The 115307-nt window shown below is 46.7% G+C and carries 83 protein-coding genes, 1 rRNA gene, 1 pseudogene and 1 riboswitch (1 of these 86 running past the window's edge); of the genes and pseudogenes, 60 read left to right on the top strand and 25 right to left on the bottom strand.

Annotation, left to right across the window (positions count from 1 at the left end):
- Positions 1–54: 54 nt before the first annotated feature.
- From rrf to PAHA3_RS25970, 4 genes are all read left to right on the top strand, one after another.
- A 5S ribosomal RNA gene (rrf, locus tag PAHA3_RS25985) occupies positions 55–171 on the top strand.
- A 184-nt stretch (positions 172–355) separates the two neighbouring features.
- Entirely contained in the window at positions 356–979 is a 624-nt protein-coding gene (locus PAHA3_RS25980; RefSeq protein WP_062837552.1) for a deoxynucleoside kinase, read from the top strand.
- Positions 976–1632 carry a deoxynucleoside kinase gene (locus PAHA3_RS25975; RefSeq protein ID WP_062837551.1) on the top strand — a complete coding sequence of 219 codons (657 nt, stop codon included), beginning with the start codon at positions 976–978 and terminating at the stop codon, positions 1630–1632. The genes PAHA3_RS25980 and PAHA3_RS25975 overlap by 4 nt, the downstream gene beginning before the upstream one ends.
- A gap of 280 nt (positions 1633–1912) precedes the next feature.
- On the top strand, positions 1913–2395 hold the full coding sequence (locus PAHA3_RS25970; protein ID WP_062837550.1) for a hypothetical protein: 483 nt from the start codon (positions 1913–1915) through the stop codon (positions 2393–2395).
- A gap of 563 nt (positions 2396–2958) precedes the next feature.
- Here PAHA3_RS25970 and PAHA3_RS25965 read toward each other — a convergent pair.
- From PAHA3_RS25965 to PAHA3_RS25935, 7 genes are all read right to left on the bottom strand, one after another.
- A complete protein-coding gene (locus PAHA3_RS25965) occupies positions 2959–3702 on the bottom strand; it encodes a MerR family transcriptional regulator (protein ID WP_062837549.1) in 744 nt (247 codons plus the stop codon).
- Between the two features lie 310 nt (positions 3703–4012).
- Positions 4013–4678: a thiamine phosphate synthase gene (gene thiE, locus PAHA3_RS25960; RefSeq protein WP_062837548.1), complete on the bottom strand. Its 666-nt coding sequence runs from the start codon at positions 4676–4678 to the stop codon at positions 4013–4015.
- On the bottom strand, positions 4678–5490 hold the full coding sequence (gene thiD, locus PAHA3_RS25955; protein ID WP_062837547.1) for a bifunctional hydroxymethylpyrimidine kinase/phosphomethylpyrimidine kinase: 813 nt from the start codon (positions 5488–5490) through the stop codon (positions 4678–4680). Before thiD ends, thiE begins: the two co-directional genes overlap by 1 nt.
- Positions 5487–6299 (bottom strand): hydroxyethylthiazole kinase, encoded by an 813-nt coding sequence (thiM, locus tag PAHA3_RS25950; protein WP_062837546.1) that lies wholly within the window; start codon positions 6297–6299, stop codon positions 5487–5489. Before thiM ends, thiD begins: the two co-directional genes overlap by 4 nt.
- A 534-nt stretch (positions 6300–6833) precedes the next feature.
- Positions 6834–7907 carry an ABC transporter substrate-binding protein gene (locus PAHA3_RS25945; protein WP_062837545.1) on the bottom strand — a complete coding sequence of 358 codons (1074 nt, stop codon included), beginning with the start codon at positions 7905–7907 and terminating at the stop codon, positions 6834–6836.
- Between the two features lie 168 nt (positions 7908–8075).
- Positions 8076–8906 carry an ABC transporter permease gene (locus PAHA3_RS25940; RefSeq protein WP_062837544.1) on the bottom strand — a complete coding sequence of 277 codons (831 nt, stop codon included), beginning with the start codon at positions 8904–8906 and terminating at the stop codon, positions 8076–8078.
- Entirely contained in the window at positions 8893–9660 is a 768-nt protein-coding gene (locus tag PAHA3_RS25935; RefSeq protein WP_062837543.1) for an ABC transporter ATP-binding protein, read from the bottom strand. Before PAHA3_RS25935 ends, PAHA3_RS25940 begins: the two co-directional genes overlap by 14 nt.
- 157 nt (positions 9661–9817) lie before the next feature.
- Positions 9818–9920: riboswitch (TPP riboswitch) on the bottom strand.
- 353 nt (positions 9921–10273) lie between these two features.
- On the opposite strand from PAHA3_RS25935, the gene PAHA3_RS25930 reads away from it, so the two are divergent.
- A complete protein-coding gene (locus tag PAHA3_RS25930; RefSeq protein WP_371327965.1) occupies positions 10274–10489 on the top strand; it encodes a hypothetical protein in 216 nt (71 codons plus the stop codon).
- Positions 10490–10576: 87 nt separating this feature from the next.
- Positions 10577–14548: a DUF5695 domain-containing protein gene (locus PAHA3_RS25925; RefSeq protein WP_082763008.1), complete on the top strand. Its 3972-nt coding sequence runs from the start codon at positions 10577–10579 to the stop codon at positions 14546–14548.
- Between the two features lie 184 nt (positions 14549–14732).
- Here PAHA3_RS25925 and PAHA3_RS25920 read toward each other — a convergent pair whose 3' ends face one another.
- Positions 14733–15680 (bottom strand): AraC family transcriptional regulator, encoded by a 948-nt coding sequence (locus tag PAHA3_RS25920; protein WP_235599568.1) that lies wholly within the window; start codon positions 15678–15680, stop codon positions 14733–14735.
- A gap of 118 nt (positions 15681–15798) precedes the next feature.
- On the opposite strand from PAHA3_RS25920, the gene PAHA3_RS25915 reads away from it, so the two are divergent.
- The 16 genes from PAHA3_RS25915 (at position 15799) to PAHA3_RS25840 (ending at position 38680) form a co-directional block, all read left to right on the top strand.
- Positions 15799–17118, top strand: coding sequence for an ABC transporter substrate-binding protein (locus PAHA3_RS25915; protein ID WP_062837541.1), 1320 nt, complete (start codon positions 15799–15801; stop codon positions 17116–17118).
- 139 nt (positions 17119–17257) lie between these two features.
- The gene (locus PAHA3_RS25910; protein WP_235599567.1) at positions 17258–18130 is read left to right on the top strand and encodes a carbohydrate ABC transporter permease; all 873 of its coding nucleotides are present in this window, start codon (positions 17258–17260) and stop codon (positions 18128–18130) included.
- Between the two features lie 6 nt (positions 18131–18136).
- Positions 18137–18991: a carbohydrate ABC transporter permease gene (locus PAHA3_RS25905; protein ID WP_062837540.1), complete on the top strand. Its 855-nt coding sequence runs from the start codon at positions 18137–18139 to the stop codon at positions 18989–18991.
- 140 nt (positions 18992–19131) lie between these two features.
- Positions 19132–20007, top strand: a complete 876-nt coding sequence (locus PAHA3_RS25900; RefSeq protein WP_062837539.1) for a radical SAM/SPASM domain-containing protein — start codon at positions 19132–19134, stop codon at positions 20005–20007.
- Positions 20008–20272: 265 nt separating this feature from the next.
- Entirely contained in the window at positions 20273–23107 is a 2835-nt protein-coding gene (locus PAHA3_RS25895) for an S-layer homology domain-containing protein (protein WP_062837538.1), read from the top strand.
- A gap of 343 nt (positions 23108–23450) precedes the next feature.
- Complete coding sequence (locus PAHA3_RS25890) at positions 23451–24119, top strand: pectate lyase (protein ID WP_062837537.1); 669 nt, start codon at positions 23451–23453, stop codon at positions 24117–24119.
- Positions 24120–24687: 568 nt separating this feature from the next.
- Positions 24688–25281, top strand: coding sequence for an ECF transporter S component (locus PAHA3_RS25885; protein ID WP_062837536.1), 594 nt, complete (start codon positions 24688–24690; stop codon positions 25279–25281).
- Positions 25282–26853, top strand: a complete 1572-nt coding sequence (locus tag PAHA3_RS25880; RefSeq protein WP_062837535.1) for an ABC transporter ATP-binding protein — start codon at positions 25282–25284, stop codon at positions 26851–26853.
- Complete coding sequence (locus PAHA3_RS25875) at positions 26828–27622, top strand: energy-coupling factor transporter transmembrane component T family protein (protein WP_062837534.1); 795 nt, start codon at positions 26828–26830, stop codon at positions 27620–27622. Before PAHA3_RS25880 ends, PAHA3_RS25875 begins: the two co-directional genes overlap by 26 nt.
- 95 nt (positions 27623–27717) lie before the next feature.
- Positions 27718–30027, top strand: coding sequence for an outer membrane protein assembly factor BamB family protein (locus tag PAHA3_RS25870; RefSeq protein WP_062837533.1), 2310 nt, complete (start codon positions 27718–27720; stop codon positions 30025–30027).
- Positions 30028–30157: 130 nt separating this feature from the next.
- On the top strand, positions 30158–30967 hold the full coding sequence (locus PAHA3_RS25865) for a methionine ABC transporter ATP-binding protein (RefSeq protein ID WP_062837532.1): 810 nt from the start codon (positions 30158–30160) through the stop codon (positions 30965–30967).
- Positions 30964–31635, top strand: coding sequence for a methionine ABC transporter permease (locus PAHA3_RS25860; RefSeq protein WP_062837531.1), 672 nt, complete (start codon positions 30964–30966; stop codon positions 31633–31635). The genes PAHA3_RS25865 and PAHA3_RS25860 overlap by 4 nt, the downstream gene beginning before the upstream one ends.
- Positions 31636–31681: 46 nt before the next feature.
- Positions 31682–32539, top strand: coding sequence for a MetQ/NlpA family ABC transporter substrate-binding protein (locus tag PAHA3_RS25855; RefSeq protein ID WP_082763012.1), 858 nt, complete (start codon positions 31682–31684; stop codon positions 32537–32539).
- Positions 32540–32918: 379 nt separating this feature from the next.
- Positions 32919–34877: a methyl-accepting chemotaxis protein gene (locus PAHA3_RS25850; protein ID WP_062837573.1), complete on the top strand. Its 1959-nt coding sequence runs from the start codon at positions 32919–32921 to the stop codon at positions 34875–34877.
- 80 nt (positions 34878–34957) lie between these two features.
- Complete coding sequence (locus PAHA3_RS25845; RefSeq protein WP_062837529.1) at positions 34958–35263, top strand: PAS domain-containing protein; 306 nt, start codon at positions 34958–34960, stop codon at positions 35261–35263.
- Positions 35264–35440: 177 nt separating this feature from the next.
- Entirely contained in the window at positions 35441–38680 is a 3240-nt protein-coding gene (locus PAHA3_RS25840) for a hybrid sensor histidine kinase/response regulator (RefSeq protein WP_153028310.1), read from the top strand.
- A 26-nt stretch (positions 38681–38706) separates the two neighbouring features.
- Here the strand turns inward: PAHA3_RS25840 and PAHA3_RS25835 are convergent, their stop codons facing one another.
- Both PAHA3_RS25835 and PAHA3_RS25830 read right to left on the bottom strand, forming a co-directional pair.
- Entirely contained in the window at positions 38707–39381 is a 675-nt protein-coding gene (locus PAHA3_RS25835) for a response regulator transcription factor (RefSeq protein ID WP_062837527.1), read from the bottom strand.
- A 169-nt stretch (positions 39382–39550) separates the two neighbouring features.
- The gene (locus PAHA3_RS25830; RefSeq protein ID WP_062837526.1) at positions 39551–40396 is read right to left on the bottom strand and encodes a helix-turn-helix transcriptional regulator; all 846 of its coding nucleotides are present in this window, start codon (positions 40394–40396) and stop codon (positions 39551–39553) included.
- Between the two features lie 138 nt (positions 40397–40534).
- Between PAHA3_RS25830 and fabF the strand changes: the two genes are divergently transcribed.
- Entirely contained in the window at positions 40535–41773 is a 1239-nt protein-coding gene (gene fabF / locus PAHA3_RS25825) for a beta-ketoacyl-ACP synthase II (protein ID WP_062837525.1), read from the top strand.
- 122 nt (positions 41774–41895) lie between these two features.
- On the opposite strand, the gene PAHA3_RS25820 is transcribed toward fabF, so the two are convergent.
- A complete protein-coding gene (locus PAHA3_RS25820) occupies positions 41896–43125 on the bottom strand; it encodes a nitrate/nitrite transporter (RefSeq protein WP_062837572.1) in 1230 nt (409 codons plus the stop codon).
- A 427-nt stretch (positions 43126–43552) separates the two neighbouring features.
- Between PAHA3_RS25820 and nirB the strand changes: the two genes are divergently transcribed.
- The 7 genes from nirB (at position 43553) to PAHA3_RS25785 (ending at position 59835) form a co-directional block, all read left to right on the top strand.
- Positions 43553–45658, top strand: coding sequence for a nitrite reductase large subunit NirB (gene nirB / locus PAHA3_RS25815; protein ID WP_062837524.1), 2106 nt, complete (start codon positions 43553–43555; stop codon positions 45656–45658).
- 20 nt (positions 45659–45678) lie between these two features.
- On the top strand, positions 45679–47811 hold the full coding sequence (gene nasC / locus PAHA3_RS25810; RefSeq protein WP_062837523.1) for an assimilatory nitrate reductase catalytic subunit NasC: 2133 nt from the start codon (positions 45679–45681) through the stop codon (positions 47809–47811).
- A gap of 334 nt (positions 47812–48145) precedes the next feature.
- Positions 48146–48565 carry a hypothetical protein gene (locus PAHA3_RS25805; protein ID WP_062837522.1) on the top strand — a complete coding sequence of 140 codons (420 nt, stop codon included), beginning with the start codon at positions 48146–48148 and terminating at the stop codon, positions 48563–48565.
- Positions 48566–48589: 24 nt separating this feature from the next.
- The gene (locus PAHA3_RS25800) at positions 48590–53560 is read left to right on the top strand and encodes a DUF4132 domain-containing protein (RefSeq protein ID WP_062837521.1); all 4971 of its coding nucleotides are present in this window, start codon (positions 48590–48592) and stop codon (positions 53558–53560) included.
- A gap of 589 nt (positions 53561–54149) precedes the next feature.
- A complete protein-coding gene (locus tag PAHA3_RS25795; protein ID WP_062837520.1) occupies positions 54150–56861 on the top strand; it encodes a beta-glucosidase in 2712 nt (903 codons plus the stop codon).
- Between the two features lie 145 nt (positions 56862–57006).
- Positions 57007–58569 (top strand): glycoside hydrolase family 30 protein, encoded by a 1563-nt coding sequence (locus tag PAHA3_RS25790; RefSeq protein WP_062837519.1) that lies wholly within the window; start codon positions 57007–57009, stop codon positions 58567–58569.
- Between the two features lie 279 nt (positions 58570–58848).
- Entirely contained in the window at positions 58849–59835 is a 987-nt protein-coding gene (locus PAHA3_RS25785; RefSeq protein ID WP_062837518.1) for a WXG100 family type VII secretion target, read from the top strand.
- A 264-nt stretch (positions 59836–60099) separates the two neighbouring features.
- Here PAHA3_RS25785 and PAHA3_RS31015 read toward each other — a convergent pair.
- Positions 60100–60258: pseudogene (locus PAHA3_RS31015) on the bottom strand (formate/nitrite transporter family protein); the annotation flags it as partial.
- On the opposite strand from PAHA3_RS31015, the gene PAHA3_RS31265 reads away from it, so the two are divergent.
- The 6 genes from PAHA3_RS31265 to PAHA3_RS25760 all read left to right on the top strand — a co-directional run bounded on the left by PAHA3_RS31265 (position 60227) and on the right by PAHA3_RS25760 (position 68739).
- Positions 60227–60364, top strand: coding sequence for a hypothetical protein (locus PAHA3_RS31265; protein WP_201028115.1), 138 nt, complete (start codon positions 60227–60229; stop codon positions 60362–60364). The pseudogene PAHA3_RS31015 and the gene PAHA3_RS31265 overlap by 32 nt on opposite strands.
- 351 nt (positions 60365–60715) lie before the next feature.
- Entirely contained in the window at positions 60716–61270 is a 555-nt protein-coding gene (locus tag PAHA3_RS25780; protein ID WP_062837517.1) for a hypothetical protein, read from the top strand.
- A gap of 30 nt (positions 61271–61300) precedes the next feature.
- Positions 61301–61909, top strand: a complete 609-nt coding sequence (locus tag PAHA3_RS25775) for a hypothetical protein (RefSeq protein ID WP_062837516.1) — start codon at positions 61301–61303, stop codon at positions 61907–61909.
- Between the two features lie 111 nt (positions 61910–62020).
- A complete protein-coding gene (locus tag PAHA3_RS25770) occupies positions 62021–64300 on the top strand; it encodes a discoidin domain-containing protein (RefSeq protein ID WP_167350952.1) in 2280 nt (759 codons plus the stop codon).
- A 17-nt stretch (positions 64301–64317) separates the two neighbouring features.
- Positions 64318–66714, top strand: a complete 2397-nt coding sequence (locus tag PAHA3_RS25765) for a golvesin C-terminal-like domain-containing protein (protein WP_062837514.1) — start codon at positions 64318–64320, stop codon at positions 66712–66714.
- 54 nt (positions 66715–66768) lie between these two features.
- Positions 66769–68739, top strand: a complete 1971-nt coding sequence (locus PAHA3_RS25760; protein WP_167350951.1) for a DNRLRE domain-containing protein — start codon at positions 66769–66771, stop codon at positions 68737–68739.
- A gap of 122 nt (positions 68740–68861) precedes the next feature.
- Here PAHA3_RS25760 and PAHA3_RS25755 read toward each other — a convergent pair whose 3' ends face one another.
- A complete protein-coding gene (locus PAHA3_RS25755; protein WP_062837512.1) occupies positions 68862–69650 on the bottom strand; it encodes a formate/nitrite transporter family protein in 789 nt (262 codons plus the stop codon).
- Between the two features lie 384 nt (positions 69651–70034).
- On the opposite strand from PAHA3_RS25755, the gene PAHA3_RS25750 reads away from it, so the two are divergent.
- On the top strand, positions 70035–72431 hold the full coding sequence (locus PAHA3_RS25750) for an S-layer homology domain-containing protein (RefSeq protein ID WP_062837511.1): 2397 nt from the start codon (positions 70035–70037) through the stop codon (positions 72429–72431).
- A gap of 36 nt (positions 72432–72467) precedes the next feature.
- Positions 72468–76811, top strand: a complete 4344-nt coding sequence (locus tag PAHA3_RS25745; protein WP_062837510.1) for an Ig-like domain-containing protein — start codon at positions 72468–72470, stop codon at positions 76809–76811.
- A gap of 101 nt (positions 76812–76912) precedes the next feature.
- On the opposite strand, the gene PAHA3_RS25740 is transcribed toward PAHA3_RS25745, so the two are convergent.
- The 3 genes from PAHA3_RS25740 to PAHA3_RS25730 form a co-directional block, all read right to left on the bottom strand.
- Positions 76913–77299 (bottom strand): hypothetical protein, encoded by a 387-nt coding sequence (locus tag PAHA3_RS25740; RefSeq protein WP_062837509.1) that lies wholly within the window; start codon positions 77297–77299, stop codon positions 76913–76915.
- A gap of 25 nt (positions 77300–77324) precedes the next feature.
- A complete protein-coding gene (locus tag PAHA3_RS25735) occupies positions 77325–77543 on the bottom strand; it encodes a bacteriocin immunity protein (protein WP_062837508.1) in 219 nt (72 codons plus the stop codon).
- A gap of 424 nt (positions 77544–77967) precedes the next feature.
- Positions 77968–78957 carry a quinone oxidoreductase family protein gene (locus PAHA3_RS25730; RefSeq protein ID WP_062837507.1) on the bottom strand — a complete coding sequence of 330 codons (990 nt, stop codon included), beginning with the start codon at positions 78955–78957 and terminating at the stop codon, positions 77968–77970.
- A 181-nt stretch (positions 78958–79138) separates the two neighbouring features.
- Between PAHA3_RS25730 and PAHA3_RS25725 the strand changes: the two genes are divergently transcribed.
- From PAHA3_RS25725 to PAHA3_RS25705, 5 genes are all read left to right on the top strand, one after another.
- Positions 79139–79999 (top strand): LysR family transcriptional regulator, encoded by an 861-nt coding sequence (locus PAHA3_RS25725; RefSeq protein WP_062837506.1) that lies wholly within the window; start codon positions 79139–79141, stop codon positions 79997–79999.
- Between the two features lie 14 nt (positions 80000–80013).
- Positions 80014–81114, top strand: a complete 1101-nt coding sequence (locus PAHA3_RS25720) for a threonine aldolase family protein (RefSeq protein WP_062837505.1) — start codon at positions 80014–80016, stop codon at positions 81112–81114.
- 327 nt (positions 81115–81441) lie between these two features.
- Positions 81442–82821, top strand: a complete 1380-nt coding sequence (locus PAHA3_RS25715; RefSeq protein ID WP_062837571.1) for a discoidin domain-containing protein — start codon at positions 81442–81444, stop codon at positions 82819–82821.
- A gap of 152 nt (positions 82822–82973) precedes the next feature.
- Positions 82974–83444: an SMI1/KNR4 family protein gene (locus PAHA3_RS25710; protein WP_062837504.1), complete on the top strand. Its 471-nt coding sequence runs from the start codon at positions 82974–82976 to the stop codon at positions 83442–83444.
- A gap of 31 nt (positions 83445–83475) precedes the next feature.
- A complete protein-coding gene (locus PAHA3_RS25705; RefSeq protein WP_062837503.1) occupies positions 83476–84354 on the top strand; it encodes a LysR family transcriptional regulator in 879 nt (292 codons plus the stop codon).
- On the opposite strand, the gene PAHA3_RS25700 is transcribed toward PAHA3_RS25705, so the two are convergent.
- On the bottom strand, positions 84351–85340 hold the full coding sequence (locus PAHA3_RS25700; protein ID WP_062837502.1) for an aldo/keto reductase family protein: 990 nt from the start codon (positions 85338–85340) through the stop codon (positions 84351–84353). The two genes, PAHA3_RS25705 and PAHA3_RS25700, sit on opposite strands and share 4 nt — an antisense overlap.
- 105 nt (positions 85341–85445) lie before the next feature.
- Positions 85446–86480: a PocR ligand-binding domain-containing protein gene (locus PAHA3_RS25695; RefSeq protein ID WP_062837501.1), complete on the bottom strand. Its 1035-nt coding sequence runs from the start codon at positions 86478–86480 to the stop codon at positions 85446–85448.
- Positions 86481–86785: 305 nt separating this feature from the next.
- Here PAHA3_RS25695 and PAHA3_RS25685 point away from each other — a divergent pair, with 305 nt between their 5' ends.
- Both PAHA3_RS25685 and dhaK read left to right on the top strand, forming a co-directional pair.
- Entirely contained in the window at positions 86786–87928 is a 1143-nt protein-coding gene (locus PAHA3_RS25685; RefSeq protein WP_062837499.1) for a glycerol dehydrogenase, read from the top strand.
- Entirely contained in the window at positions 87928–89697 is a 1770-nt protein-coding gene (gene dhaK / locus PAHA3_RS30055) for a dihydroxyacetone kinase subunit DhaK (protein WP_082763005.1), read from the top strand. Before PAHA3_RS25685 ends, dhaK begins: the two co-directional genes overlap by 1 nt.
- 307 nt (positions 89698–90004) lie before the next feature.
- Here the strand turns inward: dhaK and PAHA3_RS30280 are convergent, their stop codons facing one another.
- Entirely contained in the window at positions 90005–90127 is a 123-nt protein-coding gene (locus PAHA3_RS30280) for a hypothetical protein (RefSeq protein WP_235599572.1), read from the bottom strand.
- Positions 90128–90182: 55 nt separating this feature from the next.
- The gene (locus PAHA3_RS25675; protein WP_062837498.1) at positions 90183–90815 is read right to left on the bottom strand and encodes a LysE family transporter; all 633 of its coding nucleotides are present in this window, start codon (positions 90813–90815) and stop codon (positions 90183–90185) included.
- Positions 90816–91255: 440 nt separating this feature from the next.
- On the opposite strand from PAHA3_RS25675, the gene PAHA3_RS25670 reads away from it, so the two are divergent.
- From PAHA3_RS25670 to PAHA3_RS25645, 6 genes are all read left to right on the top strand, one after another.
- Positions 91256–92293 carry a siderophore ABC transporter substrate-binding protein gene (locus tag PAHA3_RS25670; protein WP_062837497.1) on the top strand — a complete coding sequence of 346 codons (1038 nt, stop codon included), beginning with the start codon at positions 91256–91258 and terminating at the stop codon, positions 92291–92293.
- Between the two features lie 31 nt (positions 92294–92324).
- Positions 92325–93335 carry an ABC transporter permease gene (locus PAHA3_RS25665; RefSeq protein ID WP_371327964.1) on the top strand — a complete coding sequence of 337 codons (1011 nt, stop codon included), beginning with the start codon at positions 92325–92327 and terminating at the stop codon, positions 93333–93335.
- Positions 93332–94396 (top strand): iron chelate uptake ABC transporter family permease subunit, encoded by a 1065-nt coding sequence (locus tag PAHA3_RS25660; RefSeq protein WP_062837495.1) that lies wholly within the window; start codon positions 93332–93334, stop codon positions 94394–94396. Before PAHA3_RS25665 ends, PAHA3_RS25660 begins: the two co-directional genes overlap by 4 nt.
- A complete protein-coding gene (locus tag PAHA3_RS25655) occupies positions 94393–95145 on the top strand; it encodes an iron ABC transporter ATP-binding protein (protein WP_062837494.1) in 753 nt (250 codons plus the stop codon). Before PAHA3_RS25660 ends, PAHA3_RS25655 begins: the two co-directional genes overlap by 4 nt.
- 259 nt (positions 95146–95404) lie before the next feature.
- Positions 95405–96583 carry an alanyl-tRNA editing protein gene (locus tag PAHA3_RS25650; protein WP_062837493.1) on the top strand — a complete coding sequence of 393 codons (1179 nt, stop codon included), beginning with the start codon at positions 95405–95407 and terminating at the stop codon, positions 96581–96583.
- Between the two features lie 105 nt (positions 96584–96688).
- Positions 96689–97993 (top strand): hypothetical protein, encoded by a 1305-nt coding sequence (locus PAHA3_RS25645; RefSeq protein ID WP_062837492.1) that lies wholly within the window; start codon positions 96689–96691, stop codon positions 97991–97993.
- A gap of 574 nt (positions 97994–98567) precedes the next feature.
- On the opposite strand, the gene PAHA3_RS25640 is transcribed toward PAHA3_RS25645, so the two are convergent.
- Positions 98568–98915, bottom strand: a complete 348-nt coding sequence (locus PAHA3_RS25640; RefSeq protein ID WP_062837491.1) for a DUF1801 domain-containing protein — start codon at positions 98913–98915, stop codon at positions 98568–98570.
- On the bottom strand, positions 98912–99487 hold the full coding sequence (locus PAHA3_RS25635) for a GNAT family N-acetyltransferase (protein WP_201028114.1): 576 nt from the start codon (positions 99485–99487) through the stop codon (positions 98912–98914). Before PAHA3_RS25635 ends, PAHA3_RS25640 begins: the two co-directional genes overlap by 4 nt.
- Positions 99488–99742: 255 nt before the next feature.
- Here PAHA3_RS25635 and PAHA3_RS25630 point away from each other — a divergent pair, with 255 nt between their 5' ends.
- From PAHA3_RS25630 to PAHA3_RS25615, 4 genes are all read left to right on the top strand, one after another.
- Positions 99743–100198, top strand: coding sequence for a GNAT family N-acetyltransferase (locus PAHA3_RS25630; RefSeq protein ID WP_062837490.1), 456 nt, complete (start codon positions 99743–99745; stop codon positions 100196–100198).
- A gap of 156 nt (positions 100199–100354) precedes the next feature.
- A complete protein-coding gene (locus PAHA3_RS25625; RefSeq protein ID WP_062837489.1) occupies positions 100355–100636 on the top strand; it encodes a hypothetical protein in 282 nt (93 codons plus the stop codon).
- Positions 100637–100773: 137 nt separating this feature from the next.
- Positions 100774–102126, top strand: a complete 1353-nt coding sequence (locus tag PAHA3_RS25620) for an amino acid permease (protein WP_153028307.1) — start codon at positions 100774–100776, stop codon at positions 102124–102126.
- 297 nt (positions 102127–102423) lie between these two features.
- A complete protein-coding gene (locus PAHA3_RS25615; RefSeq protein ID WP_062837488.1) occupies positions 102424–104178 on the top strand; it encodes a methyl-accepting chemotaxis protein in 1755 nt (584 codons plus the stop codon).
- Positions 104179–104410: 232 nt separating this feature from the next.
- On the opposite strand, the gene PAHA3_RS25610 is transcribed toward PAHA3_RS25615, so the two are convergent.
- Positions 104411–105322, bottom strand: a complete 912-nt coding sequence (locus PAHA3_RS25610) for a LysR family transcriptional regulator (protein ID WP_062837487.1) — start codon at positions 105320–105322, stop codon at positions 104411–104413.
- A gap of 333 nt (positions 105323–105655) precedes the next feature.
- Between PAHA3_RS25610 and PAHA3_RS25605 the strand changes: the two genes are divergently transcribed.
- Positions 105656–106699, top strand: a complete 1044-nt coding sequence (locus PAHA3_RS25605) for a 2,3-butanediol dehydrogenase (protein ID WP_062837486.1) — start codon at positions 105656–105658, stop codon at positions 106697–106699.
- Positions 106700–107021: 322 nt separating this feature from the next.
- Here PAHA3_RS25605 and PAHA3_RS25600 read toward each other — a convergent pair whose 3' ends face one another.
- Both PAHA3_RS25600 and PAHA3_RS25595 read right to left on the bottom strand, forming a co-directional pair.
- A complete protein-coding gene (locus tag PAHA3_RS25600; protein WP_062837485.1) occupies positions 107022–107534 on the bottom strand; it encodes a GNAT family N-acetyltransferase in 513 nt (170 codons plus the stop codon).
- A gap of 129 nt (positions 107535–107663) precedes the next feature.
- Complete coding sequence (locus PAHA3_RS25595) at positions 107664–108428, bottom strand: helix-turn-helix transcriptional regulator (protein WP_153028306.1); 765 nt, start codon at positions 108426–108428, stop codon at positions 107664–107666.
- A 371-nt stretch (positions 108429–108799) separates the two neighbouring features.
- Between PAHA3_RS25595 and PAHA3_RS25590 the strand changes: the two genes are divergently transcribed.
- The 4 genes from PAHA3_RS25590 to PAHA3_RS25575 form a co-directional block, all read left to right on the top strand.
- A complete protein-coding gene (locus PAHA3_RS25590; RefSeq protein ID WP_062837484.1) occupies positions 108800–111121 on the top strand; it encodes a beta-L-arabinofuranosidase domain-containing protein in 2322 nt (773 codons plus the stop codon).
- Between the two features lie 696 nt (positions 111122–111817).
- On the top strand, positions 111818–112549 hold the full coding sequence (locus PAHA3_RS25585) for a hypothetical protein (protein ID WP_371327962.1): 732 nt from the start codon (positions 111818–111820) through the stop codon (positions 112547–112549).
- A gap of 12 nt (positions 112550–112561) precedes the next feature.
- Positions 112562–114250 (top strand): vWA domain-containing protein, encoded by a 1689-nt coding sequence (locus tag PAHA3_RS25580; protein ID WP_062837482.1) that lies wholly within the window; start codon positions 112562–112564, stop codon positions 114248–114250.
- 19 nt (positions 114251–114269) lie between these two features.
- Positions 114270–115307: the 5' portion of a toxic anion resistance protein gene (locus PAHA3_RS25575; protein WP_062837481.1), read on the top strand. The gene runs 102 nt beyond the window's last position; the window shows 1038 of its 1140 coding nt (coding positions 1–1038); the start codon lies at positions 114270–114272; its stop codon lies off the right edge, out of view.

Below are 115307 nucleotides of genomic sequence, written 5' to 3'. Positions count from 1 at the left end.
GTTTCGTTTCGAATCTAGTTTTCAGAGAACGATCTCTGAAATGTAAGCACCGCGTTTGGTGGCGATGGCGGAGGGGTTCCACACGTACCCATCCCGAACACGACCGTTAAGCCCTCTAGCGCCGATGGTACTTGGACCGCAGGGTCCTGGGAGAGTAGGACGCCGCCAAGCAATATAAAGGCACACTTGATGATATCGAGTGTGTCTTTTTTATTTTATATATGTCATTCGTTCTGATTTGACTTGTTTTATACATAAAATACTGGCGTTCCCATCCTTGAAGCTGTGATACAATAGGTGAGGTCTATATAGAAAACGGAAACACGCATAAGTACGAGGAGGAACAGTGAACACGATGAAATCAGCCCCGTTTATTGCCGTGGAAGGTCCGATCGGAGCGGGGAAAACAACGTTAGCAACGATGCTTTCCCATGAATTGAACCTTCCGTTGGTTAAAGAAATCGTAGAAGAGAACCCATTTCTGGCTTCCTTTTATCAGGATATCGACGAGTGGAGTTTCCAATTGGAAATGTTTTTTCTGTGTAATCGGTTTAAACAACTGGAAGACACGGGCGCACATTATGTGGAGCAGAATACCCCAGTCATTTCAGACTATCATATCTATAAAAATATGATTTTTGCCGATCGTACCTTAAAGGGAACGAAGCGGGACAAATATCGTCAAATCTATCATCTGTTAACAGATGATCTGCCGAAACCCAATCTGGTGCTCTATATTGAAGCTGAACTCGATACGTTGATGTACCGCATTAATAAGCGAGGGCGCTCATTTGAGCAGGACATGGACCCGGCATATATGGAACAACTAATCGTTGATTACAAAACAGGCATGGACTATCTGGCGAATAGCTCGAATCCACCAGTAATCATTAAGGTCAATGCGGAGCAACTCGATTTTGTAGAACATCCTGAGCACTTCAGGCAGATTGTTAATCAGGTAAAGGAGTATATCATATGAATAACTATGGCATTCCAGCGAATGCATTAATTACGGTAGCAGGTACGGTTGGGGTAGGCAAATCCACGTTAACGGCTGCACTTGCGCAGCGTTTGAATTTCAAGACCTCTCTGGAGCAAGTGGATCACAATCCTTATTTGGAGAAGTTCTATCATGATTTCGAGCGTTGGAGCTTCCATCTGCAGATTTATTTCCTGGCAGAGCGCTTCAAGGAACAAAAGAAGATTTTTGAACTGGGTGGCGGATTCGTACAAGATCGTTCCATCTATGAAGATACGGGCATTTTTGCACAGATGCATGCGGATCAAGGAACCATGTCTGCTACAGATTTCGAGACATACAGTAGTTTGTTTGAAGCAATGGTGATGACACCGTATTTCCCACATCCGGATGTACTGATCTATCTGGAAGGCAGTCTGCCGTCGATTTTGAGCCGCATTACGGAACGCGGACGCGAGATGGAAATTCAAACGGATCGTTCGTACTGGGAGCACATGCACGAGCGCTATTCGGTATGGATTGATCAGTTTACGGCCTGCCCAGTGTTGCGTCTGAACATTGATGAGTATGATGTGCATGATCCGGCATCGGTGGATGCTATTTTGGCACAGATTGCAGCTGTTATTCAGCCTTCCAAAGAAGCTCAAATATAAATAAAAGATGCAAGCAACGGCAAACATCCCTTTCACGGCTATTAGGCTGCTGGAAGGGATGTTTTTTTATGTACCAAGATGAGTAAGAGATGCTTATGGACAAATGTATAATCGTTTATCTGAGCGAATATGGGATAGGTACCTAATATATCTATTCTATCATAATGAATACTCATCACGAAAAGTAGAAAATTGTTGAATATTAGGTCTTTTTGTGGTTTCATAGGAAAGGTGAATTCTGGAAAAGAAGCATATGCATGACTCAGGAGGGAAAGACAACGTGGAAGAGAAACAAGGAATTAAAATCGGTATGCCGATCATTGGTGGCTTAATTGCAGCCATTCTGGGAGGCATCGTATGGGCAGCTATTGCTGCAATGACCGAGTATGAGGTAGGATTAATTGCAATTTTGATTGGAGCACTCACAGGCTACGCTGTTGTGTTGTTCTCGAACAAACGAATTGCGACGGTACATAAAGTCATTGCCGTACTGTTTGCGCTCGTCGGCATTTTGCTGGGGAAATATCTGACGGTGGTATACTTTACTTCCGAACTGTTTGGTGATGTAAGCGTGATGGAACTTGTGTTTGATAGCGAGATGATCAGTGCTTTTGTGGAAACCTTCCAGGACTATTTCAGTCAACCGATTGATTTGTTATTCATCGTGCTTGCGATTGTGTCTGCATGGCAGATTCCAGGCCGGATGGCAAGAACCAGTCTAGCTACAGATGCATCTTCATCGGATCACGCACCAAGAGCTTAATCGGATAGACGGTGGACGCTTGGCAGCAAAATGAAGAACGTTTGATAGAAGAAACTTAATGCTCATCATCCTAAGCACTTGTGAAAAGGTTATATCGAAGGACTGGTAGCAGAAGAAAAACGTAGTAAAGAGCATCTACTTTAAAAGATATTTATAAAGTACTCAGAGTGAGCAGCAGTTAGGCTTGTTCACATTGCGGCTGAGTTACTTCCATACACAAAAGGGACGTGACGCCTGAGAGGGCGGACGTCCTTTTTGTGTGTATACTGGGCAGTAGGCGGGATATCCGCTTATAATGGCGTAGTGACTCGGATCGATCCAATTTATTTACAATGTAACCCTAGTATATATTCAGCATCTTCATAAGGTTAATTACAAGAAGGACGGTCACCACAGGAGTATGGTTTAAATGTCCTGATGTCATTTACAGCGAATAAAGCTGATAACGAGAGATTACTTTTACCACTACGGACAGAGGTCTAAGTTCAGACTATTCTTTACGGTGCTCATCTGACGGCAATGAGCGTTGAATAATACGGTATGTGGTTGAAGACGGGGCTATATTATTTGTTTTGATCAGCAAATACAGCCATAGCATCTCTCATAAATACTGCCAAACCATAACCAAACTGATCAATATTGCGTGTGAATCGTTCATCGTCCACGTACATCTGACCGAGTCCTCTGAAGGCCTCAGGAGAATAGTTCCCCATCCGGTTCAGCAAGGTGTACCATTCTTGAATACCGGCCTGTGCCTCGGCAGATGCTGGCTCTGTGTGACGAAGTGCGGCCAGACGCTTGTAAATTTCGTTCATTTGATCGGATAGAGCCTTTTGTTCCATGGTTGATTTACTGTGCAGCTTCTGATTTGCCTGATCCACGGCTTGGTCTCCCCAGCGCTCTCGTGCTTCCTGTTCATATGGATTCTGGCTAAAATCAAATCCTTCGAATTGTTCTTTGGCTGTCATTTTAATTTCTCCTCTCACGTGTAAAACCGTTCTATCGATGGTCGCAATCATTTGGTCCAAGCGTTGTCGCTTCTCCAATAGAATAAGTCGATGCATGTTTAGCGCTTCTTCTGGATTGAAGGAGGGGTTGGTTATAATGTTTTTGATCTCCTTCAGAGAGAAGTCGAGTTCCTTGAAAAATAATATCTGCTGCAACCGTTCCAGGTTGGCATCTGAATATAATCGATACCCGGCTGAAGTCACTTCGTCCGGGGTTAATAGCCCGATCTCATCATAGTGATGCAGTGTGCGCACACTGATCGAGGCGAGTTCAGCAACTTCTTTTACCTTCATGGCCATGTGAGAAACCTCCTTACAACATCGATTGTACAGTGTCACGTTACGTGAGAGTCAACAGTTGAAAATGAAAAACAAGATGCGAGCATGTAAGCTGCATCTTGATTATAGATTGGTGAGAGATGTGACTGGATCATTATGATATACAGTCACTGCAGGGGAGCGGCTGTGCTTCTATGTCGAAGACATAGGGCTGCTACCGCGCCGCGGGGGTGTTGTGAGGCTCCTCTGTTATGGAGAGGAGCGCTAGCTGTGGTGAGCTGCACCATGTATACGGTGCAGCCCACGAAGCTGGCAGTGCAGGGAAGCATGGCTACGCCTGCATCCCGCGCACTGCCGCAGCGAACTGCGCAGCCGCTGCGCGCACATCGGCCGCGCCCGCGATGGCGGAGATGACGGCTACGCCGTCGGCTCCAGCCGCCATCACGGCGGCCGTGGTATCGGGCGTAATGCCGCCGATACCCACAACCGGAACTGCGATGCCTGCGGCGCGCAGTTCCGCCACCCCTGCGGGGCCCAGCACAGCGTGGGCATCCGCTTTGGAGCGCGTCGGGTACATGGGCCCGACGCCAAGATAGTCGGCGCCCGCCTGCACGGCACGGCGCGCCTCATCCACAGAGTGGGCGGATACGCCAAGCATCCGCCCATCTCCAATGCGGGCGCGTACAAGCGCCGCGTCCGCATCTTCCTGGCCGACATGCATGCCGTCGGCCTCCACCGCTACAGCCAGCTCTACATCATCGTTCACGATGAACGGGACCCCGTGCTGGCTGCACACCTCGCGAAGCCGCATCGCAAGCGTGATGCGAGCTTCGTGAGCCAGGGCACCAGTTCCCTTTTCACGGAACTGGAACAGCGTGATGCCACCAGCAATGGCCTGGCGCAGCACTTCCACAGGGTCCTGCGCCGTATTGACGCTGCCCATCACCAAATACACCTGCATCGCGCGTCGTACCGCTTCTGTATCCCAAGGGCGCATCACTGCTCACCCCGCTGTCTGCGCTGATACGCAAAATGATTCGTTGGCCCATGTCCGGCCCCAATCCCCAGCTCATCTTCGATGGCTGCCTGAATGAATGCTCGCGCGGTCGTAACGGCAGCCAGAACAGGTGAACCTTTGGCTAACTCTGCGGTGATCGCAGCAGAGTATGTGCATCCTGTTCCGTGCGTATGACGTGTTACTACACGAACATTCTCCAGATAATGAAAAGACTGCCCATCGTAGAGCACATCCACGATCATGCCACTTCCTTCATCATGACCACCTTTGACCAAAGCATACGTCGAGCCCATCTGTACAATCCGTCTTGCGGCTTCTTCTCGCTGACTCAGATTCGTAATGGCCATCCCGGTAAGCAGTTCCGCTTCAGGAATATTAGGTGTTGTGATCAGGGCATGGGGCAACAGCTCCGTAACCAGCGCCTGTACCGCTTCATGCTGGAGCAGGGGGGCGCCGCCTTTGGCGACCATCACGGGGTCGATGACCAGATTAGACCAACGATATTGTTGCCATTTCTCAGCAACTAGCCTAATAATCTCGGCACTATATAACATGCCGGTCTTCGTTGCGGTTGGTTGAAAGTCCTCCCCGGTCGAGTCCAATTGCTGGGCAATGCCATCGTAAGGGATGGGAAAAACGCCCTGCACACCTGTTGTATTTTGGGCAGCAATAGCGGTGATAACGGTCATGCCGTATACACCAAGCTCTTGGAATGTTTTCAGATCGGCCTGAATTCCTGCGCCGCCCCCGTTATCGGAGCCTGCAATGGTTAGCGCTTGAGCAATGCTCATACTGCACCTCCACGGATCTGACGGATCTGTGCGTGCTCCGCCAAGAGGTCGGGTGTCACTTGTGTTAGTTGATTCAACAACTCAATCTGGAAGCTACCCGGTCCCTGATGAGCCGTTCGCTCTGCCGCCAGTTCAGCTGCTACACCATAAAACGCGAGCGCTTCAACAACACTGCCTAGAAGATCGGCTTCTGATTCCGCTATGGCTGTAAAAGCGCCAATCACCGAACTGAGCAGACAACCTGCACCCGTGACCTGAGTGAGTAGGGTATGTCCATTACTTGTGAGGAATGTGGATTGTCCATCAGTAATGATATCTTCTTTTCCGGTAATGACCACGACACAGCCAAGTTGTTGTGCTGCCCGCTCAGCAATTCCAATCCGGTCACCTTCACCTGATCCTGCGTCTACACCTTTGATACTCCAGCTCTCACCGATGACATTGGCGACTTCCGCCACATTGCCGCGCAGCACCGTGAGGCGAAGCTCACGAACGAGCATCTGCACGGTTTCCGTGCGATAGGTGGTTGCCCCTGCGCCGACGGGATCAAGCACCACAGGTACATGATGTGTATTAGCCGATTGACCTGCTAGACGAATCGCCTGAACGACTTTGTCATCGAGTGTACCAATGTTGAGTACCACAGCTCCTGACATCTTGGCGACATCAGCGACCTCTTCATGAGCATAGGCCATAAAAGGGGACGCACCTAGTGCAAGCAGGCCATTGGCTGTGAAGGGAGCCACGACAAGGTTGGTGATGTTGTGTACCAGCGGATTTTGCGTACGAACACGTTCCAAATAAGACATATAATTTCCTCCTTGTTTTGAAGTAACCCATCGGCGGAAGGCCGATATCTGGAGTCACTCAGCAGAATAATAGGATATGAGTCTCCTTGTTGAGTAGGGGCGCAGAGTCTAATGTCAGGTCCTCCTTTTGAAATGTAAGGAACATCAGACACGTTATTCTCAGAATCTCCTGACCAAAACGCTGCAAACAGCTATTTATTCTGATACAACATGTTTCAGGTTCTTTAGATTTCTGCAACCGCTCCAAATCCCTGAATAGGACGCCTCAGATTCGTTAGCGGTCGTAGATGCTCTGTTTCGATCAAGTTAAGGAGCGTTTCAGCTCCCAGTAGGCTTGAAGATAAGCGCTAATGTACATTACCAAATACATATCAACAAGCCATCCAAACGCATATCAATCTTCCCAAATGCACATCAAGCCACTTAGGATTGTTATAAATTCTGATCCTCCTATGCTTGCTTCAGGCTAATCCCATTTCTTTCAATCTGTTTGTGTTCAGTCACTTTTCCTTTATTCAAGTTGATCTCCTTTACTTACTCTCCTTGCAGATTAATAAAAGCATCCTCGGCTTTCACCGATGCAGGAATCAATTCAGTTGCTACGAGCCATGCACGTACATTCTCCCACGACGCCATTTCCTGCCGACCAAACGGTTGACCTTCTTCATTCATGAGTGGCAGTAGCATCGCCAGGCTTTTGGTTTCGATCTCCGGGTCAAGCGGAGACGTTTCATTCTCATGAGCGAGCAGAATATTCAAGGCTTCTTCTGAATGCTCCGTTACATATTTCTGTCCTTCCTGGATCGCTTTGACGAAACGGGTAAGCTGATCTTTTTTTGCTTCAATGCCAGCTTCACTTGCGGTCAGGACCAATTCATAATAATCGGGCACACCATAATCAACGGGGTTAATTGATTTCATGGCATGTCCTTCTTTCTCCAAAATCAATTGTTCATGGTTAATAAAACCACCCATAATCGCATCCGCTTGTCCGGAAGCCAGCGAAGGAATCAGATCGAACCCAACGTCGACCAGATTTACGTTGTCGGGATTGCCGCCATTATTGCTGATCATCGTGCGTACCATCGCCTCATACAGCGGAATCGAAGAATAACCGACAGTTGTTCCTTCAAGATCTTTGGGTGAATTTACGTTGCCATTCGCTTCGGTCAACAGATGCACTAGAGGGTGGCGAACAACAGCAGCAATGGAACGTACAGGAATGTTCTCACCACGAGCGAGCAAAATTTGGGGCTGGTAGCTTAGAGCCAGATCAATTTTGCCGGCAGCAACAAGTTTGAGTGAATCATTGGTATCCGCAGGCATCTGAATTTCGACATCCAGACCTTGGTCTGCAAAGTATCCTTTTTCCTGAGCAACATAGATGAAGGAGTGTACTGCATTCGGGTACCAGTCGAGCATGATAGACAGTTTATCTTTGGCGTCTGATGCTGGTTCGGTTGCAGACTTGTCAGATTGTTGTTCGTTGGTTGCAGAATCTGTTGTTGGCGTATTTTGGCTAGTATTCGTGGTGCTGCATCCGCTAACGATCAGGAAAAGGCTAATGAGCATGATGGGAAGCAGGGAGTAGATACCTTTGTTATTCATAAATGAAGGTCCTCATTTCATCGATTGGTTTTGTAAAAATGAACAGCAGCATGTTAACGGACAATGTGACAATGTACTGATTGAAGTTTGCTGCTGAAATGGTGCATAAGGTATGTTTTGTTTTGAAGATCGTAACTCCTGTATTTACATCTAATTTCTGTCTAAGTATTATCCAACTTTTCTTTTGTCCCCATGACCATGACGCAGTATGCTAAACCGTTTCTCCAGCCAGGCAATCAGTACAAACAAAACGATTCCCAGCAGGGATAACAGTACAATAGCGGCAAACATCGCATCCGTGTTCATGTTGCTGGACATGCGGCGGCTGAAGTATCCGAGCCCTTTGCTGCCACCAAGCCATTCGCCGATCGTTGCACCAACCACGCAGTACACCACAGACATCTTTAGCCCGGAGAAAAAAGAAGGAAGTGCCAGTGGAACCTGGAGTTTGCGAAAAATATCCCACTTGCTGGCGCCCATGGTGAGTAGCAGTTCACGCTGCTCCGGATCGCCTTGGCGGAGTCCGTCGTAGGTACTGACCACAATGGGGAAGAACGCGATCAGGAACACCACGGCGACTTTGCTCCACAGGGTATAACCAAACCACAGGATAAATACCGGGGACAGAGCAATCAGCGGGATCGTCTGACTGATCACAATGAAGGGATACAAGGCCTTTTCAATCGATCGGTTCATATGCATGCCTGTCGCTAGCATAATACCGGTCATTATGGACAAGCCAAAACCAACAAGAACCTCCATAAAGGTAGCAGGCAGATGTATGGTCAGCAGCAGACGACGATGCTCAATTAGTGAGCTTACGATGGCCGTTGGTGCAGGAATGATGAAGGAGGGCACCCATCCCATACGCACAATTAATTCCCAGATCGCCAGTAAAGAGAGCATGAGCAGAATAAACAAACCATATTGGGAAAACCACTTCGACATCCACTTCGAGCACCACGTCCGGACACTAACCTTACCTCTATCGTTTTGCATGCAATTGTTCCTCCAGTTGTCGTCTCATCTGCACAAGAGCCGGTTCGTAGATCATGTCCGAATACCTTGGGCGTGGCAAAGGAACCATCGTTTCCCTCAACTGCTGACCTTGCCCCTCTGGAGTTAATAGAATGATACGATCACTTAACAGCAGGGCTTCTTCAATGTCATGTGTAATGAACAGCACGGTTTGTCCAAAGTCCTCCCACAGCTCCAACAACCAGCGATGCATTTCTCGTTTGGTTAAAGCGTCGAGTGCACCGAAGGGTTCATCCAGCAACATGAGCTGCCCGCCTGTAAGCAAGGTACGCAGCAGTGCCACCCGCTGCCGCATGCCGCCGGATAACTCATCCGGATAGGCCTGCTCATAACCGGACAAGCCGAACTTTGCCAATCCTGCGATGATATCGGCTCGTAGTTTGTCCTTGTCCTGACGGCCTGGTGCAAGCTCGGCAGGCAGCATGCAGTTCTCCATGACGGTACGCCAGGATAACAGCAGATCTTTCTGCGGCATATAGGCGACTCGTCCGAGCCGTTGTCCTTGCGGTACATCAGCAATATCGATGGTGCCGACGGTTGGCTCATACAAGCCTGCGAGCAGCTTGAAGAGTGTGCTTTTACCTGATCCGCTGGAGCCGATGAGCGAGACAAATTCTCCTTGTTGAACCTGAAGCGACACATTGGCGAGCACGGGGGAATCCTTTTTTTCGGGAAAAGCGAAGCTAACGTTCTTAATGGTTACATGGTTGGTCATCTGATTCTCACCCCCTTGATGCCAGACTGCTGCAATAACAACGGCATGCTGTACTCTGCAAAAGAAACAAAAAAGACCCACCCATTTCCGGAGAAATGAGTGGGTCTATAAGTTGAATCCGCAATTTATCTTCACATACATGAAAAATTCCGCTTACTAAAAGGCCGCTCCACTTCCCTCCGCTGGTATGATCCAGATCAGGTTCAAAGGGTCCGAATAGTTCTATTCGTCTCAGCCGCAGGGCTCCCCTAGTGCAAAAGTTCAAGATATGCAGTTGTGTGTTCAGCATATATCACTTGAACATGAACTGTAAAGAGGCAGCATGATGGATTTATTGAGATGAGTGTGGAGTCACATCCTGGGAGTGAGGTTGTAATCATACAAATTTCAGTTGGAAATGATGATTTCATCGACCTGTAATGATTTGTAAAATGAGGATGTTGAATAGAACAAGGAGAGGTTCCAATGAGAAATAAAATAATGGGAGGCGCTGAATGATCGCATCGAGGGGGCTGAACCCAGCCGGGCCATCCGTAATTTTCGCATTGCTGCGGGTCAAGAAGAGGGAGAGCACTATGGCATGGTATTTCAGGACAGTGATGTAGCCAAGTGGATCGAAGCAGCGTCATACCTGCTTGGACATGATCACATCAGAGATACGTTTGGTAAAGTTGCCATTCAGCGCGGACCTTTCATGTATTGCCTTGAAGAAACGGATAACGGTGCAGGATTATATCGTATTCAGTTACCCGCATTAGCGGATTTTGAGGTGAACAGTGGTGGGGGAGGGACAGCAACAAGATGGAGAGGAGGTGATTCGCGCGGCTGAAGTTAAAAGGGCAAAATGAAGAACGGCTATAAGTCGTGTAACAGCCTATTAACGTTAACGATGAGTCCATATGAGGAGGCCAAGTTCATGAGGTTTAAAATGATGTTGACCGCAGTGTTATCCCTGGCGGCTGCGCTTGTATTTGCTACGGATCAAACGTATGCCCACGAGTTGTCCACTGACAAGCTCATTCTCCAGACGGGAAGTCATGGTGAAATCTCTTCCATTAAGATCAAGGGCGATGCTTTTCCGACGGAATACGTTATGAATGCAACCGTTGCACCAGAACAAAATACAGCAGACCACCAGTGGCTTGGTGAACTGATGTTCACGTATCGATTGAATGGTGGGGCGTGGACCAAAGCCTGGACCAATCTGTCGGCAGATGGTCGGACGATCACGAACTCCGGTAATCAGGTGACGGTGACGTATGCCAATGCATCGAATGCCCAGGGGATTCGCAATTTCAAAGTGATCGAGACCTATACCACCCAGACGGATGGATCCATTCTGTGGAAGATTGAAGTGCAGAATACGAGCGGCCAGAAGCTGGAGATTGGTGATTTCGGTCTGCCCTTGCCATTCAATGAACAGTGGACCTACGGCGATGCAATCTATGAGACACGGGTTGTTACGCACTCGTTTGTTGGTAATAACAGCTCCTATATTACGGCCAGCCGTCCAAGCGGCATTGGTTCTTATCTGATGCTGATTCCGGATGCAACGACGGGGGCAGGATTCGAGTACCAGGATCGGTGGCGTAATGAGGAACATCCGGGTAGCAAGTGGGCCTGGAATCCGGCAAATGAAGGCAAATGGATTGAAGGGCTGAACGTCTTCTATATTCATTCCAACGTGATCAAATCCACCAACCGGGGATATCTGCCAAATACGAGCCTGGTTCTGGAAGCAGGCCAGTCGAAGACGTACGGATTCAAGTTCCTGGCTGTTGCGGACGAACATGCAGCGAAGAATACACTTTATAACGCGGGACTTATTGATGTCACCGTAGTTCCAGGCATGATCGTGCCGACCAACCAGAAAGCAAAGGTGGATCTGCGTACGTCCAAGACCATTACCAAAGTGCAATATGCCAATGGGACGGTTGTACCGTTAAAGGAAAGCAAGCCTGGCGATCATAAAATCTATGAATTGCAGTTCAGCCAGCTGGGACCCAATAACGTGACTGTGGAATATGATGGTGGCAAAAAAACGGTACTGCAATTCTACGCCATTGATCCCGTCGACAAAGCGTTGCAGGATCATTCGACCTTTATGGTGGATAAAACCCAGTGGAACCTGCCGGGAGATATCCGGGACAAAGTGTTTGATGACTGGATGATGAATACCAAGTCCAAGCGCAATGTGTTCAACGGCTACTGGGGTTGGGGAGATGACTGGGGACTGACGCATGGACAGTTTTTGGCAGAAAAGAATACGCTAACACCCGTTGCCCGGGAAATTCGGGCCGTGGATGATTATCTGGAAACAGCGATCTGGACCAATCTGATGAATGGACATCATGAAGATTATCTGATTCACGATTTTCTGATGCCCGAGCCGAATACAACACCTACCTACCGTGGATATGCTTATCCACATGTGTATAACACATACTTCAGCATGTATAAAATTGCGGATTTATACCCTGACCTTGTTACTTACAAGCATGACAAGGAAACTTATCTGCTGCGCGCTTATAACATTTTCAAAGCCCTCTACGAAGGGCCTGTCGCCTACAACTGGAACACCGGGCTGATGGGAGAATTGACGACTCCGGATATCATTCAGGCTTTGAAAAAAGAAGGATATGACACGGAGGCCAACGAAATTATCACGAAAATGAGAACGAAATACGGGAATTTCAAGAATACGACGTATCCTTATGGTTCGGAGTATAGCTATGACAACACAGGAGAAGAAGCCGTATACACGCTGGCGAAGCTGCATTCGGATCAAGTAACAGAGCAGAGTAGAGCATTGGAGATTATGGGCAAAATCAACCTCAAAACTCGTGCTTCCCGCGGACACATGCCGGTGTGGTATTACTACACGGACCCGGTGACGATTACCGGGGAGAATTGGTTTAATTTCCAGTACACAACCTCACTGGCCGGATACGCCATGGATGACTGGATTCGGTTCCATGAAGGCACCAAACGGGAAGAACAACAGCGCTTGTCCTATGCCGCGAAGATTGCTAATGTAGGGGCCATTAACTCGGGACAGATTAGTGCTGACCCAGACAATTTTGGTGCAGCTTCCTGGACGTATCAGGCCGAGAAAGGTAACTATGGTACGAATGGAACTGGCGGTGGAGCCAATGTACCGTTATTGAATGGCTGGCGCGGGATGACAGGTGAAGCAGACCTGGGCCTGTTCGGTGCATTGCAGACATTGAGTGCAGATATTGCAGTGGACCCGATCTTTGGACTGACAGGGTACGGTGCAGATGTCACACCGACGAATGGAGAATATAACATTACGCCACTGGATGGATTGTTCAAGCGACTTAATCTGATTACTGAAAAGCTGTACATTGAACTGAACAAAGACCAGTATACTGGGGCCAAACTGGCTGTAGCGAAGGATTATGTCTGGCTGGATATGAAGAATCTGACACCAGGCCAGCCACACCAGACATCCATTACGTTCCAGGGTCTGAAAACAGGCACATATCTGATCAAGGTGGACGGTCAGGTGAAAGGCAAATTCAATGCCTATCAACCGGTGAACACGTTGAAGGTAGATGCAGGTACAGCAGCGTCTTACAGCGTGGAGCTTACGCCTACGACGCCGGATGCCAACGCGGCTCCAACGGTTGATGCAGGAACGGATTCTTCCATCACGTTGCCTGACAAGATCCGTCTTCAGGGGACGGTTACTGATGATGGACTTCCGAGTGGTCAGTTAACGTTGGCATGGAGTTTGGTGAATGGACCGGCAGGAGCACAGGTCTCTTTTGCATCGCCAAATTCAGCGTATACGCAGGCAACGGTTTCGGCTGCTGGTGTGTATACATTCCGTTTAACGGCTAATGATTCGATATTATCGGCAAATGACACCGTGCAAGTGACCGTGAATGCCGCACCGCCACTTCCAGAGAAGATGGCACAGTACAATTTTGATGAGAACACAGGCACGGCTGCTGCGGATTCTTCGGGTAGTGGCAACCATGCGACTGCCAAAGGTACAACTTCCTGGGTAACAGGCAAAAAGAACCGGGCAATTAGTCTATCCGGTACGGATGGTTATGTGCAATTGCCTGAGGGCATTGTCAGCAGGGCGGATTCTATTACGATCGCAACCTGGGTGAAGGCGAATGCTCTCAGTGATTTTACCCGCATTTTCGATTTTGGTTCAGGGACGGGAACCTATGTGTTCCTGACACCGAAGGTGGGGAGTAATATGAGATTTGCCATCACCACTGGAGGTAATGCCGCAGGCCAGGAGCAAACGATTAATGTGCCCGGTCTCCCAGTGGGCGTGTGGAAACATGTGACCGTTACACTGACAGGCAACACGGGAATCATCTACGTGGATGGTGTAGAAGTCGGGCGGAATAATAATATGACGTTGAAACCGTCCAGTCTGGGTCAGACCAAGAATAACTATATTGGCAAATCACAATACCCTGATCCGTATTTTAACGGACTCATCGATGACTTCCGCATCTATAGCCGTGCGCTGAGTGCAGCTGAAGTGGCAACCCTTGCATCTAGCACTTCGCTGGCCTTAAATGGGGAGAATGAAGCTGTTATCCTGCCGGATCTGAGTGAAGAGAACACACCTCAGCTGGGCGTTAGTGAAGTGGAAAGTGTGGATGTGACGGCTGTGGTGGCTGAAATACCAACGTTACCTGCCGTTGTAACTGTGACGTACAGCGATGGTACAACAAATGACGTTGCAGTGGTCTGGAATGAGATAACGGCTGAGCAAGTAGCAGCGGTGGGCACGTTCATGGTTGAAGGAGCCGTGGAGGGTACGGAACTGAAGGCGCAAGCGAACGTGACGATCATTGCTGCAACGAGAGAGGAGCCAGTGGAGGGTGGAATTTAGATGGATGTAGCCGTTAACCGTAACGTAACAGGTACTAGGTAGCATCCCATATTCAACATCTGATAATATCATGCATTATTGCGGATTACACATGAAGAAGCGTCCGGTTTGTCCGAAGATATGCGTTGCAGAGCAACGTAGTCTCGACCTACCGGGCGCTTTTTGCTATACAATTTGGACAGGCTTATAGCGACTTGGGTTTGTATTCGGTACCGGTAAATTTGTTACGGAAGTTGGAGGGTGAGATGCCTTCTTTTTTGGAGAAGCAGGAAGAAAAATAGGATACATGATTGAAGCCGATCTCCTCTGCAATGCGAGCGACGGACCAGGCGGTTTGCAGCAGCAGCTTTTTGGCCTGTTCTAGTCTGTAGTGTAGCAGATACTCCATCGGTGTCATGCCGTAGACCTTCAACATACTTCGGGCCAGATAGTTTGGGTGATAGTTCAGTTCCTTTTGCAGCAAAGGATTGGAGATCGGAAGTGAGTAGTTATGGCGGATATATAATTCAATCTTCTCAGCGATGCGAATGGCCGCTACATCGGACAGGGAGGATAGTCCACGATCCAGATGCTGCATGAAATGCTGAAAGCTCGCCTGTCGTTTCCAGTTTCGCATGGATTGTGGCTCCTGATCAAGCTGTGAAAAGTGTTCCAGCATCTCCATTTCCTTGGATGAAATTCGCATATGTTTCGGAATGAAGATGGAGCATACATCGCAGTGATTCAGATATGCGCTTTTCTTGTGTGTTTCAATGAGCTGGGCCTGATTCGCCAGACACTCATCCATATCGGAGGATTCTTTCCAGCTACCATAGGTTTGAAAATGAATCCAGAGCAGTTCTGTCTCCGTTTCACATGCAGCACTGCCGTAATGGTGGCCATCCGGCATCAGAATCAAGGCGTCTCCTTCCTGAAGTCGCCATTCCGTTCCATTCTCGTTGACGGCTAGAGCACCACGGGTAACGACAATGAGATCAAATACACCGATGTCACTGCGGCTGATATGATATTCACCAGCTTCGTAATACGCACGTCCACAATCGATAAAATAGGGAATGGGCGGGGTGATGAAGTGAAGTATGGGTGAGTCCAATCCGGCACCTCCGAACAGGTTGGAATATTTAAAATTCATGTTGGCATCGAGCATTTATTTTTCATGATACAGCAAGTAACATAGAAAATAAAGCGCTTACGAAATTGGTTTTATCTTTCATTCGATTCATATCACAACCTTGGGAAGGGGATTTTACATGAAGAAAATGCTGGTTTGGTTAGGGGTATGTATTCTTGCGGTGATGACGGTCTTGAGTGGATGCAGTACGACAAAGGAAGCATCCAACGGGTCATCTGGAGGAAACGGAGGAACCGTACAAGGGGGAGCCACCAAACTCATTTTCTGGACTTTTGTAGATGCGCATCAGAAGTTCTATGAGAGTATGGCAGAGCAGTGGAATCAGGAGCATCCAGATCAACAGATTGAATTGGAAGCGACCACGATTCCATACGACGATATGCATACCAAGCTGCTGCTTGCATTACAGTCGGGTGTAGGTGCACCGGATCTAGTAGATATCGAGCAGAGCAAATTCCCCAACTTCATGAAAGGCGTTCCGCAACTGGTGGATCTGACAGACATGATCAAGCCAGAGCTGAATAACATTGTACAATCCCGTGTTGAGATCTACAGCAAGGAAGGCAAGTATTACGGTATTGATTATCATGTTGGTGCAACTGTCATGTATTACAACCAGGAGATTTTGGATCAGGCCGGTGTGAATGCGGATGACATCAAGACCTGGAGTGATTTTGAGCAGGCAGGGAAGCAGGTGCTAGCGAAGACAGGCAAACCGATGATTACATTTGAAGGTAACGGCAACTGGTCCTGGTGGCCAGCCATCAGTCAACAGAAATCGGATCAGGTGGATGCAGACGGTAATGTGACGGTGAACGCGCCTGTGAATGTGCAGACGATGAAATTTTTCCAGCAGATGGTCAAGGAAGGGGTAGCAGCTGTCGCTCCTGGGGCGGGTCATGATACGGAAGAATACTTCGGTTATATGGACCAAGGCAGTTCGGCGGCGGTATTTATGCCATTCTGGTTCATGAATCGGTTCACGGACCATATTCCGGATCTGAAAGGGAAAATGATCATTCGTCCAATGCCGGCATGGGAAGAGGGCGGCAACCGTTCAGCAGGTATGGGTGGAACGGCAACGTCCATTACGAATCAGTCCGGTGCTGTGGAACTTGCCGAGCAGTTCCTTGCTTATGCGAAACTGTCCAAGGAAGGTAATCTTCAGATCTGGAAACAGCTTGGTTTTGACCCGATTCGTACCGACGTATGGACCGATTCAGCGATGAAGGAATCGAACAAATACACGGATTATTTCGGGGACGATATCTTCGATACACTGCTGAGTGTGAAAGACGAGATTGCTCCGGTAAACATTCGGGAGAAGTCACCTGAAGTGTTCGATGCGGTCCGTAACAAAGCCATGCCAGATATCTTCATTAATCTGAAAGATCCTGAACAGGTATTAAATGATTTGCAGGCTGAATTAACCCGTTGAGATAGGAAAGGCTTAAACATCAATTATCTTTCTTTCATACAGATTATACGGTTCATTCCAGGTTGGAGGTTGATCCAAAGTGCAGCTGCAAAAGGAAACAATGGTTTCTGTACGCGCCACCAGACGGCGGAGAGTACGGATGAGTGCCAGAACATGGGCACCGTATTGGTTTGTATTACCGTTCATTTTGTCTTTTCTCATCTTCTTTGCCTACCCGTTATTTCGAGCCGGGGTTATGAGTTTCCAGCAGGTGCTCCCCGGAGACGTACAGTTTGTGGGGCTTGAGCATTACGGCAAGCTGTGGAATGCCGATTTTCGGGCAGCACTGTGGAATAGCACACGTTACACGTTCTGGACGCTGCTCTTGCTGGTTCCTATCCCACTCGTGCTTGCTGTATTGCTCAATTCAAGTCGCATGATGGCTCGTAATGTGTTCCGCTCTGCTTTGTTTATTCCGGCACTAACCTCCGTTGTTGTAGCGGGGTTTGTGTTCCGGCTTATCTTCGGCGAGTTGGATGGTGCGTTGATGAATTCCATCCTGAACCTGCTGGGTATTCCGAGTCAGCAATGGTTGTATAGTTCGTCCCTTGCGATGGTCGCACTGGTTGTCCTGGCAGGTTGGCGCTGGATCGGGATTAACATGCTGTATTTTCTATCGGCATTGCAGAGCATCCCCAAGGATCTGTATGAAGCGGCAGATATGGATGGAGCGGGTGTGCTGAACAAATTCACCAAGATTACCGTGCCGATGCTCAAACCGATCACGATCTATGTGGTGACGATTACTTTGTATGGCGGATATGCCATGTTCACGGAGAGTTATATGCTCTGGGCAGGCAAACCGTCTCCACAAAATATCGGGTTAACGATGGTGGGGTACATCTACCAACAAGGTTTCCAGTATTTCAATCTGGGATTCGGTGCAGCAATTGGCATTACGCTGTTGGTGATTACACTCGTGATCAGCATGCTTCAGCTGACCGTACTCGGCATGTTCAGGAAGGAGGATTAGGACTTGATGCACAGATGGGGAGTCAAACTGAATGTGCCTTCACTGCTGTTACTGGTGTTGTTCGTGATCTTGGGTATCTTGATGTTATTTCCATTATATGCGCTAATCCTCGCTTCGCTGAAACCGGCAACGGAACTGTTTCGATATGGACTCAATGTTAGATGGGATTGGGCGTTAATGAGCTTCGAGAATTACAAATCGATCTTCAACGGAACGGGAGCAGCAGGGAACTATTTTATATGGTACAAAAACAGTCTTGTCATCACGGCATTATTCACGGTATTAAGTCTGCTGTTCTCCTCCATGGTCGGATATGGGCTGGGGGTCTATCGGTTCAGGGGTCAGAATCTGATCTTCACCCTGGTGCTGGTTGTCATGATGATTCCGATGGAAATTATCCTTCTTCCCTTATACGAACTGACGATTAAGCTGAAGCTAATCAATACGGTGTGGGGCGTTATTCTGCCTTTTATCGTGGCACCTTTGCCCATCTTCTTCTTTAGGCAGTTTGCCCAAGGTTTGCCGAAGGACTTTATGGATGCAGGACGGATTGATGGTTGTAAGGAGTTTGGCATCTTCTTCCGCATTATGGTGCCCTTGATGGCTCCGGCATTTGGGGCGATAGCCATTCTGCAGGCCATGAACAGTTGGAATAACTTTCTCTGGCCACTCGTGGTGCTTCGGACAACCGAACAATTCACTTTGCCGATCGGACTCGCTTCTTTCGTATCGCCACTGGGCAATCATTACGAAGAACTAATCGCTGGAGCCGTGCTTGCCATTGTGCCGATTCTGATTCTGTTCCTGTTCTTCCAGCGCTTTTTTATCTCAGGACTCACGGTTGGCGGGGTCAAAGGATAATGGCATAAATCTTTAAACCCGTAAACAGTTCAACAATTTACCTGAGCTCCCTAACCCGATATAATAGTGGTGGCGCATATTGGCCGGATCACAAATGCAGGTGGGATTGTTCTCCCTCCGAAGCAGAATGGGGACCCGAGTTGAAAACGTTCAAAAAAGTATATATTGAGATCACGAGTATCTGCAATTTGGCGTGCAGCTTCTGCCCGCAGACACAGCGTGCCAAAGGATTCATCGACCCTGAAGTCTTCAACAATATACTGGATCAAGTTAAACCACATACCAACCATATTTATCTACATGTCAAAGGTGAACCCTTGTTGCATCCCAAAATAGATCTGCTGCTCGATTCCGCACATGCGAAGGGACTCAAGGTGAACATTACCACGAATGGTACACTGCTGCCCAAGACTCAGCACAAATTGCTCGGCAAACCGGCGCTGCGCCAGATGAACTTCTCTCTGCACAGCTTCGATGGGCATGAGGGTTCAACCGACCGTGACGGGTACCTGAGCAATATTCTGTCTTTTGTACATGAGGCTATTAAGCACAATGTCATCATTTCATTCCGGCTGTGGAATCTGACGCAGGATAACTTCACGAATGCTCAGATGAACCGAAATCGGGAGACCCTTGAAGTACTGGAACGTGAGTTCAATCTGGACTTCCGCATTGAGGAAAAAGTAGTTCCGGGCAGCGGGGTCAAAATTGCCCCGAATGTATACCTGAATCAGGACCATGAGTTCCAGTGGCCAAGTCTGGATGCACCTGAAGATGATGGCAAAGGCTTTTGCCATGCGCTTCGCGGTCAGGCAGCTGTACTTGTTGATGGAACGGTGGTTCCATGCTGTCTCGATGGCGAGGGTGTCATTAACCTTGGTAACGTACACGAGAAGTCATTCTCGGAGATTATTGAGGGTGAGAGAGCGAACAATCTGGTGTATGGTTTTTCCAAGCGGGAAGCTGTGGAAGAGTTGTGCAGGAAATGCGGGTATCGTCAGCGATTCGGAGCATAGAATATATAAATTTAGTTAAAAACGAACCTACCGAAAATATTTGTTTCGGTAGGTTCGTTTTGTTTTTATTGCGAAATTATTTAGATAATAAGATTTGAAATCAATTTAGGATAACAACTTTTTTGTAAAATCATAGTCTATTAATCTTGTTTTTATGAATTAGCATGGTATTATTATCCTATTGATTAGGAGGTGTATTAGTTCTAAAGATTCATATATTAGTGGATTTACCTACCAGAAGCCTACTGAGGAGTGTGTTTTAGTTTTGAATTCAAAATGGAAAAAGTTTAATCACAAACTATCGTTAATGCTTTCTACGTCGCTGATTGTGTCTATGTTATCTATCAATTTATCTGTATCGGCAGAAGTGGCTACATCTAAAACTTCTTTTACTGATATTGATAATTCGTATGCCAAAACGGAAATAACCAAATTAGTAGAACAAGGAATACTCACGGGATTTACTGATGGGACATTTAAACCTTCCGATTCGGTAACACGGGCTCAATTAGCAAAAATTATGGTCGGTGCGCTTAATTTAAAGCCTGATCATGTCGAAGCAAGTCAATTCAGAGATGTAAAGGAAGATCAATGGTATGCCGGATATGTAGGTGCACTTGTCAAATCTGGAATTGCTCAAGGTACCTCTAAAGATAGCTTCTCACCTAATAAAAATGTGACAAGAGAAGAGTTGGCTGTATTTTTTGTTAGAGCCTTTGGTTGGGAGCATCAAAATGTAACGAGTCAAACATCCAAGCCTCAACTCTCAGATTTAGGTCAAGTATCTAACTGGGCGAAAGATTCTGTGTCACTTGCCTATCAATCTGGTTTTATTAAAGGTTTAGTTCAAAAAGATGGAACAGTCAAATTTAATCCATCAGGCATAGCAGATCGACAGGCGCTAGCGAGACTTGCATATGAATTTGTGATAAATAAGTCTACATATGATAGTTACATGGTTCCTACCAAGACAGAGATTGATACTGAAGATTCTAATGAAGTAACGCCTGAAACAACAAAACCTTCTGAAGGTAACAGTAAGGGAAATAGCGGTAGCAGCTCCGGAGATAAAGGGAACGGAAGTAACAATGGTGGAAATAGTGGAGGCGGGGAACAAGCCCCTAGTAATAATCTCTCTGCTCCAGGTACATATACTCTTGGTAATGTAACTGGAAATGTAACGATTAGTTCTCAAGGTGTCGTTCTAAAAAACACCAAAGTAAATGGTAAGCTGAAGATACTTGAGTCCGTAGGAAACGGTGACGTGACTCTTGATAATGTTAGTGTCACGGGAACTACTGAGATTCAAGGCGGAGGACCAAATAGTATTCATGCAGTGGACTCGGTTTTTGCAACAGTGATTGTTGATAAAGCGGATGGCAGTATTCGTTTGGTCCTTGAAGGTGGAAGTGATGTTCAGCAGATTGAGATTAGATCTGGTGCAATCGTACAGAATGTCTCCACGGGTGATGTCGGACCGATTGAGATAGCAGAGTCGATTCCCCATAATTCTTCGGTAGTGCTCAGTGGAAGCTTCGACTCTGTAATGGTTCATGCAGAGCAAGTTTCAGTGGAGTTCGGAGATAATTCCACCATTGGAAATCTCGAAGTGTTCCAAGAAGCATTGAACACAGTGTTTAAAATTAACCATGGTGCTGTAGTGAACCGGGCTATATTAAATGCAATCGTACAATTTTCTGGAACGGGAACATTATCTTCAGCACTGGTCAATGTAGAAGGTATTGATTTTAGTCAACTTAATCAACCACCAGCTATTGAGGTAGACCCTACAGTGACTAGTATAGTTTATTCACCTCAAGAAACAGAGTTTTCAGCAATTGATTCGACCCGTCAGATCGTATTCACGGGTATGACTACCTCAGCGATCAAAGATATCACTTCCATTGCAGAATGGAATGTCGAGGATAGCACTATTGCCATTGTTGACTCAGGCAAGATTCAAGCTAAAGGCAACGGTACGACAGTGGTAAAAGCCAAATATGGAAATTTCGAAATCAATGTTCCAGTAACCGTTACAGTCTATAACGAAGGAACAGTCTATCCGACACTCCAAGGGATTCAAGTTACAAATGGAAGCGTAAAGTTGAATTTTTCTGAGGGTTTGGAAGCTTCTGAACTGACTGCAAATGATTTCGTAGTTCGTGCCTATTTTGATGGGGCGGAACAACAATTGAATAACTTGCAGTACGGCAATGGCGAATTTACTTTTGATGCTATTGATAGCTATGGAGCCACATTGTACATCACTGTGGAGTCAGATGTTAATAAAACACATTTTGCAGGAAGCCAAAGTGGTGCAATCAAACTTACTGGATTCGGTGGTCACATCAAGGATGTAGCTGGAGCACCGGTTGCCAATTTAAGTATTTCTTTTAGAAGAGGCCTGGACAACAAAACAGGTGAAATTGTTGGTACTGTCAAAACGAATACTCAAGGAAACTACTATATCAATCTTCCCCCAGGAATCTACACAGGTGAACTTGGAGGTGGAGATACAAAATATATTACAACTTATCTCATTGGTGTCTCGGCAGTGAATGTGGAGAATAAACGTGAGAATCAAACTGCTATAGAAATACCTACACAAGATGAAACCCGCTTCGTGTTAACTTGGGGTAAAGATCCAGTGGATCTGGATTCACACCTCGTAGGTCCTGCAGGTGATGAGAAAATGTTCCATACGTTCTACTCTGATAAACAATATTATAATAATGGCGAACTTATGGTTGATTTGGATTTGGATGATGTAACTTCATACGGACCTGAAACGACAACCATTCGTCACTTACTTCCTGGAACGTATACATTCTATGTTCATCATTTCTCTGGATCAAGCACAATCAAGAAATCTGGTGCCAAAATTGACGTGTTCCATGGTGCTGTAGCCACTCCAAGTGCAACGTATACTGTAGCAGATGCCAGTGGTAATGAAAGATACTGGGTCGTTCTTAGAATGATCGTTTCTGAAGAAGGTGTGGTTACTTATGAAGCAGTAAATGAATTTACCAATGTTGACCCACTCACTTCACTTCAACCATCGGATGAAATTAACGAAAATGAATTGGAAACTCTAGAATAAATAGAGTATTTAGATTAGTTTTAAATGTATCACGAAGAAACCCTGTCTTTAAAAAAGACTAAGGGTTTCTTTTTTTACGTGTCTAAATCTTTTGGTGGCTGTAAATAGAGCATATCCGAAGTTGATATCGGTACATAACAAGTAGACATGATACCCCAAAGTATACTGAAACATCATGTCCTATGCTGGAAAATGATTACGTGACCTAATGATTATTCTCGTAACATTCCTTTATTTGATAGGATCAGGGTAGGTTCCGAAGACAGAGATTTTTCTCTTAGTTTATAGGAAGACAAGTCTCTGCTTGAACCCATTCAATCCAAATAAGGGAGGATGTTTATTTATGAAAAAGATGTTGACGGTATTGTTGTCGGTTGGTCTGCTTGCTTCTGCATTTGGTGCAATTCCGGTGTCGGCAGCTCCCGAGATTGTAAAGACAACGATTATTGTTCCAAAAGGAACGACGTATGATGGTAAAGGCAAAAGTGTTGCCGCAGATCCCAAAACATTAGGAGATGGCAGCCAGGCCGAGAACCAGAAGCCTATTTTCCGATTAGAAGCAGGAGCTACGTTAAAAAATGTTGTGATTGAAGCACCGGCAGCCGATGGCGTGCACTGTTATGGCAATTGTAATATTGAGAATGTAACCTGGAAGGATGTCGGTGAGGATGCGCTCACGCTGAAATCCGCAGGCACTGTAAATATCACGGGTGGTGCGGCGTACAAGGCCTATGACAAAGTGTTCCAGATGAATGCGTCCGGTACGATCAATATTAAAAATTTCAAAGCGAATGATATTGGCAAGCTGGTGCGTCAAAATGGCGGAACATCCTATGCGGTCACAATGAATGTGTCCAACTCTGACATTTCCAATGTAAAGGATTCCATCCTGCGGACAGATAGCAGCTCTACTGTAGGTAAAATCACAAATACACGTTATTCCAAAGTGCCAACGCTGTTCAAAGGCTTTGCTTCAGGAAAAACGAGCCAGTCTGGAAACACGCAATATTAAAGGATTGCCACAATTACCCATCTGATGTACATTAGAAGCAATGAAATAAGTGAACCGGGAGCTCAATGAAGTTGGGCTGAGAGAGTGGCCTTGTGCCGCTGACCGTACATCTGATCTGGGTAATGCCAGCGTAGAGAACATGGATTTACAATGTGTAAGGGTGAAATGTGCAAATTAATGGGGAAAACAACATGACTTCTTTTAGCTGCGGTGGTTGGTCTGCTGCAACGGAGAGGGAGTGATTGATATTCCGTCTTTTCGACATCCATCCCATACATCGTTGTGAGGATTGTATTCTGTGCGTAAGGCCTGCCCGGAACCGGGGAGGCTTTTTTTGTTTATTTTTAGAGGTTGTTCAAAAAGTCTGCTTTTGATTACGAAGGATGCCTGACGGCATCATCAGCATCGAATATGGAATTCAGCCGAAATGTCCGTTGCTCACGTAGTTTTCCCTACGCTCCGCTACTCCATTTCTAGCTTCATCCCATCTTCTTGGTACTGAAAACCAGTCTTTTTGAACACACACTTTTATAACCCCCACAGGGAGCAGAGGAAGGAAGTAGAGAACATGGCAGCAACAGCAGGCAACAAACGATTGAAACTAACGGATATTCTGGTAACCATCGTGATCGCAGTGGTATTCGGAGTGATTTACAAGATATGGGGACCTACGTATGACCTGATGAAACCATTCGGCGTTCATGCGGAGCAGATGATCTACGGCATGTGGTTTATGGCAGGCACGTTTGCTTTTGTCATCATTCGTAAACCAGGTGTGGCGATTCTTGCTGAGGTAGCGGCTTCAACGGTGAGTGCTTTTCTAGGCAGTGAATGGGGCATGTCCACACTGGTGTATGGTCTCTTGCAAGGCCTGGGAGCCGAAATATTCTTCGCCGCATTTCTGTATCGAAAAACCAATCTGTTTGTCACTTGTCTTGCAGCCATAGGTGCAGCGGCGGCTTCGCTCTTGCTGGATTACCAGTACGGGTATATTGATTCACTCTCGGCGTGGAACTATACGTTATTTATCGGGTTCCGCTTCATTGGAAGTATTCTGATTGCCGGAGTGTTCGCTTATTATCTCGCCAAAGCATTGGAACTGACAGGTGTAACGCGTTCGCTCAGACCGGTATCCAAACAAGATTATGAGGCTCTGGATTAGATGAACGGGGAAGGGAATTCGCAAGCGGTAAGTGTGACGAATCTAAGATGCAAGTTCCCGGGAGAGAAGGCCTTGGTATTTCAAGGCTTGTCTCTCTCTGTGCGTCAAGGGGAGAAAGTGTTGTTGCTTGGACCTAGCGGCTCCGGGAAATCGACGTTATTGCAAATATTGAGCGGTCTGATACCACGTTCGGTTGAGATCCCGATGAAATGTGATGATATCCAGATTCCGACGAAGGCGGGAGTGGTCTTTCAAGAACCGGATACCCAGTTCTGTATGTCCTATACGGATGAGGAGATCGCATTTGTGCTGGAAAATCGAAATATTCCGCGTGAAGAGATGGCGGGTCTGATTGAATATTATCTGGATCAGGTGGGGTTATCCTTTGAACAAAATCGGACATTAATCCAATCGATGTCTCAGGGGATGAAGCAGCGTCTTGCGATCTCTTCGATGCTTGCCATGGACCCGGAGGTGTTGTTTCTGGATGAACCCACTGCACTGCTGGATGATGAGGGGACTTCCCAGGTGTGGGATACCGTCAAACGGATCGCCAGTGACAAGACGTTAATTATCGTTGAACATAAAATCAATGAGATTGTCGATATGGTCGACCGCATCGTTGTGTTATCACCTGAAGGAAAGATCGTGGCAGATGGGCCAGCACAGCAGGTATTCACGCATGAACGTGACAAGCTAAAGACTTATGGAATCTGGTATCCGGGCGTGTGGGAGGAGCGAGAGCAAGCAACCAAGGAAGAACAGGAAAGTATCTCTGGAGAGCTGCAAATGTGTGTGGATCAGGGCTTTCCGAGCTTGGAAGCACAGCAATCGTCTGGTTTATCCAAAACAATAGGGACATTCCCCGTATCTCACGTATCATCTTTATCGCCTGTAGCGTCCCTCTATCAGCCTGCACTGGATTTACAGCAGTTTACCGGATGGCGTGGGAAAACATCCTCCATTCAGGTGGAACAGGTCAAGGTATGGCATGGAGACTGGATCGGTGTTGTGGGAGCCAATGGTGCAGGCAAGAGTTCATTGTTATTATCCCTGATGAATATTTTGAAGACGACAGGTCACTATGAGGTGGATGGTCATCCCTCTGGTAAAACGGAGCAACTCGCAGATCGAATTGCGTTTGTATTTCAGAATCCGGAATTTCAATTTGTGACCAACACCGTCGCGGAAGAAGTGGAATTCTCCTTGCTTGGGGGCACGCTTACTACGAAAGAAAGACATGACAGGACTGAGCATATGCTGAAGCAATTTGGGCTAATCGATCTGTCCGAGCGTCATCCTTACCAATTATCGATGGGGCAGAAACGACGCTTGAGTGTTGCCTCCGCACTGGTGAGAGAGCAGCGTATTTTGCTGTTGGATGAACCTACATTTGGACAGGATGCCCGTAATACGTTCGCCATGTTGGCACAACTGGAGCAATTGCGGCGTGAAGGAACAGCCATCGTTATGGTTACCCATGACCGTGAGATTGTAAAAAGATATTGCACCCGAATCTGGACGGTGGATGACGGGAGGTTATCTGATGCAACTGTCGTTTCCTCACCGTGAAACCTGGCTTCATGCCGTCAATCCCGGCTTGAAGATGATTATTCTGACATTGATGTTTGTCTTCGTTATCCTTATTCACAATCTGAATGTAATGGCCAACGTCGCGGTAGCTATGATGCTGTTACTGTGCTGGACAGGCCACCCGTGGTACAGATTGATGCTGTACGCATCACCATTCATTCTGGTATTTATCTCTACGTCTACAGGTATGATGATGTTTGGTAAGGGCGAGACCACGTGGTATAAGTGGGGACTGATTCATATTACAGAAGAGAGCTTCTATCGCGGACTACATTTGGGATTTCGCTCGCTGAGCATGGCAGCGGCGGGCTTGCTGTTCGGACTGACAACGAAGCCAGTAAGACTGTTTTATTCCCTGATGCAGCAGTGGAAGCTTCCCGCCAAATATGCCTATAGCTTTCTGGCGGCGATGCGCATGATCCCGATTTTGCTGGATGAATTCCAGACGCTCCGTTACGCGATTCGCATTCGTGGAACAAGGCAACGCGGCTCTCGCTGGAACGTGTATGGTACGCTGAAGCGTTACGCTATTCCGCTGCTGGCACAGAGCATTCGCCGTGCACAGCGAATGGCCGTAGCGATGGAAGCGAAGGGATTCACGGATGGGGCCAGCCGGACGTATTACATTCAGATTGGCTATTCGCGAGCTGATCTGTGGTTTGTATTTTATTATATGCTCACCTTAACCGCTGCTTATTACATGGGGGTCACTTTTCCTTATCATGCTACGATGGTGGATGTAAGGTAATAAGGGAAGATGAAGAAAAATATATTAAGGTAAACGGTAACTATTTCCTGATCACAGGCGTCTATATGGAAAAAACTTCTAATGGATGGGGATGAATGAGAGTGAAGACGGGGCCTGACTGGCAGAGAACAGGGTACAAATGGATTACCATGACTGGATTATCTGCTGTGCTGTTGACGGGATGGATGCTCCTGGATTTCAAAATGGTCGTGCTTGGAGGACAAGCTTCGGCTACAACGCCACAAGCCTTGGGGGCAAGTCCCCAAGCCTCATCAACACAGTTGGTCTACAAACAAGGTGAACCTGTTACGCTCATGACCGACATCCCTCTGTTCAAAAACAGGAGGGAAGGCAGTGTGGCTGCTGACCAGATGGGGATTGAATACTATACGACGAAAAGTGAAAAGTATACCCTGGCATCGGTTCGTGGTGAGTGGATACAGGTCAAGTCATCCGAGCAAGGAGACTTTTGGCTGCCAAGTTGGTATGCGCTGAAAGGGAGCAGAAGCATGACGAAAACGGCTCCCCAAAGCTTCACGCTTCAATCGGGCAGTAAGCTGTATTTGGCCCCGGGTAGTGCTTCAACCTGGTCTTTTGAGAAAAGGCTAACAGATAAAGCTGTTATTGTTGCCGCGTGGGATGGCTGGTATGGCGTCTCCATTGCCCCTCGAATCTGGAATAAGGAATCGTCCACTTATCGCCCTGTACTGCTCTGGATCAAGGAAAAGGATATAGATCAACGAATGAATGTGGCTGATGGCTGGTTCAATCAGGAGGCATCGCTGGAGACTTCGGTTATACGCCATCTGACAGATATTAAGCTGAACAAGGCAACTACCTCCAAACAAGTGGCTGAGTGGTTAGGCGAGCCGGATTGGAAAGAGAGTTCAAGCAATCTAAATTACACGGGTTATTCAATGAGTATTGGGCAGACCTGGAGATATGAGCGGGAAGATGGGCAATATCTGGTCACATTTAACAAGAATGGCAAGGTGGTCAGGACACGCTGGAACCTACCACAGGATAATCGAAATGCTGTTGTTTCCGATTGGAACATCAGTCGGGCGGATGAATATGGGTTCACAACAAAAATCTATGGCACAACACTGCCGACGACAATCCCCTGGAAACCGCTTTGGACGAACCAGGGGGATATTAACTACACTTTTTTACAAGCAGCCACGGATGACGTGCTCCTGATGAAAGGGGATGACGGTGGATTTAGCGGGGATTACTACGAAGGCTCCATATATGCTCTTGACCGACATTCGGGCCAGAAATTATGGAGGATTAATGGGGGTTTTGGAAGATTGCAGGCAGAGTTGGAGACAGGACGCCAATACGTTACAATCTACAGCGATTATGACCCTGACAAGAAAAAATACGTGGAGCGTATCCGTCATCTGAACTTGAAGAACGGAAAGGTCACATGGACGTACACTCCTAAGCAAAATTTCAGTCTGAATGGCATTACTGCGGCAAAAAACGTCGTGGTTGTGAATAGTCCGATAAATGAAGGCTCAAGCAATAGCAGGTTGACGGTTCTGGACAGTGCGAACGGAAAAACATTGTGGACGCGCAAACTGACTACAGGTTATGAACTATTGAACAAGAGTGCAGATGACCCTTATGTGTTGTACTGGGAAAAGAATAAACTGGTTGCAGCCGATCCGCAATCGGGCCGAACCGTATGGAGCTTGAAGGCCAAACGATCCACCATAGAACAACTTGGGAATGATCCATATTTTGATGGGATCGAACGTATGAATCCCTTTGCAACCACGAATGCCGAAAGATGGATATCGCTGGATAATCAATGGCTACTGCTTGATCTGAACACGGGCAAGAAACTTGCAAAATTTCTTGCTCGGGCAGGACAGCGATTTGAGGTGCTGAATGATGGCATGCTGTTGATCCGGGAGAACAAAAACGGCGATCATTACGGAAAATATGAAGATTTTACAACCACCCTGTACGATGCCAAGACAGGCAAAGCACGCTGGACGCTCAAGGGCAAGGTTGAACGTGGCCTGGTGGAAGAGGATCAGTTGTATGTGATTAAGAACGGCTATCCAGCGGCTTTGGATTATAAAACGGGGGAGACGCGTTGGAGTGCCAAAGATTCGATTGCAACGCTAAGGTATCCAACGAATCAGGGAAGTTATCTGATCATTGATGATCAGTTGCTGTTGCCCATGGACGAGAATTTGCTCGTATTGAACAAAAGGAATGGAGCATTGCTAGGTCGTGTACATGACGTTGTGATGGGAAGCCCGGAGCACCGGGACCGGGATGCGAAGAATGGAACGATTAACCGAATTGGAAATGAAGTATATGTGGGTTCGTCCAACGGACGTTTTCGTGTATATGAAGCCAGCCGCCTTCAGGAGGCAATCTCACCTTAAAAGCTTGTCTCGTAAGGGATGTTGATTTATTATAAATGAACAGGCTTGCTCGCGCTCCGGTTATCGGCTGTGCGGGCTTTCTTCATGTGTTCTTAAGAACCATGCATGATCATTCACGGGAGGACTCTCCATGATCTCATTATATGGTGTAAGCAAACGTTATAACGAGCGCGGTTCCCGTGCAGATCAGGGATTCGAAGCATTAAGCTCGGTGTCCCTCGAAGTGGGACAAGGAGAAATACATGGCATTATCGGATCGAGTGGAGCAGGCAAATCCACACTTCTACGGATGCTCAACGGATTGGAAAAGCCGGATGATGGTGAGGTTGTTGTGAATGGGCAGAACCTGACTCAGATGAATGAACAGAGTCTGCGTCAGGCACGAAGATCCATTGGCATGATCTTTCAACACTTCAATCTTGTCAGTAACCGAACGGTGAGTGGCAATGTCTGCATGCCATTGGAGCTTGCGGGTATATCTCGTACGCAGAGAGTTGAACGTGGACTTGAGGTACTGCGGTTTGTTGGACTGGAAGACAAGGCAGATCAATATCCTGCTCAGCTTAGCGGAGGACAGAAGCAACGTGTGGCGATTGCACGAGCACTTGCCAGTCGTCCGGATGTGCTGCTCTGTGACGAACCGACCTCTTCGCTTGATCCACAGACTACGAACGGTATCCTGGATGTGCTACGTCATATCAATGAAACACTGGGCGTGACCATTGTCGTAGTGACGCATGAGATGGAAGTGGCTCGTAGACTATGTCACAGGATATCGGTCATGAAGGATGGGCGACTCGTTCGAACGTTGTCTAAAGCGGAAGTGAGCAGTATCCCTGCTCCACAGCCTGATCTGCTGACCTCCTTGCTTTCGGGTGACGAATACGGGATGACAGGTTCGTCTCTGTTCCGTCAGACAGAACAGGAGGACAAGTCATGACGTTACCTGAATCTGTGCTCAAGTATCAGCATGAGATATGGCAGGCGATCGGAGAGACTTTTGTCATGGTGGGTATCTCCATTGCGGCAGCTGTTCTGATTGGGTTACCTCTGGGTACACTCCTGTACTTATTCCGGAAAGGACAGCGATATCAGAATCAAACGTTATCCTTCGTACTCGGCAGTGTCGTCAACATCATTCGTTCGTTTCCGTTCTTACTGCTGGTTGTATTCATGATTCCATTCACACGGATCGTCGTGGGAACGTCCATCGGTACACTGGCGGCAACCGTGCCACTCTCGGTCATTGCGATTGCCCTTTACGCGAGACTGGTGGAACAGGCGTTGCTCGATGTACCGCGGGGAGTGGTTGAAGCTGCTGCTTCCATGGGGGCATCGACGATGCAGCTGGTGGTGAAATTCCTTTACGTGGAGGCACGATCTGGCCTTGTACTGGGAATCACAACAGCTACGATTAGCTTCATCTCCTACTCAACGGTGATGGGCATTGTAGGAGGTGGCGGGGTTGGCGATTTTGCTATTCGCTACGGTTATCAGCGCTTCGAAACGGAGATTATGGTATTTACGATCATCATTATGATTATCCTGGTACAGATGATCCAATTCACAGGTAGCAGACTGTCCCACTGGCTGGATCGCAGATCCTGAACGGTTGGACCGTGCATTTTCACGAATAACCAATACAGATTATACGATGAGGGGTAGACACGAAATGAAAGCAAAAATGATGCTTATGTTGCTCGCAGTGATGCTGGTTGTAGCTGCTTGCGGACAAAAAGAAGAAACACCTGCGGCAGAAGGAACAAATGAAGATACTCAGGCAGCACAAGAAGTTACGCTGAAAGTAGCCACGTTGATTCCACCGATGACAGATGTACTGGATATTGTAAAACCGTTATTGAAGGAAGATGGCGTCAACTTGGAAGTTGTCGTGCTGTCCGATAACGTTCAGCCGAATACGGCACTTGCGAACAAGGAAGTGGATGCAAACTTCTTCCAGCATGTACCTTACATGACCCAATATAACGAAGCGAACAATGCCAATCTGGTGGCAGTACAACCTATCTATAACGCAATCTATGGAGGTTACTCCAAAAAGTATAAATCCATTGAGGAATTACCAGAAGGTGCAACGATCGCGATTGCAAACGATCCGTCCAACATTGGTCGCTCTCTTGTAATGCTGGAGCAAAACGGACTGATTAAGCTGAAAGAGGGCGTAGGTTTTAACGCCACGCAGGCAGACATCACCGAGAATACGAAGAAATTCAAGTTCGAGGAAGTGGACTTGTTGATGCTGGCTCGTATGATGGATGATGCTGATCTGGTAGCCATGACTCCGGCATATGCCAGCCCGCTCGGTCTCACACCGAAAAAGGATGCACTGTTAACCGAGAAGGATGATTCCCACTTTGCTATCACTATGGTTGCTCGTGAGGATAACAAAGACTCCGAAGCCATTCAGAAGCTGGCTAAGCGCATGGCAGGTCCAGAGGTCAAAGCCTTCTTCGAAGAGAAGTATGCAGATATCGCTATCCCGGCATTTGAATAGAGAATATGTAGCTTAATGTGAATAGCCTTTAAGATCTGAGCGATAACGCTTGGATCTTTTTTTTTATGGAATCTGTTAGGCTATTAACAAGTGTTTAGAAACTTAACAATTTGGTCATACCGCTGGCTTACTTTATTTAATAGTTTTTTCGTATAATTTGTTTGAAAGTAGTTCTTTAGGATTATAAATTAAGAGATTTAAGTAATTTATTTGGTGCGAAAAATGTCTTTTGCGAGAGGTAGGACCTAGTTTTAATATCTTGAGTAATGTTAGTTGGTCTTCACTCTATGAGAGCTAGATCAAGCAGAACTAAAAATTAATCTGGAAGAGGTAGAGAAATTTGTCCCGAAAAAATAGCAAATCGACCTGGTTCAACAAGATGCATAAGAACTTTAAAACGAAGCTGGTAGTGTCCTTTATTGCTTTTTTAGCCATTCCTTCGTTAAGTATTGGCGTTTTATCGTATAGCAGTGCGAAAGATGAAGTAGAGAAACAAATCCTACATAGTGCGATGGAAAACGTGAACCTTGCCAGTGCGACCATTGATTTGTCGATCAATGCCAAGCGCAATCACATTGAATACTATGCGAGTACACTTGCAGAGGAATTGCGTCAAGAAGATGCTGAGGTTCAGGTCGTGAATGAATTGAAGGGGTACGCTGCGCAGAACACCGATATCATCACCATAGGTGTGGGAACGGAAGAGGGTGTGTATCTGATGTCCTCCGATGCGGAGATGCCCCAAGATTACGATCCGCGAGTAAGACCGTGGTATACGGAAGCGATGGGAAGTCCGGAACAGGTGATTGTTACAGATCCTTATATTTCTGCCGAGACGAATGAGATCACCATCACGATTGCCAAGGCACTGAATGATCAATCGGGCGTGGTCCAACTGGATCTCGATCTGTCCAATATCAGTACCTTGGTGAGCGGCATTAAAGTAGGAGAACAGGGTTATCTAATTCTGCTGGATGCCAGCGAAAAGTATATCTATCATCCGACGGTACAACCCGGTACAGATGCAACAGAAGATTTTTGGACACAGGTGTATACGAATGAATCTGGAAATTTCAACTATACCTTTGATCAGGCTGATAAAGTCATGTATTATGCTACGAATGCATCCACGGGATGGAAGGTCGCTGGCACCATGTTCTCTTCTGAAGTTGAGGATGCGGCTGCGCCTATCCTGAATCGAATGATCATCGTCATTGTGTCTTGCCTCGTCGTGGGTATTTTGATTATCTGGCTGGTGATGCGATCTATCATTAAACCGATCCGTCAGTTAAAGGACCAGGCGATTCAGGTGAGCGAAGGGGATCTAACCCAAACGATTACTTCCACAAGCCATGATGAAATTGGTGAACTGAGTGATGCGTTTGGCAAAATGCAGCATAATCTGCGTGTGTTGATACAGAATGTGGAGAACAGCGCCAGTCAGGTGGTCATCTCATCGGATGAAATGACTCAGAGTGCGGAATCAACCAGTGCAGCCAGTGAACAGGTAGCGCGAGCCATTCAGGAAATTGCGAGTGGTGCGGAGAAGCAGACCCAAGGTATTGACCTTAACCATCAGGCCATGAATGAAATTACGATCGGAATTACACGAATTGCCGAACGTTCCATACAAGTTGCTGATTTGGCGAAACATACAACCGTACAAGCGGAAGAAGGCGGCAACACCGTCAAGCAGACGGTGGGTCAGATGCACTCGATTCAAGAAACGGTAGCACAGACGAATCAGATCATTCAGGCTTTATATGAACGATCACACCAAATTTCAGCGATCACGGAGTTAATCGGAAGTATAGCCAAACAGACCAACCTGCTCGCGCTGAATGCCTCCATCGAAGCTGCTCGTGCAGGTACGCATGGGAATGGATTCGCTGTTGTGGCAGCAGAGGTCCGGAACCTAGCAGAGCAATCTGGGCAGTCCGTCAATGAAATTACCGTGCTGACTACGGCAGTACAGGAAGACATGGCCGCTTCCGTTCGCATGATGGAGAAAGTGACCACAGAGGTTGGAGAGGGCATGGAAATCTCTACAGAGGCGATTCGGAAGTTTGAACGCATTCTGGATAGTATGCGGGAAACGACACCTCAGATTGAAGAGATTGCAGCTACTTCTCAAGAGATCACAGCAGGGGTTCAGGAAGTATCAGCTGTGTCCAATGAGTTGGCAGGCATTGCTTCAGGCAACGCCGAGGCATCCGAAGAAGTGGCTGCTTCCTCAGAGGAGCAACTGGCAGCAATGGAGCAGATTTCTGCCTCGGCTCGGGGCCTTTCTTCCATGGCTGAAGAGCTGCAACGCCTCATTAGACAATTTAAATATTAAACGGGCATGTAGCAGCAGTATCAGAGAGTATCACACAGGGATGGCATCACATCATGTTTCATCAGAGGGAGTGGATAACCATGCAACTAGAACTCAGAGCCTTCTTACTGCTAACGGATGCGGTTATGATTACAGATGAGGATGGTGTGATCCTTGATGTGAATTCCGTCTATGTCACCAAAACGGGGTTCTCACGGGAACATACGGTAGGTCAGCCTGCTCGATTGTTAATGGATACCCACTGGAGAGGCAACCAGACCTGGTCTGGCGTAGCTAAACTGATGAAGGCTAATCAGGAAGTGTGGGATGCCCAAGTCACGATTACATCGGTACATTTGGATGATTCTCTCTTTTATATCAGCATATTTAATGATGAAATTTCCTAAAAAAAATTGTTGTTTTGCGATAAGTGTATGTTAGCTGAAAGGGTCTGTTATTTTCAAAAAAAGGTCAATATCGTCAATTGAATAAGGGAGCCTGGCATACTATGATCTGTATACTGGGGAACTGCGACCGTGAATCTGGCAACATTCATTGAATGCAAGAATTCCTGAATTCGTATTGTGGACGGTGACCATTTGCTACGCGATCTTGTATTAAATTTCACGCTGATTTTGATCTTTGTTTTCCTGATTCATCACTATCTGAACCAAACAAATGCAACGCGCACATCTTCCATTACGACTCGAATGATTATTGGCATTGCACTGAGCATGTTGGGCACAGCGTTATATTATTTCTCCATTGTACTAAGTGATGGTACCATGTTGAATTTCCGGGCCAGTGTGTATCTGCTCGCCGCTTATTTTGGTGGAAGTGCCTCCGCATTCATTACTTTTGCATTCATGTGGATTTTTCGAATTAATATGGGGCGTAATCCCTTGTTGGAGAACTGGCAGTATGCGTTGTTAGAGTTGTTCTTTGTTATAGCCATATGCCTGATCTTCAAGTACGTCAGGGGATTTATGCAGAAGTGGTTGTTCGGATCGTTACTGCTGATTACTGTGTATGAGTTGATTGTACTAAAGACATATTCTCCTTCTCTACTAGTGATGGGGAAGATTCTCCTTTTTCAATGTATCTGCTTTTTGGCGATTGTACTATTCCTGTATTATCTGAACCAAAATCATCGATATAGGCGATTGGTCATTCAAAGGGATCGGGAAATGCTGGAGATGCTTCGTATGCAGCCCGGGTTTACGTTTAAAATCCATAAACAGAACGGAAAATTCGAATATCTTCTGCTTGAAGGAGAGATGCTCTCCCAGTTGGGCTTGGATATGAGCAGTCTGAAGCATGATTACAAGTTGGGCACCCTGAACATTTTACCTAAAGAGAAGGTTGAGTTTCTACGAAAGCAGTTTAACCGGGCGTGGAATGGTGAATCTTTTTTTTACGAGATTGAGCATGAAGGGTATTATTCTCTGGTGAAAATTCGCCCGCTGCGTGAAGATGGTGTGGTGAAGTATGTGGTGGGGTATGGACTCGACATTACGGAACACAGGGCAGTTAAACGTAGAATTCAAGAAAGTGAAGAACGATATCGAACACTTGAGCAAGTGTCGGCAGACTGGTTTGTCGGTTTGGATAGCAATAGATGCATTGTCTCGGTTAATCAGAAATTTCTGGATGTTCTCGGTCTCGACAGGCAGCAAGTGATTGGACGTCAGCTTGAAGAAATGTTGTTCATTGAGCAGTGGGAGCACTGGTTGTTGATTTTCCAAAAAGCCTTACACCACAATATAGTCCAGGAGACGGAATTGAGTTTGATTATTGGAGAAGGTCATGAGCAGCATGTGCGGATTCACCTATACCCGGATAAAGCGCTTAACTCAAGTGAGAAAATTAAGGCGGTTATTCATGATATTTCGGAACAGTATAAACGTGTTAAGGCCGACAAAGCGAATCAGGCGAAAAGTGAGTTTCTTGCCTTCATGAGTCACGAGATTCGTACCCCACTGAGCGGTATTATCAGCTTTTCGTTGTTGCTTCAACGGACAGATCTATCCCCACAGCAATTGGATTATTTGAGTAAAATCAACGCGTCCTCCCAAACCCTGCTTACCCTCGTGAATGATATTCTTGATTTTTCAAAAATTGAGGCAGGCAAGCTGACTTTGGAGAAGGTTTCTTTTTCACCAGAGGATGTATTCAAGCGTGTGGCAGATCAGATCGGTGTGGCCATCGGGCACAAAGACATCGAAGTGATCTTTACGACCGATTCCGATCTGCCGTTAACGGTGATTGGTGATCCGTTCCGACTTGAACAGGTGTTATTGAATCTGCTGAGTAATGCGATTAAATTCACGGAGCATGGATATGTCACATTGCGGGCAGAGGTGCTTTCATTGGAAGCGGAGCAAGTTCAGGTCCGTTTTGAGGTAGAGGATACGGGGATTGGAATCTCACCTGAACAACTGGAACGACTTTTTGTCCCGTTTACTCAAGCGGAACCTTCGACGTATCGAACATATGGTGGTTCTGGACTTGGGCTGGTGATCTGTTATCTTCTGGTGACCTCCTTGGGAGGAAACTTGCGTGTGGATAGTGTGCCGGGAGAGTACAGTCTGTTTTCATTCGATTTGATATTTGAACTTGCAGATACGGAAGAAGAGAGTTCATTTCTGCAAACATTCCCTTTGCTATATTGTGTGAATGATGTGGTTATCATTGAAGAGGATGAACGGATGGGCGAAAGTCTGAAGCAGATGCTCTACTCATTCGGGATGAAGCCAACGTTGTATCCTTCCTTGAACCATATGATGGAGAGCGATTGGTGTGTACCTTATGCAGATGGGGCAAGTTCCCTGTTAATAATGATGGATATGGATGCAAAGGACACCGTTAACGGGTCGTCATGGGACAATTTCATGAAGCGATTGAATCGAACCCAATTTCAAATGGTGGGTTATACCCATGCTTTTAGTGAAAATGCCCTATGGAGTGAGGAGAGATCCTTCCGCCCGGATATCATGATGATCAAACCGATTACACGTCTGGGGTTGTTCGAAGTTTTACTTGCACTTCAAGGTGAAGGGCCACTGGAGAACCATCGGAGGGTAGAAGGCGATGAACCCTATTTGCTTAAATCCAAAGGCCACATTCTGATCGCTGAGGACCAAGAAATCAATCAACTGGTTATTCGAGCGATGCTGGAACATATGGGATTCGAGGTGACGCTGGCAGACAGTGGCACAGAGGTTTTGAAGAAATTGGGTGAACAAACATGGGAATTGATTCTAATGGATATGTACATGCCCGAAATGAATGGAATTGATGCAACGCGACACATTCGCAAGATGAGGCAATATGATCGTACGCCCATTATCGCGCTAACTGCGAATAGTCTGCAAATAGATCATGAGACTTGCTTTGAGGTTGGTATGAATGCCATCCTGACCAAACCGATTCATGAACAACAGATGACAGATACATTAGAAACATGGATTGATGTGAAAGGCATGCGAGAGATCAGCGGAATTGATGCAGATAAGGCGATTAGGCAGATGGACGGCAAGCCGCATATTCTGCAATATGCGCTCACGAAATTCAGAATGGAGTATGGCTCGTTTCAGAAAAAACTGACGATTAAGCTTCAGCAGCAGCAGATTGCTGCTGTGATCCGCAGCGTTCATTCACTCCGAGGCGTAGCTGCCAATCTGCATGCAGTGGACCTGTTACGTCCGGTTCTTCAACTGGAATCGCTCTTGTCCCGTCCGTTATTCGAAGAAGAGGAACTGAATTCGATATTGGAGAAGGTGCAACAGGAGATTGATAGAATTACCGAGTCTCTGCCATGGTAACCGAGCTGAATGAAGCTGTGTTGTTTCTAAGGTGTGAACTTATATCCGACCCCCCAGATGGTTTGAATATATTGGGGGTTTTTCGGGTTGTCCTCAATTTTTTTGCGAAGCTTGGTAATGTGCACATCTATGGTGCGATCATTAATATAGGCATCAATACCACGAATAGCTTCAATCAGGGCATACCGACTGTAGACCTTGCCGGGATTGAGGACAAATAGCTTCATGATTTCAAATTCGGAAAACGTCATTTCCACTCGCTGGTTATTCAACAGTACGGTTCTGCGGGCCAGGTCGAGAGATATTCCGCTTTCCTGTTCAGTGACAACAGAGTTGTTCAATATGGAGTAGCGACGTAATACAGCCTCAATACGAGCCTTCAGTTCCTGCATGCTGAAAGGTTTGCATACATAGTCATCAGCCCCGTCTGTTAATGATCGAATCCGCTCCGCAACCTCGGTTAACGAAGAGATGACGATGATGGGGATTGCCGTATGTTGGCGCATAAGAGAGCAAGGATTTTTATCTCCCGAATCAGGGAGCATCAAGTCAAGAAGCAGGATATCAGGCCGCGCTTGAAGCTGTAGAAGACCATCTCTTGCGTTATCGACACGGATAACATCATACCCTTCACCTTGCAAATACAGGGATAACGTATCACCTAACATGTTGTCGTCCTCTATGATAAGCACTTTGGTCATGATATTCCTTTCTGAATCCACTTCGTGTAGAAGAACTAAGATCCATGGGTTAGCTTAATATACCTGATAATGTATACCCTGATAATTAAATCACGCAACAGGGGGAGGTCAAGATTCCAACATGACTCGCCAAGAAGGGAGAGACTCCGATTCTATACTTGCCAAGATATCAGTTAGCTTCACGCTCAATCAGGCGCATCAGTTTGCGCTCGGTAGCGGTCTCTGGTGCCGGCGTGTATACACTGCATCGCAGATCGGAGCTGCCTTGAACCTGCAACGAGGTCAGATCAAACAACATTTTGCCTGCTTTGGAATGTCTGAACTCGATTAATACATCCGGGGCACTGCTGACACTGCTCTGTTTCCAGAGGGTATGAAAATCGGGATGTCTGTTCATCATGTCATCCAGAAATAAATTATACCATTCATCATCGACATACTGACCATAATAAGCACGAAAAATCGCCAGAAATCCGCTAACAAAATCCTCCCAGTTCACCGCGAGCCTGCGAAACTCCTTTCGATCAAATAACAGACTGATCATATTCCGCTGTTCGAGGGGAATCTGTTCAAAATCCATAAAAACATGCCGGGCTGCATCATTCCAGCCGACAATGTAACAGCGTCTATCCGAGATCACGGTAGGGCAGTGGTGAAGTTCTTGCAAGATTTTCTGCAGGGAAGGGTGCAGTTGAACAGGTTCTTCTTCCAGCGTGGGTAGCTCCGAGTGATGTTCCATCGCGAGCGAAAACAGATATTTTCGTTCATCTGCAGTAAGCTTTAGTGCTGAAGCAATGTTATCCAACACGGAATGGGATACCTGAATATCCCGACCTTGCTCCAGCCAGGTATACCACGTTGTACTTACGCCTGCCAGTTGGGAGACTTCTTCTCTCCTCAGCCCAGGCGTTCTGCGCCGACTTCCAGTAGGTAAACCAACCGATTCGGGTGAAATTTTGGAACGCTGTGTTTTCAGAAAAGTGGACAGGGCCTGTAGCCTGACATCGTAGTTCAATCCATCACCTTCGATCCTCATTATCATGGTAGTCATTATACTATTATAATTGACAACTTGTAATAGGATATTCAAAAGTGCACTATTAGTGGCAGAGCATAAGAATAAGGTAGATAACAGCGCTGAAGGAGGATGGATATGGAACGAGTCGTGATTACAGGAATGGGAGTCATCTCTCCTTTGGGAAATGATGTAGATACATTCTGGAATGGATTAATTGAGGGCAGATCAGGGATATCGCCCATAGAGCATTTTGATACAGCTTCGTACAAAACCAGAATCGCTGGAGTGGTCCGTGATTTTGATGGTGAAGAGCGATTTGGACGCAAGGAAGCAAGGCGCATGGACCGATTCGTTCAATTCGCTGTTGCTGCTGCGGGTCAGGCTGTATCGCAATCTGGTCTCGTGATGGATGAACTGGACCGTGAACGGGTAGGTGTATATATTGGTTCAGGCATAGGTGGCATCCAGACATTAATGGAACAAGGCAAGGTTCTGTCAGATCGGGGACCTGCGCGGGTTAGCCCAACACTGGTACCGATGATGATATCCAATATGGCTGCGGCTATGGTCAGTATGAGGTTTGGTTGCTGGGGGCCGACATTGTCGCCAGTAACGGCTTGTTCCATTGGCAATACAGCCATTGGAGAGGCTTTCCGGTTAATTCGTCATGGCGGAGCCGATGTTATTATTGCTGGTGGAACAGAAGCGGCTGTAACCGAAGTGTCCCTGGCAAGCTTCGGTAATGCGACAGCGTTGTCTACACGAAATGAAGCGTTCCAAGCGGCCAGCCGTCCATTTGATGCGGGCAGAGACGGTTTTGTCATGGCGGAGGGCGCTGGAATTCTGGTCGTGGAATCACTGTCTCATGCTCTGGCAAGAGGTGCGAATATTCTTGCCGAAGTGATTGGATATGGTGCCAGTTCAGATGCGTATCATATGGTAGCTACCCATCCGGAAGGGCGGGGTGCATATCTGGCGATGAAAGCATCACTGAAAGAGGCTCAGATTGGACCTGAAGACATTGATGTGATTAACGCTCATGCTACCAGTACGGAGGCGGGTGATCTGTCCGAGACGAGAGCCATTAAACAGCTTTTCGGAACAGCCGCCTATGACATTCCGGTTACGGCAAATAAATCGATGACGGGACATATGCTTGGTGCAGCAGGTGGTGCAGAGGCGATCTCACTTATTCAAAGTTTGCGGCATGGCATCATTCCTCCAACTATCAATCAAGAGCAGAGAGATCCCGAATGTGATCTGGATTATGTACCGAACGAGGCAAGAAAAGCAGAGTTGCGGATTGGGATGTCTAATTCCTTTGGTTTTGGCGGTCATAATGCCGTTATTGTTCTTCAAAAATATTCATCTTAAGCAAAAAAGCAACCTTAAACAGAAAGAACAGCGTAGCCCCATCGGGCTGCGCTGTTCTTGGGTTAATCCAGGATCATCCACATACACCGTACCATTGGTTAACGGCCGAGTGGTTGTACGCCTCAGGACGAGAGGGATGTCGATTCAGCCATGCCTTTGTTGCTTCGGCTCAGCCAGCTTACACGCCAGCGGGATTGCATGAAGAGAACAAGGATTAGGGAAGCTGCTGCAATCAGGCTAAGAATGACAAAGCCTGGTGTATAGGATTGATAACTGCTATACAGTTGACCGAGAATCAGCGGCAATGCATATCCGCCCAATCCGCCAGCGGCACCTACAATACCTGTCATTAGACCAATCTCGTTACCGAAGCGTTGGGGAACCAGTTGGAACACGGAGCCATTTCCTGCTCCCAGACACATCATGCCGAGGAACAACATGACTACTACAACAGGAAGTGGTGGCATGAAGGATACACCGATCAACATGATACAAGCTCCTGTGTACAGGAAAGTTAGCATGCGGGTTCCGCCAATTTTGTCCGCCAAGTACCCCCCAACAGGCCGGAAGAAACTGCCTGCGATCACACAGAAGGTGGTAATGTCTGCGGCACGAACAGGAGAGAGTCCGTATTGGGTGTTGAAGAAGATGGTGAGATAGTTACATAATCCAACGAAACCGCCAAAGGTTACACAATAGAAGGCACAGAATACCCAGGCATCTTTTTGTTTAAGCAGACTTCCGTATTGAGACAATTTCTTGGGTTCAGGCCGGTTAGGGCTATTTTTGGCAAAGATAGAAAAGAGAATAAATACGACAGCGATCGGTATAATAGCAAGTCCGAACACAACTTCCCAGCTGCCAAAATGCGTAGCCAAGCGATTGGCAAACAACGTCGCAAGTACGGTTCCGCTGTTACCCGCCCCGGCAATACCCATGGCCAGACCCTGATGCTCTTTGCCATACCATTGGCCTGCTAGAGGTAGCGCAGCAGCAAAGGAGGCGCCTGCGACACCGAGCAAGAGTGCCACCACGTACAGTTGGCTTAAAGAGTCGACCCATAGCCAGCCGAGTAACAAAGGAACTAAGGTAACGAGCATCCCAATCTGTGCGGTCAGTTTCGGACCAATATAATCAGACATGAAGCCAAGCACAAGGCGCAGGATGGAGCCGCCGAGAATAGGCAATGCGACCAGATTGGCCTTTTCCAGCGGAGTCATCGGATAATCCAATGCAATAACAACTGCGAGTGGACCAAGCATCCCCCATATCATAAAACTGATGTCAAAATACATAAACGCCCCGAAGAGGGTGGGCTTATGCCCGCTTTTCCAAAAACTTTTGCTCTCCATCATCCAACATCGCTCCTCATCCAATTGAGATCTTCGTGATTTGTCTATGTGCTTGTTGAGGCAGAAAAAGGCCGCAATTCGTCCAGATAAGAACGATTTGCGGCCCCGTTGCCGACAGGCGGTACACGTCATTGTGTTCCCGCATCTGAGTTGATCACAGCACTGTGATTTTGATTCAAATTATAATCAAGAGAAAATAGAGATGTCAACAAAAATTACACGCAATTTTAAATATTTCATTTTTAAATCGTATTTCACATTTATGATGTTAATTTAGTTGACATATGATTGAGATTCCCTTAATCTGAATCTAATATGAATCCACACAATGGCGTGTGGATTCCGGAGGCAACGGTGCCCTTTTCCGAATCATGGAGAAGGGATTTTTCTGTTTATTTTCAGGTGAGAGAGAGATAGGGGGCAGCCCATGAGCAGAAGCAAACTGGTGATTATCGGGAATGGCATGGCTGGAGTGAAGTGTGTTGAAGAGATTATTGCACTGGCGCCTGATACGTATGAGATTGTAATTTACGGCAATGAACCCCGCCCCAACTACAATCGGATCATGTTATCGAAGGTATTGCAGGGTGAGCATTCGTTACAGGATATCATTATCAATGATTGGACCTGGTATGCCGAGCATCATATTCGGTTATGCACAGGTGAAACGGTACACCGAATTGATACCCGCGGAAAATATATAGAGACTGCATCCGGCATAAAGGAAACGTATGATGTCCTGATTCTGGCAACAGGGTCTTCACCGTTTATCCCACCTATTCCTGGAATGGATAAAGAGCGGGTCATGTCCTTCCGGACCATTGATGATTGTACGCGTATGTCTGACTATTCCAAAGTATATCGAAAGGCTGCAGTCATTGGTGGTGGATTGCTTGGACTGGAGGCTGCACGCGGGTTGCTGCATCTGGGGATGGAAGCCGTGGTGGTCCATAACGCACCTTACATTATGAATCGACAGCTCGATCAGAAGGCCGCCGTGATGCTCCAGGAGGAGCTTGAAGACCAGGGCATGTCCTTTCTTTTGGCCAAAAATACGCAGAAAATTACCGGACGATCGCAGGCCCAGGGGCTGCTGTTCACAGATGGTTCCAAGCTTGAAGCTCAGGTTGTCATTGTCGCGGTAGGGATTCGGCCAAATGTGGATCTGGCCAGACGAAGCGGAATCGCAACCAATCGGGCAATCATGGTAGATGACTATATGCGCACCAGTGTACCGGATATATACGCAGTTGGGGAATGTGCCGAACATCGGGGAATCAGTTATGGTCTGGTGGCTCCCTTGTATGAGCAGGGGAAGGTACTCGCACGTACGCTCTGTGGACAGGAAACGCCTGAATACAAAGGATCTATTCCTTACTCACAGCTGAAGGTATCAGGGGTTGATGTTTTCTCGGCGGGCGATATCAGTGGGGAAGGCATGCAGACCGCAATTCAACATCTGGATGGTATTCGAGGCACGTACAAAAAGGTGCTGATGCAGGCTGGCAAAGTGCGTGGAGCCATTTTATTTGGAGATACAGCCGAAGGGACGGCATTGCTTGGACTGGTGCAACGAGGTGCGGATGTGGTGGAATTGGCTCCGCGTGAAGGGGCCCCGGACCCGGCTGAGATGGCTGCTGCGGCATTACCGGCTCAGGAGACCGTATGTGCCTGCAATAATGTGACCAAGGCTGCGATAATGAAGGCCATTCAGGAACAGGGCCTGGAAACGGCAGATCAGGTGAAGGAGCAGACCAAGGCGTCAGGTTCATGCGGTGGCTGTCGCCCGATGGTGGCTGCTCTGTTGAAACATACGCATAACCTGAAAAATAACGGGGGTACTGGAGCAGTAGCCACATTGGATAAACCTGCTCCAATGCCTGTATGCAGTTGTACGGAGCTTGGGCATGCAGAACTGAAGGAAATGCTGGCTGACATCGTTGTTCCGGCGACAGACCTACCTTTGATCTTGCAGAAGCTGGGTTGGGGTTCGGAGCTTGGCTGCGCGGTATGTCGTCCAGTGATTCACTATTACTTACAGGTGTCCACTCGAACGATACATGATCAAGAAATCGAGAGTATCCAAGAGATTCAGGTGCGCTGGGATGATCAGATCCCGTTGTCTTCCTATGCGAGGGATGCGGGTGGCTTGGCAGCACAGCTTCGTATGAGTTGGATTGGTGCAGCGATGCCGTCGCCCGTGAATATAGGCGTCGCACCAGGGCCGGGATCATTGGTGAGCGCACTTGTGCAAGATATTGGCTTGCTGGCATCACCAGCTGGATGGGAGATCTACGCAGGCGGTCATGCAGAGCATCCGGTCAAGCAAGGTGGCTTGCTCGGGGTGGCTGAAACAGAGGTGCAAGCGGCCGAACTCGCATCAGCCTGCCTTCAATGGTATCGCCAAACCGCCTGGTATGATGAGCCATTATGGGCATGGACGGAGCGATTGGGATTCATGTCGATTCGGGAAACGCTGCTGGATGACCAGTTGCAGAAGGAACTTGCAGCTACACTTCATACTGATATATAGATGAAAGGCGGGGATGGAAGATGGGATTATCCGTGAGTTCAGAACCAACAGCCTCCAGGCTCTATGTAAAGGAAACCCAGTGTCCGTATTGCAGTGTGCAATGCAAGATGACTGTTGAAGAACTGGCTGCACCTGTTGCAGGCCAGCGACGTGGTGAGTATACGGTTCAGGGCGTTCCGAATGAAGCCTCTCAGGGCAGGCTGTGTGTGAAGGGCATGAATGCTCATCAGCATGCACTCAGTGGGCAACGATTAATGCATCCGTTAATTCGTCGCAATGGCGAGCTTGAACCCTGTTCCTGGGACGAAGCCATTCAGACCATTGCAGAGCGGTTTCGGCAATTGAAAGACTCATACGGAGCAGATACGGTCGGAGTATACGGAGGCGGATCTTTGACCAATGAGACAGCATACCTGCTCGGAAAATTTGCCAGGGTTGCATTGGGTACGAAGTATATCGACTATAATGGACGGTTTTGCATGTCAGCTGCAGCTTCAGCTGGCAGTAAAGTGTTCGGGATGGACCGTGGCTTGACGTTCCGTCTGTCCGATATTCCCAAGGCGGGTTGCATTGTACTCGCAGGAACCAATATTGCGGAATGCCAACCTACCCTGTTGCCCTACTTCAATCAGGCCAAGGAGAACGGGACATTCATTATCGTTATTGATCCCCGCAAGACGGCAACTGCAGCCATTGCCGATCTCCACTTGCAGGTGAAGCCGGGCATGGATGCATTGCTAGCGGATACCCTGTTGAAGGTGATTATGGATGCCGGATTGGCAGACCCTCATTTTATAGGCGAACGAACGCATGGATACGAACAATTAATGCAAGGGTTGGCTGATCTGCAGCTTGAACAGGCGGCACAAGCATGTGGGGTGGATCTGGCCCTGATTCGTCAGGCGGCGATGGCTTATGGTGAGGCAAAGACCGGTATGATCATGACAGCGCGTGGTGTGGAGCAGCAGACAGATGGGCATATGGCCGTCAGACACTTTCTGAACCTCGTGCTGGCGACTGGCAAAATTGGCAGAGAAGGCTGCGGATATGGTGCCATCACAGGTCAAGGTAATGGGCAAGGCGGACGGGAGCATGGGCAAAAGGCTGACCAGCTGCCGGGCTATCGCTCCATTGAAAATGAAGCTGATCGTGCCTATGTGGCATCCGTCTGGGGCGTGGACCCTGCAAGTTTACCGGGTAAAGGGGTTTCGGCCTATGAGATGATGGAGAAGGTTCATGATCAGGAGATTCGGGGATTGCTTGTGATGGGCTCCAACCCGGTTGTATCCAATCCCAATGTGCGTTTGGTGGAAGAAGGTCTGCGCAAGCTGGACTTTCTGATCGTGGCAGACATGTTTCTATCCGAGACAGCGCGAATGGCTGATCTGGTTCTCCCGGTTACGTCTTATATGGAGAATGAAGGTACACTGACCAATCTGGAGGGGCGTGTTCTGCTGCGTGAACAGGGGCGACCTGCGCCAGGAGAAACGCTTGATGATTGGGATATATTATGCCGGATTGCTGCGCAACTGGGCAAGGATTCTTATTTTGAATATGACAGTGCTGAGGATATCTTTAATGAGCTTCGGGTGGCGAGTCGTGGTGGAGTCGCTGATTACTATGGCATTACCTACGAGCGTTTGCGTAACGAGAAAGGGGTATATTGGCCGTGTTCTGCCCTCGAGGATCAGGGAGAAGGACTACTGTTCGGTGAACGATTCGCTCACCCGGACGGCAAAGCCGCATTCACATTCGAATCAAGTCCGGGCTGGAATGATATATCACCGGAATTCCCCTTAATTCTCACCAATGGGCGTGTGCTCCCTCATTATCTGACAGGGGTGCAGACACATCGTAGTCCGGCGCTGGCAGCCCGTGAATTGGAGAACTTCGTTGAACTTCATCCGGCTACCGCTGCTCGTCATCGTATTTACGATGGAGAGTGGGTCGAGATTCAATCGGTGTACGGGAGCTTCACGGTTCGTTCGCGAATCAAGGATTCCATTCGGGAGGATACCTTGTTCGTACCGATGCATTGGGGTGGCGTTCAGAATGTGAATCGGGCAACCCGACCGGAGCTGGACCCGTTCTGCCGAATGCCTGGGTTCAAGACAGCAGCCGTAACCATTCGACCGTTGCGATTGGCGAGATGATTCTTACAGATTACAGGTAACAGGTGTCATAATCTGCTCTAAGCGTAGCTTAGCGGCTGCGCAGTCCCATATTTATATGAGACTGTGCAGCTTTTTTTGCGTATATGTACGCAAGTAGGCCATAGTTCCGTGGTTCCACGTAAACATGAGGATTGGCTCATGAATATGGATTGAATTTTAGTTATGATGTTTATTAGGGGTACATATGTACGTATTTTTGATTATATTTTCAGGCCGACAACAGTTTCGAGTTTAGGTTATTACGCATCGTGGTATAGATATCGGGGCTTATGGAAGCTTCTTCAATTAGGGCAGGACATAGGGAGGGAACACGGTGAACATATGGATAACGGTAAAAAGTCTAGGTAAGCGCAAGCCGGCACTTGCCAAACAAGCTGCCGAACTTCCGGAAACAACCCATACGCTGAGGCAGCTCATTGAGAACATGGTGGCTCTGCAAGTGAAAGCTCTTCAGGACAAGAAGCAACAGGCAGAATTACTCGCCTACCTCATGCCGGATGAGATTGAGACGCAGGGAGCGACGGGGAAAGTCGGGTTTGGCGCAGTATACAATGAGGGCGCTCCTGATCTGAATAGTGCGATGGAGACAGCTATAACTGCCTATGAGGATGGGTTGTACAAAGTGTTTCTCAACGATGAAGAATTGCAGGAACTGGACAATTCCGTGGTTATACAGGATGGCGACAACGTAGTGTTTGTTCGTTTTACAATGCTTGCCGGACGTCTGTGGTAGAGAACGATGAAGGAGGAGAACAGGATGAATCAGGAAGAACAAGTACAGGTGTATATGGATGAATTGCAGGATAGAGCCAAGTCGTTAACAGGGGTACAGCTTGAGCTGGCAAACTATGTTGTGGAGATCGCCGGGTCTACGTATTTGCGTGGAGACGAAAAGATGTTTTTGAATACAGAAAAGTTGCTTGGAAGGCTGGCTGCAGAAACGCAGCAACCATTATTCCAGCCACTATTGGATGTGCTCCAGCATCTGGCGAGCGAGTCATTGGTTGCACGATTCCGTTATATCGCTGAGCGTGCGACTCGTTTTCCATATAGTAACCACTATGAACGTCGGCCTTTCCGCACATCCGATCCGGAGCAACATGTAGAACAGGTCATCCGTAAACTGATGGGATTGTTCCGAATGGAAATGAAGAATTTCTCCCTGAGTGAATATGTGTCATTGCGTGAGTACAAGCTGGATTATCTGCATGAGATCCGTTGGGTTCTGGCGGATTGTATCGCATATGAACTGGATCATCAGGGCGGAGATATGAAGCAGGCACTGCACGATATTATCTATGGCGACAATCAGACGGCGCTGTTAACCCATGAAATGATCAAAGGTATATTCATGAGCGATCAGGTGGATGCCTATCAGATGGTGGGTGAGCTGCTCGTTGCAGCAAGGTTGCAGGAAGGGCTGCGCCAAAGCATTGTGGAGCGGATGGATGAAGGGACACTGGAAGCCTATATTTACATATTAAAAATCATTATCGACAACAACCTGATTCGTTTCAGTTCCGTGGTAAGAGCGCTCGCCGTATGGACGGGAATTGGCATAGAAGCAGCCAATCAGCGTGTTGCTGCACAGCTGATTGAACAGGCGTATGAGGCGCTTGTGCAACCAGAAGTGCGTGAATCCTGGCAGCAGGAAGCGAACGCCAACAAGCTCTTTATCAGCCTGTGGGCGACAGCGGTCATTGAAGAGAATGAACTGACGAGCAAGATCATCGAGATTATGGATCAAGGCCAATTATATCAGAAGATTGTTGCCCAATACGTACTGGCTAACAGCCAGAACAGAGAGCTTCGTTTGCACATTGCACGTCGTTATCTGGAGGCGCAAGATGCTGAGTTGATGCACTGGATTGTGACCAATTATGATGCCATGTATATGTACAATTGGAGTTTCGAGAATGGAGAGAATCAGCGTAGTGTCTACGTGTGGCCATTACCTGCGCTTGAAGATAAGGCATTGAGACGTCAGGACTTTGATCAATTCAAACAGATGCTGGCTGTCATTCCAAAAGGCGGATCAGGTGGACCATCGGGTGTACTTGAGTATGTTCACTACCGGATTGATACGGATGATGTAGTGAAGAAAATGTTATATCTGGCCGCTTATGATATGGACCCGGAATGGATTGGGGAAGTGATCGGAATTAAGGAGCGTTTGAGCCCAGAACTGCGCGGGGAACTGTTGTCCCAGTTTGTTCAGCATCCCGATAATGAGGTGCAAAGACAGTTTGTGTTTGAGAGTTTGTCTGATAAAAGCATCAGTAATCGGGAAAGTGCGCTCTCCAAGGCGAAGCAGCTCACGTTGACGGTTGAAGAGATGAAACAGATGGAGGCGCTGATGAAGCTCAAGACAGGCTCACTTCGTCAGAAGGTCATCCATGTATTGTTACTTCAACCCGTGGACCAATTGACGGTTTCACTGAAGCGACTTTTGCAGGCCAAGAGTGAGTTGCAGCGTCTAGGCGCGCTCGAATTGTTGACCGAGATTGCGGCAGATCCGGATCGGGCAGATCAGCAGGAGCAATTGCAGCCATTGGCACAGCTGATTGAGACGCCAACCGCGAAGGAACAGAAGTTGCTCGACAAGCTGACGGATCAGGGGAGTCGCTATACGGCCGCTAATGGGTTTGGTTTATTCGATCCGAAGCGACGTGAGCCATTGCTGGATGAGAAGCGTGACCTTAAAGGCCACAGTCCGAAGGATATCTTTACACTCTCTCTGGATAAGACCAGACCATTCCTGCAGGGGCTCAATGAATTAGTGCATGAACACAGGGATCATGAGTATGAAGTGGAGTACTATGCTGGCTACAAAGACACGTTGTTAGTCGGAGCGAGTCTTCGCTCCAAGGTTCCGTATGGAGAACGGAATGAAATGAAGCAGATGGAACAGTTCCCGCTACATGACGTATGGGAAAACTTTATTCAACATGCCGGGTTTAGCAGCGTGGAACTGATGCAGTTGTATATGGGGATACAGCTCCGGGATTTCAATGGCAAATTGAGTGACCATTACAGTTACTTCCATGATCAGTATGACTATGAAGAACTGCAAAAGATTCCGTTATTGGAAGGCTGGCGCAAGTCGTTTGCCGACCAGATCTATCCTCTGGATGACATCGAAAAGCTACAGCAGATGCTGGATTCGTTAACGTATAAGGATCAGGTAGTGGCACTGATATCGGCGGCATTTCTGGATAGCGATCCGATCGACACGTTTGAAATAGCTGAGAAAACCTGGGCCTCCATCATCGCGAGTATGCCTGCTGATCGATTCGAAAAAGAGTCAGGCATGCTTCATATTCTGACTGGACCTTGGAATTATGTAGTTCGTGGCAAAATCCATGACGATAACAGCTTCAAACGTTTCTTCCAGACAGCTTACCAGTTCACCAGTCTTGTAGAGAGTAGTCATCCGTTGTCTTTACTGTCACTTGAAGATTTTCTGCGTGCGTACCAGTTGAACTTGATTGATGAACAGGAGATATACCGACAGGTTCTGGTCGGTGGGAATCGTCTGATGTTTATTCGGGACTTAACATCCACTCGTACAGAAATGATCGCAAGTGATCCCAAGCTGATTCATTTACGGGACACAGTCGTTAATCGGATTCTGGAAATCGAGCTGACCCGGGGAGAACTCTCTACAGAAGTAAGTACACTTGCCATGAAACTGGAACGAATTGAAGGCATGGAACACTGGGTACATCTGGTCTCGGCGATGGATCAGGATACATTTGTCCGTGGATATATCTACAGCTATGGAGACAACACAACACGTAAAGAGACGTTTAGCTATCTAATTCAGAATTGTCATCCACGGGATGGAGAAGATGAGAAGCGTCTTGGAGAATTGCTCCAGAAGTATCCGGTGAATGAGAAAAAATTGCTGGAAGCAGCTATGTACGCCCCGCAGTGGATGGAGATTGTTGCGAAACATCTGGGATGGGAAGGTCTTCGCAGTGCAGCCTGGTACTTCCATGCCCATATCAATGAACGCTTTACTGCGGAGAAAGAAACCATCGTGGCCCACTATTCTCCAATCTCACCACAGGACTTTAATGAAGGTGCATTTGATATCGCTTGGTTTGAAGAAGCCTATGCTGCTGTCGGTGAGGAACGGTTCAATCTGTTATACGATTGCGCCAAGTACATTTCCGGGGGAGCTAACCACCGCAGATCCCAATTGTTCGCAGATGCTGCACTGGGCAAGCTTCGACTGGACGACATGCGTGAGTCCGTGTCAGACAAGCGAAACAAAGATCATTTGTTAACCTACAGCCTGATTCCATTCGCCGTAAATCGGGAACAGGATCTGCGTGAGCGATACGACTTCATTCAGAAGTTTCTGATGCAGAGCAAACAATTCGGTGCACAGCGCCGTGCGAGTGAAGGTGTGGCATCACAGATTGCACTGGGCAATCTCGCTCGTAATGCAGGTTATGCTGATGTTACGCGGCTGATGTGGGACATGGAAGCACGTAAGCTGGATGAGATGAAATCCTTCTTTGAACCTCATGCATTGGATGCTGACACCACAGCTCAATTGGTCATTGATGAGGAAGGCCAACCCGAGATGGTTATCGTTAGCAAAGGCAAGACACTCAAATCTGTACCTGCCCGGTTCAAAAAAGATGGATATATCGCTGAACTGAAAGAGCTGAAATCGGATCTCGTGGATCAGTATCGCCGGGCACGGCAGGAGCTGGAACGTTCGATGACTGCTGGGACATCCTTTACACGTCAGGAAATTGCCAGTCTGATGCAAAATCCAGTCATCCATCCGCTGGTAAGAACACTTGTATTCCAGTCAGGTGACAAGACGGGACGATTCGATGTATCGTCTAGCGGTTTGCTTGCTCCAGAACCAGAGGGCACGATCCAGGCATTAACTGAGCAGGATCAACTGCTGATTGCTCATCCGCTTCATCTGTATCAGAGCGGAAGCTGGAGTGAATTCCAGCGGGATCTGTTCACCCGTCAGGAGCGTCAGCCCTTCAAGCAGGTATTCCGTGAGCTGTATCTTCCTAACGAGGACGAATTGGCTAATGGTACGGTGTCCCGCCGATATGCCGGGTATCAGATTCAACCGAAAAAAGCAGTAGCTCTGCTTAAAGGACGTCAATGGACGGTCAGTTATGAAGAAGGTCTGCAGAAGGTAAGCTACGAGCACAATCTAATCGCGAATCTTTATGCGATGGCGGATTGGTTCTCACCGGCAGATACCGAGGCACCTACGCTGGAGACGGTGCAATTCTACGATCGCAAGACCTACAAGCCTGTAGCGTTGCAAGATGTGCCGCTGACGTTCTTCTCGGAAGTCATGCGTGATATCGATCTGGTGGTCAGCGTTGCACATGTGGGAGGCGTAGATCCGGAAGCCAGCCTGACAACAATTGAGATGCGCCACGTCATTGTGAACGAGTCGTTGCGTCTGCTGAAGATCGACAATGTGCGTCTGGACGGGAACTACGCACGGATTGATGGTGAATTGGGTGAGTATGCTGTTCATCTGGGTAGTGGTAATGTGTTCAAACAGGCCACAGGTGCGCTTCATATTGTACCGGTGCACAGTCAGCATCGGGGCCGAATCTTCCTGCCATTCCTGGATGAAGATCCGAGAACGGCTGAGATTCTGTCCAAGGTGATGTTGCTCGCCGAAGATAAGAAGATTAAGGACCCGCAAATTCTTGCACAATTACAAAACTAGAAGTGAACGAACTAGAATTGAACCGCCCCGTGGGGCGGTTTTTTATTTGTTACTCTGGAGGAATTCCAACATAAAGGCAGCGGAAGAACCTGTTAAAAGGGACTTCAGTTGCTTTTATATTTTCGGATATTTCAATGGGGAGGATTGGTTCCGGTTTCAAATAGACTTAGGACCCAGAGTGTGTTGGCATATTCCTTAATCTGATAATTAATTGCATTAATTGGTTGAACGAGAGTGGGTCGAACCGACTGTTTTTAAAAGTAAAGAATTTGTTCGAAAATAGTTACGGAAATGTAAATAATTCGTTTTCTTGTTATGTTATCTGAATTATGAATGTGGTGATTCCAAAGAACTAGGCTCGCTCCAAACGGTCTTTTACCAAATTTAAGGGGATGTAATTCGCAATCAGGTCGGTTAACGTTAGGAAGCGAAATCTGCTGACTTGCTTGCAGGCTGCAGTTTCAGAAGCCATGTGCAGGACGACCTGAATGCTTGAAAGACTGGGATCAAGCCAGTTTGCATTCCCTTGTATACATGTATTCAATATGTGCACAAGAAAAATGATCAAGAGAGAAGGAGAGCTTACAACATGAACAGAAGACTCAATCTGATTTTCCTCAAACGATGGTTTATGCTATTAATCATCGTGGCGGTTGCGGCTATGCCGCTACACGCTTTCGCCGCGGAGGCGGAATCTGGGGCTAATCGTCCTTGGATGAACAAATCCTTGTCTGCGGAGGAACGCACCGAGCTGCTGCTCAAGGAGATGACGCTGGAGGAGAAAGTTGGATTCGTAACCGGTAAAGTCAATAACTATTATGGTTTCTATAATGATGGATTGGAGCGCCTCGGCATTCCGGCATTACAGATGGCAGATGGACCCGCAGGGGTACGTGTAGCCAACCCGGATGTGCAGGACAAAAAGTCCACGGCGCTGCCTGCACCGATTGCCCTTGCGGCTTCCTGGGATACCGATCTTGCCAAGAAATATGGCGATCTGATCGGTCAGGAAGCACATGATACAACACATAATGTAGTGCTTGGTCCTGGGCTGGACATTGCACGTACACCATGGGGTTCCCGGAACTTCGAATCACTCGGGGAAGATCCGCTACTGGCTTCCGGCATGGGTGCAGCGTATGTGAACGGGATTCAAAGTAATCCGGTTATCGCTACTGCGAAGCACTATATCCTGAACAACCAGGAGACGGAACGTTTCACGACCAATGCAACAGCCAGCGAACGTGCCATTCAGGAAGTCTATGCACGTCCGTTCCAGGCGATGGTGGAAAAAGCGGATCTCGGTTCGGCCATGTGTTCATTTAACCAGGTGAACGGTACATATGCTTGTGAGAACAAGGAGATGCTGACGGATGTCCTTAGGGATCAGTTCGGCTTCGAAGGGTTCGTCATGAGTGACTATGGTGCAAACTTCAGCACAGCCAAGTCCGCCAATGCGGGTCTGGATCTGGAGACGCCTGGGGAGCCTTACGGCAAATGGGGAGACAAGTTGCTGGAGGCCGTGAACAATGGCGAAGTCAGCGAGCAAACCATTGATGAGAAGGTTAGACGTATCTTACTTCAAATGTTTGATAAAGGGTTGTTCGATAACCCTGTAACGAATACACAAATCAATGCCAAGAAAGACGGCAAACAGGCACGTGAAATTGCAGAAGAGAGCATGGTTCTTTTACAAAACAACGATAATACGCTGCCACTTTCCAAGAAAAATGTGAAATCCATCGCTGTCATCGGACCGGATGCAGATAACGCATCTGCTGCTGGTGGAGGTAGCAGTCTGGTTAACCCGACGTATACCGTAAGTCCACTGCAAGGCATTCGTAACCGTGCCGGAAACGGTGTGGATGTTAAATATGCAGCCGGAACCGATCCAATCTCCGCAGGAGATGCATTTAATGGACCGTCGGCCGTACCTTCCACTCTTTTATCGCCTGGGGATGCTCAGGAAAGTGAAAGAGACTATGGTACAGATCGTGCGGAATACGGTCTGCGTGCGGAATACTGGACGAATACAGACATGGAGGGTAACCCTTCTCTGGTACGTACAGATCATCAGGTCAACATGAACCTTGGATTCTACAACTATGAAGGTTTTAATGCACAATCTTCCAAGCTTCCAGTGACACCAACGAAGTTCAATGCCAAAATGTCCGCTCGTTGGACAGGGGCAATTACGGTGCCTCAAACGGGTGAATATAAACTGTCCCTGACGAGTCTCGGTTCTGCGAAACTGTATGTGGATGATGAGTTACTCGTAGACAATCAAGGTGAAACATTGAGTACAACAAAGAAAGAAATCACATTCAAAGAAGGCGAGTCCCACAATATTCGAATTGAGTATCGTACGGATTTCCCGGTACAGACTAATCATGATATGGGTGCACAGGTTCGTTTTGGCTGGGAAGCTCCAGAAGACGCTGTTGATATCAAAATGCAAAAAGCAGTTGATCTGGCGAAAAAATCAGATGTTGCCGTCGTGGTAACACGTACGTATGACAGTGAGGGTTATGTAGACCGTTCCGATCTGGAACTGCCGAATAATCAGGAACAGCTGATCCGCAAAGTAGCGGCAGCCAATCCGAAAACGATCGTGGTGCAAATGAGTGGTCGCGCTGTCGAGATGGACTCCTGGCAAAAAGAAGTGCCATCTATCGTTCAGGCTTGGTACGCAGGTCAGGAACAAGGTAATGCTGTGGCACGTGTGCTGTTCGGTGATGTGAATCCATCTGGTAAGTTGCCAGTGACGTTCCCATCAGATGATTCCCAAACCCCTGTATCCACTGCGGAACAATTTCCAGGTGTGAATGGGGTGGGTAACTACTCCGAGGGTATCTTTGTAGGGTACAAAGGATATGACAAAGAAGGCATGACACCGGCGTTCGCCTTTGGACACGGACTGTCGTATACCAATTTTAATTATCGTAATCTGCATGTGAAAAACACAGGCAAAGGGGACAAAGAAACCGTAGAAGTATCCCTGAACCTGCGCAATACCGGTAAGGTTGCCGGTGCAGAAGTCGTACAGGTCTATGTCGGCAATCTGCCAACCAAAGTGGAGACACCAGAGAAACAACTTGCTGGCTGGGCGAAGGTCGATCTGAAGGCAGGCAAGCAACAACGGGTTAACATTCAACTGGATCGTAGTGCATTGTCCTACTGGGATGAAGCATCCCATGAATGGGTAATGCCGAAGAGTGAAGTTCAAGTGTATGTTGGCAGTGCATCGGATGATATCCGTCTGACAGGCAGTGTGAATATCGGAAGTAAGTCCGGTAAATAAAAGTGGAATAAGGGAGATTGAAAAGTTAGTCTCCCGGTGAAATTATTTGCGTCAAATGCAATTTGTTCTACTTCATATATATAGGAAATTGAGTCGTGGCCGAATGGCCGCGGCTTTTTCCACAATGGAAGGAGAGTGAAGCGTGATGAGCATAAGCTGGCGAGAGCATCCCAAGCGATGGATCATCCTGCTAATCGCTGTTTGTTGTGTCGGTGCAGGAATCTGGCTTATCTTCAACAGTGAACAACCCGCTCCGCCACCAGTTGCGGATAAACAGAGAGCGGCTGAAGTCTGGTTAACCACGGGAGATCAGCAAAATCTGCTTACACCACAGAAACCCATTCCAATTACAAATCATCATAATGCAGACACAAGCACTTCAGAATCTACAACGCAGGAGTCTGATACTTCCCCGTCAGAGTTTACGATACAGATTGATCCGAACAAGACTTATCAGACCATGGATGGATTTGGCGCAGCGATGACGGGTTCGTCAGCACATCTGATTAATCAGCTTCCAGTGGAGCAGCAAGAGCAGCTGCTGAAGGAACTGTTTACGACGGAAGGGCTGAACATGGATATGGTGCGTCATACAATTGGCGCTTCCGACTATTCTGTTGATGAATCAGGAGCGGCTTCAAGTTATACCTATGATGATATCGAATCCGGAACCGATTATGACATGCAACACTTTTCAATCGATAAGGATCAGGAAGTTGTGAATATGCTGGAGCGTGTAGCTGGTCTTGAAACGGAACTTAAAGTACTTGGCACACCATGGACGGCCCCGGCCTGGATGAAGTATGGGGAGAGGACCGCTAACGGCTGGTATCTGGATTATAACGATCCCCAGGTGTATGAAGCGTACGCGAGATATTTTGTGAAATATATCGAAGCTTATCAGGCAAAGGGCATTCCCATCTACGGGATTACGTTGCAAAATGAACCGGAGTTCACCTCGGATAAATATCCGAGTATGAGTATGGGCGCCGAAGAACAAGCCAGGTTCATTCGGGATTATCTCGGCCCGGCGCTACAAGATGCGGGACTTGATACGCGAATCATCGCTTATGATCATAACTGGGATCAGGCGGTCGAATATACCAGCAAGGTGCTCGGTGATGAGCAGGCTGCTGCCTACATCGATGGATCTGCTTTCCATTGTTATGCAGGTGATCCATCTGCCATGTCGGAAGTACATGATCGCTTCCCGGACAAACATATTTATTTTACCGAATGCAGTGGTGGGGAGTGGAGTCCTGATTTTGGCGAGAATCTGAGTTGGCAGATGTCCAATCTCATCATTGGTGCGCCGCGCAACTCGGCGAAGAATGTGCTGCTCTGGAACATTGCACTCAATCCGCAAGGTGGTCCCACGAACGGTGGCCGTGAGAACTGCCGTGGGGTTGTGACGATTGACCCGGAGCGTGATGAAATCACTAGAAATGTCGAATATTATGCGCTAGGCCACATCAGTCGTTATGTACGTCCGGGAGCCGTAAGGATCGATTCCTTACAAGAACAAGGCAAGATCGAGAACGTAGCTTTCCGCAATCCGGATGGAACGATCGTGCTGGTTGCAGCTAACACGGGTGAGGTAGAAGTTTCCTTTGATGTAGTTATGGACGGAGATTCATTTCAATATGTACTGCCTTCCCAATCGGCAGCAACCTTCCGTTGGAATCCAAAAACGGGAGTAGAACGTTGACTCAAGCTTGGAAATTATGGGTACAGATTGAATGATGGACATGATAAAATAAACGTAGAGTTATTTCAAATTTGATGTATTAAATAAGTCCGATCTCAGGATCGGGCTTTTACATAACTTTTTACTTTTAGTAGAAAAGGAAAATATGTTGGACAGGTTAGTCGTTGCATATCGGGAACAGGATCATGACAAGTTGGTCGAGATCTGGGAGTGCTGTTCGAGAGACAGCATCATCGGTTAACCTCGGGATATAAATGACCAGGATGAGGAGTGTGCAGGATGACACAGATCAAGGTGACACCGGAACAACTGGAGACGGTCAGTGGGCAGTTTGCTCAGGCACATCAGCAATTATCGGGCTTCATGTCCACGCTGGATAGCAAGATGAGTGTCATGCGCAGCAACTGGGATGGCATGGAGCGGGAGCGTTTTTATAACGATTATTCAACAGCTCAAGGCACGATGAAATCTGTTCTGGAACTGGTTCTGTCCATTCAGTCGGAACTTAAGAAAATTGCCGAACGCTTCCGCACGACAGATGAAGAGGCGGTTAGCCAGGCAATCATGACGGCGCTGACCGCAGCGCAGGCGCTATCAACCATTGGCAAAAATAAAGGCGATAGTCTCGACAAAACGCCAGGCCCACCAAAGAACATGGATGAATGGGATGAGAAGGATGCCGAGAAGTACCAAAACTATGAGGAAATGCTGAAGAAAGCCAAAGAGGTGGGTGATGAAGAACTGGCGCAGCAGATTCAGGCCAGCATGAACATCATTCGGCTTCAGTATGAAGATGTAATCTATCAGACTGACCCCAATACGGGCAAGACGGTGAAAATTACCGAGGATTCCATCGTGGGTACGTATCAGGTGAAAAGCGACAAGGGCGAAACGACCACCATCAGTCTGGATAAACAGGGCAATGTGGTGGACTATAGCAAGGATACGGAAAAGTATAAGTATTCGGAGCAAACGCACACGACCAGTCAAGGAGAGCATCTCTTTGGCAAAGCAGCACAAACGGCTACAGCCTACGGCATTGGTCTGCTGCTCACAAGCAAGACGGGCTCTGCCTTTACGGAACACGCCACTGGACTCGGTTCTTCCTTCGTTGCGGACAAGTTCCTGTTCTCTGTGCCGGAAGAAGGCGAGACACGTACGATGATCTACCGGACCAATAAGGATACGGGCAAAATGGAAAATATGATCGTGGTCACGCGCGGCGACAATGATATTGAATATACTCCGTGGCGGGATTACTATTAAGCCACGGATGGGGTCGGCAAGCGGGCAACGCAGGGATACCGGATTGCTGCCTGCTTGTCGACCCACAGCATGGAGCCATGTGGTTGGATGACACATGGCTAAAAGTATGGAGGGCAGGCGGCTTATCCGTGAGCCTGCCCATAGAGAAACACCCCGGCAACCTTCTCCCTGAGATGGGAAGGTTGCCGGGGTGTTTTGGGTTTTCCTTACCGAGTAGCCACGGTCAACGGACCGGGCAGACAGGAAGTCTTTTTTTGCCAAAGCTTAATGCGTCTCTTCATCCAGAAACGGTTTGTTCACCGCATAATACATAAAGCCCATCAGCAGCACACCGCCCACCAGATTACCCAAAGTCACTGGCACCAGGTTAAGGATCCCCCCTTGAAACGAGATGGTTCCCAAGTGGTTCAGTACACTGGACAAGTCTATGTATCAAGTAGCTGAGGACTTGCAGCAGACAAAGATTTTTCTTGCTGAGGGCATGTTCTACAGCGGTGATATGATGCGGACAGGTCAGCGACAGACTTGATGAACTGAACAGCGTGGATCAGCTTAATAAGGTAGGACTGCCTGGTGGAGGACAGATCTACATTCCTGAAAATGCGAGAAATACCAGAGTTAAGTTCGCCCGAAAGCAGGTACGACAAATTATTTTCCGTTTCTGTCCTCTGCTAGTGTTAAAAACACTCCGTAACTCCTTATATTGAGAGGTAGTTTAGTAGGTGTTTCTATGTTCAGAAAGGTGATCACGTTGAGAAGGACATCCATAGCACCTGTAATCATTGTGACTACTTCCGAGTGAATGTTATCTCAATTGGATTTGAAGTGCACTGGTTGAAAGTCGAAGTGGTCATCAAAACAAATATAAGGAGTGATTGTAATGGCTGACGTTAAAGTGCCAGTGCCATTGGCATCGTGGTACAAGCCGACCAACGGTGATGAAGATCAGCTTAACCGTTGGGATATTGGCGTTGTAGATGCTTCCCAAGCATCTGAGATTGACACTTTCTTGATCTTTAACAACCGTAAGGGTCTTGAAGATGTACCGGACATGCAGAATGCGGTAATCATGACGAAAGACTCGAATGGCGGAAACACCGGAGAATTGGTAGAAGGTCAGTGGATCGAAGTTAGAGTTGACGAGATTGACACTGGATTTAACAAAATTGGGTGGGACTCCATCGAAAACGTTGCAGTTTCTCGGCCGATAAAGACCACCGGTAGCACGACAAATGTAGACGGTACGTTTACACCGAATGTCGGTTCACACACAACAACGAGCGGTGAAGTCAGCTTGCTCGGAGTCAAGAATGACGGAGATCTAATCAACGCCAAAGGTAACTACGTCAAAGTGCAACTCCTATGCCGAATTCCAGGTAATGCTTCGGCTGGTCTAATTAATTTTCGTACTCGCATAACTTACCAGTATGTGTAAGAAAACATCCAATGCAATGGAGGTTACCCTATGCTGACAAAAATTAATCCATACTCTTTTGTGGATCAAGACTATATCTGGATGGGTGAGTATTCCGATGGTAATCACCTTTCTGAATACCACTATCAAACGAAAAAACGAGGAGATTTCAACACGATTAGAAAGGAGTCGCTCATTCGCTTCGGGCTTATCGGAAACGGCATGAGACTTTATCACGAAGTGCTCGGCGGTTTCTTCCATCTGAGAGGTCAGATTTACGAGATTGTCTACAAGGCAGGCGATAAAGAATACTACCTGACAGGTCAAAGCCAGCTTTATAACGATGTCATTACGTACAAGGATGCGGAAGCGTGGGCGAATTTTAATCAGCGAGATAATACGAATTTTCCAAGCAGGGTTACTGCTTTCAACACTGGATACAAAAAGAGCCTTAAAATTGATGGGATCAATTTCAACTTCAAGGCCATTATAAGCGTCCCGTGTAATAATGCACCGATTAATTTGATGGTAAGAATTGTAGCCGACACGGATCTTGACGGTAAGTTGGTGATTAAGCGTAACGGAACGCAGGTCGCTGAGTTCAAAGCTCCCCTGAGAAAAGGTATGGGGGGGCAAGTCATGTGGTATGTGAGGTGGTAACGAATGGCTATTTACTCAGGTAAGTCTACACTCCACGACTACTTGATGGGGGAAGACATCCCAAATGGTACTCATATACTTGAAGTCAATGGCGTGAATATAGACATCGAGATGTGCAACTATTTGGATGACTTTGAAGTAGATACTCAGGCGGTCGAAAACATCGTACCTGTGCTAAGCAGCAACACTGCCAACGTAAATTTCAAGGCATCTGCAAGTTCAGAATATAACGTATCCCCTGGATACCTGGCATGGAGGGCATTCGTTGGCGGTGTTAATGGGACGCTCTGTTGGGCTACCGCACAGTTTAATACTACGGGCTGGCTTCAAATGACCATGATTGCAGCTAGACGTGTATCTCTCTACTATCTGTGTGGACAGACAGGAAGACCCCAAGGTAGCCCTAAAAACTGGACATTTGAAGCATCTGACGATGGGGAGAAATGGACTGTGATAGACACCCGTGAAAATGTTACAGGTTGGGTGGATAATACTTGGAAGGGCTTCGCTGTACCTGTTGAAAATATCGGGCTGTATAAAATGTATCGACTCAATGTGACAGCCAACAACGGTGATACCAGTTTTCTGACCATAGGTGCTATGCAACTGATTGACTCATTTGGAGATGAGACCCCAGACTCTAAAATGCTCGTGCTAAAGTTTCACAAAAACCTAACTGTCAATGCTGGCGCTACCCTCATACCAAGGGTTAGAAAGAAGGGCATGACCATTTACGTAGGAGGCAAGCTCACTAACAAAGGGACGATAAGTATGTCGGCCAAGGGAGCGATATCAACCGGACAGAACGTCTATCTTTATCAGAACAATGATGGGTCATTTGAGTACGTTCCGGCTGTGGGGGCTGTCGGCGGTACGAGCGTTACAGGTGGGGCACAATCGGTTACCAACACTGGCCGGACAGGTGCAGTGGGCACGTCAAGAAGAACTGGCGGTGGGGGATCTGGTGGTGGAGGAATGTCAAACCCACATACAGGTACTTTCATAACAGGCAGGGGCGGTACTGGAACATCCTATTCCGGTGGAGCAGGTGGCGGTGGAGCATGGTGTTACAGTGGCAACGCTTGGGCAGGAGCGGGTTCAGACATAGGTGGTGCTGGTGGTAACGCAGCATCAACCTACGGAACTTCTCGTCCTGTTGGTGGCGGAGCAGGTAACGGAGGAGGCACAGCTCTCGGCGGTTTTGCAGGTGGAGCAGGGACGGGCGGTCTCTTAATCATCTATGCAACTACTTTTGATAATACAGGCACCGTTGTTTCTGTAGGATCAGTCGGAGGGGCTGGCGGTAACGGGGGCGGAGGTTCGTCTGGAGGTGGATCGATCAACGTCTTCTACACAACCCTGGTTAACAGGGGAACCACGAATGCTAACGGAGGAGCAGCAGCTACTGCCGGTAGTACAGGTGGAGCAGGGACCATTACCTTCTCTCTTATGGAGAATACAACAAGATTTGATGGTGGTCTGGACGTAACATCTACACACACTAATGACGTACTTCTTTCAGGAATCATCAATGACACTATGGGACTGGATATACAGTACCGAATCACCGTAAACGATGACCAAGTATTTCCTCAAAGTGGATTCACGGACTTAGCCCCAAGAGATCTGCATGTTAGGTATGACATAGCGAATAGCTTACTCCGTTATGGGACGAATACGGTCAGATTGTTTGTAAGAAACAGCAACGGCAGAGTGTCAGTGTACGTGTACACTGTCGCTCTAGAAAGCGTGGAGCCAAGTATTACGGCTTCAATGATAGGGATGCGACTGGATGTTGTTGTGGAAGATCCTGAGATGGATAGAGTTAGAATCCAAGTGATTCTAAATGGGGTTAGTATCTATCCAGAGCATGGAGGGTACACCGAACTTACTGAATCCCCACTAGTATACGGCAGAACGCTGTACAGTAACGAGGTTGTAGTTGGTGCTGAAAATACGGTTGAGGTCCTTGCTATGGATTCTTATGGGGCAAAGACAAGTACTTCTCTGCCATTTACAGGCTCCTACTCAGGAGTTATGTTCTCGGATGAAAATGGAGTCTTCTATTCGGATGACCTGGGCAATGTACTTAGCTACCTTAACATCGGATGGCTGGCTTTCGGAGAGACGTCGCCAGTACATGCAATAAATGTTATTAACCGGACAGGAACCACACTAGGGGGATTCGCTCTCTCGTCGAATATGGACGAACTACCCGCTGATGTAGCAATTGAGTTCTCACTAAGCAATGAACCTTTTACACCTTCCGCATATATCTCTTACTCAGAAGCCTTGTCTCACGAAGACGTTGCAACGTTCTACGTCAGGATGGTCGCAGGGACAGGAGGAGACACGGGCGTTGGGGAATTTGAAATAGCAATTTACTATTAATGGAAGGTGGCAGCGTAATGGACATCTCTGGAAATTTTGTGTACGACGATAACTACTGGAAACGGTGGGTATCGGCTATTGAGGGGAATACAATTACTCTCGTTGCTGCGACAGGTGAAGTAGCTATCCAGCCAAACACTTGGGCATTAGTACATGTCCGCTATGGAGCAGCTACGGAAGCAGGTCTTTACGATTTCGTATACATCACAGCCGTAGAGGATGACACGAAGTTGACATTGATTCGTGCTCCAGTCTCTGTGCAGAATGGGCACATTTTGAATGCCACCTCCGTATCCATTCATGCATGTATTAGCGACAAGCAGGTTAATATCACCCAGGGTAGTATTGTAACAAGTAATAATCTTGTCGGCGGGTCTGCCGGAGGAATTATCCCCATTATTTGCGAAGAACTCAACCTTGACGGCGTTATCAACGTAACGGGAAAAGGTTATCGGGGGGGAGCGGCAGCTACTGCTTTATCTCAGGTCGGTATGCGTGGCGAGTATTACGCAGGAGGATGGAACTCCCGAAGCACAGCACAGCAAGGTAATGGTGGCGGTGGAGGTAGGAACAACTTCAATGACGGATACATCGTAGGTACACCTGGAGGTGGTGGCGCGAATGCTACCGCTGGTGGTGCGGGAACCACTGGTGGTGCAGGTGGTACAGCTTACCCAAGCCTGAGCGCTTACCGTGCTCCTTTTGGTGGAGGGGGCGGTGCAGGTGGATCTGACAATGGTCGTACCAGTTCCGGTAAAGGGGGGAACGGTGGTGGTGTCATTGTTATCCTTACTAAGCAACTGAATGTGGGAGCCGATGGTAAACTCGTCGCCAACGGAGAGAACGGTATCACAGCATTGAGTGAATCAGGGGCAGGTGCTGGAGGTGCCGGCGGGACTATAGTTGTTATCAAGGAGAGCGGAGACACCCCGTCAATGGAAGTCACTGGTGGAGTCAGAGCGTCGAACATCGGATACCCAGGGAAAAATTATTACTCTGGTGCAGGTGGATCTGGGAAGAGTTATGTTGTTCGGCTACGTGATGTTGCAGGAATCACAGGGAGCAGTCTTTACATTGACGGCTTGACCATCTCTCCTACGACTATTAGCGGGGAGGACATCACGATCACCGGAGATATTCCAGATAACTCCCCAATTCGGCACAAGGTCCTTCTTAACAGTGTCGATGTAGACTGGTCGGCATACCGTAATCCTTCAACTTTAAATGAGACCATCTTCTACGATTCTGAGAAGTACCAGCTTGGCAATGGAAACTTCGTAGAGGTATTCGCAGAGTCGGCGGATGGGCGATCAGGTTACTTGTTCTCCCCGATCAATGTAATCAACGATCTTCCTGCTATTGAGATCCATGAACAAGGTCTCAATGTCAGAGTCATCATTAATGACCGTGATAAGGTAAAGTACCGAGTGTTAGTGAATGGAGTACAGGAGTACCCGTATATGGGGGCTGTTCCGCAGGACATTATCATAGATAACGATAGTGCAGAAGGTTTTTCTTTAGTAAATTCTTGGACTAAAACCTCAGAGGGGGCGGTGGGTCAATCACCTTTCAGTGGCGCATCCTTCCATTACGCTGCCAAAGACACCGGAGCTAGTGCGACATATGTTCCTGAGATTCCAGTGTTCGGCCAGTACAAAGTGTACATGATGTGGCCTAGTCACTATAACCGTGCTACGAATACTCCTATTGACATTAGTTTTGTGGGCGGTAAGGAGACATTGGTCGTCAACCAGCAGGTAAACGGGGGGCTGTGGAACCTAATAGGCACTTACATATTTGACGTAGGAACTGTGGGAAGCGTAAAGATTCGTTCAGATGGCGCTAATGGCTACGTTATCGCTGATGCGATCAGGTTCGAGTATGTCCCTCCGTTTGCAGACATGGGGGAGACTCCAATCGTATGGGAGAAGCAGTACCTGAGCACTCAGGTAAACATTGACGCGGATAATGTTGTAGAGGTAACAGCCATCGACTCCTACGGTGATCAAAGTGTCAAATCGTTTACATTTGTGGGCAAGTATGCGGGACTCATATTTTCGGATGTCAATGGAGAGTACTACTCCGATGACTTTGGTAATGTGCTTAGGTACTTGGAGGTAGGTGTCCTCATTGTTGGTCAGGTTTCGCAGACATACCCTATACTGCTTACTAACAAGACATCTAATGCACTAACGAATGTACTTCTGACACCGAACAATAAAACTCTGCCAGAGGGGGTGAATCTGGAGATAAGCAAGATAGAAGATCCCTTCACTCCACAGGATTCACTCTTCTACACTGAGATGCTGAACTACGATGAAGCTGTTCCGTTCTTTGCTCGAATCGTAACGGCTCATACAGCACGAACTGGATACGGTGAGTTCGACATCTTAGTTAAGGGTGATCCGGCATGATAATTTTGATTCCAATACAATGGAATGGTCGTGGTATCTATGGCAAGGAATAGAATGAAGGGTAAGGTCATCCTTAATGTACGTAAAAATGATGATCTTGCTTCAAGCGTATTCCCACGAATATACAATGAGTTGCTCTCCAGCGTATTAGTCCGAACTCATAATAAAATGACTGGACAGGTACTCGTTATCGGGAATACAGATAACGACATGCCTTCAATAGTACAACCTCGACTCTACAATGACTTGTTATCCTCTGTGAAGGTTAGACCACACAGCAAGATGTCAGGTCTCGTGGAAATTGTGGAACCCCCTGCAATTACGGTAAGGTTGTCACCGATTGAGGACACATACGCAAGGCAGGACATGCCAAAGCTGAACTATGGATACGATCACGATACGTTCGTGGGCGCGAAATCTAACGGCCAGCTATATCGTACGTTCATGAGGTACGACATTAGTTCGATTCCGAAGGATAAGAAGATCAAGAGTGTGACGTTGAAACTGCACCTTCTCAACTCGCTACCTGCCATTCCGATAGCCATATATGACGTGGCTAGAGGGGAAAAGTGGAACGAGTACGGACTGACATGGGATAACCAACCAGCAGTAGGGGATCTCATTAAGACTTATGACGGAGGAACATATGCAGGCCAGACGGATGTTGACCTCCTGTCCTATGTGACCGAATGGTATGAAGGCAAGCGTCAGCATAATGGTTTCTCATTACGAGCACTTAGCGAAGCAATGGCTGGACGTTTCAAGCAGTATGGAACCCGTGAGAGCGACCTAACACCAGTACTGGAAATTACATACTTCGATCCAACGGTGTACAGTTACAACCGGAGTGATCTGCGAAGCAGTGTATACGTTGTTGGATTAAGTGACTATGACCTCGTGTCCTCTGTAGTCGTTGCAGGATATGTAGGGGAATACTGTCTCGACGGTAGCGTAACCGTTAGAGATCCGAAGACTCCAGTTAGGTATGAGATACCTTCATCGGTGGGCGTCAAAAGGGACTACCTTCCGTCGTCAGTATTCGTCATGGAGGTGGGGGAGAAGGAGATTGATGCTTCCGTATCCGTTCGTTTAGGAGACGGAGATGATCTCGTTTCATCCGTCATTGTAAATAGACGTTATATTGATGGTGAAGTATACGTTAAGCCTCGTGAGGATATGGACTCTACTGTAGTCGTCAAAGGGAAGATGGAGGATGACTCATACGGGTCAGTCATCGTCAATGCCCCTAATCGAGAAGGTAGTGTTTACGTAAGGCCATACAGCGACCTGAGTACCAATTTAACGATCCGTTCGGAAGATTACGATGAATTGTATGGCTCAGTCATTGTAAGCGTCCCTGAGCGTGAAGGATCGGTCTACGTAAGGTCGTACACTGACTTGGATGGTAGTGTTACCCCACGAATTATGGGCGATGACTGGTTGTCTTCAAGCGTCTTCGTAATTTCAGAGATCATTAACTCGTTAGTCATTGTTAGGCAGTCCGATGTGTCTGACATGCTTTCATTCGTTTGCCCTCGTGTACCAGACAAAACGGATTTGAATGGTAGTGTTATCTCAAAGGTTCCGAAAGACAGTGACCTTCCCTCATCCGTGGCAATCCGAAATGACCAATTCTATGACTTAGATGGGTCGGTAATTCCATGTATTTTGACTGCATCGGATATCCCATCCAACGTAGAAGTTGAAATCGCGTCTAACTTGCCATCCAGCGTAACCGTTCGTGCATGGCTGGATTCGGATATCCCTTCTTCCGTTGGGGTCAGGTACGGCGGAGAACACGAGATCAAAAGTTCCGTCTCCGTTAGGGCATTAGGCTACCGTGATATAGACTGCTCAGTGACTGTTAGAGTTCAGACAGACACAGACATCCGCGGGTCAGTACAGGTACGTGGAGAACAACTAAACGACCTGCTTTCCATCATCAAACCAAGGGTTGCAGAAGCCGAAGATCTCCCTTGTACTGTAGATGTGTCAGGTGATGTAGGGTATGCCTTTATTATGTAACACAAAGAGCCTATCTTTTATCGGATAGGCTCTTTGTATCTATTTATAGAAGTGAGATATGATATTAGTTAATGTGAAATTGACGGGGGACAGGCTGAAAGGGGAACTTTTTTTGCCAAAGCTTAATGCGTCTCTTCATCCAGAAACGGTTTGTTCACCGCATAATACATAAAGCCCATCAGCAGCACACCGCCCACCAGATTACCCAAGGTCACGGGAACCAGGTTGTGAATCACACCTTCGAATGAGATTGTCCCCGGATGGTTCAGCACAAGCGCAATCGCGAACGTACACATATTGGCGATGCTGTGCTCATATCCCGAGATGAAGAAGCAGAACACAAAGAGCATCATGGCGAACATTTTGGCTCCATTCTCCTTCATGAACATCGGCACAAAAAACGCCATGCACACAAGCCAGTTACACAGAATTCCCCGGAAAAAGAGCTGCATGGTTGGAACTTCCATCTTGTGCTCCACCACACTTAACAGAAATCCATTCACCTGAGACGAGTCGAACAATCCCGTCAGGTAGATTAACAGGGCAAACACGGCTGCACCCATCAGGTTACCGCTATAACTTGCAATCCACAGCTTGACCACTTCGAACCAACGCAGCTTCTTGCGCAGCGCCGCATACGTGTAATAAAACGTATTGCCCGTGAACAGGTCACCCCCGCCATAGGCGATCAGGATGATAGCCGCGCCAAACGTAATTGCTGCCATAGGATAGGTGAATGGGGACTGCTCCATATAAAAGAAGTTACCTGTCTTAAACGCCACGATGACGCCGAATCCGATAAACATACTGGCCAGCATGGAGCGTGCAAGGTACCTGATTAAGCTTTGTTTGTAAATCTTGTGTTTCTTCAGAGCGAGTTGTTCCACATTGCGTAGAGCTTCCGTTTCCATAATTATCCTCCAATAGCTGAGTTGAATGATTGCATTAACTTACAAATCTCACCAAGTTCCTTTTATTATAACGATTTTTGAGATAGTAACACGCTTTTTCAGAAAAAGAATATATTTAATCAGTTTAAGTTATTTTGGATGAACACATATAATATGGGTTTATATTTTTTGTGATTTTTGAATATTTATTTGCACATTTTTCTCTTGTTGAAAACCAAAAATTTATATAGAACAATGTATACCCATGTTAAGCGAAATCAGTGTGGATTCATTCTGTATAAGCTCCTTTGATCTGGAATTTTTTCTAGTTATTTTGTTCAGAAATTGTTCAGAGAATCTTGATAAGCTATGTGCCGAAAACGAGTTTTATTGGGAGGAACAAATATGAATCAGGATTGGAAGAAAGTGTTGCTGACTTCACTTGTAGTAGGCATGTTGTGGGGAACTCAGATTGTCAACGCAGCAGAGCAAACTGGAGAATCAACAGACTCCATATCGTCGGTATTTACAGATCAGACCGATATCCGCTCGACCTCTCTTCAGGCCGTAAAGGAAGCAGTAGAGAAAGGATTAATTTCGGGTTATCCAGATGGATCATTTCACCCAGACCAGCCTTTGACTCGAAGAGAAATGGCCGTGTTACTCGCTAAAGCATCACAATTAGAGCTTGATAAGACTTCCAACACTGGACTTAAACATTCAGATTGGGCGACTCCTTATATTGAAGCAATTCGTCAAGAGGGATGGATGACTGGAGATGCAACAGGCAATTTCCGTGCTAACGATCCGATTCGTCGGGAAGAGCTTGCTTCCATTTTGGTAAGAGTGACAGGAACACAAAGAGCAAAAGGAGGACAACAACAGACGCTTGCAGATGAATCCACGGTGAGTGGCTGGGCTAAAGAACAAGTACATACTGCGTTGAAATTGGGGCTATTGAATTCAAATGAGGGGAAATTTGAATCCAGAGCTCTCGTACAACGACAAGATATAGCGAAGGTTCTCGTAGATGTTTTCCAGACGGGTGAACGAACAGCTTCTTTGACTGCATTGGACGGAGATGTTGCCTATATGGATGGACGTCCTTTTGTGATCAGTCAGGAATTGCAAAGAATTTTGAATGACGAGAACAAAGAAGCATTGCAAAGCGCAGTAATTACTTATGATGCACGTACACGTAACCTGTCTGCCTTATCAGAAATCCAGATTACCCAAGCAGGCACACTTCAAAATTACGTGACATTGAATTTGGTCGGTACCTCCTATCAAGGTGTAGTTTCAGTCTCTTCAAATCACGTTGCTCTGAAAGCTGATACTTTATCGAAGGTTGTATTAAGACCAGGCGTAAGTGCTATAACGATTGATGGTGATATCGATGCGGTAACTGTAGATACGACTGACAAGGTCACTGTTCTTGGAAGTGGGACGTGGAAGGAAGTTGTGTTGAAAAACGTGAAATCCATTATTCAATTACCGGCAAGTGTGAAAACGAATACAGTTATTCTTCCAAAGGGCGGCGTAACCTCACAGATCATTCGCAGTGCACCGCCACTGACCACACCATCCAGCAATACAGGGACAAGCAACTCCAATTCTGGCTCAGGATCTTCAACACCAGCTCCTACGCCGACACCAACTCCAGAACCTGAGCCGCCGGTTATTGTACCTCCGTCTCCCGAGAATCAACCGCCTGTTGTTCAGACTAGCATTTCTGACATGATGGTATATCTCGGAGACGGCATGCAAGAGATTGATCTCGGTGCTGTATTTACTGATGCGGATGAGGATGAGCTGAGCTATGAGATTACGGAGATCGATTCTAACATCGCTACAGCGGATATTCAGGGGTCAAAATTGAAAATTATGTCCACTGCTATAGGCCAAACAACGGTTACGGTGAAAGCTGCAGATGGAAAAGGAGGAAGTGTATCGGCTTCATTCATTTATGTGGTCAAACCGGTTTTAATTCCACCACCATTTCCACCTTTACCGCCATTTCCGCCAATCATCATTCCACAACCACCAATCAACCATGCTCCTGAAGTGGTAAAAACACTGCCAACTGTTGGAGTTGAACTGGGTACCGTGAGTAAGGCGGTTGATTTGACTAATGTGTTCACAGATATGGATGGCGACATTCTAACGTATACAGCAGAATCTTCTGATCCAGCTGTGGTAGAAGTGAGTGTCCAAGGAAATATATTGACTTTAGATCTCAAGAACGTTATTGGTTCCGCAACCGTTACCGTTAAGGCTACTGATCCTGCTGGTAAAGATGTTGAGACGACATTTACGGTTAAGGTGGAAGACCCGGATGCAGGAAAGGGCCTGTTTATTTCCGAGGTAGTCTGGGGAGAAGACACTACTCAAGCGATCGAACTGTATAATCCAACGTCCAAACCAATTGAACTCAGTCAGTTTGAAATTAAACGTAGTGATATAGATGATCCGATTACGTTTGCTTCTGGAACTATCATTGCACCTTATAAAACGATGGTCATTGCCGATGACTCTACAGATTTCCCGATTAATGAGGACGAGATTTATTATATGTCCTTTAATTTTGATATTGATCAACCCCAAGACATCACTTTGATACTCTATCAGATTAGCGATGGAGAACCTATGGATACAGCCATCTTGAAGCCTGCGCAATCTTTAACAAGAACGTCAGGTAATGTTCATGGTGATGCAGATTATGACGGGGCACGGTGGATCCAACAAGGAGAGAACTATTACAACGGTCTGGGCAACTACACATCCTCACCTTCCATTCCTTAATTTTTGAAATATACCAGATCATGAAGGAGAACCTCTGTGCCAAAAATAAGAAAGACTGTGCAGCTCGCTTTGATTGCGTTGCTTCTTTCCAACACTGTACCCGTATCTGCAGAACATGATAAGTCAGAGGCACAGGCTATGTCTGTGTCTGGCATATCCTCAGCTCATCATAACAATAGTAAGTTAAACGATGTTATGAATAGGGCCGTATCCATGGGATTCATCAAGGGAGATCCAGATGGAAACGTTCGTGCAGCTGATCCAATCACCCGTCAGGAACTGGCAGTTGTTCTTGCTCAAGCTCTGGGTCTCACACTGGACAAGTCAGTCTCAACATCTTTTACGGATGTGAAATCTACTAGCTGGTCAGCGCCTTCCATTCAGGCGGTCAAGAAGGCGGGAATTTTGCAAGGAGATGCAACAGGGCGTTTCCGTCCACAGGCCCAGATCACTGGACAGGAACTGGTAACAGTTCTGGTAAGAGTCACGGCTTTGGCTAAACAAGAAGTTCAGGGGGATCCCCTTCCTTCAGAATGGAAAGGAGCGAGTACGTGGGCTGCTCCATATATTCGAACTGCTGAGGAGGCTGAACTTCTAAGCGAATATCAGGGAGAGAATAAAGTTAAACAAGGGCTTGTTCGGGGCGAAGCCATAGGCATGCTGCTGTCGGCCATGTTCCCGGAAACCCGCTTGTCTGTCATTCAGTCCATTGAAGGAAAGCAGATTCAGATCAACGGTGTTGTCTATCAGATCTCTGAACAAGTGGCAGGCCTTCTTAATAATCGGAATAAGGCTGTACTGGCTCAGGCTGGAATACATTTTAAGAGTCGAAATCATACGCTCACCGAAATTAACGGGTTGGAAATTAGAACGGGTGGTCAAGAGGCGGCCCCAGGAAAAGCTGAATTTAGCGGCAATCTGCTATTGGATGGCGGAGACGCTGTAATTCATGGGGATCTAACCACGAAAGCAGATTTTGTTTCAGTGGAAGGACTTACAGTCAAGGGCAAGCTGACGATTGCCCCCGAAGTGAAACATGATTTTTATGCCAAAAATATCAATGTGGCACAGTCTGTCTTCGTTTATGGTGGCGATAGTAATACGGTTGTATTTGAAAATTCCAGTCTCAATACTGTGGGTGTAGATAAAAGCGATGTACATGTTGCACTAACAGGGAATACCCGTACTCAAGAAGTTAACGTTAGATCAGACAGTATGATTGATATCGAGAAAACTGCTAATCTCCCGTTATTAAATATTCTCGAAGGTGCAAGCAAAGTGGAGCTACAAGGAGCCGTTGAGACGGTCCATGTGAATACATCCAAGTCTCTGCAACTTAACGGCAACGTCACTTTACAGCAACTCCATGTGGATGGGACAGGCGCTGTCAACATTAATGCAGCAGGCACCATTCAGCAGCTTCAAGTGAATAACCCTTCCACGCAGATTAATGTGGCGGGGAATATGAAAGTCTCAGATATTTCCTTGGCTGCCGGAGTCTCGTCTTCAGTTGTGAGTGGAAATACAGGAACAGCATCTTCCAATACGGTATCTCCTTCGTCAGGGGGAGCGAGTGGGGGGAGTGGAGGCGAAACATCTCCTGTTGTTGCTAATCGTGCTCCTGAACTACTGAAACCATTTGAAAGTCGCAAGTATACACAGAATGGACAGGGAGCAACGTTAAACCTAAACAACTATGTGACTGATCCGGATGGTGACTTGGTAACTTATACGGTCAGTTCATCCAAATCTGCCGTTGCAAAGGTTATCCTTAATGGATCGCAATTAGATATTGTTCCCTTGGGGGATGGCACGGCTACCATAACGGTGACTTCCAATGATGGTCGTGGTAAAAGGCTGAGATCCACATTCGAAGTCTACGTGAATAGACCTCCTATTGCATCGCCAATTCCTGATCAGGAATTGATAGCTGAGTCAGGTAGCAAGGATGTGGATCTCATGGTCTATGTTATGGATGATGAGAAATATGAATCGGAATTGCTATACAGTGTAACGAACAGTGCTCCGGAAATCGTGGGCACAGAAATCATGAAATCGAACTATGCTGAATCTGTATTAAGGTTAACGCCTAAAAAGGCGGGGGAAGTTGTTCTTAAAATTAAGGTGGATGATGGGCAAATTGCAGATGATGGCAGTACGGGAATTACTGAACTCGACATGAAAGTTGTTGTTCTGCCACCACTCAATCGTGCGCCTGTCGGCGAAGCTCCAGCGAAAATAGAGGTATACCTGGGGGATGAGATCCCTGTAGTGAAATTGAACGAGGTATATACTGATCCAGATGGCGATCCTTTGACGTATACAGCGACTTCATCCAATCCAGACGGGGTAACAGTAGAGGAGAATGCGGGTGAATTGAAGTTAACATCACTTCAAAATGGGACGTACACGATATCTTACACAGTGAATGACGGCAACGGAGGAATTACTGAGGATTTCTTTGACATCGATATTCTACTAGTGCCAAATCATAATCCGGTAGGAAACTCACCAGGTTGGGTTGAAGCATACTTGGGTTTCCTGACAGATCCTATCCCCTCGGTGGACTTAAATGATTATTATACAGATCCGGACGGTGACCCACTCACATTCAGTGCATACTCCTCTAATCCTGATTTAATTGTTGAGGAGGAAGCGGGTGTACTGAGCTTTACTGCTCTAGAATTTGGAGAATACATCATTTATTATTCAGTAGAGGATGGAAAAGGTGGTTCCATTTCAACCGCATTTCAGATAAGGGTTAATCCTAAGCCTAATGCTTCTCCGGTGCTTACTCAGAATCTACCTGCTCAAACGTTGTTTGTAGGCAAGGAAGATGCGGTCATTAATCTCTCGGAATATTTTAATGATCCCGATGGAGATACATTAGAGTTCCATACACCACTTGATTTCAATAATCTTCTGATCGCAGCGGTGGATATTCAAGAAAACAAGCTGATTATTCATCCAAGACAGGTTGGTAAATTTCAAGCTAATATCAAAGCAAAAGATATGTATGGAAAAGAAGCGACAGCCTATATTGATATTGAAGTTCTTGAATCTGGAAATATCAGTTCAATTCCGGATCAAACGGTAACATGGCCTTGGTCTGCTCTGAATCTTGACTTGACATCGTACCTGATGAATTTTGATACAGCCACGTTAACGGTGGATGCTTCCTCCGCAGATACCCATATTGCGACAGTCTCTGCCAATGGTTCACAGATAGCTGTTGCTCCAGTTGCTGAAGGAAATACGACAGTGACGTTAACGGTATATGATCAGAAAGGGCGTAGCGAACAAGCGTCCTTTGGCGTGACGATACAAGGCGAGCCTGCTGGCCCTAACTTGGCCCCTGAGGTAGTAAGTAGTATTTACGAACAAGTTTTGACACCAAATGTAACGAATGAGCGCACGTTTGACCTGAGTCAACTATTCAGTGACCCCGATGGAGATGCGTTGCAATTCACGATAAGCAATAGCTCAAATGAAGCGGTGAATGCAAGCATTAATGGTAACCAGATCATACTAAAACCGGGGACTGGAAATGTAATTGCTCCTCTAACCATAACAGCAAAGGATGGAAAAGGTGGACAGGTAGATTACACCTTCAACGTTCGCACTGCTTCTCTGGTTAACGGTGGGGTCATGCAGATCAACACGAAGTCCGGTGTAATAGATCCTCTGACTCTTACAGCGTCCAATTGGTTTCCTGGACAGACGAGTTTTAAAGTATATAGCGGTACGCCAGATTCGACGTTTACAGGACCGAATACGATTAATTCTTCCCAGATCCCTTTGAGTGTATCTCCATTATTATTCTGGATCATAGGGAATGACGGTAGGGCCGTGGTCGTTCAGGTGAACTCGAAAAATCAGGGCACGTCAGAGTTGTTCTTCTCTCAGTATGCAGATGCGGGAGATGGACGGAGTGTTGTCCAACTTTATTACACAGGTGATGGAGATCCGTCGCATAAAGCAACCGGATATCAATTGGAAGTTCATCAGTGGATGAAAAAGACATCCACAATGAAAGTTACAACCAAAAACATATTAGATGTTACTTCAGGATTACCTTATTTAAACATCAATTATACTTTTTACGACTTTTTCGATATAACGCCAGCTTGGTACTACAATGATGAGTTGGAATTGTATAACCCGAATGAGTATAATGTCGTTGCTTTGGTCCTCAAAAAGGATGGACGAATTGTAGATGTCCTAGGTGATCCAACTTCACATGATCAATTTATGCCTGCTGGCGGGACGTTTATCCGAAAACGCGGGATATATACGGGTTCACAACAGTTCTCATTAACCGGTGAATGGAATGAGTTCCCTAAAGGAACTCTACAGTACGTGGACAAACATACACCGTAGATTTTGGGTAAAAACCAAGAAATGAAGTTCGCTAAGTAGTGCGTTTCAAAATAATGAAATAAAGAATCCTCCATGCTCTAAACATGAGCATGGAGGATTCTTTATTTAACCGGATATGGATACATGCAGGACCTGAGAATCTCGATCTTTTGTTCCTCAGTCCGTTCATGCGGTGCCAATTCTGCTTCATAAGAACGTTCCAGCTTGGCGCGCATGAAAAGCTCTGCCTGTTCGTTTGCACGAGAGTGAAGTTCTTTGGCGTACTCACCAAATGCGCTGACATCCCGTACCTTCTCCAGTACGCTGTTCAGTAGCGGACTACCCGAATAGAGCAGGGATTCAGTCTCTTCGCATTCAAACTTGAGAAACATAATGGCTTTCTGCAGTGCATTGATTTCACCTTGGGTAAGGTAAACAGGCTGCGTAGTGTCTTCTTTAGATTCAGTGAAATCAGGCTGTTCATTACTATTTTGATTTGTAACCGACATCCGAGTGCTTACCTCCTGACTGAAATTAGGACTGGGGCGGAAGAATGATCGGACGGGCAGCCAGCGCTATTTCCACAATCTGTTCAGGCGTCAGGTCTCGATCATCCCAGAAAATTAGATTACTGATCTCTGCATGAGGCGCCTGCTGCTGTAGCTCCGTTAACATGTCATCCAACTCGCTTTCTGTTCCTTCGGCGTCCATCAGTTTGCGGACTAATTCTACCAAATACAATCGATTGTCCATATGTATGCACACCTCCTGAATGGTTAATAGCGTGAACAAACTAGAGCGAGCGCTAACGAATCTGAGACATCTTATTCAAGGATTTGAAGCGCCCGCGGAAATCTAAGGAACCTGAGACACGCTATATCCGAATAAATAACCGTTTGCAGCGGTTTTGCTAGTGAATTTTGGGAAATAACGTGTCTGAAGTTCCTTACAATTTAGAAAGAGTACTTTAAGGCCAAATAAGACGTCCTGTGTTCCTTAGAAAGTCGCAGACCCATCAACCAGGATCAATCAGCTTGAACTTCAAGATTTATTGGATGCTGACATCCATCATCGTATAGCTTGCCTGTGTTTGAAGATTCACCCTAGTCTTGTATTGGCATGATACAATTCAACTCAATTCAATTCGTTCTATTTCAAAATGGACTACAATCTGTCATCATTCAATTCGTATAGCCAGATTGCCAAACTGCTCGCCTTTTTCCATACGCTCGAATGCTTTCGCTGTATCCTGTAGCGGATATACACCATCGATTACAGGATGTATGTCATGTTGCTCCACCCATTGAAGCATCTGGACAAACTCCTCACGGCTGCCCATAGAGGTGCCGATCAGGCTAACCTGCGGGAAGAAGATAGAGCGGATCGGTACGGTCAGATCATCCCCCGAGCTGGCACCATACATCACAATACGCCCACCTGGTCTGATTATATCAAAATATTTCGGGAACATGGCTTGTCCGATGCTATCCAAGATCATGTCCACAGGTTCCAGATCGTTTTGCAAACGCCAATCGCCATGACTGTCCAATGCATGGGAAGCACGCAAGCGAAGCGCCTCATTTCTTTTGGCTTCACTTCTGGAGGTGACGGTCACCTTAGCACCAGCGGCTACGGCCATGAGCAGAGCATATGTCGCTACACCACCGCCAATGCCGGGAATGAGGACATGTTCACCTTGCTTCAATACGCCGCGAGTGAATAAGGTGCGATAGGCCGTCAGCGCGGAAAGGGACAATACGCCTGCTTCCTCCCAGGATAGGTGGGCTGGCTTGGGCAGGGCATTTTCAGCAGGCAATGTTATATATTGCGCCAGTGTTCCATCCGTAGGACCACCCACAATATCGGGTACAATGGGCACTTCAGATGTATGTTCCCAACCGAGTGTAGGATGGATAATGACTTCATCTCCTATTGAGAATCCTCTTACATCTTCGCCGATCCCAACGATAATACCAGCCCCATCCGAACCGGGAATGAGCGGGGGGTCCTGGGTTCCGCGTGCTGCCATGATGAATAGATCCCGATGGTTGATTCCTGCGGATTTTAGTTGGATTACCACTTCCCCGGCTTCTGGTGCCCGAGATGTTGACTCTGTATATTGAAGACCTGCAAGGCCGCTCTGGCCTGAATGAACGATAGCTTTCATACTCAATATTCCTCCTGTCTATGTAGCCAGACTTCACTACTGAGCCTCATTGTACAGACGGGGCAGATTCACGTAAAATGAACAAAAATGATTGTCAGTATCATTGAAAATAATAGATAAGTATTTTGCATGAATCGCATGATGCAGAATGCCGATATAACGACGAGCAGGTGATCAAGGTATGGATGCAGGTGATTTGAAAATATTTCAGGCGGTTGCCCGTGAAGGTAGTATCAGTAAAGCTGCGCTCGCACTTAATTATGTACAATCCAATGTGACCACACGGATCAAACAGTTGGAGACACAGTTACAGGTACCGCTATTTCATCGTTCCAATCGGGGGATGTCGCTCACACCGGCGGGCGAGAACCTGCTGGTGTATGCAGATCGAATTTTGCAATTATTATATGAAGCAGAGCAGGCCACGCAAGTGGGGAACCCACCAGCAGGCTTACTTCGTTTGGGCGCCATTGAGACAGCAGCTTCCACTTTTCTGACGCCACTCTTGGCTGAATATACTTCATGCTACCCTGAGGTACAGCATTCGCTTGTCACGGGTGGGACGCATGAACTGAACCAGAAGGTGATTCAACATGAATTGCATGGCGCATTAATATATGGCCCAATCGATCATCCTGAGCTGAACTATATGAAGATGTATGACGAAGAAATGGTGCTGGTCGCCGAACCTGGAACACATGAGTTGCATGCTCTATTGTCCAGGCCGATGTTGTTTTTTGAGATCGGATGCACACATCGGGCTCAGGCGGAATCTTTTTTGAGAGATCAAGGTATCCACTCACTGAGCGTCATGGAATATGGAACACTGGACACGATTCTAAATGGTGTATCTGCCGGGCTCGGTGTATCATTGCTGCCACGATCTTCGGTTACCAAAGTAGAATTAAGAGGCGAGATTGCAGTGATGTCTTTGCCCGATCCTTATTGCCGGTTGGAAGTAGGATTTGTGTATTCCCGTGGTGAACATATATCTAGTGCGCTGAGCGCTCTGGTACAGATCATTACAGAACCAGAACTATAAAGGAGTGAGTGATCTTGGAGGATACTACGTTAACGCTCGCGGAAGCATTTAGTCAGGCAGACTTTATTGTTGGCGGTCATGGCATTCGCAAAGTGAAGGTGCTTCAGGATGTACTGGAGCAGATCGATGGGGAACTGTTCAGTGACCACTACGGCAACGGCCCCCTCATTGAAGAATTTCAGCAGCAGATGGCTGATGTTCTCGGCAAGGAATCGGCCGTGTTTTTCCCAAGTGGAACGATGGCGCAGCAGATAGCATTACGGATCTGGTGTGACCGCAAAGGTGTGAAGCGAGTAGCTTATCACCCTCTATGTCATCTGGAAATTCATGAGGAAGACGGTCTGAAAGAGTTACACCAGATTGAATCGATTTTACTTGCGGACAAGGACCGATTGATTCGACTGGAAGATGTACAAGCGCTCGATCAGGACATTGCCTGCCTGCTGTTGGAACTGCCGCAACGCGAGATTGGCGGCCAATTGCCAGCGTATGAAGAACTGGAAGCGATCTCGGCCTATTGCCGCGAACGCGGGATTAAGCTACATCTGGACGGGGCGCGCCTGTTTGAGATTACTCCCTATTATCAGAAGACACCTGCGGAGATTTGCAGTCTGTTTGATTCGGTGTATGTGTCCTTTTACAAAGGAATCGGGGGTATTGCGGGGGCCATATTGGCCGGAGACACGGATGTGATGCAGGAGTCAAAAGTATGGAAACGGCGGCACGGCGGTGATCTGATCGGCCTCTATCCGTATATTCTGAGTTCCCAGTATTATTTCAATGAACGGATTGGCAAAATGGAGCTTTATTACGAGCAGGCTCAAGAACTCGCCTCTCTACTGAATGCGTGTCACGGGATACATACATTGCCCGAGGTCCCTGTATCGAATATGTTCCATGTTCACTTTGCGCTGGCTGCGGACGAAGTCGAACCGATTCTTGTACAAATGGCTAAGCAGCATGACATTGCAATAACTTCGTATTTGAACAAGACGAGTGCGAATAGCTGTGCTTTCGAATATTCTGGTGGAGATCGTTATGAGCAAATTCCCCAGGATAAGCTGCGTGCAGCACTGGAATGGTTGGACCAAGAGCTGCGTAAACAGGTGAGATAAGAATTCCGAGAAAAATTTATGTGCGAAATCAACTAAATGTTGTTAATCTACCTTGTCCACATGCTGGACAGGGTATTTTTGTGCACTTATTTACAGCTTCCTATGCAAACCACTTTCATGAACGAGCATATGTCATTAGTCCAAAGTCCGATTTTTATCACAGGATTAACTTGAACAAGTGCATGAACCTGTAGCAAAAACAGGTATACCGATGTATTCCAACATTTTCTTTATCATGTAAAATATTAAAGGTAATATATTCCAAACGAGGAATGGGGAGCGAAACGAGAGCTGTTCATAACATTCGGGGAAGAAAGGATGAAGATTATGTTTTCACGTCAAAAATGCACATTAGCTGTGATGTCACTCGCATTATCTGCAACACTGCTGGGGGGAAGTTCCGCATGGTCAGGAGAGGCGTACGCAGCTGAAGCCGCCGAGTCAGGTGTATCGATCACTGCTGTATTATCCGATATGCCTTCGGAATTGAGATCATCCATTGAGTGGGTGTACACCAATCGTATGATCAAGGAAGGATCGGTCAATCGGAAGAATCTGATCTACGATCAGATTTTTGCAGGTCAAGGAACCATTAACTATGTTGTACGCTGGCAATCGACCAAGAATGTGACCCTGCAACAGCGTAAGGATATCGAGAAGATGCTGGGCCGGCAAATGAATAACTGGACGAAACATCTGAAGGGTTATGATGGTTGGCCTTATGGGGATATTGCGGTTAAAGTAGTCGGTTGGGCAGTAGCGAATCCGGCACAGATTCTGGACAAGCAATCGGATGAAATCATATATACAACCACAACTGTGGATGAGCTGAGCAAGTCTGATCCGAAAATCCCGGCAGCCTTGCCTTATGCGCCTAACGCGTTGTCGCGATTTGAGCATTTTACGAATCCGAACTATGCCTACCCTGGCGGTTTGGACAAGCGGTTTGACATGTACCTGTGGGGAACGTCCAACTTCGGCGGCGGTGCTGGCGGAGACTGGGGGCAGCGGGTTTCCGATGATTACATTTTGAGAACCGTAAACAACACGGAAATCGAAATTACCGAACATGAAATTGGTCATGGCTTCGGCATGCCAGATTTCTATGAAGTACCGGATCGTCCGCCGGGTGGCTTCCCCATGCCAACGATTATGTGGGCAGGCAATTCGTCTACCATTACAAATTGGGATGCCTGGTTGCTGCGCTATACATGGAGCCAGTTGAAGAAGGATACCGCACGTTTCCCGCTTGCGCCATCTACCAATCAACCTGTTAATGTAGCCGCGAATGCCAAAGTGACGACATCGTATGTTTCTCCATGGGAAACGATTGCTGCGCTGAATGATGGACAGGACCCTGCACATTCCAACGATCGTACACAGGCGGTGTATGGGAACTGGCCAGAGATCGGTACACATTGGGTACAGTATGATTTGGATCGCACGTATACGGTATCACAAACGGATGTTTACTGGTTCAAGGACAACGGCGGTATTGACGTACCTCGCTCGTACAAAATTCAATACTGGGACGGAAAAACATGGCGTGATGTGAAGAACGCCAAAGGCCGTGGAACTCGTGCAGATACTTACAATACCACGACTTTTGATCCGGTGAGCACTACGAAAATGCGTCTTCAGATGGTATCCAATGATGCTGCTTCCACAGGCATTCTGGAATGGAAGGTAACGGGTATTGCGTTGTAAGGTATAAGTTGTTAGTAAGAATGGATCTGACTACACAGCGGCTGATCAGTGGCGAAAGTCCTGATTCAGCCGTTTTTTGCAGGAATAGATAGACAAGTGACGAAAGGTACATTTTAAGATATTGTTGAACACGTATTAAAGGGGGAATTCAAGTGGCATCGATAGAATTAGAAGCGATTCGTGATCTTTTGGTGAAAGCTTATGATACGACAATGGGAGAAGGGTGTACTCCTGAGACGCAACAGAGCATTGAGGTTTTTGAGCAAAAGCATAACGTGAGATTGCCCGCAGCGTATCGCGCGCTTTTGCTCGAATTCGGTGCATGCAACTTCGGCGATCCTGCCTTGTATTCGGTGAAAGAACTGTACTGGGCCTATCCCGAGTTTCTGGAAGCCTATCGTGAATATGAGAAAGAATATGAGTTGCCAGCTGACCTCCAGCCTTTCCCCATTGGTGGATTCGGTGAAGGAAGTATGGCTATACTGGATCAGGTCTCAGGCAAGGTACTGATGTTGATCCACGATGCAGGAGAAGTGCCTCTTCGGGAGATTGCTGTGGACTTTAATGAACTAATGATAATGCTGGCTGAGTCGGCAATCTGGGTTCAGGAACAGATGAATTAACAGGGTAGACGGAAGGAAGCGCAACAGACGTATGGATATTCGTAAGTTAAGATACTTTATCACCGTGGCGGAGGAGCTTCATTTCCACCGTGCAGCGGAAAAATTAAATATGACGCAACCACCGTTGAGCCAGCAGATTCAGAATTTAGAGGAAGAGCTTGGTGTAAAACTTTTGGAGCGCACGAGAAAAATGGTTCGTCTGACGCCAGCAGGTGCCGTATTTCTGGAACAGGCCAGACTCATTCTGGCCCAACTTGATCGATCTATTCAGCTTACGCAAAAGGCAGATCAGGGTATCATCGGGCATATAACCGTAGCCTTTGTGGATTCGGCTTCAGGGAGCATCATGGTCGATGTAATCAGGAAATTTCGCGCTGCGTACCCGCAGATTGAATTGACATTACGTGAGATGACTTCGTCCCAGCAATTGCAGGCACTGGAAGACGGACAGATCCATATTGGATTTTTGCGATATCAGGAAGATACTCGTCATGTCTCGTTCCGTCCCTGTCAGATGGAAACGTTGATTGCTGTGTTGCCAGATCATCACCCGATGGCTTCTCAGACTCAAGTTTCGATTCGAGAACTGGCGGATGAAGATTTTATTTTATTCCCACGACATCTGGGTTCTCCATTTCATCGACTGGTTCTGGACTACTGTAGAGCACATGGCGTAGACCCTCGAATTACGCAGGAAGCGATCCAGATGTATACGATTGTGAATCTCGTTGCAGCGGGCATGGGGATTTCCATTGTTCCATCATCGGTGGATGTGTTCCAACGGAAGGGCGTGGTGTTCCTTCCATTACAAGAAAATCCGCCCTCCGTACCGTTGTATACGGCATGGCGGACGGACATGAATCAGGAAGTGGTATCCCGTTTTATGAATTTTGTTAATGAATGTGTTTAACCCGTCTTGGTTGGATCACGCTCAATCCAAGGATTCAATATTTCATCAATACGAGTCATGATCGCAGGGTCCAGTTTCACACCGGAGGCTTTTACATTTTCCAATACCTGCTCTGGTCTGGATGCACCGATAATAACGGAACTGACATACGAAGGCTGGAGAACCCACGCAACGGCGAGTTGCGGGAGAGTTAGACCAATCTCTTTCGCCAATGGAACAAGCTCTTGCACAGCGGTAAGAACATCTTCGCGTAACCACTGACCAGCCAGTTTATTGAAAAAGGGTGCTCCTGCCTCTCCAGCTGCACGTGATCCGGTGGGCAATGCTTCGTTAGGTGCATACTTGCCTGATAGTATGCCCTGAGCAAGAGGAGACCATGTGATCTGTCCCAGTCCTGCTTGATCGCTTGCGGGTACGACTTCTTGCTCGATCACACGCCATAACATCGAATATTGAGGCTGGCTTGCAATGAAGGGTACATGAAGTTCCCGCGCCAAAGCGGCTCCTCTTGCGATCTGATCCGCGGTCCATTCGCTTACGCCAATGTAGTGGACTTTGCCCTGACGCACCAGATCGGCAAACGCAAGAAACGTCTCTTCCAGCGGAGTATTGTAATCATAACGGTGAGCGTAGTAGACATCGATATAATCTGTCTGTAAGCGCCGCAATGAACCATGACAGGCTTCCATAATGTGTTTCCGGGAAAGTCCGCGGTCATTATGACCAGAGCCGGTGGGGTGACAAACTTTGGTGCACAGTTCAATACTTTCTCTTCGTACATCCTTAAGAGCCTGTCCTAACACGGATTCAGCCTTCGTATTGGAATACACGTCTGCGGTATCGAATGTGGTAATACCTGCATCCAATGCGGCTCGCACACAAGCTTCTGCTATTCCATCCTCGACTTGCGCTCCATGCGTAATCCAGTTGCCGAGTGAAATCTCACTGACGGTTAATCCACTGTTTCCTAATTTGCGATATTCCATTCTTGCCGCCTCCCTAAGTCATCTGGACTCCATTGTAGCAATGGCAGATTAATAGGTGAAATATCTTTTAATCCCATCTTTGATACGAAAAAGATATCAGTGAATTTACATTTTCTCTTGAATGTATTTGCGATAGAGAGCGGGTGTAATCTCCTCGAACTTTTTGAATATTTTAATAAAATATCCCGATTCATTGAATCCCAGCTCATCACTGATCTGTGAGACAGGCATGTCGGTCACCTCCAGCAATTGCTTGGCCCACTTAATTTTGAGTTTTGCAAGATAGGTTGTAAAGTTCTCACCGGTTTCCTTCGCAAACAGTCTGCTGAAATAACTCGGACTCAGGTGGCATAGATCGGCCATTTGTTTGAGTGAAACCTGCTCACTCTTGTGACTGTGAATGTATTCAAATGCAGGCTGAAGCACCGGGCTGGAGCTTTCCGCATCAATTGGGCTGTTTTTGAGATAGGCATCCGCAATCGCATTGGTCATCTCTTTTTTGATCGACTCGATATTACGAATGGAGTAACCCGGCAGAATAGTGGAGAGGTTCAGTGACTCCTGATTGCCTGACGCTTTCTCGAACATTTCCACTAACAGATTTTTGTTGAGTGCTTCCTCCACAATATAGTTGCAGAGCAGGGATAACATGTTGGAGATTTTCACAATTTCTTCGTAGGTCATCACAGGTAGCTGGGCGTAATCGTCCTTTAATTCCTCCAGCTTGGCTGCATGCATGGGCACGTTCTTGGATGTGACAATCTGCTCCAGATCACTACCCTTTTCCGGGTCGGCGAGTTTCACTTGTCCTGCCATGACGGCGCCGATATATTTGCCATCGATCGTGATCGGAATCGCGATATCAATAATGTTGAAATGGCATAGATAGACATAGGGCTCATTCAACCGAACCGCTTCCAGACCGCCGCGCGAATCACATTTTTGGCAGTAGGGGAGAAGTTCGGGGTCTTTGCGTACATTCTGGCAGAAGGCCTGACAGCTGCTGTGACTGGTTATGGGAATGCCTTTATAATCAACGGTGAGGATCGCAAGTTTGGTAACTGTGGCGAGAGAATCTTGTAGACGCTTCCATTTATTAAGGTCGAGAATTTTATTGATATGCAAATATTCTTTAATCATTGGATGAAACCTCCATAGCTAACCTGATTCATGATTTAGGCCGTTAAAAGTTAGCAAGTTGTACATATTAAGATCTAATGATGACGGGTAATGTATAATGGGAGGTCAAAATTCAACCATCTCATGACAATAACATACCATGATTGCGCTAAAAAGCAAAAAATTACGATTGAAAATTATAATAATTTGTTATCAAAGTCCACTGTAAACCTGCTGCTCATGCGTTATATTAAGGTCAATTGTAAGAAATTAAAATTTGATCTAATCACTACACTATTTCATATCCTTAGGAGGCATATATTCATATGAGAAAAGCATTTATCAGCCCAACCAAATATGTACAAGGCGAAGACGAGTTGTTGAACCTGGGGTACTTTGTTAAATCCTTCGGAGAATCGGCCTTGCTGATTGCACATCCGGATGATGTACAGCGTGTAAAAGCGAAGCTGGATGCAACAGCAGAGAAATTCAATATTACGTTTGTTGAAAGCGGTTTTAAAGGGGAGTGTTCCCGTGAGGAAGTTGCTCGCCTGCAAGCGATCGCGAAGGAAAAAGGATGTGACTCTACCATCGGTCTTGGTGGCGGTAAAGCCATTGATGCTGCTAAATGTGTGGCCGAAGGCGAAGCACTGATCATCTGCCCAACGATTGCGGCAACAGACGCACCGACAAGTCACTCGGCTGTATTGTACACACCGGATGGTTCTTTCGATGACTATGCTTACTTCAAACAAAGCCCAAGTGTGGTTCTCGTTGATACAACGGTAATCGCCAACGCACCAACACGTTTCCTCGTATCCGGTATGGGAGATGCGCTCTCTACATACTTCGAAGCAAGAGCAACAGCGAAATCCTATTCCCGTGTAAACGCAAGTCTGCCAATGGGTTCCCGCGAAGGATATACACCTTCTGCAGTTGGTACGAATGCGGCACTTGCACTGGCAAAACTGTGTTATGAAATGCTGCTGACTGACGGTGCGAAAGCAAAAGTAGCCAGTGACAGCAACGTCGTGACTCAAGCGCTGGAAAATATCGTTGAGACCAACATTCTGTTGTCTGGTCTTGGATTTGAAAGTGGCGGTCTGGCCGCAGCACATGCAATCCACAACGGTTTGACTGTTCTGGAAGGCACACATCACTTCTTCCACGGTGAAAAAGTATCCTTCGGCACAATTGCACAACTCGTGCTCGAAAATGCACCAACCGAAGAGCTGCATGAAGTTATGGACTTCTGTCTAGAAGTGGGACTGCCGATCAGCTTGGCGGACATCGGTGTAGACACGATTAGTCAGGAAGAGCTGTTGAAAGTTGCAGAGATCGCTTGTATTCCGGAAGAATCCATTCACGCGATGCCGTTCCCGATCACCGTTCCTGAAGTGGCTGCTGCCATTGCAGCCGCTGACCGCATGGGTCGTGAGTACAAAGCAGCTTGCCGGGAGGCAAAATAATGAAGAAAATTATTAACCAAGCAGAAAATGTTGTTATGGAAATGTGTAACGGAATTGCGCTTGCGCACCCGGAGCTTGAGTTCCTGAAAAAATATAAAGTCATTAAACGCAGAGAGATTCAGGCCGATAAAGTCAGCCTGATCAGTGGCGGTGGCAGTGGACATGAACCAGCTCACGCAGGTTATGTGGGGAAAGGTATGCTGGATGCAGCGGTATGTGGAGATGTGTTCGCATCTCCTTCCCAAATCCAGGTGTACCAAGCAATCAAGGCAACAGCCAGCAACAAGGGTACACTTTTGATCATCAAGAACTACAGCGGTGACATGATGAACTTCAAGAATGCAGCGCATCTGGCAGAAGAGGATGGCATCGACGTACAATATGTACGCGTTGAGGATGACATCGCTGTGCAAGACAGCTTGTATACGGTAGGACGTCGCGGCGTTGCCGGCACTGTACTGGTTCACAAGATTGCTGGAGCAGCAGCGGAAGAAGGTCGCAGTCTGGCAGATGTGAAATCCGTTGCCGAGAAAGCAACTCAGAACGTTCGCAGTATTGGTTTTGGCTTCACATCCTGTACCGTACCAGCCAAAGGTACGCCTACATTCGAAATTGCTGAAGATGAGATGGAATTCGGCGTAGGGATTCATGGTGAGCCAGGGATTCGCCGGGAGAAAATTGTTTCGGCTGATGAATTGGCAGGGCGTATGGTTGAAGCGCTGCTTGCCGATATGAAGCTGGATACAGACGCTTCTGCGGAGATTGCAGTACTTGTGAATGGTTTTGGAGCAACACCTTTGCAAGAGCTGTATTTGCTCAACAATTCCGTTCAACGTGAGCTTGCAGGACATGCAGGTCTGAAGGTCGCTACTACGTTTGTAGGCAACTACATGACAAGTATTGATATGGCGGGTGCATCGGTTACGATCCTGAAACTGGATGATGAACTGAAGTCATTGTTGTTCAAGGAAAGTGATACCCCTGCATTTAAAGTATCTGGCCCTCCGGTAGCACAAGTGGCTTATTCCGAAGCGCTGGAAGCTGTTGTGAGTGAAGACGCTCCCGTATCTTATGAAGTGGAGACGGATGCATCAGCTGCGGTAATCGAAGGCAATCAATTTTCACTGGACAATGTCGTCTACCTGATCGATAAGATGGGTGAGATCATCATCAAGAACGAGGTACCATTCTGTGAACTGGATTCCCATGCCGGTGATGGCGATTTCGGTATGAGTGTAGCTAAAGGATTCCGCCAGTTGAAACGGGAATGGAATCACATCATTAACGAAGATAAAAAAGATATCGGTTCATTCCTCGACGCATGTTCCCTTGTTATCATGGAATATTGTGGCGGAGCATCCGGTCCAATCTGGGGTTCGGCATTCCGTGCGGCTGGCAAAGCAGTAGGGGACAAACAGCAATTAAATGTTGCTGAATTTGCTGAGATGATGCATGCAGCCGTGCAAGGGATTCAGTCCACAGGAGAACGCTCCTTCGGACGTGGTGCTGTTGTAGGCGACAAAACCTTGATCGATGCACTCGTTCCGTGTGCTGATTCCTGGACACAAAGTGCGGAGTCTGGCGATGACTTCAAAACCGCATTTGCTAAAGGTGCGGCAGCTGCCGTTGAAGGCGCGAAGAAAACGGAAGATATCGTGGCACGTATGGGCCGAGCAGGTACTGTCGGCGATCGTAGTCTGGGCTACCCTGATGCTGGCGCGTATGCGCTGGGTGTTATTTTCACAGAGTTGTCTGAGTCAATGAAATAAGGAATCTTATCGTTCTAGATGAATTGAACTAAACATTTACACGAGAACGTAGAGGACAGAAACAACCTGAAGAAGCGGAGCTAAAAGCTTTCTGCAAGAAAGCTACTTCGGAAGCATACACTTCGCCTTTATCACCAGATTTCCCCTTTGTAAAGCCTAATATAAAAATCTGGGGATAACAGCGATCAGAAGGTTGTTCTGTCATCGGAGTGGCAAGTGTAAATATTCTTTAGTTCAATTTATATAGATGAATTATTGAAAAAATGAATAAAAGAAATAGGACACTCCTAAAGCAATTAGGATTGTCCTATTTTTTTTGAATATCGTTTAACTCCAGAATTTTTTGATCACTTCGTGCTTCGATAGCTGTCACAACCGGCTCAAGGAAGCGTCCAAAATGATCTAAATCTGTCTTTGATTTCTCTGCAATAACACGTTGTTCCTCCGCATGATATAAAATGACGGCACGATACTGACTTTTTCGATCAAAAGAATTGAATGAGGCCGACTACGAATTCGTACACAAAATATAGAGAGAACCCAAGCAACATGATTCCAGCGATGACCGAAACCCAGCGTATCATTTGGCGACTCATTACTTTTCTTGTTATTGAAACAATAGATAGTAGACCTAAATCATGAATTAAAATCCCACTCATCACTCCAAATGCTGCAATGGCAAAGCCTCCTGAATGGGAAGAACTATAGGATTGGGAAAGAACCGCACCAAATACGGAAACCCAAAATACTAAGTTACCAGGTGATACTGCAACAAGCAATCCGTTTCGATATGTACTAAAAAATGACTTCTGTGTCTTTTCATCTGCCGGGGTGATATCTTTATCGGCATTTTTAATTGAATCGTAACCCAGATATGCGAGGAACCCTGCACCTACGATCCAGAGAGGTGTTTGAACATACGGCAAGGCCAGTACGGAAGCAAAGCCGAAGTACAGAGCAAGTATAAGTAAAATATCAATCGTCATGCCACCAATACCTACGGCCCATCCGTGAATAAACCCATTTTTCAATCCTTGCTTTGTCATTTCTACTGTAATTGCTCCAACAGGCATGGCTATGGCAAGACCGATTAAAAAATACTTAACATAAATATCCATTGAACATTTCCTTCCACATCTATGATTCATTTTTACTGTATACAATAAAAGTGTATTTTTTAATTTACAATATACATTTGGTAATATCAAGCTGTCACTCAATAAAATGGAGTTCAGATGGATGCATATTGTTCAATGTACATCATTATAAAATGTCGATTTTTATGCATATAAATACATAGAATAGAATATTTGGTTCATAATTTCGCCATGAATTTAAATAAATAGGTTGTTGAAAATGCCTTCTAACTTGTTATAATATAACCTATTGATATTGATAATCACTATCATTTATCTTTTTATTACTCAGCACTACAGTGAAAAGGGGTTAAGATTATTTTCTAAATTTACGTCTGAGGAGGTATATGATACTGAGTTTATCCAACGCAGTACGGTGCGTGGGAATCCAAATTTTCTAAATCTAGGGGGATATAAATTAAATGAGAAAGTCTATTTCTTCAAAATTAATGTTGATCATGGTTGCAGCTTTAACTTTGGTGTTGGCAGCTTGTTCAAGTAATGAACCTGCTACGACGGATACTGCGAATACAGAGGCTACAACTTCCGATGCTGCTACTACAGCTACACCCACAACTGTTGAAATTACGGATGCTCATGGAACGGTAACTGTGCCAGTAAATCCAACGAAGATCGTTGCTCTGGATAACAGAACATTTGAGACTCTGTCCACTTGGGGCGTCAAATTAGCAGCAGCGCCGAAGGATGTAATGCCTGCGGATTCACCGTATGTGGCGGATGAATCGGTACAAAATATTGGAAATCATCGTGAACCAAATCTTGAACTATTGGCTTCGATACAGCCTGACCTTGTCATTGTTGGTCAACGGTTTGCTGGATTCTATGAAGATATCAAAAAATTAGTGCCTAATGCAGCAGTGATTGACCTTAACATTGAGCTTGAAGAAACAGCATCACCTGGAGATAACTTTGTGAATGGACTTAAAGATGCAACAACCAATTTAGGGAAAATTTTCGAGAAGCAAGAAGAAGCTAGCCAACTGATTGCTGATTTTGATAAAGCTATTGAGGAAGCTAAGGCCGCTTATAATGGTGAAGATAAAATTATGAGTGTTGTCGTTTCTGGTGGAAACATTGGTTTCTCGGCTCCTCTTACTGGACGTGTGTGGGGACCATTGTATGACATTTTCGGCTGGGTTCCAGCACTAGAAGTGGACAAATCTTCTTCTGATCATCAAGGGGATGATATTTCTGTTGAAGCGATCGCCCAAAGCAATCCGGATTGGATTTTCGTACTGGATCGGGATGCAGCTGTATCTGCTGAAGAAGGTGCCGTTCCGGCTCAGGACGTTATTGATAACTCACCTGCTCTGAAAAACACAAAAGCTATTACTCAAAAACAAATCGTTTATGCTCCAAACGACACATACACCAATGAATCGATTGAAACTTTCTTGGAGTTGATTAACAATCTTACGAAAGCTCTAGCTAAACAGTAAAAAGGAGTATGCTGCAGTGCAGAAGAATTTAATACCAAAATTAGCTGGGGTTGAGAATTCTCAACCCCAGCGTCATAATCCGAAAAAGCTATGGACCATACCTTTTATCATTGCGATTATAGCCACTATTATTTTAGGCATTACATCACTGCTTATTGGAGTCTATGACATACGAAGACAAGCCGATGGAATGGAGATGTTCTTCATTACTCGTGTCCCAAGAACTGTTGCATTAATGCTTACCGGTGCCGCCATGGCAATGGCTGGACTGGTCATGCAGCTTATTACACAGAATCGCTTGGTGGAACCTACCACAACAGGAACAATGGAATGGTCGGGTCTGGGGATCATGTTTATTTATCTGGTCTTTCCTGCTCCGAGCTTAACGTTGAGAATGACTGGTGCAATCATTTTTTCTTTTATAGGAACGATGATTTTTTTTATGTTTCTAAAGAAAGTTAAACTCCGTTCGTCTTTGGTTGTCCCGATTATCGGGATGATGCTTGGAGCAGTCATTTCTGCATTTTCAACTTTCGTTGGACTTGTATTCCAAATGACTCAAAATATCGAAAGCTGGTTTGCAGGCTCCTTTTCATCTGTGCAAATTGGCAGGTACGAATATTTATGGCTCATTGTGTTGGTGACTATTCTTATTTTTGTTTTTGCTGATCGGTTGACTTTAGCTGGTCTTGGAGAAGATGTCGCTACTAGTCTTGGCGTAAATTATGACAGGATCATTCTTTTGGGTACTGCGCTTATTTCACTGGCCGTTGGAATCGTTGCAGCTGTCATTGGGAACTTGCCTTTTCTAGGGTTAATTGTCCCCAATATCGTTTCCATGTTTAGGGGTGACGATCTCAGGAGCAATTTGCCATGGGTGTGCTTATTAGGGATGGGCAGTATCATTGTTTGTGATATCCTGTCTCGTGTCATCATCATGCCTTTTGAAATACCTGTCTCCATGATCCTTGGAACAGTGGGAGCCGTCGTATTTATTGTCATTTTGTTAAGACAAAGGCGGTCAACAAGGAGGGTAAGATGAGCGACTTAGCAAGTAGAAATCCACTAAATATCGAAATCGATTCTAGCCGTCGTCCTAAAAAAAGATCAGCTAGAGCCTTCCGTACCAAGAAAGAAGAAAAGCGTTATTGGATTTTGCTGATCACATTGATTGTTCTGGGCGTTTTTGCATCGGTTGGACTACTGGTTTATAACAATCCCGTGCCGGTGTCCTCACCTTCTTTTATACCAGTTGTTACAAGAAGGGTAGTTGCTCTGGTTTCAATGCTGATCGCTGCAATCTGCCAAAGTTTATCCACGGTTGCTTTTCAATCGATTACGAATAACAGAATTATCACTCCGTCCCTTTTAGGTTTTGATGCTATCTATTCAACCATTCATACGAGTACTATATTTTTCCTTGGTGCTACGGTATTTGTGAATTTTAGCGGTGTTGATTCCTTTTTATATCAAGTTGCTGCCATGGTCATCATGTGTTTGATTCTTTATGGATGGCTGCTTTCCGGAAAATACGGCAATTTACAACTTCTGCTTCTGGTCGGAATTATCATTGGGACCGGCCTGAGATCCGTATCTTCATTTATGAGAAGACTTCTTGCACCGTCCGAGTTTGATATTTTACAGGCAAGAATGTTTGCTTCCGTGAATAATGCCGATTCTGCCTATTTCCCGATTGCGATTCCTATCGTCATCATTGCAGCGATCCTGCTGCTTGCTAATGCCAAGAGGTTAAATGTATTGTCGCTGGGTAAGGATGTCTCGACTTCCTTGGGAACTAAACATCAAAGTAGTGTGATTTATACGCTGGTCCTGGTTTCCATATTGATGGCCATTTCGACGGCTTTGGTGGGACCACTAACATTCTATGGATTTTTAGTAGCGATTTTGAGTTATCAGGCCGCCCAAACCTATGATCACAGATATGTTTTCCCAATGGCTCTTGCGATAGGGTTTGTGATCTTAACCGGTGCATACTTTATTATGAATCATGTTTTCAATGCCCAAGGTGTTGTATCTATTATTATAGAATTGGTTGGCGGACTAACATTTTTAATTGTGATTTTAAGGAAGGGTTCTTTATGATACAGATCAATAATGTCAAAAAGTCCTATGCAGCCGAGGTAGAGATTGGCCCTTTGAATATTCATATACCCAAAGCAGGCCTTACTTCATTGATTGGACCCAACGGTGCGGGGAAGTCGACGACACTTCTGATGATCGGAAGACTTTTGGATTTGGACGAAGGTCAAATTACGGTTGCCAATATGGATGTTTCCACGACCAAGTCAAAAGACTTGGCCAAGATTGTAACGGTTTTACGACAAGAAAATCATTTTGTCACAAGGCTTACCGTTAGACAACTTGCCGGATTCGGACGGTTTCCTTATTCTAAGGGAAGATTAACGGATGAGGATGAAGCTATTATTTCTAAATATATTGATTTTCTAGACTTAACTGATCTGGAAAATAGATATTTAGATGAGCTTTCTGGTGGTCAAAGGCAAAGAGCTTATGTCGCCATGGTTTTGTGTCAGGAGACGGAATATGTACTTTTGGACGAGCCTCTGAACAACCTGGATGTTGCCCGTTCTGTTCGGATGATGGAGCATTTGAGATATGCCGCTAATGAATTCGGGAGAACCATTCTGACGGTTATGCATGATATCAATTTTGCCGCCAAATATTCGGATCGAATATGTGCCATGAAAGATGGCCAAATCGCTGCTTTTGGAACCGTAGAAGAAGTGATGGACCCTGAAATTTTAACAGATATTTTTGAAACGAAAATTGAAATTATCGATGGTCCGTATGGACCGATAGCGATCTATTAACCACAAGATTTAATGAAAAGTGGTTTGTTAAAATGGTCTTCAGAAAGTAGAGTGATTATTCACTCTGCTTTTTTTTATTCAATACCGAGCATCTTCCTGCAAAATTTTCTTTCTTGTTCAAAAGGTATTTTCACTCACAGAGTGTTATTTTGGATATGGAAAGCGATTTTGCATGCCATAAATTGGCTTGAGGGTTCCAGATAGTGTAATCTGGAGATTATGAAAACCCATTTGAACGAGAAGGGATCGGGATGATTCAATGACGCAAAAAATCTATTATGACTCTGCTTATACTAGAGAGTGGCATACAACGATTACAGGCAGAGTGGACAAGGAAGATGGCATACATGTCACGCTGGCGGAGACTGCTTTTTACCCGCATGGGGGTGGACAACCTTGTGATCTAGGACAAATTGGCGGTATTGCTGTTCTGGATGTGAACATCGAAGATGGAGAAGTGTGGCATAAGCTGGAACGCGCCCCTGAACAGACAGAAGTACATTGTGAGATTGACTGGGAGCGCAGATTCGATCATATGCAGCAGCATACGGGTCAGCATTTGTTATCGGCAATCACGCTGAAGCTGACTGAAGCGATGACGCTTAGTTTCCATCTCGGTACGGAGTATGACACGATTGATGTGGCTGCGGCTGAACTGGGAGCGGATCAATGGACTGCCATTGAACAAGAGGTGAATCGTCAGATCTATCGTAATGCTCGCATCAACACTTCCTGGGTTACAACAGAAGAGGCGGCACAATTGCCACTGGTGAAGCAGCCTACGGTAACGGAAGATATTCGCATTGTCGAGATCGAGGGTGTGGAGTATAACGCCTGCGGCGGAACGCATGTGTCGGCGACAGGTGAGATCGGGATCATCAAACTGCTGAAAACCGAAAAAGTGAAGGGCGGCACCCGCATTTATTTCAAATGTGGAACAAGAGCGCTGAATGAATTTACATCCACACAAAACGTGCTCAATAGCATCATGGTTAAATTAAAGACCAGCAAGGACGAATTGTTGGAGCGCATTGAGAAAATGGAGCTGGAGCAAAAACAGCTGCAAACCGAGCTGAATGCAGTGAAAACAACCAATGATGCCTATTATGCGGAGGAACTTCTGGCTGCTCGGCAAGGGCTGGTGATTGCTCAAGTCTTTGAAGACAAATCGCTAAAGGATATGCAGAGCCTGGCAACCAAGCTGACGGCAGACCATGAGGGACTTGTACTGTTCGCCAGCATCTCGGAGGCCAAAGTCGTTCTCGCACAGAACGGACAGCCGCCTGAATGGGCGTGTGGACCTTTCTTCAAAGGCAATCTTGGAGCTTACCAAGGCAAAGGTGGAGGTAGTGAAAAGATGGCTCAGGCAGGCTTTGCCAGCAGCGAAGATGCGCTCGCCTTTTATGAGTTCACCAAGGACCAGTTGGGACATCACTGATTCGCATTTTCTTTTACGGACAGGCAGTATTGAAATATGAGTAAGGGACAAGCACGTCACATTGTGGCGTGTTTTCCATTGCCAATAGTTGAAGGAGGTTGGAATATGACAGAACGAATTCAGTGTATACGAGAAGGGTGTACAAATACCATTCTGCCAGCAACAGCGGCGAAAACGGGTGGTTATTGTATGCCTTGCAAGCAGGAGATGGAGCGTGAGGAGCGCCAGAGATACATTGAAGCGAATCGACGTGACGTGAACTTGTATGCGGGGATCATAGACCCGGTGGAAACTTTGAAAATCATGCACGAACCTCAGGTTCGCGATCCGCTAATTCGTTATGTGCCATATGAACAATCTAAGGAACAAGTATATCTGTCCTTGTCTGTAGAGCAACAAGATCAGATGAAGGACTATGCGATGCAACGGATTCGTACAGGTGATGAAGATACAGGCAAAGACATTCTGGTATATCTGGTCTGCTACCATGATATATCGTTGACTGCCGAAATTCCTGAGCTGCTGGAACAGGAGATCTATTATCCTTCCATTTTGTATAAAAGTGCCTCGGGTGAGGCACGTGATCATCTCTTGCAGCAGGTGAATACCGATGATGAGAAGCGTAACCATATTTTGCTCATGCTGGCTCATATCAGTGATGATGTTGTTGTGCAGCAGTTCCGGCAGTGGAGACAGTCTCCGCCATCTTGGGCGAGTGAGTTGTACGTTGCACCAGAGCATTACACCACTGAAGCTGGTTGGGAGCTCACGAAAGACGGGCAGCGCAGGGAATTATTCATCACCCCAAGTTATTCACTCTATAAAGTAAAAGAGAATGAAGGAACTAGCGTGGAATCATTCGGTGATTCATTCTCGTTGCTGACCCCTAGTGCCAATTGCTGTCCATGGTGTGGTGGTGCGTTAACCACCTTAATTAGTCTGGATGTTAAGCATCCAGCATTGCATGACGTTTCTTGGCATGCTCAGCAACTTCAGATACAGACTTGCGTGATATGCAGCAGTTATGGTGTGGTTTACATGGAAATGGACGCAGCAGGGGAACCGTTATGGAGTTCACATAATGTTATGCCTGTGGGAATGGACGAGATTGACCTAGACGACTATGGTAAACTTGCACAGGCTGCGGGGCGTCAGTTTCAGATTGCGACTTCATCACGTCATGCGTTCCATGCCAGTGAATGGGCGATGGAGCCATCGCTATCTCAGGTCGGCGGACATCCGGGATGGGTTCAGGATGCGGAGTATCCAACATGTCCGAGCTGTTCCACGAGAATGAAGGCCGTCGCACAACTGGATTGGGGCGAGGTTGAGAAACATGGTGAGGGCATGTATTACATGTTCCTATGTGAGCCGTGTCAGCTGACCGCCGTATCCTACCAGCAATCTTGATGGTGGAAGCTATTATAAGCTAGCATCTTAATACGATATTTCAGGGCTTCAGGTTGGAATGACAGTAGTAGAAATACAAAAACAAAGGGGCATCCGGAAGTTCTTGAACTTCATGGGATGCCCCTTTGCTAGCCTGCTGCGCAGAATGGATGGCGGCTATTCTTTCTACAGTTAGCGGGTTATGTTATTCAGTCACTAAGGATTGGTTTTTTTATCTACGTGCAGAGGCAGCTTGTCGTACTCACACAGTCTAACGAACCTAGCACGTCTTATTGGGCGATTTTGCAGCAGTATAGAATTCTACCGAATCGTATGCACTTTATTTCTCCCATGGGCAGGTTTTTCGCGAAGAAAATCGGAGGTTCTGACGGTAATAAGATTGCTGAGATTCGTTAGAATTTCATATGTTTGTTTTAATGCGAAATAAGGTGTGTCCGATTCGTTAGCACTGCGCCCAAACCTAAATTCACCCCATACACATCACCCGCACATTACCACCCACACCACACGTTCCACACATTACGACCTAAGTTACTACAGCTTCGTATGCGCCTAGCCTCTTCACTACATCTGTCTACAAGTCCGCAGATGCCTGCTTTAACAAACCAGCCAACCATTCATAGTCCGGCGTATCTTTTTCCTTGAGTTTGATCGTTTTACGTTCTTCCGGGCCTTCGAATATTCCATCGGGTAGATCAAGTTCGGTTGCATGGAAGATGGTGAAAGACACGGCCTGTTTGGATGGCGAGATGACCGCAGCGTACTTTCCGTTTTTCAAAAAATGAGGTTTCTTGTATTGCACGCGTTCCTGCACGTCAGGGATGGTATCGTGCACCAACTGACGCAGTTGTCCAGCGATTTCTACTTGCCATGGGATCTGAATCTGTTCAATAAACGCAGTGACTTCTGCATTCTTGGTCATGCTTGTTCACCCTCCGTATGGATCTGATTGTGTGTTTCCCATTCTGGTCTTAGGATTCCCATCATCAAGCGGTCGTAACGCTTACCATCACGATATACAGCTGAGCGTGCCCGACCTTCCAACTGAAAACCAACCTTCTCATAGGAACGGATTGCTTTGGCATTGTAGGCGATGACATCGAGGCCAACCCGGTCCAGATTCATTTCATGGAATGCATATCGTAAAATAAGATTCAACGCTTCCGTTCCATATCCCTTGTTGCGATGTTCGGCAAGTCCGATGCCAATGGCAAGCTGTCCGCAGCGGTTATTCCATTCAATACTGTGAATGACGACAAAACCAATCAGCGTATCCTCTTCATGCGTGCGCAGTCTAAAGTAGACTTCCTTGTTCTTCGTTTCGCCCTCATCTTCCAACTGTTTCTCTGAATAGGGAATGGCCAGATCAGTATCCACATTCCGAAGGTACTCCGGGTCTTCGTTCCATTGCAGCATGGTCTGCACGTCTTCAGAGCGTGGTGGCGTCATCTTTAATCGTTTGCTATAAAACAGGTTATCCGTAGTGAGTGTCATAGGGGTCTCCTTTAAATTAAGTTAAGCTTGCTTCACCGTAGTTTCACATGTAACTCTATGTATATTTCGCAATAGACCTCGCCCCTTTGGCATCTGATAGCCTCATCATACTGGAAATTATAGGTGAATCACAATAGCGTATTTTAGTGGATAGAAGCAATCTCTTGTCATGAAACCTAACATGGTAGTAATATGAAATAATCGATATACATTCAATGACAGAACCAATAAAAATGTCGGCAGGAGTGATACGTTTTGGAGATCAAAGTGGATGATTTGAATGGAATACAAGTTAAGGCATTAATTGCAGAGCACTTGCAAGGCATGGCAGCGGATTCACCTCCAGAGAGTATTCATGCGTTGAATCTGGATGGACTCAAGAAGCCTGAAATTACATTCTGGTGTGCGTGGGATGGGGACGACTTGCTCGGTTGTGGGGCTATCAAAGAACTTAATTCGGAACATGCAGAATTGAAGTCGATGCGTACCGCTTCGGCTCATCTGAGAAAAGGCGTAGCGAGAAAAATTTTGGCCCATATTATGGACGTTGCTGTAGAACGTGGTTATAAGCGAATCAGTCTGGAGACGGGCTCAATGGACTCATTTATTCCGGCACGGAAGTTGTATGAAGATTTCGGATTCGAATACTGCGAACCCTTCGCGGATTATATATTGGATCCGAATAGCGCATTTATGACAAAAACAATTTAAATTCATCCATATAAGAAACCAGTATTCTGTTTTTTTTACAGGATGCTGGTTTTTTAATTTTGCAACATATCATACATATTGAAATCTGGAAAAAGAGTAGAATAAACTCAATGACGCAACATGGACCATGCTATGAAAAGGATGGAGGAGTCGTGCATGATATATTGGTGGTTTGATCATATGAATCCGCTGTTTGCCGTCTTGATATTATGTCCCATCATTGCTGTGGTGCTTGGAGTATGCAGTTATTTTGCCAAATGGTTTAGACTCTGGGTTGCGCTGATTATTTCTTTTATGCTGCCTTTGTTGTATATCGCGAGTGATCTTTCAACAATGGGTAGTAACATAGGCGCTTGGTTCATCTATGGGGCAGTGTACAGTTTGATCAGCTGGATTATACGCAGATTGCTTCGTGCCATTGTGGGGTATAAAACATAGGTTGTGTCCCTATTCGTTTGGGATGAATTGGCCATAAGGAACTTCTGGGCTGATTGATGGACAATAGGGTATACTGGACATTATGTCTATGAAACAAGACAGCATTACAGACGTTTTTTACATCAGGAGGACTTGAATTGGCTCAGACAGAAGGAACACTACAGAAGAAGCTTAAACCAAGACACATCAGTTTTATGGCTATGGGTGGTGTCATAGGAACCGGAATTTTCAAAGGCAGTGCAGAGACGATTGGACTCGCTGGTCCGGGCGTGATCGTTACGTACATTTTTGCCGGATTATTGCTGCTGGTCGTTATGGCCGCGATGGCGGAGATGGCTACGGTGTACAAGAACAAAAATATGAAAGACTTCGTGCAGGAAGCATTCGGTAGCCGAGTTTCCTTTGTTATGGGATGGATGTACTGCTTTCTATGGTTATCGGTGTGTGTCATTGAGGTGATTGCCGCCGGGAGCTTTTTGCAGTATTGGTTCAGTGAAGTACCGCTGTGGATGCTGAGTCTGGCTTGTGCGGCGTTCATTATACTGGTTAATCTGCTCAGTGTGGGTGTGTTCGGGGAATTTGAGTTTTGGCTAGCCGGGATCAAAATTGCCATGATCATTATTTTTATCTTCCTGGGCGCAGGATTGATCTTTGGCATTATTCCAAGTGATAACACCCCTTATCTGCAAAATTACACGCAAGCAGGCGGGTTCTTCCCGAACGGATGGTCTTCGATCTTCTCGGCACTGCTTGTGGTCATGTTCTCCTATGGGGGATCGGAGCTGATTGGTCTGACCCTGACCGAGACGGAAAATGCAGAAAAGGTTATGCCCAAAATCGTAGGCAATTTCATGCTCAGAATTATTCTGTTCTTCACCTTGCCGATTCTCATCATCTGTGGACTCATCCCTTGGAATGAGATCGGGCCGGAGAGCAGTCCGTTTGTGCAGGTGCTCGCCTCTACGGGACTGCCGGGAGCGGCACACATTATGAACTTTATTTTGGTGACGGCGGTTCTGTCTGCTGCGAATTCAGGGATCTACGGTGCATCCCGGATGATGCACTCCATGGCAGTAGGCGGGGAAGCTCCAAAGGCATTGTCACAGACGAATCGCAACGGCAGCCCTGTTAACACACTTCTGGTGTGCTCGGTCGTCTTGCTTGGAGGTTCCTTGCTTGGCCTGTTCGCGCAGGATCAACTGTTCCGGGTATTGCTCGCAGTTCCGGGATTTGTGGTAATTCTCGTGTGGATCTGTATTGCCTCATCGCAGTTGAAACTGCGGAAAAGATATCCGGTTCAACCGACCTTCAAAGTCTGGGGATTCCCCTACATAACCGGAGTCGTTGTACTATGTCTGAGTGTGATTGCGGTGATGTTTGTGTTTGATGAAGGTAATCGGTTCAGTATTAGCATCTGTCTTGCCGTGCTTGCGTTGCTCATTATCTGGTCCCTGATTCGATTCAGGAAGACAAATGGACGAACAGTTTAATATTTGTGACATTAACATGTAAAACACCACAACATCTCGGCGCTCGCGTCGGGGTGTTTTTTTCTATCATTTTTTGCTGCAAGGAACGTAAACAAATCCTAAGAAATGAAGCCTAAATGCAGCTCCAATGATCAAAGCTACCACAGCCATGATAGCGTTTTTATGTAAACCCAATATTTTCTTGCCTAAATCGACATATTCGTTTACTATTTTCCCATACTTAGTGCTTCAAGCATGTGTTTTTTGGGTAGCGCCTAGTCAAAAAGGCTTGGGTTCACGGGAGAGGAAGAGGAGCGGATGATCGGTTTTTTTAGAAAACGTTTGGTTGTACGCATTGTTGCAGTAGTTACACTGGTCATTACGATAATAGCCGTTGGAAGCATGCTGTTACAGGTGGCTAATATGAAGCTAGCTGCGCAGGAGGCCATTTCGAGTTACAATATCCAGATTGCTCAGAGTTATGTGAATCAGCTGGATACAGCATCTTATGCCGAGTTTGCCAAGGACCCCAAGGAGAATGACGAATTCTTGAAGATTCGTGATGAACTGGATGACTTTCGTGTAAGTATTGGTGCAATGTATGTGTATTTCGTCAAAATAGATGACAAAGGTACGCCACTTATTATGGTTGATGGCATGAAGGATGCAGATAAAGCCTCACCGATTAATGAAGTAACGGATGTGCCGCAAGATGCTGTTCAGAAGCTGTTGCAGGGGCAGACAGCCAGTTCTTCGATTATTAACAATGAAGAGTACGGTGACTATATTTCCTCTTACGCTCCCATGCTGGATAGTAATGGGGCTGTAACAGGTGTGATTGGTATTGATACGGCGGTATCGGTGATCGGAAGCATTGAGTCAGATATTATGAAATCAAGTATTCCCTTCTATGCTTTATTGTTACTAATTACACTTATAGGCATTGCTGTTGTCATGTGGTTTATTGTAAGGGGATTGCGACCACTTCAACCGCTGAAGGCGAGTGTGGAAAAAATGGCACAGGGTGAGCTTGCAGAAGCGAATCAAATTTTGACGTCGTATCGTTTGCGGAGCGAAGATGAGATTGGAACGACATACCAAGCGATGATACATATGTCCGGAAACTTGAATAAAATTGTAAGTAACATGGTTGAAGGGGTAGCCGTAACCACAGATATTTTATCGGAATCAACCAAGGAATTTAATCGTAGTACCGAAGAGATGCTTGAGATGAGCAACACGGTTGATCAGTCTGTCGAACAGATTAGACAGGGTGCACATACGCAGAAGCAGGGTGCGAGCGATAGTGCGCATGCGATGGAAGAGATCGCAAAAGGCATAACGGATATATCCGAATCCTCGATGGTTGTATCGGATGCGGCAACAAGTGCGCTTGCTACGGCGGAGTCGGGTAAACAGAGCATGTCACAGATGAAAACACAGATGGAGAGCATCTCGAATGTCTCAGGTGAAGTTGTAGCGATGGTTCAGGTGCTGAACAACTACTCCGAGGAAATAGGTGGTGCGCTACACACGGTTCGTGATTTTGCGAGTCAGACGAAGCTGCTTGCGCTTAATGCATCCATTGAGGCAGCACATGCAGGAGAACACGGCAAAGGTTTTGCTGTTGTGGCGGACGAAGTTCGGAAGCTTGCGGAGGCTTCAAGCACATCCATGGAACTGATCTCGAACCTGCTGCTTCGCATTCAACAAGAATCACAGCAGATCGGCTCACGGATGGGCGTTACCGCAACGGAGATTGGGCAAGGTGTTACGATTACCGCAGAAGCGGAGCAAGCATTCGCCCATGTGGTTGATGCGTTCCAACTGGTGACCCGTCGCATTCAGGAAGTCTCCGCGGCGGCAGAGGAAATCTCGGCAGGATCGGAAGAGGCCGCAGCCTCGGTCAATACGATCTCCCAGATCTCAGCCGGGGTGTCGGATCATTCGGATGAGATCTATCGCTTGATGCGTGAACAGTCGGCCATGTTCAACAGGGTGGCGCAGACATCCACGATGCTGGAGCAGCAGACCAACGAGATGAGCGAAGCCGTGCGAAAAGTGAAAGTATAACTTGAGTAAAATGTAGTAATAGTAAAGCAAGCGGTAGTTAGAAAAGAGTCTGGTTTGTTGTGTAACCATACAAAGCAAAAAAAGTGTTCCGCTCTTAGAGGAGTTGGTGTTCATCCCAAACTTCCATTAAAGCGTGGAGCACTTTTTTTGCGTCAGCATTTTGCATAATTCGAATCATACCGCTCACGGTTGATTGAAAGACGCTCAGGTGATTTATGCAAAATGCGCACATTTATACCATTAAATGATCCAGCTCAATCGCTTGTCTGAAGCGTCGGGCGAATCGTTCTGCGGCTACGGCGCACTCCTTGGACTCCGTCTGTACGAAGCCAATCTGCATTTTCGGTTGATCAATCCCAGCGATCTCAACCATCTTCACCAGACCTTCTTTCCATAATTGATTTTGGTGAAAGGAAAAGTCATGACCAATCGTGGCGGCGATATCGTTTCTTAATACCATATTGATCGCTTCTGAATTATTTGTTTTGAACAGAATGGACAGAGGTCCGTGATCATAGGTGAATTCCTGGATGAAGTCTTCGATGAAACCGTCTCGATAGAGTGCCAGCTTGTGTTCTTTTAATTGATTCGGTGTAACACGGCTGTGCTTGGCAAGTTCAGACAGGTGATGCGTACCGACGACCAGCTTGCCCGAGTACATGGGACTGAAGTGAAGTCCATCAAATTCCCGCAATTGTTTGGCATAGATCGCGATAAAGCCCAGATGGGTTTTGTTGTTGCGGATATCCTCGATAATTTCCATGGAGCCTTTCTCTTCAATGGAGATGTTAAGATGGGGGTGCTCATGCTTCATATCCGCAGCAGACTGGACAAGATAAGGCATGACACTTGGAAAAGTAGCCACATGAAGCTCTCCCGTAAGAGAGGAGGCTTCTGCGTTCAGGGATTTCAATTCATCAATCCGCTGTAAAATGTCCAGTGCCTTGGCAATGAATTGTTTGCCTTCGGGCGTGGGATGAGTTCCCTGCCGCGAGCGTTCGAACAGGATCAATCCAAGTTCTTTCTCCAGACGATGAACCGATTGGCTAATCGCCGATTGTGTGACATGCAGATGCTCCGAGGCTGCGGAGAACGATTGCGTCTTCGCAATTTCAACGACATATTCGAGCTGTTCCAGATTCATGATTTCATCTCCGTTTAACATTAATATAACTAATGTTAACATTAGTATCTATAAATATGAATAATACATGAACAGCGATATAATATATAGACAAGCCTTATAGTTCTTTAAGATATAAGTAGAACTTTAACTTTTACACCAGAAACGCAGAGTGCAGAACCAATCTGAAGAAGCAGAGGGTGCGCCTTTATCACTAGATTTTTCACTTGCATCAAGGGAATGAAGAAAATCTGGGGATAAGAGTGATCGAAAGATGGTACTGCAATCAGCGTGATCAGGTGTAACATATCTAGTTCAACTTATATAGACAATCATATAAAGGGGATGAGCTTCATGAAAGCAGCAGTATGGTACGGCCATAAAGACGTTCGTGTAGAAGAACGGGAAATTCCGGTTGCTCAAGCAGGTCAGGTCAAAATCAAAGTGGAATATGCGGGGATCTGCGGCAGTGACTTACATGCCTATCATCATGGTGTAGGGATTCAAGAAGGCGAGAATCATCCGCTCTCAGGACAGAAAGCACCGTTGACATTGGGTCATGAATTTGCAGGAACCGTCAGTGAATTGGGGAGTAATGTAAGCGGTATCAGTGTCGGTGACCGTGTTGTGGTAGAGCCGTTGTACCATTGTGGAAAATGTGAGTACTGTATCCAGGGTCGTTACAACCAATGTACTCAATTTGGATTCGTTGGACTGAATGGTGATGGTGGCTTTGCAGAGTATGTTGTTGTTGAAGCATACATGGTTCATCCCATACCGGATAACGTATCTTTCGAAGAAGGTGCGCTCGTAGAGCCTACAGCAGTAGCCTTCCACGCGGTTCGTCACAGCAAGCTGAAAGTGGGGAACAAGGTAGCTGTATACGGAGCTGGTCCAATTGGATTATTGACCATCCTGTCTGCCAAAGCAGCAGGAGCCTCCGAAATCTATGCTGTCGATGTATTTGAGGAACGTCTGGACCTGGCAGCCAAGCTGGGAGCCATTCCAGTGAACAGTGCCAAAGTCAATGCAACCGAAGTGATTTTGCAGCAATCGGGTGGCATCGATGTGGCCTATGAAGCAGCAGGTGTGCAGCCAACGATGGACAGCGCTATTGCGGTTGTCAAAAAAGGTGGAGAAGTCGTTGTCATCGCAGCGATCCCAAATCCGCTTCAAGTGAACTTCTTCGATCTTTTGGTCAAAGAAGCGAATCTGACAGCAACGCTGGCATATCGTCACATTTTCCCTGAAGTAATCTCATTGATTGCGGAAGGATCGCTCGATGTGAAGCAGGTCATCACCAAGAAAATCAAACTGGACGATATCGTGCAGGAAGGACTTGAACTGTTGATGAGCGACAAGAGCCATGCGAAGATTTTGGTGGAGATTGGCGGGTAAAAAAATCAATAGCAATGTATCATTTCAAATGCTATATAAGTTGAACTAAAGATTGTTTACACTGACACTACGATGACAGGATAACCTTCCAATCGCTGTTATCCCCAGATTTTTTTAATTTCCTTTTCTCAAGGGGAAATCCGGGGATAAAGGCGAACGCTTCGCTTTTTCAGGTTTTTTCTGTCCTCTCCGTTATCGTGTAAATGATTAGTGCAACTTATATAATTGACATTTATAAACGCAAAAAAGACCGTTCGTCATCATGAACGGTCTTTTACGTTTCATTCTCCGCTCTCGGCTCACGGGTTGCTGTTACTCTCCACTAGGAATCATAACGGTAGCAGATCGCCTTGCCACCGCTACTCTCGGAGCTGAACTCCTTATCCTCTGTAAATCCAAAACGCTCATATAAACGGATGGCGTTGACCATCTGACCACCCGTATATAAATACACCGTATTTTTGCCCATCTCTTTGGCAGAATCTACGCATTGCTGGAGCAATTCTCTGGCGATTCCATGACCTCTCCATTTTGGATCGACACCCAACAAGCGAATAAACGGATAATCGATCGGCAATTCAAAGTTTGGATATGCCTTGTGCGCTGTTTCGAATAATTGGACTGTACCGACAATCTGATCATCAATCTTGGCGATCCATAATTGTGTCAGGTACGGATTAACCACAGACTCTCTAATGTCTTTTAGGTAAGCCTCCCAACGTTCATTTTGTTCAAATGTCTCCCGATACTCGGCGTAACTTGCAACAAGGATATCTACGATCTCTGGATGGTCTGTTTCTGTGGCAGGATGAATCGTAACGGCAGCCGTTGTCATCTTTTATTTCCTCTTCTCTTATGGGTTAAGTATGAAATAGAGTTTTCTTGCATTTTACCATAACGAATTCAATTCGATTCATTCAAATTTTCTATAGTTAACTCAGTCATTTCTATAGATCAAAGCACATTAGCGATTGAGCTGTGTGGAATACAGATGATTGCGATATTCGGTTGGCGTATTGCCTTCGTATTGCTTGAACATGCGCAGGAACAGCTTGTAGTCGGTGAAGCCGCACTGTCCGGCAATTTCTTTTACACTGGCATTGGTGTTGAGCAGCAATTGTTTCGCCCGGCGAATACGTTCTGTGAGGATATAGGTTTTGAGTCCGGTACCTTTCTCACGTTTCACCATTTTGGAGATATAGTCTTTGTTAAAATTAAAATTTTCTGCAATCTGACTCACCGTGATGTTCGTGTGCAGATGAATATCCACCCACTTGCAGATATGGTCCACAATCGCATTATGCGGGCGATAATCCGTCTCTATATTGCGCTCCAGCTCCTTGAACAACAGCAACAAAGCAGCGTCGGCTTCCTCTGGTGAGAAGGATGACACGTGCAGCAACTGCTTGAATAACTGATTGGCCATGGAAGGCACCTGAATGGTGGCATGTGTCCTAAAGCGATTGAATTCTGCCTGCACCGCATCATAGTGAACCCAGTAGAAGCTGACGGGGGAGTCGCTGATCTGGTAGCCATAGTGGGTCTGACCAGCGCGCAGAAACAACAGATCGTTGGCACGAACTACATATTGTTCCTCTTCTTCCGCGATGTACATCTCACCTTCCAGCATCAAAATGATCTCATGAACAGGCATGCTACGTCTCATGTGGCTCCAGTTGCCTTCGGATATGAACTTGCCGCACAGGTAATGTTCCAGTGGCTTTTGCATAGGACGGATTTATCCACCTTTTCTTGGATTATGAGTCTGATGTAATTGTATTTTATTTGATAATATGAGGTTATTCAAGCTCTACAGTAGATTGCTGAGTATTAGTCATATGGAACAGAACACGGATTTTACCCCTCAAGAATGAATCGATATCTATATAAGTTGAACTAATCATTTACATGATGACGGAGAGGACAGAAAAAACCTGAAAAAGCGAAGCGTTCGCCTTTATCCCTGGATTTCCCCTTCGGAAAAGGGAATCAAAAAATCTGGGGATAACACCGATTGGAAGGTTATTCTGTCATCGTAGTGTCAGTGTAAATAATCTTTAGTTCAACTTATATATTACATCCCGAGAAGGAGTGAGTGTAATGATTGATACGAAAAAAGGATTTCTGGGACCGGAGCATGTAGATCTGCTAAATGGTTTGTTCCAAACATCACAAGAGGTGGGGGAGCGTTATCTGTTATCGCTGGATATCGATCGATTCCTGGCTCCATGCTTTGGAGCCCATGGTTTACCTGCCCGAAAAGAACGATACGCGGGTTGGGAGGCACGCACTATTAGCGGGCATTCCCTCGGACATTACTTGTCTGCTCTGGCTGTGACGTATCAAGCAACCGGGAATATTACGTTAAAAGAAACGTTGGATTATGCTGTCACCGAACTGGCGAGAATCCAACAGACGACGGGGAGCGGGTATATCGGCGGTTTGTCTGAAGAAGCGTTCCACATCGCATTCCGCGCCGAACATATTGGTGGATTCAACATCGGTGAATACTGGGTTCCCTGGTACAGTGTGCACAAAATCTATCGCGGTTTGATTGACGCCTATAAGCTGACTGGCAACGGACAGGCACTTGAGGTGGTTACTCGATTTGCAGACTGGGCGGTAGAAGGCTTGCTCCCGATGACAGAAGAACAGATGCAGACGATGCTTCAAAGTGAACACGGGGGTATGAATGAAGTATTTGCACTTTTGTATGGGATTACGGGCAAAGCCTTATACCTTGAAATCGCTAATAAGTTTACCCATCAGTTGATCCTTAGACCCTTGGAACATAAGCAGGATGAGCTTCAAGGCAGACACGCCAATACCCAGATTCCCAAAGTGATCGGTGCAGCCGAGATTTACAACCAGGATCACTCCCGCGAGAGTTACCGGACAGCAGCAGAATTTTTCTGGGATACGACCATTCATCATCGTTCCTATGTATTTGGTGCGACGAGCATATCGGAGCATTACGAAGCGAAGGGCATGGAGAGTCTCGGGATCAAGACAGGAGAGAGCTGCTGTACCCACAACATGATGCATCTGACAAAACAACTCTTTGCCTGGAATCCCGATAGCGCCTATATGGACTATTATGAAAACGCCATCTATAATCACATCCTCGGCACGCAGGACCCGGATACGGGGAACAAGACGTATTTTGCGTCAACTCTGCAAGGCCACTACAAAATCTATGGTACTCACGACACCGCCTGGTGGTGCTGCACAGGATCAGGCATGGAGAACCCGGGTAAATATGCTGAGGCCATCTATTTCGAGGATGAACAGGACCTGTACGTCAACCTGTATATCGCTTCCCAGCTGGATTGGACATCTCAGGGAATATCCCTGAAGCTCGAAACCGACTTTCCTTATTCGGAAAAGGTGACCCTGACGATCACCGGCGGCAGCGCCTCGGCCCATCTAAGACTACGCGTACCCTCATGGCTGCAAGAGCCAATGACGGCAACAGTTAACGGGGGTACGGTACATCCGTATACACGGATGGAACCCGGCTATCTTTCCATCGACCGCACATGGACCGCGGGCGATGTCATCACAATCGCACTGCCGATGTCGCTTCGCCAGTACACCTCGCGTGATGATGCCCACAAAGTAGCCTTCCTGTATGGACCGATTGTACTCGCCGGTGCACTGGGAAGCGAGGGGCTACCCGAGGATACGATTGTGGACGAAACAGCGCTGAATCCCAAGACGGCACCTGTACCTGTGATTTGGACGGAGCAAGAGGATGTACGAGAGTGGATCAAAGCCGTGGATGCAGACACGTTAACCTTTGAACTTAGCAAGGATGTCACTTCCACGGGCGAAGCCGTGAAGCTGATTCCGTTCTATGATGTGCATCATGAGTTCTATACGGTGTATTGGCCGTTTAACGACGAAGGTGATGCGTTGGAGAAAGGGTTGAATGATATCACGATCGACAGGGTTCAAGCGGATGGTCAGCAGGATGAGATCGGACATCAACTGGATAGCAATTGCCGTGGGGAGCATCATAATGGTTCTACCACGGATGGCCGTAACAAGCTGCATATGTGGCGAGAGGCTTTTGGCGTCCGTGGAGCTTATTTCAGTTACCAGCTGGCAGTGGATCGTACCGCGGCCAATTACCTTTGCGTGGCCTATTGGGGTGGAGATCATTCGCCGTTTGAACGGGAAGGTATGTTATACGACAGACAATTCAGCATTACCGTGGATGGAACCGTCATCGGAGAGCAGCGAATTCATATGAACAAAATTGGCGAAGTATTCTATGTGACCTACGATATTCCTGAGGCCGTAACATCAGGTAAAGACAGCATTACGGTAATGTTCCAGGCGAAGGGCGACAATGGATGTGCCGGGAAAGTTGTAGAGGTGCGTACCACGCGAAGCAAACCGGAATCCATCTTTTCGTAATAAGGGGCATCATATGAAAAGGCGGTGGCCTGTCCACTGGAGGAGAGGGTTCGATAAGAAATCGACTTTCTAATTTCTAACGAACCGCACACGTCTTATATGGGCAATATTGATGAGGTGGAAAATGTAACGAATCTCAGCGACGCTATTTCATTCAAAATGGGCGCTAAACAACGTTTCTACACCAAATTCGCGAACATAACGTGTCTCAGGTTCGTTACATTTTCAGAAGAGCTGAAATATACCAAATAGCGCCACCTCAGTTCGTTAGCTATAGAAAACGGTATCAAGATTTTTTATAAGAACATCAAAAATGATGAACCAACGTAAAAAGGGCGAAACCGGATGATCTCCGTTTCGTCCTTTTTGCATGGCTCTTTTTCAGACAAGTCTTATATAAAAAATGACACGCATAGCTATTTTCCACGTATTACCTGATAACATTTCTTTTTCCACCATCTACTGTTCTAGAAGACAAACTTCTGCGGTTTGACCACAAAATTTCCTGCCAAGTTCCACGTTGTCCCTGAAAATATGAAATGGGATAAGCCCAAACCACGTATATTATGAGTATCCGAATATCCAATGTTATCCACCTGAGAGCGTTAACATCATGTACAATAAGAATAAGTTGATTAGGAAAATTACGACATGAAGCACCAATATATAACATGAAAGGAGGTCAGATGATTGAACATGACTAAGTACATAAAATTGCTGGGATTAATCCTCGGTATTATGGCTGTGAATGTTCTCGCATTCTCACCCGGCTTTATTGGACTGAATTTCGGGGGAGGGGCATTCACAACTGCGCTATCCGTTACCCTGTTGTTCGGCAGTGCAATGGCACTCTTATATGGCAGTTACACCTTGCTGTTCAGGCAACCGGTAGTCCTGCCCGTGAAGCATATTGAAACACATGAAGATTATGTGGAAGCCTTATCTTTTTATAGACGCATCAAAGTGCTCGAAGAAGATATTACGCTGGGGCTGTCCCAACTTAGTCGGATGAAAAAGAAGAAAGAAACACTCCTGAATGTGCTTCATCAACGATTTGATCCCGGGGAACTGAGCTACAAGAAATTCGCTTCGGTCACATTGGAAGTGGAGAAGCTGTTATACCTGAACATCCGCAGTGTGCTGAACCGGTTGAATGTATTCGATGAAGCCGACTATGCCAACATGATGAAATCCAAATCCGAAAGCATTCCCCAGAAACTTTTTCAGGAAAAAACCAAGGTATACAACGATTATCTGTCTTATGTGAAAAATGCACTCCACACCAATGAGGAAATTCTGCTCAAGCTCGATCAGTTGTTACTCGAGATTTCACGCCTCGACAGCTTTGAAGCCGGAGATATTGAACAGATGCCTTGTATGCAGGAGATTGATCAGTTAATCAAGCACACCAAATTATACAGACAGTGAGGGGTTGCTCGTATGGCCAAGAAGGGTAAGTTTTTTTTTATATCGATTGTAATGTTGGTACTGGTATTCGGTCTGGTCTATGCAGGGATTACACTAACATCGAACTTTGGCAAGACGACCACACAGGTGAGCACAGAGAATGCAGGTAAGGAACTGGGGAAACTATACGCGGACATTGCGCCAGCGACGGCGGAACCGGTCAAAGGACAGATTGATCTCGATCCCGTTGACGTGGCAGAATCACTGCCGGATATCTCGAAATTTGCGATTGCCGTAGAGAATACAACAAATGATTTCGTCGAAATCTTCTCTTCCACAGAGAAGTCAGGCAGCGGGGTAGACGGCTGGTTAACCGAAGTGGGCGAGGAGTTCAACAAAGCGAATATCACCGTTGGTGGGAAACAAGTATCGGTCAAAATCCGTAACATTGCCTCCGGAACGGCCACCGATTATATCAAGTCTGGTAAGTATATGCCGGATGCATTCACACCTTCCAATGAACTGTGGGGCGAGATGGTTGAGGCCAGTGGAGTGAAGACAGAGATGGTATCCGAGCGATTGGTTGGGAATGTCCCGGGTATTGTCATCTCCAAAGCGAAATACGATGCACTGGTTGATACGTACGGCTCCGTTAATGTGAAAACCGTAACCGAAGCGATTGCGAACAATGAACTCGCGATGGGATACACCGATCCGTTTGCCAGCTCCACAGGACTAAATTTTCTGGTGACGGCACTAAACACGTATGACAGCGCCAACCCACTTGGGGAGAAGGCTATTGAGGGATTTGAGAAATTCCAGACGAATGTGCCGTTTACCGCTTCAACAACGATTCAGATGCGGGAAGCTGCTAAGTCTGGCAGACTGGATGCCTTTGTACTCGAATATCAGACATATGTGAATACCGCCGATCTGAAGAGTGGTTACGTCTTTACACCATTTGGCGTGAGGCATGACAGCCCGCTGTATGCACTCGGTCAACTGCCGCAGAACAAACAGGAGATCATCCAGAAATTCGCGGATTTCGTAACTCAAGCGAAGTACCAACAATCGGCAGAAGAGTTTGGCTTCAACGGTTTGCAGGATTACAAATCCGAACTGGCTACCGTGGATGGCGGCACGTTGCTGTCTGCACAGAAAGTATGGAAAGAGAAGAAGAACGGCAGTAAACCCATCGCCGCCGTGTTCGTGACCGATGTATCCGGAAGCATGGACGGCGAACCACTTAACCGACTGAAGGAGTCCTTGCGCAAAGGTCAGAAGTATCTGGGCACAGAGAATAGTATTGGCCTTGTTTCTTACTCTAGCGGCGTAACCGTGAATCTGCCGATTGCCAAGTATGATACGAACCAGCAGTCCATGTTTGTCGGTACAGTGGATAGTCTGCAAGCTGGCGGCGGTACGGCGACCTTTGACGGGATCGTGGTGGCGATGAAGATGCTGGAAGATTATATGGCTGCTGATCCGAACGTGAAGCCGCTGATCTTTGTCCTGAGTGATGGCGAGACCAACGAAGGTCATACCCTGAAGGATATCCGGGATTTGGTCGAGACATATAAAGTACCAATCTATACGATTGGGTACAACGCGGACATCAAGGCTTTGGAGAGCATCTCCAGCATTAACGAGGCTGCAAGCATCAATGCCGATACCGACGATGTCGTGTACAAAATCGGTAACCTGTTTAACGTACAGATGTAATCTAAAGGGGGAACTGTAGATGTCATTTTCAATGGAAATACCGAGCCAGAAGGAAATTCAGAAGGTGATCGAAGAAGAGGTAAAACCTGTGCCCGCCGAGGTCGCGGAGCTTCAACAAGTGGCGAATGCCAACGTAGAGATGATCATGACACTGAATCTCGAATCCTTGGAGAAGCGCAAAGAAATTTTGCAATCCATTGACGGCTTTGGCATGAACACGATGAGATCCTCTTCTGAGAAAAACGCCTTGCTTCAAGTCTCCGTTGGACATCTGTCCAAGACGGGAGACGAGGGCGGTCAGGTCGCCAAAGGCTTGACTGAACTGCATATGCAATTGAAAGATCTCGACCCGAGCGTGGTCGACTTTGCCAAGACCGGTTTCCTCGGGAAATTGTTCAATCCGCTTCGTGCCTATTTCCTGAAATACCAGAAGGCTGACGCAGTCATCGCTGACATCGTAACCTCTTTGGATAAAGGCAGATCCACCCTGCGTAACGATAATACAACGCTGGAGATTGAACAGCAGAACTTGCGGGAACTCACCAAACGATTACAAAAGGAAATCCAGCTTGGCGTGCTCATGGATGAGTCCATCGACGGGCAGATTGAAGCGGCTAAGGTCCGCAATGAGGACCCTGAGAAAGTACGTTTTATTACGGAAGAAGTGCTGTTCCCGCTCCGTCAGCGGGTCATGGATCTGCAACAAATGCTGGTTGTGAATCAGCAAGGCATCATGGCAATTGAAGTAGTCATCCGCAATAATAAGGAATTGATTCGAGGCGTAGACCGGGCGAAGAATGTAACGATCTCGGCATTAAAAATTGCCGTTACGGTAGCAAGTGCTTTGTATAATCAGAAGATTGTATTACAGAAGATCGAGTTGCTGAACCAGACAACCAACGATCTGATTGCCGGAACATCCAAGATGCTTAAGGATCAGGGGATTGCCATCCAGAAGCAGGCGTATGAAGCCAGCATCTCCGTGGATACGATGAAACAGGCGTTCACCGATGTGTTGTCTGCGCTCGATTCAATCAGTCTTTATAAGCAGGAGGCT

The organism is Paenibacillus amylolyticus (assembly GCF_001570725.1).
Classification (GTDB): domain Bacteria; phylum Bacillota; class Bacilli; order Paenibacillales; family Paenibacillaceae; genus Paenibacillus; species Paenibacillus amylolyticus_A.
This window is presented reverse-complemented; position numbering and strand designations above follow the sequence as displayed.

Coding starts and splice junctions, on each gene's coding strand:
- nasC (WP_062837523.1), top strand. CDS start 45,679: ATGGGATTATCCGTGAGTTCAGAACCAACAGCCTCCAGGCTCTATGTA.
- PAHA3_RS25675 (WP_062837498.1), bottom strand. CDS start 90,815: ATGGATATTTATGTTAAGTATTTTTTAATCGGTCTTGCCATAGCCATG.
- PAHA3_RS25605 (WP_062837486.1), top strand. CDS start 105,656: ATGAAAGCAGCAGTATGGTACGGCCATAAAGACGTTCGTGTAGAAGAA.
- PAHA3_RS25885 (WP_062837536.1), top strand. CDS start 24,688: ATGGCAGCAACAGCAGGCAACAAACGATTGAAACTAACGGATATTCTG.
- PAHA3_RS25940 (WP_062837544.1), bottom strand. CDS start 8,906: ATGCAAAACGATAGAGGTAAGGTTAGTGTCCGGACGTGGTGCTCGAAG.
- PAHA3_RS25795 (WP_062837520.1), top strand. CDS start 54,150: ATGAACAGAAGACTCAATCTGATTTTCCTCAAACGATGGTTTATGCTA.
- PAHA3_RS25625 (WP_062837489.1), top strand. CDS start 100,355: ATGATATATTGGTGGTTTGATCATATGAATCCGCTGTTTGCCGTCTTG.
- PAHA3_RS25640 (WP_062837491.1), bottom strand. CDS start 98,915: ATGACCAAGAATGCAGAAGTCACTGCGTTTATTGAACAGATTCAGATC.
- PAHA3_RS25730 (WP_062837507.1), bottom strand. CDS start 78,957: ATGAAAGCTATCGTTCATTCAGGCCAGAGCGGCCTTGCAGGTCTTCAA.
- PAHA3_RS25580 (WP_062837482.1), top strand. CDS start 112,562: ATGGCCAAGAAGGGTAAGTTTTTTTTTATATCGATTGTAATGTTGGTA.
- PAHA3_RS25800 (WP_062837521.1), top strand. CDS start 48,590: ATGAATCAGGAAGAACAAGTACAGGTGTATATGGATGAATTGCAGGAT.
- nirB (WP_062837524.1), top strand. CDS start 43,553: ATGAGCAGAAGCAAACTGGTGATTATCGGGAATGGCATGGCTGGAGTG.
- PAHA3_RS25905 (WP_062837540.1), top strand. CDS start 18,137: ATGCACAGATGGGGAGTCAAACTGAATGTGCCTTCACTGCTGTTACTG.
- PAHA3_RS25860 (WP_062837531.1), top strand. CDS start 30,964: ATGACGTTACCTGAATCTGTGCTCAAGTATCAGCATGAGATATGGCAG.
- PAHA3_RS25735 (WP_062837508.1), bottom strand. CDS start 77,543: ATGGACAATCGATTGTATTTGGTAGAATTAGTCCGCAAACTGATGGAC.
- thiD (WP_062837547.1), bottom strand. CDS start 5,490: ATGAGCATTGCTCAAGCGCTAACCATTGCAGGCTCCGATAACGGGGGC.
- fabF (WP_062837525.1), top strand. CDS start 40,535: ATGGAACGAGTCGTGATTACAGGAATGGGAGTCATCTCTCCTTTGGGA.
- PAHA3_RS25965 (WP_062837549.1), bottom strand. CDS start 3,702: ATGGCCATGAAGGTAAAAGAAGTTGCTGAACTCGCCTCGATCAGTGTG.
- thiE (WP_062837548.1), bottom strand. CDS start 4,678: ATGCGCCCTTGGGATACAGAAGCGGTACGACGCGCGATGCAGGTGTAT.
- PAHA3_RS25610 (WP_062837487.1), bottom strand. CDS start 105,322: ATGAATCTGGAACAGCTCGAATATGTCGTTGAAATTGCGAAGACGCAA.
- PAHA3_RS25890 (WP_062837537.1), top strand. CDS start 23,451: ATGAAAAAGATGTTGACGGTATTGTTGTCGGTTGGTCTGCTTGCTTCT.
- PAHA3_RS25775 (WP_062837516.1), top strand. CDS start 61,301: ATGCTGACAAAAATTAATCCATACTCTTTTGTGGATCAAGACTATATC.
- PAHA3_RS25820 (WP_062837572.1), bottom strand. CDS start 43,125: ATGGAGAGCAAAAGTTTTTGGAAAAGCGGGCATAAGCCCACCCTCTTC.
- PAHA3_RS31265 (WP_201028115.1), top strand. CDS start 60,227: ATGGTTCCCAAGTGGTTCAGTACACTGGACAAGTCTATGTATCAAGTA.
- PAHA3_RS25845 (WP_062837529.1), top strand. CDS start 34,958: ATGCAACTAGAACTCAGAGCCTTCTTACTGCTAACGGATGCGGTTATG.
- thiM (WP_062837546.1), bottom strand. CDS start 6,299: ATGTCTTATTTGGAACGTGTTCGTACGCAAAATCCGCTGGTACACAAC.
- PAHA3_RS25755 (WP_062837512.1), bottom strand. CDS start 69,650: ATGGAAACGGAAGCTCTACGCAATGTGGAACAACTCGCTCTGAAGAAA.
- PAHA3_RS25700 (WP_062837502.1), bottom strand. CDS start 85,340: ATGGAATATCGCAAATTAGGAAACAGTGGATTAACCGTCAGTGAGATT.
- PAHA3_RS25660 (WP_062837495.1), top strand. CDS start 93,332: ATGAGCGACTTAGCAAGTAGAAATCCACTAAATATCGAAATCGATTCT.
- PAHA3_RS25685 (WP_062837499.1), top strand. CDS start 86,786: ATGAGAAAAGCATTTATCAGCCCAACCAAATATGTACAAGGCGAAGAC.
- PAHA3_RS25590 (WP_062837484.1), top strand. CDS start 108,800: ATGATTGATACGAAAAAAGGATTTCTGGGACCGGAGCATGTAGATCTG.
- dhaK (WP_082763005.1), top strand. CDS start 87,928: ATGAAGAAAATTATTAACCAAGCAGAAAATGTTGTTATGGAAATGTGT.
- PAHA3_RS25600 (WP_062837485.1), bottom strand. CDS start 107,534: ATGACAACGGCTGCCGTTACGATTCATCCTGCCACAGAAACAGACCAT.
- PAHA3_RS25975 (WP_062837551.1), top strand. CDS start 976: ATGAATAACTATGGCATTCCAGCGAATGCATTAATTACGGTAGCAGGT.
- PAHA3_RS25740 (WP_062837509.1), bottom strand. CDS start 77,299: ATGTCGGTTACAAATCAAAATAGTAATGAACAGCCTGATTTCACTGAA.
- PAHA3_RS25935 (WP_062837543.1), bottom strand. CDS start 9,660: ATGACCAACCATGTAACCATTAAGAACGTTAGCTTCGCTTTTCCCGAA.
- PAHA3_RS25585 (WP_371327962.1), top strand. CDS start 111,818: ATGACTAAGTACATAAAATTGCTGGGATTAATCCTCGGTATTATGGCT.
- PAHA3_RS25785 (WP_062837518.1), top strand. CDS start 58,849: ATGACACAGATCAAGGTGACACCGGAACAACTGGAGACGGTCAGTGGG.
- PAHA3_RS25655 (WP_062837494.1), top strand. CDS start 94,393: ATGATACAGATCAATAATGTCAAAAAGTCCTATGCAGCCGAGGTAGAG.
- PAHA3_RS25925 (WP_082763008.1), top strand. CDS start 10,577: ATGAGGTTTAAAATGATGTTGACCGCAGTGTTATCCCTGGCGGCTGCG.
- PAHA3_RS25790 (WP_062837519.1), top strand. CDS start 57,007: ATGAGCATAAGCTGGCGAGAGCATCCCAAGCGATGGATCATCCTGCTA.
- PAHA3_RS25635 (WP_201028114.1), bottom strand. CDS start 99,487: ATGACACTCACTACGGATAACCTGTTTTATAGCAAACGATTAAAGATG.
- PAHA3_RS25615 (WP_062837488.1), top strand. CDS start 102,424: ATGATCGGTTTTTTTAGAAAACGTTTGGTTGTACGCATTGTTGCAGTA.
- PAHA3_RS25670 (WP_062837497.1), top strand. CDS start 91,256: ATGAGAAAGTCTATTTCTTCAAAATTAATGTTGATCATGGTTGCAGCT.
- PAHA3_RS25780 (WP_062837517.1), top strand. CDS start 60,716: ATGGCTGACGTTAAAGTGCCAGTGCCATTGGCATCGTGGTACAAGCCG.
- PAHA3_RS25595 (WP_153028306.1), bottom strand. CDS start 108,428: ATGCAAAAGCCACTGGAACATTACCTGTGCGGCAAGTTCATATCCGAA.
- PAHA3_RS25855 (WP_082763012.1), top strand. CDS start 31,682: ATGAGGGGTAGACACGAAATGAAAGCAAAAATGATGCTTATGTTGCTC.
- PAHA3_RS25645 (WP_062837492.1), top strand. CDS start 96,689: ATGACAGAACGAATTCAGTGTATACGAGAAGGGTGTACAAATACCATT.
- PAHA3_RS25770 (WP_167350952.1), top strand. CDS start 62,021: ATGTGCAACTATTTGGATGACTTTGAAGTAGATACTCAGGCGGTCGAA.
- PAHA3_RS25695 (WP_062837501.1), bottom strand. CDS start 86,480: ATGATTAAAGAATATTTGCATATCAATAAAATTCTCGACCTTAATAAA.
- PAHA3_RS25870 (WP_062837533.1), top strand. CDS start 27,718: ATGAGAGTGAAGACGGGGCCTGACTGGCAGAGAACAGGGTACAAATGG.
- PAHA3_RS25725 (WP_062837506.1), top strand. CDS start 79,139: ATGGATGCAGGTGATTTGAAAATATTTCAGGCGGTTGCCCGTGAAGGT.
- PAHA3_RS25875 (WP_062837534.1), top strand. CDS start 26,828: ATGCAACTGTCGTTTCCTCACCGTGAAACCTGGCTTCATGCCGTCAAT.
- PAHA3_RS25850 (WP_062837573.1), top strand. CDS start 32,919: ATGCATAAGAACTTTAAAACGAAGCTGGTAGTGTCCTTTATTGCTTTT.
- PAHA3_RS25835 (WP_062837527.1), bottom strand. CDS start 39,381: ATGACCAAAGTGCTTATCATAGAGGACGACAACATGTTAGGTGATACG.
- PAHA3_RS25880 (WP_062837535.1), top strand. CDS start 25,282: ATGAACGGGGAAGGGAATTCGCAAGCGGTAAGTGTGACGAATCTAAGA.
- PAHA3_RS25945 (WP_062837545.1), bottom strand. CDS start 7,907: ATGAATAACAAAGGTATCTACTCCCTGCTTCCCATCATGCTCATTAGC.
- PAHA3_RS25705 (WP_062837503.1), top strand. CDS start 83,476: ATGGATATTCGTAAGTTAAGATACTTTATCACCGTGGCGGAGGAGCTT.
- PAHA3_RS25650 (WP_062837493.1), top strand. CDS start 95,405: ATGACGCAAAAAATCTATTATGACTCTGCTTATACTAGAGAGTGGCAT.
- PAHA3_RS25750 (WP_062837511.1), top strand. CDS start 70,035: ATGAATCAGGATTGGAAGAAAGTGTTGCTGACTTCACTTGTAGTAGGC.
- PAHA3_RS25715 (WP_062837571.1), top strand. CDS start 81,442: ATGTTTTCACGTCAAAAATGCACATTAGCTGTGATGTCACTCGCATTA.
- PAHA3_RS25865 (WP_062837532.1), top strand. CDS start 30,158: ATGATCTCATTATATGGTGTAAGCAAACGTTATAACGAGCGCGGTTCC.
- PAHA3_RS25765 (WP_062837514.1), top strand. CDS start 64,318: ATGGACATCTCTGGAAATTTTGTGTACGACGATAACTACTGGAAACGG.
- PAHA3_RS25980 (WP_062837552.1), top strand. CDS start 356: ATGAAATCAGCCCCGTTTATTGCCGTGGAAGGTCCGATCGGAGCGGGG.
- PAHA3_RS25910 (WP_235599567.1), top strand. CDS start 17,258: ATGAGTGCCAGAACATGGGCACCGTATTGGTTTGTATTACCGTTCATT.
- PAHA3_RS25915 (WP_062837541.1), top strand. CDS start 15,799: ATGAAGAAAATGCTGGTTTGGTTAGGGGTATGTATTCTTGCGGTGATG.
- PAHA3_RS25920 (WP_235599568.1), bottom strand. CDS start 15,680: ATGAATTTTAAATATTCCAACCTGTTCGGAGGTGCCGGATTGGACTCA.
- PAHA3_RS25760 (WP_167350951.1), top strand. CDS start 66,769: ATGAAGGGTAAGGTCATCCTTAATGTACGTAAAAATGATGATCTTGCT.